This is a genomic window from Kitasatospora sp. NPDC001132, assembly GCF_053598415.1.
This window is the reverse complement of sequence record NZ_JBSFKF010000007.1, coordinates 56,798-166,481: the sequence shown is the minus strand read 5'-3', so window position 1 is coordinate 166,481 and position 109,684 is coordinate 56,798. Positions and strand designations below refer to the sequence as shown.

The window sequence follows — 109,684 nt, the reverse complement described above, 5'->3', positions numbered from 1 at the left end:
GCGGCCGTGACGGCCTTGTCCAGCTTGGCCTTGGCGGCCTTGAACTCGGTCGACGCCTCCGTGAAGATCGAGGCGAAGGCGTTCGCCTCGGTGACGGCGGCGGTCAGCTGCTCGTTGGTGCGCTGCAGGCCGGGGCGGGCCTGGTCGGCCGAAGGGCCGCTCCAGCAGGCGGAATTGACCTTGGCTATCACCGTGCTGTCCCAGTCGCTGTCCAGTGACTGGAGCTTCACGGCCACGGTGGTCCAGGCGGAGGCGGCGGAGTCCAGCACGCCGAAGTCGGCGGTGTTGAGTTCGTGGAAGTCGACCATGGCGGTACTCCTCTCAGCCGGTGAAGCCGGCCTGGGTGGCCGACTCGTTCTGGCGGTAGTTGCCGGCGGTGGCGCGCAGCGCCTGGGTGGTCTGTCCGATGGTGCCGCCGAGCGCGGCGACGCACTGGTCCCAGGTGCCGGCGGCGCCCGCCGCGGCCTGTCCGGTGCTCCAGTTGGCGAGTGAGGTGGAGACCTTGGCGGTGGCCTCGTCGGCGCCCCGGCCGTCGGTGTTGAGGCGGGCGTGGATCTGGTCGGAGTTGTTCCCGGCGGTGGCGAGCGCGTCGGGGTCGGCGCTGAAGCCTCCGCCCCCGCCTCCTCCTCCGCCCGCCGCCGCGGCCGAGTTGAGCTGGGTGCGGGCCGTCTCCTGGGCACGGGCCTGGGCGGTCAGGTTCCCGTCGGCGTCGTAGGCCCAAGGGTTCATCATCCGGTCGAACGCGGTCGCCCGATCAGACATGTCGATCGCTTCCCCTCTGTGCCGGCACGCTGTTCCGGCACCCCCGTCGGCAATGAACTCGGCAAGTACGTCAAGAGTTCGACAAAGGGTACAGGCGGTTCCGCCTTTGCCGAACCCCTAGGGGAGAGGGGGCCCGTCGTCATACCGCAGCAGCAGACGGCCTCGTCATTCCAGCTCATGACCCGTACCGCACAAGACGGTTACGTTGTGTCCGTGTCCACAGCTGTCATCACGACGGACGGCCTCACCAAGAGGTTCCCCCGCGTCACCGCCCTCGATCAGCTCACCGTCGAGGTGCGGCCGGGGGTGGTCGGGCTGGTCGGGGCCAACGGCGCGGGCAAGTCCACTCTGATCAAGATCCTGCTCGGGCTCGCCCCTGCGACCTCCGGCCGGGGCGAGGTCCTCGGCCTGGACGTCGCCACCCGGGGACCCGAGATCCGCGCCCAGGTCGGCTACATGCCCGAGCACGACTGCCTGCCACCGGACGTCTCCGCGACCGAGTTCGTGGTGCACATGGCCCGGATGGCCGGCCTGCCCGCCACCGCAGCCCGTGAGCGCACCGCGGACACCCTGCGGCACGTCGGGCTGTACGAGGAGAGGTACCGCCCGATGGGCGGCTACTCGACCGGCATGAAGCAGCGGGTCAAGCTCGCCCAGGCGCTGGTGCACGACCCGAAGCTGGTGCTGCTGGACGAGCCGACCAACGGCCTCGACCCGGCCGGCCGGGACGAGATGCTGGCGCTGATCCGCCGGGTGCACACCGACTTCGGCATCTCGGTGCTGGTCACCACCCACTTGCTCGGCGAGCTGGAGCGGACCTGCGACCACCTGGTCGTGATCGACGGCGGCAAGCTGCTGCGCTCCTCCTCCACCGCCTCCTTCACCGGGGCGACGGCCGTCCTCGCGGTCGAGGTCGGCGACTTCCCGCAGGACCACCGGCGGGAGCCGGGCCCGGCGGTCCGCGAGCGGCTCGCCGCGGCGGGCCTGTCCGTCCAGTCCGCGGGCTCGCACCAGCTGCTCGTCCGGCTGGCCGACGAGTCGACGTACGACACCATCCGCGACGCCGTCGCCGAACTGGGCCTCGGCCTGGTCAGGTTGGAGGAGCGCCGGCACCGGGTCGCCGAGCTCTTCACCGACTCCCGGGGCGCCGAGCGGAACGAGCACATCGAGCAGAGCAAGGGAGGAACGGACGATGTCGCTGCCTCCTGAGGCCAGGTCCACCGACACCGGCGTCATCCACGACATCGGCTACCGCGGCTACACCGGCCCCCGGCTCGGCCGCTCCTACGCCACCCGCGCGCTCTTCACCCAGAGCCTGCGCGCCGCGTACGGCCTCGGCCGCTCCGGCAAGTCCAAGGTGCTGCCGATGCTGGTGCTGGGCGTGATCACCGTGCCCGCGCTGATCACGGTGGCGCTGTCGGTCGTGATGAAGCGCGACGAACTGCCGGTCGACTACGCGGGCTACCTCTCCATGCTCAGCCTGGTGGTCTCGGTCTTCCTCGCCTCCCAGGCGCCGGTGCTGTTCTCCCGGGACCTGCGCTACCAGACCGTCCCGCTCTACTTCTCCCGCCCGATCACCCGCACCGACTACGTCCGGGCCAAGTTCGGCGCCATGGTCTGCGCCCAACTGCTGCTCATGGCGGCCCCGCTGCTGGTGCTGTACGTCGGTGCGCTGCTCGGCGGGATGGACTTCGCGCACAACACCGGGCACTTCCTGTCCGGCCTGACCGCGGCCCTGCTGTACGCCCTGGTGCCGACCTCGGTGGCCGTGGTGATCGCGGCCGCGACCCCGCGCCGGGGCTTCGGGGTGGCCGCCATCATGGGCTACCTGACGGTCAGCGCCGCGCTGGGCGCCGCCGTGGTCGGGATCAGCCACACCGGCACGACCGACTCCGACGCCGCGCAGTGGGTGTCCCTGATCTCGCCCACCGACCTGGTGGAGTCCCTGGTCAACGAGCTGTTCGGGCTCGGCGACGGACTCGACCGCCGGCACGCGCCGGGCGGCCTCGGTCTGGCGGTGTTCGCGCTCGTCGCGGCGGCCATGGTGGTCGGCTCGTACCGGCTGCTGCTGCGCCGCTATCGGAACGTCTGAGAGGGCGGCATGGCCACCATCAGCATCGACAAGGTCTCCCGCTGGTTCGGGAACGTGGTCGCGGTCAACGACATCACCATGGCCATCGGCCCCGGCATCACCGGCCTGCTCGGGCCCAACGGGGCGGGCAAGTCCACGCTCATCCACATGATGAGCGGCTTCCTGGCCCCCTCCAGCGGCTCCGTCACCCTGGACGGCGCGCCGATCTGGCGCAACCAGCAGGTGTACCGGCAGATCGGCCTGGTGCCCGAGCGGGAGTCGATGTACGACTACCTGACCGGCTGGGAGTTCGTCCTCGCCAACGCCGAACTGCACGGCCTGCCCCAGCCGGGCGCCGCCGCCCGCCGGGCACTGGACCTGGTGGAGATGGACTACGCCAAGGACCGCCGCACCGGCACCTACTCCAAGGGCATGAAGCAGCGGGTCAAGATGGCCTCCGCCCTGGTCCACGACCCCTCCGTGCTGCTGCTCGACGAGCCCTTCAACGGCATGGACCCGCGCCAGCGGCTCCAGCTGATGGACCTGCTGCGCCGCTTCGGCGCGGACGGCCGGACGGTGCTGTTCTCCTCCCACATCCTGGAGGAGGTCGAGCAGCTGGCCCGGCACATCGAGGTGGTGGTCGCCGGACGGCACGCCGCCTCGGGCGACTTCCGCAAGATCCGCCGGCTGATGACCGACCGGCCGCACCGCTACCTGGTCCGCTCCAGCGACGACCGCCGGCTCGCCGCCGCGCTGATCGCCGACGGCTCCACCACCGGCATCGAGGTGGACGAGCGGGAGCGGGCGCTGCGGATCGAAGCGGTCAACTTCCAGGGCTTCACCACCCTGCTGCCCAGGGTCGCCCGGGAGGCCGGCATCCGGCTGTACACCGTCTCCCCGGCGGACGAATCGCTGGAGAGCGTCTTCTCCTACCTGGTCTCCGCGTGAGCGCCGCCGCCAGGACCGTTGTTGCCCAGGAAGGGGCCGACCGACCATGAACCCCACCGTCGCCAGGCTGACCCTGCGCGGGCTGCTGGGCCGTCGCCGCGGCCTGCTGCTGCTGGTGGTCCCCGCCCTGCTGCTGGTCGTCTCGGCCGTCGCGAGCGTCTCCAGCGCCGACCCGCACGACACGGCCGACAACATCATCGGCGCCCTCGGCCTCGGCACCCTGGTCCCGATCCTCGGGCTGGTGGTCGGCACCGGGGTGATCGCCAACGAGATCGACGACGGCTCGATCGTCTACCTGCTCGCCAAGCCGCTGCCCCGGTGGCGGATCGTCACCACCAAACTGGTCGTCGCGATCGGCGTCACCTGGCTGTTCTCGGTCGTCCCGACGCTGCTGGCCGGGCTGCTGCTGGTCGGCACCCAGGACGGCGTGGCGCTCGGCTACACCGTGGCGGTGCTGGTCGCCGGGGCCGTGTACAGCGCGGTGTTCCTGCTGCTCGGCGTGGTCACCCGGCACGCCGTGGTGGCCGGGCTGGCGTACGCCCTGATCTGGGAGTCGACGATCGGGAACTTCGTCGAGGGCGCCCGGACGCTGAGCGTCCAGCAGTGGGGCCGCTCGGTGGCCGAGGCGGTCGCCGGACAGAACGCGATCAGTTCCGACGTCTCGCTCGGCGCGGCCGTACCGCTGCTGCTGGTGGTCACCGTCGCGGCGACGGTGTTCGCCTCGGTGAAGCTGGCCGGGATGACGCTCGCCGGCGAGGAGTGAGCCCGGTGGGGCGCTGAACCCGGTCGGGCGCTGAACTCGGTGCGGCGCGCCCGCTACCGGGCGCCCGGTACGTCAGTGGGCCCCGGACACCCTCAGGTGTCCGGGGCCCACTGACGTACCGCTCGGAGGTTCAGAGCGTCCGGTTGCGGCCCGCGCCCCAGCCGGCCGCGCCGACCACCACGACCAGCACCAGCATCAGCACCAGCGGGGTCTCCCAGCCGCCGGTCAGCTGGCGCAGCGCGCCCGCGCCGACCGGGCCGGCCGCCGCGACCAGGTACCCGATCGCCTGCGACATCCCGCTCAGCTGGGCGGCACCCGCCGCGGTGCGGGTGCGCAGCACGATGAACGCCAGGCCCAGGCCCAGCGAACCGCCCTGGGCCACACCCAGGATGGTCGCCGACACCCACGCCGCGGACACCGGCGCGACCAGCAGCAGGGCGATGCCCGTCCCGTTCAGGGCGACCATGGCCGCCGCCAGCGCGCGCTGGCTGGTCATCCGGCCGGCCATCAGCGGCACCAGGAAGGCGCCCGCCACCTGCACCAGGTTGGAGAAGGCGAAGACCAGACCGGCCTGCCCGCGGTCCATGCCGTGCTCGGCCAGGATGGTCGGCATCCAGGCGACCAGGGTGTACACCAGCAGCGACGAGATGCCCATGAAGAGGCTGATCTGCCAGGCCAGCGGGGACTTCCAGATGCCCTCGATCGGCTTGGCCGCCGCGCTGGCCGCGGCCGGCGTCCCCTGCTGCTCCCGCTGCCGCTCCTGGCGGGCGCGCAGCACCTGCGGCAGCCAGGCCACCGCCGCGATCAGCGCGAGCAGCGACCAGGCGCCGAGCGAGGCCCGCCAGCCGCCGCCGAGCGCGTGCTCCAGCGGGACGGAGGTGCCGGCCGCGATCGTGGCGCCGACCAGCATGGTGGTCGAGTAGACGCCGGTCATGGCGGCCGCGCGGTCCGGGAACTCGCGCTTGACCAGGCCGGGCATCGACACGTTCAGCACCGCGATGGCCACGCCGATGACCACGCAGCCCGCGTACAGGGCCGCCACCGAGGGCAGCACCCGCAGCAGCACGCCCGCGCCGAGCACCAGCACCGCGCCGAGCACCACCCGCTCGGCGCCGAAGCGGCGGGTCAGCCGGGGGGTGAGCGGGGCGCCGACGCCCTGGAAGAGCACCGGGACGGTGGTGATCAGCCCGCCCACGGTGGCGGACAGGCCGAAGGTCTGCCGGATCTCGCCGACCATCGGGGAGACCGCCGCCAGGCAGGCGCGCATGTTCAGCGCGACCAGCACGATGCCGGTCAGCAGCAGGAGCGGATGGGCCAGCCGGGCGCGGACGGGGACCGGGGCGGGAGTGGTGACAACCGGCTGCTGGGCACGGGTGACGGCCATGGATGTGCTGTTCTTTCGTGGATGTGCGTGGAAGCGGACGGTGGAAGGGGAGGCTCGCGCCGTCCTACTTCCGGGCCGCGATGGCCGCGAGCAGCTGCTCGACGGCCGCGGTCGGGCCGGCGAGCAGCGCACGACACGCCGCCTCGGCCCGGTCCGGGTCACCGCTCTCGATCGCGTCGACCAGGGCCTCGTGGGTCGCCACGACCGCCTCGGGCATGTCGTGGTCGCCGAAGGCGGAGGTCATCGCCTCGCGGACGGAGGCACCGAAGTAGCGGTACACCTCGGCCAGCGCGGGGTTGTGCGCGGCCTCGACGACGGCGGTGTGGAACTCCAGGTCGTGCTCGACGGTCGCCTCGCGGCTCGCCCGCTCGGGGTGCTTCGCGAACACCTCGGCCTCACGGGCCAGGGCCGCGCGCATCCGCCGGACGTCCTCGGGGGTGTGCCGCAGGGCGGCCAGCCGGGCGCCCTCGGTCTCCAGCGCCGCACGGACCTCCAGGACGTCCCGGATGCCGGAGCGCTGGACGCCGCGCAGCACGGACGCCGGATCGCTGGTGGAGCGGACGAACGTGCCCTCGCCCTGTCGGGAGACCAGCATCCCGGCGTGCACCAGCACCCGGATCGCCTCCCGGACGGTGTTCCGTCCGACGCCCAGCTGCTCGGCCAGCTCGTGCTCGGTGGGGATCCGCGACCCGACCGGCCACGTCCCACCCGCGAGCTGCTCCCGCAGCTGCTCGATCGCGGTGTCCACCAGGGAACGCCGCCCGGCCGCCTGCAGACCGCCGCTCATGCCGGACCTCCCTTCCACCGCGTTTCGCCACCATCGGTCGTCGGTCATCCTACAACCGCTTGCCCGGTCATCCTACAACTCCCCGGAGCCGTGCCGGGCGCCGAGTCGGGCCGAGTCGGGTCGAGCCGGGGCCGAGCCGGGCGCCGCGGAGCGCGCCGGTCGCGCGCCCTGGCGGACCGGATCCGGCGCGCCAGTGGATTCGCCACCTGATGTCAGGTCAGGTTTCGTCGTGGAACGGGTAGTTACGTCACACGAACCCTCACCGAAGGGTGGTCGATCATGAGCACCTTCGACACGTGGACCTGTCCGACCTGCGGGCTGGTGAACCCTCCGGGAGTGCCCTGCGCGGGGTGCCGCGCGGACCCCGACCCGGCCACGGCCTTCCACCGGGCCCCCACCGGCACCTGGAAGAGCCCCGCACCGGCACCTGCCCAGGCCCGCCCCGCCTCTCACCCGACCCCCACCCAGGCCCGCCCGGCCTCTCACCCGACCCCCGCCGGTGCCGCCGGCGGCCGTACGCCGACCCTCGGCCCGGGCGGCCCGGCGCCCCGGCCGGGACCGCCGCCGCGCGCCTCGGACGCCACGCGCTACCTGTGCGCGGCCGTGCAGATGGACAGCGTCCTCGCCCACCGTGCGATCGCCACCGTCCTCGACGAGCCGCGCCGGGCCGTCGCCTCCTCGCCCGACGTCGACCTGGCCTGCGTGCTGCGCTACGCCGTCGCCGCCCGTACCCGGCACACCACCACCAAGGTGCTGCTCACCCTGATCGCGGCCTGCATCGTCGCCTCGTTCTTCCTCCGCCCCTTCGAGCGGACGGACGCGCCCGCCCCCGTCCCCGGCTACCCCGGCGGCTACGCCGTCCCCCAGCCGGACCCCTCGCTGCTCCCGTTCGACCTGCCGGTCGTCCTGGTCCCGCTCCTGGTGGTGGCCTGGGCCGTCGTGCTCATCGAGCAGCTCACCGCCTACTTCGGCGTGATCAGGCCCAGGCTGAGCCGCGCCGCGTTCGACCCCGCGCAGGCGCCGGTCGCCGCCAGGCCCAAGGAGGAGGCGCAGCTGCGCGAACTGGCCGGACTGGACCACAAGGGCAACGTCACGATCTTCTCCGGCTTCGAGCCCTTCCTCGGGTACGGCCGGCTGCTCAACACCTGGAACTTCACCATCCCGGTGGACCGGCCCGGTGAGCACGCCGACCGCGTCCTGCCGTTCTCCATCGCCGAGCTGACCGCCGAGATCACCAGGGCGGTGGAGTCGCTCGGACTGCCCGGGGTCGAGGTCCGCGAGCGGATCTTCGTCAGCGGCGCCGACCTGTCGCTGGGCCTGGACCCGGCCGTCCGCGGCTTCCTGCTCCCCTGGCCGACCAAGCGGCCGGCCCCGGAGCTGCCCGCCGCCCTCGTCGACCGGCTGCGGGAGGACGGCGCCGCCCGGGCCCGGCCCTACCTGGTCACGACGGTGTCCGGCTGGGGCAGCGAGGTGGTGACCACCAGCACCGTCCGGTTCGGCCTCAGCCCCGCCAAGGACCTGCTCTTCGTCGAGGGCGCCTCCTCGATGCTCCCCCCGGTCAAGGCGGCCTACCACCTGGTCGACCACCTGCTCGACCGGCCGACCTGGCGCCAACTGACCGCCCTGGCCCGGACGTCCCTCACCAGCATGCCCGGCAGGCTGGTGCGCGGCACCGGCTACGTGCTGGCCCTGCCCTTCGCGGCCTTCCGGGCCCGGCTCACGGACGGCGACCAGCTGCGCCAGATCCGGCACAGCGCCTTCAACTACGGCTCCATGACCAGCATCCGGCAGCTGGCGGCCGACTCGAGGTTCCACCGCTACTACCAGCAGATCGACCACCAGATGTACACCAAGGTCGTCGAGCGGCGGATCCTGGACGCCCTGATCGACTTCCTGGAGGACCACCAGGTCGACATCTCCGAACTGCGCGAACGCCAGAGCGTCATCTACAACGGGGGCATCTTCACCTCCGGCAACGCCAGGATCAGCTTCGTCAACTCCCCGGTCGCGGCCGGGGCGGGCAGCCGGGTGCGTGCCATGTTCACGCCCCGCGGTCCCGAAGGAGGGAAGGCCAAGTCATGAGCGAGGACCGGAACACCTCCGGCGGGTTCCACATCAGCGGCCACGCCACCGTCCACTTCACCGACTCGCCCGTGGCGGCGGGCCGGAACTCCTCGGTCACGGTCAACTCCGGTGCGGGGGAGGTCGACGAGGAGGCGCTCGCCCGGCGGGTGCTCGCGCTCGCCGACCGGCTGCGCCAGGACGGCGAACCGGACAGCAGCCAGGCGCAGGCCGCCGAGGACCTCGAGGCCGAGGTCGCCTCCCCGGCCCGGCGCTGGGACCAGGTGCTGCGCTTCCTCGCCCGGGCCAGGGCCGGCGTCGTCGCCACCACGGCGGTGGCCGCCGAGATCCAGAGCCTGGACGAGGCGGTCCGCTCGCTGCTCCCGTAGCCGCTCCGTCGGCCGGTCGACGCGGGAAGTCGGCCGGCCGCGCAAGGAAGAGGTCCACCCGACAAGAAGGGGGAGTGCGGTGGCCGAGACCAAGGGTGTCCTGCTGCCCGCCTACGTACTGGCCGACGAGTCGGCCTCGATGGAACCGTACCTGGCCGAACTCTCCGGCGGCCTGGTCTCGTTGTGCGAGGGGCTGCGGGCCGAGCCGATGATCGCCGCGAAACTGCGGCTGGCCGTCCTCGGCTTCTCCGACGACGTGCGGATCCGCCTCGCGGTGACCGACATGCGGACCGAGACCAGGCTGCCCCAGGTGGTCATCCGCGGACTGACCGTCTACCGGGCGGTCTTCGAGGACCTGCTGGACCGCATCCCCGAGGACGTCCGGTGGCTGCGCGGCCAGGGGTACAAGGTGCACCGCCCGGTGGTGTTCCTGCTCAGCGACGGCCAGCCGACCGACGGCGAGGAGTGGCGGGACGCGCACGCCCTCCTCACCGACCGGCAGCGGACCCCGACCGCCCCCAACATCATCGCCTGCGGCATCGGCGAGGCCGAGCCCAGGACCATGCTCGCGGTGGCGACCCGCCCGGAGTTCGCCTTCGTGGCCCGGTCCGGCATCGACCTCGGCCGGGCCATCGGCGAGTTCTTCCACGCGCTCACCACCAGCCTGGTCGCCTCCGGCCAGGCCCTGGGCTCCGCCAACCCCCACCTCGTGGTCAACCGGCCCGACCAGTTCGTCCTCGCCATCGACGAGGTCGGGCAGTGACCCGGCGCGGTCCCGGCCCGGAGCGGGCGCCCGGCCCGGAGCAGGGGCCCGGCCCGGCCGCCGCCGTCCCCTGGGAGCGGATCGCCGTGGGCACGCCCGGGATCGAGTTCGAACCGAGGCCGCCGCGCCAGCCCGCCTACGACTTCCCCGACACCGAGTGCGACGGCTGGTCCACCGAAGCGCTGGCCGTGCGCTTCGCCTCCGTCCGCGGCGCCAAGCACCGCTACTACGGCCGTCCGCGCCAGGACGCCGCGCGCGCCGCCCTGCACCAGCCCACCGGCGCGGTCGCCTTCGCCGTCGCCGACGGCGTCTCGGCCGCGACCACCGCCGAACTCGGCGCCATCGAGGCCTGCAGGGCCGCCCTCGCCCGCACGCTCCACCTGCTCTCCGCGAGCCCGGGCCCGGTGGACTTCCCTGACGTCGCCCGGCACGCCGCCCGACGGCTCCGGCAGGTCGCCCGCTGGCGGCTGGGCGGCGGGGAACCGGACCCGGCCGAGGTCTCCCGGCTGTACGCGACCACCCTGGTCACCGGCGTGGTCCGCCCCGACCCGGCCGGCCCCGTCGTCGAGCTCTGCCGGATCGGCGACTCCGGCGCCTGGCTGCTCGACCTCCCGCACGGCCGCTACCACCCGCTCTTCGACCCGAAGTCCGCCGGCGACACCCCGCTGATCGGCACCGAGGTGGCCCCGCTGCCCACCGTGCCCGACCCGATCGAGCGCACCAGGGTCCGGCTCACCCCGCAACTCGCCCTGCTGATCGGCACCGACGGCTTCGGCGACCCGCTGGGCGACGGGGACGGCCGGGTCGGCGCCCTGTTCGCGGACGCCCTCGCCGAGCCGCCCGCCCCGCTCTGGCTCGCCCACCTGCTCGACTTCTCCCGCGAGACCTTCGACGACGACCGGACCCTCCTGGTCGTCTGGCCGCACGCCGCCGGGGAGGGGCGATGACGGACGACCGATCCGTCAGGACCGTCGACCACGACGACCTGGTCCTGGTCCGCCGCCTCGGGCAGGGCGGCCAGGGCACCGTCCACGAGGTGGCCGACCGGGCCGACGGCCACGCCGTCGCCTACAAGGAGTACCGCCCTGAGACCCTCCCCGGGCTCGACGCCGACGCGCTGGCCGCGATGGTGGCCCTGCTCGCCGAACTCGACCCGGCCGAGGCCCGCTGGCTCCTCGACAGGGCCGCCTGGCCCACCGCCCTGGTCCGGCAGCGGGGCCGCACCTGCGGCTTCCTGATGGGGGCCGCCCCCGAACGCTTCCACTTCGACCTGCAGGCCCTCGGCGGTGCCACCGCGCCCACCAGACGGCCGGCCACCCTGGAGTTCCTGCTCAACGACGACGACTACGTCGCCCGGGTCGGCCTCACCGTCAGCGACCGCGACCGCCTGAGACTGCTCGCCGACCTCGCCACCACCCTGTCCCGGCTGCACGGCCTCGGCATCGCGGTCGGCGACCTGTCCCCGAAGAACCTGCTCTTCGCCACCGGAGCCGACGGCGGCCGGCCCGCCTGCTTCCTCATCGACTGCGACGCCGTGCGGCTGCGCGGCGCCACCGTCCTGCCCCAGGTCGAGACCCCGGACTGGCAGCTCCCGCACGGCGAGGAGCGCGGGACGGCGGCGGGCGACGCCCACAAGCTGGCGCTGCTCGCCGTACGGCTCTTCGCGCGCGACCAGAGCGCCGTCGACCCGGCCGCGCTGACCGCGCTCAGCCCCGCCCTCGGCGAGCTCGCCCGGGCCGGACTCGACCCGGACCCCGCCCGCCGGCCCGCCCCGGCGCTCTGGGCGGAGCACCTCACGGCGGCCGCCGCCACCGCCTCCACCACCCCGGCGGCTCCGTCCGTCCCGTCCATCTCCTCGGCCCCGTCGGCTCCGTCCGTCCCGTCCATCTCCTCGGCCCCGTCGGCTCCGTCCGCCGCCGTCCGTACGGTGAGAGCCCCGGGCGCGAGCCCGGGCGCGCCGCCGCCGACCAGGACGCCGTACGCCGCCGGCATCGGCGTCGCCGCGGTCGTCGCGGCGGTCATCCTGGCGACCGTGCTGGCGGTCGCCCACAACAGGTCCGGCTCCGCGACGGCGGACTCCGGACCCACGTACACGCCCGCACCCGCCTACACGCCGACGTACACGCCCACGCGCACCTACACACCCACCTACCGGCCCAGCACCCCCGTCTTCGACCCCGCCTCGCTCGACGACGCCCGGACCGACCGCACCCCGCTGACCCCCGCCGGTCTGCTCCCCGAGGCGTTCACCGACTCCGACGGGGTGCGCTACCGAAAGACCAGCCGCTCGCCGCAGAGTTGCGTGACGTCCGGCATGAGCGACAACGTCCAGACCGTGCTGCGCAACGGCGGCTGCGTGAACCAGGTCGTCGGGACGTACAACGACCCCGAGGACAGCATGATGGTGATCATCATGGTCGAGCCGATGATGGACGCCCGGACCGCCGAGGCGGCCTACAACACCCTCTCCAACGCGTACGCCGGTGACTGGGGCTTCTGGTGCCCGTCCACCGGAAGCGGTTCCGAGCTGTGCGACAAGAACGTCAGGAAGGCCCTGCGGAACGGCTGGACCGGCCGGAAGCACCGGTACCTGGTCCACACCGTGGCGCTGTTCATCAACCTGAGCTCCGACAGCAGCCTGGACCCGCGGGCGAGCGAGGCGGCTCACGCGGCGTACAAGGCTGCCGGTCCGGTCAACTACTGGGGGTAGAGGCGCTCCAGGACCTCGGCGACGCCGTCCTCGTCGTTGCTGGCGGTGACGGCGTCGGCGACGGCGAGGAGTTCCTCGTGGGCGTTGGCCATGGCGACGCCGTGGGCGGCCCAGCCGAACATCGGGACGTCGTTGGGCATGTCGCCGAAGGCGATGGTGTCGGCGGCGCGGACGCCCAGGCGGCGGGCGGCGACGGCCAGGCCGGTGGCCTTGGACAGGCCGAGCGGGAGCAGTTCGACCACGCCGGCGCCGGCCATCACCACGCCGACCAGGTCGCCGGCGGCGCGGCGGGCGGCCTCGGCGAGGGCGTCGTCGGTCAGGGCGTGGTGCTGGATGTACAGCTTGCTGAGCGGGGCGTCGAGCAGCCCGCCGCGCTCGACCCGGACGACCGGCAGGTCGGAGCCGATCAGCAGTTCGTAGCCGGGGCCGGCCAGCACCTGGCCGTCGAGGCCGTCCTGGTTGGCGGCGATGGCCAGCGGGCCGGTCTCGGCCTCGATCTTCTCGATCGCCACCGCGGCGAGCCGCCGGTCCAGGGTGAGCGAGGTGAGCAGCTTGTGCGCGCCGGCGTCGTACACCTGGGCGCCCTGGCCGCAGACCGCTATCCCGGTGTAGCCGATCTCGTCGAAGACCGGGCGGGCCCAGACCGCCGAGCGCCCGGTGACGATGATGTGCAGCGCGCCCGCGCCGGTGGCCGCGGCCAGGGCGGCGCGGGTGCGCTCGGAGACGGTCTCCCCGCTGGTGAGCAGGGTGCCGTCGAGGTCGGTGGCGACCAGCCGGTAGGGCAGGTCGCCACCGCCGTCGGCTCCGGGAGAGGCGGGGCTGGGGCTGGTGGTGCTCATGGGCCGTGCGTCTCCCGGGAGTAGCGGGTGGTGCTGGGTGGTGCGGACCGGGCTACTTGACCGGCTCGAGGACGGTCCGCCCGCCGAGGAACGGCCGCAGCGCCTCCGGCACGACGACGGAGCCGTCGGCCTGCTGGTGGTTCTCCAGGATCGCCACGATGGTGCGCGGGATGGCGACCAGGGTGCCGTTCAGGGTGGCCAGCGGGCGGGTCTTGCCCTCCTCGCGCATCCGGATGGAGAGCCGGCGGGCCTGGTACTCGGTGGTGTTGGAGGTCGAGGTGACCTCGCGGTACTTGCCCTGGGTGGGGATCCACGCCTCGATGTCGAACTTGCGCGCGGCCGAGGCGCCGAGGTCGCCGGAGGCGACGTCGATCACCCGGTAGGGCAGTTCGAGGGCGTTGAGGAAGTCCTTCTCCCACTGGAGCAGGCGGCGGTGCTCGTTCTCCGCGTCCTCCGGAGTGGTGTAGACGAACATCTCCACCTTCTCGAACTGGTGGACGCGGATGATGCCGCGGGTGTCCTTGCCGTAGGTGCCGGCCTCGCGGCGGAAGCAGGACGAGTAGCCGGCGTAGCGCAGCGGCAGCTTGTCGGCGTCGAGGATCTCGTCCATGTGGTACGCCGCGAGCGGGACCTCGCTGGTGCCGACCAGGTACCGGTCGTCCTCGGCGAGGTGGTACACGTTCTCGGCGGCCTGACCGAGGAAGCCGGTGCCGTCCATGGCGGCCGGGCGGACCAGGGTCGGGGTGATCATCGGGGTGAAGCCGGCCGCGGTGGCCTGGGCGATCGCCATGTTGACCAGGGCGAGCTCCAGCAGCGCGCCGACGCCGGTCAGGTAGTAGGAGCGGGCACCGGCGACCTTGGCGCCGCGCTCGGTGTCGATCGCGCCGAGGATCTGGCCGAGCTCGACGTGGTCACGGGGCTCGAAGCCCTCGGCGGCGAAGTCGCGCGGGGTGCCGATCTCCTCCAGGGTGACGAAGTCCTCCTCGCCGCCGACCGGGGCGGCCGGGTCGATGAGGTTCGCCAGGGAGCGGAGCAGGCGGTCGGCCTCCTCCTTGGCCGCGCTCTGCTCGGCGTCGGCGGCCTTGACCTCGGCGGCCAGGTCCTTGGTGCGCTGGAGCAGCGCGGCCTTCTCGTCGCCCTTGGCCTGGGCGACCTGCTTGCCGAGCACCCGCTGCTCGTTGCGCAGTTCGTCGAAGCGGCTGCCCGAGGACCGGCGCCGCTCGTCGGCGGAGAGGAGGGCGTCGACCAGGTCGACGTCCTCGCCACGGACGCGCTGCGAGGCGCGCACTCGGTCAGGGTCCTCACGGAGCAGGCGAAGGTCAATCACAGGCCCAAGCGTACCGGGAGACCGTTCCTCCACCGGTACGGCTTTTCCCCTGGGGATAACTCGCCCTCACCTGTGGATAACTTCCGTGGGGAACTCTCCGGCGGCGGGTTATCCACAGGCCGGACCCCGAACCTGTGGATCAAAGGGGAGGATTGCCTTCCGCGTGAACGAACCAGGGAATTGAGGTTTCAAACCTCAATCAACCTTCTCGGGTGAGGGAATTGAACCACTCGGACGGGTGATTTGCTGGCAACCGGGTGACTCTGGTCCGATTGATCATCTCTGCCACGCAAACCGATGGTCCGACCGGATCCGGGCAATGGCTATACCGGTTTGTCGACTCGCCCCCAGCCCTGTGGATAACTCCGGGCTGTGGACAGTAGGGGACCCCTGTGGACAGCGGGCGCCGACCGGGGGTCGCCTGGGGACGACGGGTGGAGTCGTCCGCCCCGCCCGATCGACCCGCTCCGAAACGGTCGGAAAAGGTCGGAAAGACAAAAGATGTAACCAGGATGTCCGGAGGGCGACGGAACACGCGCCCGGACTCAGATGTCCCCGCGGCCGTCGAGCGCGCGGGAGAGCCAGTCCGCCGCCGAGGTGAAATCCTCGTCCGAGGTCCCCGGCCGCCGCTGGGTGGACGCCTGCCGGTCGGCGCGCGGATAGGAGCCGAGGTACCGCACCTTCGGGCAGGTCCGCTTGAGCCCCATCATCGCCTCGCTCACCCGGCGCTCGGACAGGTGGCCCTCGCAGTCGATCAGGAAGCAGTAGCTGCCCATGCCCTCGCCGGTCGGGCGGGACTCGATCCGCATCAGGTTGACCCCGCGCACCGCGAACTCCTGCAGCAGCTCCAGCAGCGCACCCGGGTGGTCGTCCGGCAGCCAGACCACCATCGAGGTCTTGTCCGCGCCGGTCGGCGAGGAGACCCGCCCGGGGCGGCCGACCAGCACGAACCGGGTGGCCGCGCTCTTCGCGTCCGCGATCTCCTTGACCAGCGGCTCCAGCCCGTAGATCGGCGCCGCGAACTCGCCCGCGAACGCGCCGTCGTAGCGGCCCTCGGCGACCAGCCGGGCGCCGTCCGCGTTGGAGGCGGCCGACTCCCACGTCGCCTCCGGCAGGTTGGCCGCCAGCCAGCGCCGCACCTGCGGCTGGGCCACCGGGTGGCTGGTCACCGTCTTGACCCCGGACAGCTCGGTGCCCGGCCGCACCAGCAGCGCGAAGGCGATCGGCAGCAGCACCTCACGGTAGATCATCAGCGGTGCGCCGGAGGCCAGTTCGTCGTTGGTCGCGGTGACCGCGCCCTCCACCGAGTTCTCGATCGGGACGAACGCCCCGGCCGCCTCCCCGCCGCGCACCGCGTCCAGCGCCAGTGCCACCGAGGACAGCGGGACCAGCTCCCGGGTCGCCGCCTCCGGCAGGGTGTGCAGGGCCGCCTCGGTGAACGTGCCGGCCGGTCCGAGGTAGGTGTAGCGGGTGGCCGACATGACGCCTCCGGGGATCTCGGTGCTGCACGGTCAGGGTGTGCCGAAGCAGTCACCATAACGATTCCGCGGCCCCGGCAGGAAAGCGTTCCAGTGGCCGGGACCGCGGCGGTGGACCGGGTGGACCAGGGGGAACTACCCCTCCAACAACTGCTGGCCGAGGTAGCCTCCGGGCGGCGGGCCCGGAGGCAGCGCGTACAGGCCGCTCGCCTCGTGCCGCAGGAAGCGGGAGAGGCCGTCGCCCCGGGAGAGCTTGCGCTGCACCGGGGTGAACCCCTTGCGCGGGTCGGCCTGGAAGGCGAGGAAGAGCAGCCCGGCGTCCGGCGAGCCGTCCGGCAGCAGCCCGTCGTGGTACGAGAAGCCGCGCCGCAGCATCGCCGCGCCGCCGTTGGCCGCCGGGGCGGCGACCCGGATGTGCGCGTCGGCGGGGATCGCCAGGGTGCCGTCCGGGCCCTGCGCGGTGAGGTCGACCGGGGCGTGCTCACCGGCCCCGGCGGGCGCGCCGAGCGGGGCGCCGTCCGACTTGCGCCGTCCGATCACCCGCTCCTGGCGGTCCACCGGCAGCGCCTCCCAGTGGTCCAGCAGCATCCGGATGCGCCGGAACACCAGGTACGAGCCGCCGGCCAGCCAGGCCGGGTGGTCGCCGCCGGCGGCGCAGAACACCTTGGCGGCGAAGCCCTCCTCGTCCGGCCGGGGGTTGTTGGTGCCGTCGACCTGTCCCATCAGGTTGCGTCCGGTCACCGGCCGCGCGGCGGCGCCGGGGGTGCGGGCGAAGCCGGCCGACTGCCAGCGCAGCGCCGCCGTCCCGGCCGCCAGCCGCTGGAGCACCCGGAGGGTGTGCACCGCGACCAGGGCGTCGTCCGCGCCGATCTGGACGAACAGGTCGCCGTCGCCGCGGGCCGCGTCGAGCGCGTCGCCGGGGAAGGCGGGCAGCGGTTCGAGCCCGGGCGGGCGGCGGTCGGCCAGCCCGGCCTTGTCGAACAGCGCGGCGCCGAAGCCGACCGTGACGGTGAGCGAGCAGGGCCCGGCGTCCAGTGCGACCTGGCCGTCGAACTCCTCGGCAGGCTCTCCGGCGGTCAGCCGCTCGGCCGCCCTCGTCCAGCGCTGCAGCAGGGTGCGCAGCCCGTCCCGGCCGACGCCCTCGGCCAGGTCGAAGGCGGCCAGCTGGACCCTGGCCTGCGCCGGGTCGGTGATCCCGGCCTGGTGCTCGCCGCGGAACGGCACCCTGGCCGCGCCCAGCGCCCCGCCGGACGGGCCCGACGCGACGGCCGTCCCGCCGCCCCGCCCGTCCAGGGCGACCGCCCCGGCGACGCCCGCGCCGGCGCCGGCCAGCAGCCCGGCCCCGGCGGTGCCGAGCAGCGCCCGCCGGGTGAAGTCCGCGGGCCCCGCCGACCCCGCCGGCCCGTTCGAAGCCGGCCCGTTCGAAGCCGACTCGTGCGCCGTCGGGCCGTCCGCCGTCGGGCCGTCCGCCGTCGGGCCGTCCGCCGTCGGGCCGTCCGCCGTCGGGCCGTGCTCCGTGGAAACGTCCGTCACCCCGCTCACCCGATCTTGAACTGCTGGGTCGGGGTGGTCTGGTCGATGTCGGAGGAGCGGACCTGCACCGACACCACCCAGTTGCCCGCCAGCGGCAGCTGCGCGATGCCGGTCCAGCGGCCGGTGCCCTCCTGGGTGAGCTGGACCGGCAGCGGGCCGAGGTCGCGGTCCGGCAGGGTGAAGGCGAGCTGCACCTCGGGAACGTCCACCGGTTGGCCGTCCGCGCCGTCCAGCGCGAGCTGTACCTCGTTCGGACCGGTCCGGGCCGGGTTGAGGCTGACGGTCGCGGTGCCCTTGGCGTTCGGCGTCCGACCCTTGGTGTCGTACGGGAGCTTGAGCTCGACGGTGCGGCCCGGCTCGGTCTGCGCCGCCGCCCCGGGCCCGCCGGCCACCGAAGCGCCGGCCGCCCGGGCCTTGATCTCGTCCGCGACCCGTCCGGGCGGGGAGTTGGTGAGCATCGTGGTGACCACCAGCACCGCCACCGCGACCAGCGCCTCGACCAGCACCGAGCGGCGCAGCCCGGCCCGGGTCGGGGTCAGCCCGCGGTCGCGTCCGGCGCTCTGCCGGGCGGCCAGCTGGCGCTCCAGCTGCGCCTGCCGGACCGGGTCCTCGCCGTGCGCCGCCACGGCGACCGGCTCCGGCAGTTCGACCGGCGCGACCTCCTGCGCCTCGGCCGGGGCCGAGCGCAGCCTGGCCAGCCAGGTGCGGGACATCCAGGCGACGCCGAGCATCGCGACCACGCAGCCGCTCTTCACCAGCAGCAGCCGCCCGTACTCGGTGCCGGTCAGCGCGCTCCAGCTGCCCAGGCCCCGCCAGGACTGGTAGATCCCGGTCACGGCCAGCACGGCCACCGAGCCGAAGGCGATCTTCGAGAAGCGGTCCACCACCTCGACGCCGACGCCCTCGCGCAGCGCGACCAGCAGCGCGGCCAGCCCGCCCAGCCAGAGCGCCATGGCGATCAGGTGCAGGACGCCGAGCGGCAGCGCCAGCCAGACCTGGATGCCCACCGAGGCGTGGTCGGCGCCGACCCAGGTCGCCGCGAGGGCGACCGCCAGCACCAGTCCGGCCACGCCGAGGCCCAGCCGGACCTCGCGCTGCGGCCGTTCGGCGGCCCGGCGCTCCAGCTCGCGCAGCTCGGCGGCCTCGGCGTCGTCCTCGGCGGCGGCGGAGCCCTCGGCGGCGGATCCGTCCCCGTCCTCGTCCCGCGGCTTGGGCACGACCGGCCGCGGCGGCTGCCCCAACTGCCCGACCAGGAGCGACAGGAACACCCCGCCCGCCGCGAGCAGCAGCAGCCGGGCGGCCAGCCCGGTGCCGATCCGCTCGTCCAGCGTGGCGCGCATCAGCGACAGGTCGAAGGCCTGCCCGACCCCGGTGCCGCGCTCGTACGGGCCGCGCAGCATCAGCACCGCGACGGTGGAGACCAGCAGCGCCGTCCAGCCGGTCATCAGCAGCCGCTGCACCCGGCGCCGGGCGGTGCCGGCCGGCCAGCAGATCAGCACGAAGGCGGCGACGCCGACCAGCAGCGCGAAGGCGGTGTACGCGACGGCGCGCCCGGTGCCGTACAGGGCGGCGACCAGGCCGTCGGCCTCGGCGCCCTGGAACGCGGTGGCCGACACCGTGGTGTCCGAGGGGGCGCCGATGGAGAAGGTGAACGCCCCGCCGACCGGGTGCGAGTCGTCCGAGACGGCCCGCCAGGCCACCGTGTACGTGCCGTCGGCGAGCCCGTCCTGCAGCCCGACCCGGGCGGTGTTGCCCTTGCCGTCGGCGTGCGCCGGGTTGCCGGTGTCCACGGCCTTGCCCGCCGGGTCGAGCACCCGCACGGAGTCGCCGGAGAGCGAGACGGACTCGCTGAAGGTCAGCGTCACCGTCCGCGGGGCGGTCGCGACCACCGAGTTCTGCGACGGGTCGGTGGAATCCAGGGTGGCGTGCGCGGAGGCCGGCCCGGCGCCCGCGAGCATCAGCGCGAGCAAAGCGCCGAGCACTCCGAGCACCCCGGCGATCCGGCGGTGGGTGGCCCTCTCCAGGCCGGCCGACTGCATGCTGGCGGTCCCCTTAACTCTGGCCGGGTCGGTAGGTGAGCTCCTTGACCGGCACCTTGACGGAGATGGTGCCGGACTTGGCGAAGGTGAGGTCGAGTTCCAGCTCGTCGCCGAGGGCGGGGGCCTTCTGCCATCCCATGATCATGAGGTGGTTGCCGCCGCGGGCGAGCTGCAGGGCGCCGTGCGCGGGGACGTCCAGGCTGTCCACCTGCTCCATGGTCGACGCGGTGGAGCGGTGCATGGTGACCGACTCGGCGGCCGGGCTGGTCACCTTGAGCAGCTGGTCCTTCCCGCCGTCGTTGCGGACGGTCAGGTAGCCGGCCGCCATGCCGCCGGCCGGCGGCAGCGGGATGTACTCGTCGGCGACGCTGATCCTGGCCGGGCCGGACGAGGCGCCGTCCTGGTCGCCCGTTCCGCACGCGGCCAGGATCACGCCGCCGCCCAGGGCGGTCGCGACGACGGCGCCGAGCAGGGCACTGCGGCGGAACCGGCTGGTGCCGGCCTGGACCGGGCTCACGCCGCGACCCCCTTGGCGAGCAGCGGCAGGTCGTGCTCGTAGGTCTTCTCCTCGGTGCCGCTCATGTAGAGCACGTGCGCCTTGTCGTCCGAGGGGAGGAAGGCCAGCACCTGCGCGCCGTGGGTGGAGGTGACGGTGCCGTCCCCGTTGACCACCGGGTCCTCGATCATGATGCCGAGCGACTTGGCGGCGGTCTTCACCTTGGCCAGGTCCCCGGTGAGGCCTATGAAGTCGCTGCCCATCGAGTCCAGCCAGGTGCGCAGCACCTTGGGGGTGTCGCGCTGCGGGTCGGTGGAGACGAAGACGACGTTGATCTTCTGCCGGTCCTCCGCCGGGAGCGCCTTCATCGCGACGCCGATGTCGCCCATGGTGGTCGGGCAGACGTCAGGGCAGCTGGTGTAGCCGAAGAACAGCAGGGTGGCCTTGCCGTCGGTCTGCCGGCGCAGGTCGAAGGGCTGGCCGGAGGTGTCGGTCAGCTGGAGGTCCGGCTTCTCGAAGTTCTTGGCGAGCTTGGTGCCCTGGTACGGGGTGTCCTCCTTCTGCCGGGTGACCTTGGCGGCGGTGGAGTCCCCGCCGCCGGAGGAGCCGCAGGCGGAGAGGGTCAGGGCGGCGGCCAGCGCGAGGGCGGCCGCGCCGGCCAGGCGGGTGGTGCGGGTGGTGCGGGTGGTGCGGGACATGCGGGTTCCGATCGTGCGCGGTGGACGGCCGGCGGTGCCGCACCCGGTGCGCGGGTGCGGCACCGCCGGCGCGGTGGGTCAGGAGGCGGAGCCGCCGCTCCTGCGGCGCAGGCCGATCACGCCGACGGCGGTGCCGATCACGCCGACCACGATGCCGACCACGCCCAGGGTGCGGGCGGTGGAGTCGCTGGACTTGGCGTCGGCGGGGGCGGCCTGGTCGGAGCTGTCCCCGTGGGCGCCCGCGGCGGGGGTGGCGGTGACACCGTGGCCGTCGCCCCCGGCGGCCTTGGTGAGCTTCAGGACGGGCGCGGGCTTGGCCGGCTCGGGCTGGCCCTCCTTGGACTCGTCGATCCAACGGGCGATGTCGCCGTTGTCGTAGGTCTGGAGGGTCTTGAACTCCATGCTCTCGGTGTCGGTCGGCAGCGGGCCGAGCGAGACCCGGAACTCCTGGAACTGGCCGGGGGCGATCTTGGTGCCGGCGTCGGCGGTCCAGGTGATCTTGGAGACGGCCTCGGTGACGTCGTTGCCGTGCACCTTGATCGGCTTGTCGAGCTTGGCCTTCTCGACGGTGGCGGTCCAGCCCGGCAGCGGCAGGGTCCGGACCGAGGCCAGCGGGTGGTCCAGCGGGAGGTTGACCTCCAGCTTCACGGTGCTCGCGGTGTCGCTCTCGTTCGGCACCCGGAAGTCGACGGCCGTGTAGCCGCCCTGGGTGGCCGAGCCCGGGTTCACGGTGACGTGCGCGAAGGCGGGGCCGGCCAGCGCCACCACGGAGGCGGCGGCGGTGAGGGCGACGGCGGCGAGACGGCGGGTGGGAAGGGAACGCATGATGCGGGTCTCCGATCGGAGCTCGGCGGCGGCCGGAACCGGGCGACGGACGTGAGCCGTGCCGCGGGGCCGCGCGTGGGAGGTGGGGGCAGAGCCTCGGGCCGCCCCGGGGGTCGGGGGAACGGCCGGACGGTGCGCACGCCGCGAACCAGGCCCGCACGGGGCGCCAGGAACGTCGGGTCAGTACGCGAGGGCCCCGCACGGCGGGCCGCGCCGCACCACGCTGTGCCGCAGCACGGCACCCGCCGGGAGCGGGCTCTCCCCGCCCCTGGCACCGAACCGGCGGGCCGGGCCGGCCCCGCCGAACAGACCGCGCAGCAGCGCGGCCACCAGCGCGAACGCCGTGCGCAGCGGCGCCGCCCAGTGCTCCCGGGCAGCCGCGGCGGCCACCCGCAGCAGCCGCCACAGCGCCGCCTCGCCGCGCCGCAGCCACCAGCCCGCGACCAGCGCGGCGCCCAGGTGCCCGACCAGCATCGACGGCGTCATGCCGAACAGCCCGGCCTGCCACCAGGGCGCGGTGGCGAACGCGTGCGGGTCCAGGCCCGCGGAGGAGACCAGCTGCTCCGGGGACGGGCTGCCGGGCAGGCCGACCAGCGTGCCCGGCCTCGCCTCGTTGCAGATCAGCCGGCCGGCCACCTGCGGCACGGTCAGCGGACCGGCACCACCGTGGTGCATGCCGGACATGGCGCCGTCGAAGCCGTGGAAGAGGAAGTGCAGCCCGAGCTGCCCGGCGCCGAGCGCCCCGGCGATGGCCGCCAGCGAACGCTCCCGCCCGCCGCAGACCGCCGCGAACGCCAGCACCGCGGCGAAGCCCAGCGCCAGCGCCGTCGGCGCCACGTTCCCGCCGCCCGCCAGCGAGTGCCCGGCGGCCGCGATCAGGGTGCACACCAGCGCGAACGGGACCGCCCGGGCAAGCCGCAGGTCCCAGGCGGCGGACCCCACCGGCTGAGCCGGTCCGGGGGCGCCCGGGAGCGGGGCGGCGGCGAGGGCAGTCATGGCCGGGCCATCCTCTCATTGCGTACGCCGCTGACACGGGCAGGGTGGGAAATCCCTACGAATGCCCCTTTCGGCCGCGGCGTGCGGAGGGGCGTACGCGTCGCCCGGCACAGACCACGTCCCCCGGTCCATCCGCCGAACGGGCGGTAGCGGGCCCCGGGCACGGTTCACCCGCGAAACGCCCGGAGATACCTAGTTGTATGTGGAGCCGCAGCCAGGAGGGACCTCCCGTGGACATCTGGTGGACTCTGCACCTCAAGCGCGACCCGGCCAGCGTTCCGCTGGCCCGGCGCATCCTGCTCGGTGCGATGGCGACCGCGGGCGTCGACCCGCAGATCGCGGACGACCTCGGCATCGCCCTCACCGAGGCCTGCGCCAACGCCGTCGAGCACGGCGCCACCGGGCGGCCCGACGACGGCTTCCAGGTCACCGCCTCGATCTGCGGCGACCGGCTGCGGATCGAGGTCACCGACTCCGGGCCCGGCCTGCCCACCCCCGCGGTGCCCGCCGCGCCCGCCCGCCGCCCGGCGGCCCCGGCCGAGGCCCGCCCGGCGGCGGCCGGCCGGGCGGCCCGGCGCACCCGCCGCGGCCGCGCCACCGTCCCGGTCCGCGTCCTCGCCGCCCACCGCCCCCGCCGCGACGGCCACCCGTACGACACCCACGTCCTGCCGTTCCGCCCCAGCGCCCCCACGCTGCGCCCGGTCGACCTGGACACCCTCCCCGACCTCACCGCCGAATCCGGCCGGGGCCTCTTCCTCATCCACGCCCTCACCGACCACGTCCAGCTCCGCAACCACCCCCTGCGCGGAGCGATCGTCAGCTTCGACAAGATCCTCAAGTGGCAGGACGACGCCCTCCTGCGCGCGGCGTCCTGAGAACGCGCGGGCGTCGGCGCGGAGCCGGGAGCGCGGCCCCCGGCCTGCGGTTGCCGGGGGTGGGGGCGGGCCGGACGATGGGGGCATGAGGCACCAGATGCGGGCTGAGTACGGCGAGGGCGGTGCGACCGCGGGGGTGCGGCTGTGGCACGTGGTCCGGGGCGAGGAGAGCGTCGCGATGTGCGGGCGCGAACTCGATCCGGGCGCGCGGGTGCGGGAGGCGGTGGACTGGGGGAAGACCCCGGAGCTGTGCTGCCACACCTGCGGGGCGTACTTCCTGCGCGAGGCACCGTACTTGGCGGCCGAACACCACCCGTGAGGCCGGTCGTGTGAGGCCGTCTACTGTGACCGGCATGGAGGAACCCCTTGCCCGGCCGCGGCCGTTGACCGACGAGGCCGCCGGACTGCGCGCCGGTGTGCCCGAACTTCCCGAGTACGTCGACCGGTTGTGCGCGCTGGTCGAGCGGGTGGACCCGATGATCCACGCGTTCGTGCCGGAGCCCGGCCGGTACGGGCGGCTGCGGTCGCAGGCGCGGGAGCTGGCCGAGCGGTACCCGGAGCCGGGCGGGCGGCCGCCGCTGTACGGGGTGGCGGTGGGGGTCAAGGACATCGTGCACGTGGACGGGCTGCCCACGCACGGCGGTTCGGCGCTGCCGCCCGGGGTGCTGGCCGGGCCGCAGGCCGCGGTGGTGGACCGGCTGCGGGTGGCGGGGGCGCTGGTCGCGGGCAAGACGGTGACCGCCGAGTTCGCCGCGAGCGCCCCGGGCCCGACCCGCAACCCGCACCATCCGGGGCACACCCCGGGCGGTTCCAGCAGCGGCTCGGCGGCGGCGGTCGCGGCCGGGCTGGTGCCGCTGGCGATCGGCACCCAGACCGTCGGCTCGGTGGTCCGCCCGGCCGCGTACTGCGGGGTGGTGGGCTTCCGGCCGACGTACGGGCGGATCCCGATCAGCGGGGTGATCCCGAACGCGCCGAGCCTCGACACCCTCGGGACGTTCACCGCCGACCTGGCGGGCGCGGCCCTGGTGGCCCCGCTGCTCTGCGACGGCTGGCGCGCGGAGCCTGCGGCGCCGTCCGCGCCCGTGCTCGGGGTGCCGGAAGGGACGTACCTGGAGCATGCCGAACCGGCCGCGCTGCGCGCGTTCGAGGAGCGACTGGCGCGGCTGGTGCGGGCCGGGTTCACGGTGCGCCGGGTCGAGCTGTTCCCGGACTTCGCCGGGATCACCCGGCAGTTGCAGGCGGTCAACCGCTTCGAGCTGGCCCGTAGCCACGCCGACTGGTTCGCCCGCTTCGGTGGGCTCTACCGGCCGGAGACGGTGGCGAGCATCCGGGCCGGGCAGGGCGTCGCGGCCGAGGACCGGGCAGCCGGGCTGCGGTTCCGGGAGGAGCTGGGCGAGCGGGTTGCCGCGGCGGGTGCGGCGGCCGGGGTGGACCTGTGGCTGGCGCCCTCGGCCACCGGCGGGGCGCCGGAGGGCCTGCACAGCACCGGGGACGCGGTGATGTCGCTGCCGTGGAGCTTCCTCGGGCGGCCGGCGCTCAGCCTGCCGGCCGGGCGGACCGCTCGGGGGCTGCCGCTGGGGCTCCAGGTGGTCGGCGCGGAGGGCGGGGACGAGCGGCTGCTGGCGCAGGCGGCGCTGCTCGAGAGCGTCCTGGCGGAGCGTTAGGGAAGCCGCCGGGGCTGCCTGTTGCCGGGCTGCGCGCTGCCGGGGCTGTGCGCTGTCCCTCAGGAGGTCCGGGAGGCGCCGGTGCCCCCGGTGCCCGCGCGCCGGGCGGTGTCGGGGCCGCGCGGCTCGTCGGGGAAGCGCGGCCCGCCGATCAGGTAGAGCAGGGCGGCGGTCGGGAAGCCGAGCGAGGCGGCCAGCAACACGATGAACTCCCAGAACATCTTCCGCTCCTCGTCAGTCGCGGGCGGCCCGGACACCCGAAGGTGATCCCGGACCCGGCCCGCTCCGATGGGCCGAATCGTCCGGTCACTGTCCGACGGTATGGCCGAACCGCCCCGGCTGCCACCGGGCGCCGTGCCCCGGACCGCGCCACACCGGCGCACGGGGCTGGGCGCGGACCGGGGGCGGCGGCCACACTGTCGGGATGCAGCTACAGCTCGCAGGGGAAGCACGGCGGCCCGACCGCGAGAGCGAGGACTTCGCGGCGGCTTCGCCGGAGGCGCTGGTCCTGCTGGACGGCGCGAGTTCGCCGGCCGGCCTGGAGTCAGGGTGCCGGCACGGGACGGCCTGGTACGTGCGCCGGCTGGGCGTGCACCTGCTCGCCCGGCTCACCGACCGGGCGGACCGCTCGATCGCCGAGTGCCTGGCCGACGCCATCGTGGAGACGGCCGCGCTGCACGGCGGCCGCTGCGACCTGGCCCACCCCAACACCCCCGCCGCGATGGTCGTCGCGGCCCGGCGGCACGGCGAGGCGCTGGAGTACCTGGTGCTCGGCGACTCCCTGCTGGTGCTGGAGTTCAAGGACGGCCCGCCGAGGGTGATCGGGGACAACCAGCGCTTCCCCGGCGGGGAGGAGCTGCGCCGCCAGGTCTGGGAGACCGTCCCCGGCTCGGCCGAGCGGGCCGCACTGCACCTGGAGTACGCGCTGGCCGTGCGCGCCGCCCGCAACCGGGGCAACGGCCCGTGGATCGCCGCCGCCATTCCGCGGGCGGCCGAGCACGCCGAGACCGGCTTCGTGCGGCTGGACCGGCTGCACGCGCTGGCGGCCCTCACCGACGGCGCCTCGCGCTACACCGAGCGCTTCGGTCTCGGCAGTTGGGGCGACGCACTGCGGCTGCTCGCCGAGTCGGGGCCGGGCGAGCTGATCGCCCAGGTCAGGGCGGTGGAGCGGGCGGACGCCGACTGCGCGCGCTGGCCGCGCGGCAAGACGCACGACGACGCCTCGGCCCTCTACGCGGTGCTGTAGCGGGGGACGGCGAGAACGGCGGAGCGGCCGCAGGTGCCACCTGCGGCCGCTCCGCCGTTCCGACTCCGGAGCCTCAGTGGCCGTCGGCGGGGATGGTGCCGAGGCGGCCGGCCTGGAAGTCCTCCATGGCCTGCTGGAGTTCGCGGTGGCTGTTCATGACGAACGGGCCGTAGTGGGCGACGGGTTCGCGGATCGGGAGGCCGCCGAGGAGGACGACCTCGAAGTTGTTGTCGCGGGAGTCCTGCTTCTCGTCGGCGCGCAGGGTGATGGAGTCGCCGTCGCCGTAGACGACGGCCTGGCCGCGGTGGAAGGGGCGGTGCTCGGTGCCGGCCGAGCCGTTGCCGGCGAGGCCGTAGGCGAGGGCGTTGAAGTCGGAGCGCCAGGGCAGGGTGATCTGGGCGCCGGGGTTGATCGAGGCGTGGATCATGGTGATCGGGGTGAAGGTGGTGCCGGGGCCCTGGTGGCCGTCCATCTCGCCGGCGATGACGCGCAGGAGCGCGCCGCCGTCCTCGGTGCTGAGCAGCTTGACGCTGCCGCCGCGGATGTCCTGGTACTTCGGGGTGATCATCTTGTCCGAGGCGGGCAGGTTGACCCACAGCTGGAGGCCGTGGAAGAGGCCGCCGGACTGCACCAGGGACTCCGGCGGGGTCTCGATGTGCAGGAGGCCGGAGCCGGCGGTCATCCACTGGGTGTCGCCGTCGGTGATGGTGCCGCCACCGCCGTGCGAGTCCCGGTGGATGAACGTTCCGTCGATGATGTAGGTGACGGTCTCGAAACCGCGGTGCGGGTGCCAGGGGGTCCCCTTCGGCTCCCCAGCCGCATAATCCACCTCGCCCATCTGGTCCATCATGATGAACGGGTCGAGGTACTTCTGGTTGATCTTGGCGAAGGCGCGGCGGACGGGGAAGCCCTCGCCTTCGAAGCCCTCGGGGGCGGTCGCCACGGTGAGGACCGGCCGGGTGCTCGTGACGGCGGGGTTCGGCGTGGTGACGCGCGGGAGGGTCAGCGGGTTGTCGACGGTCACGGCGGGCATGTCGGCCTCCTTCGGGGGGTGTCTGGCCTACGTGCACGAGGTTAGTTCAATTCTCAACAACAAGCAAGTTGAATGTTGAACTATGTAGTGACGAAGGAGCGCGGGCCCCTCGTCCAGCATGGATCAGCCGTACATCCGGCGCATCGTGAAGTCGACCATCTGCTCGACGGCCTTGGCGTCGAACACCATCCGGTGCTCGCCCTCCATGTCCAGCGCGAAGCCGTAGCCGGTCGGCAGCAGGTCCAGGACCTCGGCGCCGGTGACGGTGAAGTGCTTGGAGTCCTTGCCCGCGTAGCGGCGCAGCTCCTTCAGCGAGCTGAACATCGGGATCACCGGCGTCGGGGTGTTGTGCAGCGCCAGGAAGCCGGGGCGGTCGCCGCGGGGGCAGTGCACCTTCGAGGTGATGAAGATCGCCTGGAAGTCCTCGACCGCCATCGAGCCGGTGGTGAAGGCCCGCACGGCGTCCGCGAGTGAGGGCGGCGAGGGTTCGGGGTACAGGGACTGCTGGGGGGCCTGCGCCTGCCCGCCGTAGGCGTCCGGTCCGGGCATGCCGTTCATGCCCTGCTGCGGTCCCGCCTGCTGCTGGTAGGGGTCGCCCGGGTATGTGTTCTGGTCATATCCGTACACACGGACAGGCTAGCGGTCGCGCACCCTCCTCCGCTGGCGCCGATCCTGACAAGGAGTGGCCGTCCCGGCTGTGGGACGTGACCACGTTCATAGCGGCGGATTCCCCGGCGGGGGCTTGCCCAAGTTACCGCTGGGTAGCATCATGATGCCTACTGGTGGGTACGGGACGCCGGAACGCGGCGGTCTCCCGGAAGCGACGAACCGGAGATAACGGCGATGGGTCACTACAAGTCCAACCTGCGGGACGTGGAGTTCAACCTCTTCGAGGTGTTCGGCCGCGAGCAGGTGTACGGCACCGGACCGTTCGCGGACATGGACGTCGAGACCGCGAAGAACATCCTCAGCGAGATCTCGCGCCTCGCCGAGAACGACTTGGCGGCGTCCTTCGCCGACACCGACCGCAACCCGCCGGTCTTCGACCCGGAGACCAACACCGCGCCGATCCCGGCCGCCTTCAAGAAGAGCTACCAGACCTTCATGGACGCCGAGTGGTGGCGTCTGGGCATCCCGGAGTCGATCGGTGGCCAGGTCACCCCGAACTCGCTGATCTGGGCCTTCGCCGAGCAGATCCTGGGCTCCAACCCGGCCATCTGGATGTACTCCTCCGGCCCGGCCTTCGCCGGCGTCATCGCCGAGGAGGGCACCGAGGAGCAGCTCGAGATCGCCAAGCGGATGACCGACCGCCTGTGGGGCTCCACCATGGTCCTCACCGAGCCCGACGCGGGCTCCGACGTGGGCGCCGGCCGCACCAAGGCGATCCAGCAGGAGGACGGCTCCTGGCACATCGAGGGCGTGAAGCGCTTCATCACCTCGGGCGAGCACGACATGTCCGAGAACATCATCCACATGGTGCTGGCCCGCCCCGAGGGCGGCAAGCCCGGCACCAAGGGCCTGGGCCTGTTCATCGTCCCCAAGTTCGACTTCGACTGGGAGACCGGCGAGCTGGGCGAGCGCAACGGCGTCTACGCCACCAACGTCGAGCACAAGATGGGCCTCAAGGCCTCGAACACCTGCGAGATGACCTTCGGTGCCAAGCACCCGGCCAAGGGCTGGCTGCTCGGCGAGAAGGTCGACGGCATCCGCCAGATGTTCAAGATCATCGAGTTCGCCCGGATGATGGTCGGCACGAAGGCCATCGCCACCCTCTCCACCGGCTACCTGAACGCCCTGGAGTACGCCAAGGAGCGCGTGCAGGGCGCCGACATCTCGCAGTTCCTGGACAAGACCGCTCCGCGCGTCACCATCACCCACCACCCGGACGTGCGCCGCTCGCTGCTGACCCAGAAGGCCTACGCCGAGGGCATGCGCGCGCTGGTGCTGTTCACCGCGTCCACCCAGGACGACATGATGGCCGCCAAGCTGCGCGGCGAGCGCGACGAGGCCGCCGAGCGCCTCAACGACCTGCTGCTGCCGATCGTCAAGGGCTACGGCTCGGAGAAGTCCTACGAGCAGCTCGCCCAGTCCCTGCAGACCTTCGGTGGCTCCGGCTACCTGCAGGAGTACCCGATCGAGCAGTACATCCGGGACGCCAAGATCGACACCCTGTACGAGGGCACCACCGCGATCCAGGGCCAGGACTTCTTCTTCCGCAAGATCGTCAAGGACGGCGGCCAGGCGCTCACCGCGCTGTCCGAGCAGATCCAGAAGTTCATCGGCTCCGCCGCCGGCGGCGACGCCCTGGCCGCCGAGCGCGACCTGCTCGCCAAGGCCGCGGGCGACCTCGAGGCCATCATCGGCAAGCTCCTGGCCGACCTCTCCTCGGTCGAGCAGGACGTCAAGAACATGTACAAGGTGGGCCTCAACACCACCCGCCTGCTGATGGTCTCCGGCGACGTCGTGGTCGGCTGGCTGCTGCTGCGCCAGGCCGCGGTGGCCCTGGCCAAGCTGGAGGCCGGCGCCTCGGAGAAGGACGTCCCCTTCTACCAGGGCAAGGTCGCGGCGGCCCGCTTCTTCGCCAAGAACGTCCTGCCGACCGTCGCCCCGCAGCGCCTGATCGCCGAGGGCGTCGACAACGAGATCATGGAGCTGGCGGAGGAGGCCTTCTGAGCCTCGGTCGCTGACCGGACCGCCTGACACACCCTCACACCGAAGGGCCCGGCTGCCACCGGGCCCTTCGGTGTGTCGGTGCTTCGGCGTCGTGGTGGAGGTGCCGTTGGCGCTTCGGCGTCGTGGTGCCGAGGAGCCGCGGCGTCGAGCTGCTGATGAGCCGTGGCGCCCCGGGGCGGAACCCCCCGGTCGCGCAGGGCGGTACGCGGGCACGTACGGGGCACATCTCGAACGAGGTGTTCCGAATGCCCTGTCTGTGTACGGGCATATGCTCAGGTGCGAAGTCGACCCCCCATCCGGCTTCGGCCCTCACTCGACCCAGGAGCAGTATGTCGACCGCCGCCCGCCAGGCATTCTTCGACCGGACGCACAGCGACGACCTGATCGCGTTCCTCGGCACCTCGCCGTCTCCGTACCACGCGGTGGCGAGCGCCGCCGAGCGGTTGGAGAAGGCGGGCTTCCGGCAGGTCGCCGAGACGGACGCGTGGGACACCGCGGCCGGCGGGCGCTACCTGATCCGCGGGGGTGCGCTGATCGCCTGGTACCTGCCGGAGGGAGCGGGCCCCGAGACGCCGTTCCGGATCGTCGGCACCCACACCGACTCGCCCAACCTGCGGGTCAAGCCGGTCCCTGACACCGGTTCGGAGGGCTGGCGGCAGGTCGCCGTGGAGATCTACGGGGGCGTCCCGCTGAACACCTGGCTGGACCGCGACCTCGGCCTGTCCGGCCGGCTCGCGCTCAAGGACGGCACCGTCCGGCTGGTCCAGCTGGACGAGCCGCTGCTGCGCGTGCCGCAGCTCGCCATCCACCTGGACCGCCAGGTCAACGAGGGCATGAAGCTCGACAAGCAGCGCCACCTCACCCCGATCTGGGGCCTCGGCCCGGTCGACGAGGGCGCGCTGATCTCCTACGTCGCCGAGCGGGCCGGCCTGGCCGCCGCCGACGTGGTCGGCTGGGACCTCATGACCCACGACGTCCAGCCCGCCTCCTACCTGGGCCGCGACCGCGAGCTGCTGGCCGCCCCGCGCCTGGACAACCTGCTCTCGGTGCACGCGGCGACCGCCGCGCTCGCCGCGGTCGCCACCGCCGACGGCGCCGCCCGGCTGCCGTACATCCCGGTGCTGGCCGCCTTCGACCACGAGGAGACCGGCAGCGAGTCCGACACCGGCGCGCAGAGCCCGCTGCTCGGCAACGTGCTGGACCGGACGATCCACGCGCGCGGCGGCACCACCGAGGACCGGGCCCGGGCGCTCGCCGGCACCGTCTGCCTCTCCTCGGACATGGGCCACGCCGTCCACCCGAACTACAGCGAGCGGCACGAGCCGGGCCACCACCCGATGCCGAACGGCGGGCCGATCCTCAAGGTCAACGTCAACAACCGCTACGCGACCGACGGCGTCGGCCGGGCGGTGTTCGCGGCCGCCTGTGAGAAGGCGGGCGTGCCGTGGCAGTCCTTCGTCTCCAACAACGCCATGCCCTGCGGGACGACGATCGGCCCGATCACGGCGGCGCGGCTGGGCATCAGGACGGTGGACTGCGGCATCGCGGCGCTCTCCATGCACTCGGCGCGCGAGCTGTGCGGGGCGGAGGACCCGTACCTGCTGGCGAGCGCGCTCAAGGCCTTCCTGGAGGGCTGAGTACGGTTCGCGGAAGCTGAGCACGGTTCGCGGAAGGGGCCCGGCGTTCGTTCGCCGGGCCCCTTCCCGCCTGCTCCGCTCCGTGTGCTCCGGGGGTCTACTCCATCCCGGCCAGGACCAGCGGGAGGCGGCGGGCGCCGTCGGCGACCAGCTTCACCGGCACGCCCCAGTCCTGCTGGTGCACGTGGCAGGCCGGGTACTCGATCTCCGGGTCGTCGTCGCAGGAGGCGGCCATCGCCGAGACGTGCAGCACGCCCTCGGTGACCTCGGCGGAGAGCACCAGCTCGCGGGAGAGGTCGCTGTCCGCGCCGGCTCCGGAGACCAGCAGCTCGGGCGGGGTCGCGCTGACCAGCAGCCGGGTGGACGGGCCGTAGCGCTCGTCCAGCTTCTGGCCGTTCGGCGCCTCGAAGACCACGTCCAGCCGGAAGGCGCCCGGGGCGACCTCGGTGGCCGCGCGCTGGGTGCGGTGCGCCACCGACTCGACCCGCACCGCCTCCTCCGGCAGCCGCAGCCTGGTCAGCCGGTGCCGGGCCGACTCGACCACCACCACGTCGCCGTCCACCAGCACCGCGCCCGAGGGCTCGCGCAGGTCGGTGGCCAGCGTTCCGACCTCGCCGCTCGCCGGGTCGTAGCGGCGCAGCGCGTGGTTGTAGGTGTCGGCGACGGCCACCGAGCCGTCCGGCAGCACGGTGACGCCCAGCGGGTGCTGGAACAGCGCCTGGTCGGCCGCGCCGTCGCGGTGGCCGAAGTCGAACAGCCCGGTGCCGACGGCGGTGTGGACCGTTCGTGTTTCACGTGAAACCCAGCGCAGCGCGGAGGTCTCGGAGTCCGCCACCCAGAGCCGCTCGCCGTCCGCCGAGACCGCGAGGCCGGAGGGCTGGGCGAACCAGGCCTCGGCGACGGGCCCGTCCACCAGGCCCTCGTTGGTGGTGCCGGCCGCGACCGCGACCGTGCCGGCGGCCGGGTCGTACGACCACAGCTGGTGCACGCCGGCCATCGCGATCCACACACGGCCGTCGAACCAGGCGACGTCCCACGGCGAGGAGAGGTCCACCTCGCGGGCCGGGCCCTCGGTGGCCGAGCCCTGCCACCACTGCCGGCCGGTGCCGGCCAGGGTGGTCACCAGGCCGTCGGCGAGCCGGACGCCGCGCAGGGCGTGGTTGACGGTGTCGGCGACGACCACGTCGTACTCCGAGCCCTCCGGCAGCAGCGCGAGGCCCTGCGGCTCGCTGAACCGCGGGCCGACGCCGTCCGCGCCGTCGCCGTCCACCAAACCGCGCCGCCCGTCGCCGATCCGGCGCACCACCGTCTCGCCGTCCTCGGCCAGCTCGACCAGCGAGTGGTGGCCGGAGTCGGCGACCAGGAAGTGGCCGTTCGGCAGCCGGAGTGCCTTGCCGGGGAACTTGAGGTCCCCGGCGGTCGGCTCCGGCGCCACGTACGGGCCGTCGCCGCGACGCAGCGTGCCCTTCGCGGCGTGCTCGGCCTCCAGCTCCTCGACCAGCCGGGCGAGCGCGTGGGCGTGGCCCTCGCCGGCGTGCTGGGCGACCACGTAGCCCTCCGGGTCGATCACCACCAGCGTCGGCCAGGCCCGTACGGCGTACTGCTTCCAGGTGGCCAGCGCCGGGTCGTCCAGTACGGGGTGGTGCACCTCGTAGCGGGCGACGGCGTCGACGACGGCCTCGTGGTCGGCCTCGTGCACGAACTTCGGGGAGTGCACCCCGACGATCACCACGGTGTCGCGGTGCTTCTCCTCCAGCTCCCGCAGCTCGTCCAGGACGTGCAGACAGTTGATGCAGCAGAAGGTCCAGAAGTCTAGTACGACACACTTACCTCGCAGGTCGGCAAGCTTGAGTTCCTTGCCGCCTGTGTTGAGCCATCCACCAGCGCCGACCAGCTCGGGGGCGCGTACACGTGCACGAGAAGCCATGCACACATCCAACCTCATCGGGCCGTCACTCATTCCGAGACGAATGGTGTCTGGTTGACAACTCGCGGAGGTGCTGTCGAGATCATGACATCGAAGCACGGGTCAAGATCATCACCTTCGCGGCTGGGGCTGTCGGCAGCCATTGCAGGTGCACCCGAAAAAACTGACGCGACATCTTCCGCTTTCGTAACTTTTCGGTAGAGTCGACTGCCAACACGGGTGGGATTTCCCTCCAGCGCACATCCGCTTGCTCACGCGCTTCGGCCAGATGAGGTGTTCGTGTCACTTATCCCTGCGGGCCTACCCGAGTCACACCAATCAATTGCTGTGGAAGCTGACCGCATCCATGAAAGCGCGCTGTGGAGCGCTCAAGGCCAGTTCGAGCAAGCAAAGCTGTGGCGCCTCATCAACCTCTTTCTTGGTGTTCCAGCGGCGGCACTTGCCGCCATCTCCGGTGGAACCGCCCTTGGCGGGGACCTTGGAATCTGGCCCGGAGTTCTGGCTCTCGCCTCGGCGGCGCTAACTGCAACATTGACTACAGTCAATGCCTCGCGCCGCATGACGCAGGCGCAAGCATCGGCAAACGCCTATCTTCAGCTACAGGCGGCCGCGCGACAGTTCCTTACAATCGACCTTGCCGACTTGACTCGCGAGGATGCGCGGGACACGTTGCGCAATCTCACTAACACTCGGGATGAGTTGAACAAGACATCCGACCCCCCAGGCCGGCTGGCCTACAGAAAGTCGGAGAAGAACATCAGCGGCGGAGGCCAAAGCTACTCTGTGGATGGGGATGAGTGAGAATGGCGCTAACCATCGTGTCGGCATTCAATGAGTTCGATGCCGTAGTGAAGCCGTCGTCCGCCACGTGGACCAAGGTTTATGAGCGGCGGGATGCCGTCCTCAAGGTTATAAAGGCGGCATTCCCTGCCGGTGGTGACATCAGCTACCAATCGCACAAGATCATCGGATCGCTGGGGCGGAACACCGCTTGTAACCCTGTCGATGACATCGACCTCATGGTCCACCTGCACATTGACGCGGACCTGTGGGCCCAGAAGTATCGAGACGACTCCTCCGAGTTCCTGTACAGGGTTCGACGAGTCCTTAACGAATACTCCCCCGTGCGCAAGATCGGTGCACGGGGTCAAGCCGTTCGGTTCTTCTATGCTGATGGCCTTAGTGTAGATGTGGCGCCGGTCGAAAAATATACGAGCGGAGATTATGGCATACCTGATGGGTCGGGGAAATGGCTCACCACAAACCCTGCGAAGCATGAGGCGCACCTGACGGAACGAAACAATGCCATAAGTGGCGACCTCAAGAAAATAATTCGGTTCGCCAAGAAATGGAACAAGGCGCACAGCTCGCGCCTGGCTTCGTTCCATCTCGAAATGATGGTAGCCCGCACGTACGCCACGCTAGGAAGTGACTCGCGAGCAGCGCTTCGACTGTTCTTCGACCACAACCTCTACAATCTCTCGGTGCAGGACCCGGCGGGGTGTAGCGGCGATCTCTCATCGTACCTGACCCAGTCGAACGGGGAGGCTGCAAACGAAAGTCTCAAGGTAGCTCGGGACAGGGCGGATCTCGCACTGGAAGCCGAGAATCAGGGTGACCACCGGGAAGCAATAAGGCTCTGGCGGATCATCCTTGGGAAGGACTTCCCGATGTACGGGTGAAATATCGACGGGAGCCAAGTGCGGCACACCTACCTCGCGGATCGGCGAGCCTCAGTTCCTTGTCGGACGCCTGTACGAGAAGCCATGCCCAAATCAAGCCCCACGCCCCGGGCCAAATTCCGGTGCAGGGCTGGTCACCGGTGCTGGCTGAGGCTCGTGCCGCCGATCTAGCCAAGGTAGGGCGAAGTCCTCTGCTCCAAGAAGTGCCGGAGCCGTAGGTGTTGGGTGTGGTGCATCGGCAGGTCGGCGATCTCCTCAGGGAGGACGAAGCGGAGGTCGGTGGACTCGTCGGAGATGCGCAGCGAGCCGCCCGTCACCCGGGCGGTGAAACAGACGTTGAACTGCTGCCGTACCTCGCCGTCGGAGTAGGCGATGACGTGGCGCGGGTCGGTGTACGTGCCGACCAGGCCGGTGATCTCGACTTCCAGGCCGGTCTCCTCGAAGACCTCCCGCACAGCCGTGCCCGGAAGCGACTCGCCGAGGTCCATCGTCCCGCCGGGCAGGGCGTACAGACCGTTGTCGACCCGTCGCTGGAGCAGGATGCGCCCGGTCTCGTCCGTCACGACGGCGGATGCCGCGACCACCAGTCGGTTGGGCTTGGGGGCCTCGGGATCGTCGTAGTACTCGGTCCGTGCCACGGATCAGCTCTCCTCGACCGGTCGGGCGGTGCTCCACACCGCATCGAAGCTCGAAGCGTAGGTGTCGAACAGCGTTCCCGCACCTGTCCGTCGAAGATGCCAGACCGGCGCCCCGAAGGCGTTCACGCCCCACACGTGGGCGTTTACCAACAGCTGGTCGTCGGCCCGGTAGAGGCTGTTGTAGAGCGCGGTCCCGTGGGTCCGGACCTCGATGCCGGGCGTGCCGAGGAGCGGCCGGTAGTGCATGAGGGCGAGCCTGCACCGGGACTTGATGCCGTGGCCGAACTTCTCTTCCTCCCCGCGCTGCCGCACGTTCTCGCTGTCGGGGTCGCCAATCGCGATCCGGACCGCACAGCCCTCGGCGGCGCGCTCCCGGAGCAGCTCATTGAGCCGTGGGTAGGCCTCGTGGAGAAAGACGGCGGCGTAGACCAACACGTCGATGCGCTGGGTTGCCTTCTCCAGCAAGTCCACGATGACGGACACTGGTAGGTCGGCCCGCTGCTCGTACAGGGCCACCAGCTCGGGGCTTATCGCTCGCGCGGCACGTGGCTGCCGCAGACTCGGCCACAGTGCGAACATGTCTTCTCCCAGCGCTTCGGCAGCCACACGGGCCGTCCCCAACCGGGGCGTCCGGTTCTGATTGGCCCAGCGCTCAACCGACTTGGTGTCGACGCCGGCCTTGTCTGCCAGGGCGGCGCACGTCCAACCACCCGACGCCATAACGGCTTTCAGTCTTTCGTTCGGCATCTCGCGTGTCTCCCCGCAAAGTCCGGACTCTTGTAGGGACGTTGTACCGCCCGAGGGACGTTCTGAAGTGTCCTTTGCACGAGGTTTCACCGTCCCGGGCGCTGTCAGATCTTGGTGACAGTTCAACGGGAGGAGGCCGATGAAGGCGAAGAACTGGGGTATGCGGACGTTCTCCGAGCGGAAGGAGGCGCGCAGCGGGGCGTTGGCGTCCTTCCACGTTCTCGGCGACCACCATGCCGAGGTGTCGGTCTTGATGGTCACCCGGGAGGCCCCTGGCGATACGGCGGTGCCCTGTGGCGGGCGATAGTCGGATGGCGCTGGTCGGGCGCATCCTGCCGATCACCGCCGAGACCGCCCTGGACGCCGGCCAGTGTCCCGGGTGCAAACTCTTCGGCGGTATGGCAGCGCAGTACCCGGACAACCCGACGATCCTGCGCAAGGTCGCCAAGTGGCGCGCCCAGCACGTGGATGACGGGGAATGTCTGGCGGTGCGCGATGACGGATGACGTCCAGGAGGACCCTCAGGCCCCCTTGGAGGGCCCTTGTGGGGGTGCTGCGCCTGTGGACCCGTACGGCTGGATGGAGTCTCATCCGTGGCCCCCTGCGCGGTCCGCCGGGCTTCGACCGGTCCTCCCTCCGGAGGAGTTCAGCGAAGTCCCGTTGACGCCCGAGGAACGCGACCAGCGGGCAGCTCTGCTCGCCAGGCTGCGGGAAGCCAACCACCCCTGGCGCTGACGTGTCCACGGACTCGCTTTGAGTGCCTTGAGCACCCGCTAACGACGGTCAGAGGTGTCTTCGAGACCTGTTTCCCTGCGCCTATCGAAACGAAGTCGCTGGCAGAAATGGCTAGTTGGTCACCGTGGGGGGAAGGGAATCAGCAGTACACCCAGGGCGCGTGTGGCGAGCTGGGGCCGGGACCGCCAACGGCCACGGCTGTGAACTTTCACAACCCCTACGCCCCTGGATGCCAGCGAAGGCCGCCCGCCCATGGCGGGCAGACGGCTCTCACGGCAGGCGTAGCGGCTACGACTCGGCGTTCTCCAGGTGCCGGTACAGCGTCGCCCGGCTGATCCCGAGCGCCTTCGCGATGCTGCTCACGCTCTCCCCCTTCGCTCGGCGGGCACGGGCAACGGTCAGCTTGTCCTCACTGATCACGGACGGCCGCCCACCGGTCCGCCCCTGAGCCTTGGCCGCTTCCAGCCCGGCGCGGGTCCGGTCCTTGATCAATGAACGCTCGAACTCGGCCATCGCGCCGACGACCTGAAGCATGAGCCGCCCGTCCGGAGTGTTCGGGTCGATGCTGGCCAGAGCGCCCGTGAGGACCTTGAAGCCGATCCCGCGTGCCGACAGTGCGTCCACCATGGTTACGAGGTCGATCAGCGAGCGGGCGAAACGGTCCAGCTTCCACACGCACAGGGTGTCGCCGGGCCGGACGTAGTCCAGGGCGGCCGACAGCTCCGGGCGGTCGGTGCTCTTCCCGCTGGCCTTGTCCGTGAAGATCCGGGCGCAGCCCGCTTCGGTGAGCGCGTCGTGCTGAAGCTGCGCCTCCTGGTCGTCGGTGGAGACTCGCGCGTAGCCGATCAGGTGGCCGGTGCTCTTGGTCGTCGTCATGTCTCAACTGTCTCAGAACTCGTCTCATAACAACAGGGGTCCCGAGGGGGTTTTGAGACGTGTTTTGAACACCGAAACGGGATCGCTGCGCCCCGTTGGCGGACCGTCTCACAAACCATCGTTTCCGAGACGCCCTCCGAGGGTGACCCAGCGTCACGGAGGTCGACGTGGCGGGCGACTCATGCGGGCGCCTTGGGAGCAGCCACTTTTCCCAGACTCGTACGGCTTGGGAGAACCAGCACCTAAGCGGTCGGCGGGATGCATCGTCGGGGTCATCCCCCTCCCCCATGGTCCTGGAGTGGCCACAGTGCCCGAGTAGCCCCTTATTTCTAAACCTCTTAACACGAGTAAGAAGAAACCTGGAGAGGCCCAAAGTTTCGGCACTTTCACCCCTGGCGCTACGAGGAGTGACGACGATGGAGGAGTCATGACGTACCGTGACGACTCCCGCGTTCGCTTCTCTCCATGCGCTGCGGCTCTGGCTGTCTGGAGCGCAAGCCCTTCCAGTGGTGGTTTGGTGTTCGGGACGTCGATCCTGGCTTCCCTTAGAAATCTCTATGGTGAGTTGAGAAGAGGCGTCAAAACACCAAACCACCATCGGCCCCGCTGTGGCGGTGGAGACTATTCCTTGATCTCGGCCCACTTGATGCGGACCCGCTGCTCCGGGATGAAGCGCTTCCCGCGTTCGCCCTTGCTGATGAACACGCCGTCTATGGCCAGGGACAGGCGGTCCCGCTTCTCATCCTGCGTCGAAGCCTCCCAAGCCGGGTACAGCAATTCGCTGTCCAGCATCGGAGTGATGTCGACGGCGGGCAGCGGGATGTTGGCGAGGTCGGCGCGCAGGCCGTCGATGCGGCTCTGGAGTCGGGCGGCGAGGCGGTCGTAGCGATCGAGTGCGCCGGGGCGATCGAACTCGCCACGGACGTAGCGTGCGTCTTCCAGGTCAGCCAACCGGGCCTCCTGGTCAGTGATCTCGTCGGCTACGGCGTCTCGCTTGGCGAAGGTCTCGGGGTCGGTCCGCTTCACCCACCGGTCAGCGATGGTCACCAACAGGGGGTCGTCCAACTCCAGGGCAGGGAGCAGTGAGAGGAAACGCTCGGACACGTAGTCGTCCACCCGGTCGGCCATGGCGCTGGCGCCGGGGCACTGGTTGCCCGCTCGGCGGGCCATGCACTGGTAGCTGTTGCCGACCTTGTGCATCCGACGACCGCACCCCGGTACGTCGCAGAAGATCAGGCTGGTGAGCAGCGCCGTGCCGTTCGGCTTCGGCATTCGCTTGCCCGCGTGGACGCGGGTCCGGGATTCGAGCTGCCGGATGATCCGTTCGCGCTCGCCGACCGTGATGATCCCCTCGCCGATGCTGACCGTGTCCAGTGTCTCGGGGTCTCGGTAGGGGAACACCCGGCTGGTGAACTTCCGGCTGCCGTCCTCGGCTTCGATGGTTTCGGTCTCGGGCATGAGGCCGGCGAAGGCGGGCGACTTGACCAGGTTCATGATGCTCGCGGCGTTCCACTGGCCACCCCGCGCTGAGGGGATGTCGTACTCGTTGAGCAGCCGGGCGATCTGTACGAGGGACCTGCCGGCCAGCGCGTCATCCGCGATGAGGCGGGCGTAGATGGCGGTGTCGGGGTCGTGCACCAGCTTCTTCGTGGTGGGGTCGACCAGCAGGCCGTACGGGGGCTGTCCGCCGATCCACTGGCCCTGTCGGCGCAGGTGCCGCTTCGCGTGGGCCACGCGGGTGCCGAGGTTCTTCGACTCGGACCGGGCGAGTTCGGCGAGCATGGCGACGACCATGCGGGCCGAGTCGTTCGAGGTGTCGAGGCCGTCGACGACGGAGACCAGACGGCCGCCCGCCTTCTCGATGTTGTCCAGGACCTTGCCCACCTGGCCGATGCCCTTGCGGGACAGCCGGTCGAGCTTCCACACGATCAGCGTCCCGACGACGCCCGCCGTGACGGCGGCAAGAGCCGAGTCGAACCCCTTGCGCTCAACGTCCTTGAAGCCGGAGCGCCCTCGGTCGATGTGGACCTTGCGGACCGTCAGACCGTTTCGCTCGGCCCATGCACGGCAGTCGGCTTCCTGCCGCTCGATCGCCGTCTTGCCGTCCCGATCGAGCGACAGTCGAAGGTACAGGTCACACAGGGTGTGGTGGTGCACGTACGCCCCCTCTGGAGATCCCTACATTGTGTAGGACATCCAGAAGTCCAGGATGGTGATCTTCCCGCGGAAGTCGGCGAGGGTGAGCTCCTTGCCGCCGGTGTTCAGCCAACCGCCTGCCCCGACGAGTTCGGGGGCGCGTACACGTGCACGAGATGCCATGCGTCAATCAAACCGCACGGCGGGGGCCCGCATTCCGGGTGAGGTCGGCCTGCCAGCGGGTCTCGCCGTCCCGGGTGCGGGCGGTGGGGCGCAGGCCGAGGGCGCGGGCGACCCCGGCGGAGGCGTGGTGGTCGGGGTGGATGTGGGCGACGGCGGTGGGGACGCCGGCGGCGGCGAGGTGGGCGAGCAGGGCGCGGGCGGCCTCTGTGGCCAGGCCGCGGCGCTGCCAGGGGGTGCCGACCACCCAGGCGAGTTCGGCCTCGTCGGGGCGGACGGTGGTCTGCACGTAGCCGGTGAGGGCGCCGTCGGCGCGCAGCCGCAGCACCCAGTTGCCCCAGGCCTCGGCCGGGTCGGGGGAGCCCGCGGCGAGCCGCGCGCAGCGGGCGCGCTGCTCCTCGACGGTGGCCGGGCGGCCGCCGGTGTGGGTGTGCAGGGCCGGGTCGGCGAGCGCGGCCGCCAGCTCCTCGGCGTGCGCGGGGGCGATCGGCAGCAGGTCGAGGCGCTCGCTGCGCAGCTCGGCGGTGGTGAGGCGGGGGTGCATGGCGGTATTGAAGGGGATCGGGGGCCGCCGCGCGACGCGGTTTCCGGCCGGTGTCCCCGTGGCGGTGCTTCTCCGCGGCCGGGGCCCGGGGTCGAACGGGATCCGACGGCGCCGACACCGGGCTGCTGCTCGCCGTCGCGGCCTGCGTCGACCACCTGGTGGGGGAGGAGAACTGACCCGTCCCCGGTTTCCGGATCCCGGTCCGCCCCTGACCCGGGTGGGGTATCTTTTGCCAACCCTTGACCGTGCCGGTCGGGGCCCTGACCGACGCGGTCGAGGGGTACGGCGTGAGCGGACCGGGGGCTGGAACCACGATGAACGACATCCTGCACGGGCTCGGCGCGGCGGCCGCCTACGGCGCCCTCGGCGTGGTGCTGCTGCTCCTCGGCATCGGCCTGGTCGACCTGCTGACGCCCGGCAGGCTCGGCCACCAGATCTGGGTCGAGCGCAACCGCAACGCCGCCGTCCTGCTCAGCTCCGCGTTGCTCGGCATTGGCGGCATCGTCTTCACCGCGATCATGTACACCTACGCCGACTTCGCCAAGGGCCTGGTCTCGACGGCCTGTTACGGCCTGCTCGGGCTGGTGCTGATGGCCGTCGCGTTCTGGCTGGTGGACCTGCTGACGCCGGGCAAGCTCGGCGCGATCCTGGTCGAGCCGGAGCCGCACCCGGCGGTGTGGGTCTCCGCCGCCTGCAACATCGCGGTGGCGGCGGTGGTGTCGGCCGCGATCGCCTGACGGCCGCTCCGGGCGCCGGGCCGGGCCGCCGGGGCAGGGCCGGGCCGCCCGGGGGCAGGGCCGGGCGTTCGGGGGCGCTACGCCGGGTGCGGCGCCTTGCTCAGGAGGTGCTGCTCCCCCCAGTCCCCCAGCGGCCCCAGCGCCGTGTTGAGCCGGCGCCCCGCCTCGGTCAGCTCGTACTCGACCCGCGGCGGCACCTCCTCGTACGCCTCCCGGTGCACGATGCCGTCCGCCTCCATCTCGCGCAGGTGCGCGGCCAGCACCTTCTCGGTGATGCCCGGCAGCAGCCGGCGCAGCTCGCCGAAGCGGCAGCGCGGGCGTTCGCCCAGGGCCCAGAGGATCGACACCTTCCACCGGCCGGCGATCACGTCCATCGCGGCGTCCGTCCCGCAGACGTGCGCCCCCGGCCTCGGCACGATCGCCATCCCCACCCCTCCCGGCCCCGCGAGCTCGATGCTCACCCCAGGGTAACCGCCCACTTCGAAGTGCGTACTTGATCGTTTGCCGGGGTCGCGCGGAGGCTGTCTGCCATGGCAACCAACCCCGCTGACAACCCGTCGAAGACCCCGCTCACCCTGCTCGGCCTCGGTGCGATGGGCACCGCGCTGGCCGAGGCCTGGCTCATCGCCGGGCACCCGCTGACCGTCTGGAACCGCACCGCCGCCCGCGCCGAAGCGCTCGCCGCCCGCGGCGCCACCGTCGCCGCCACCGCCGCGGAGGCCGTCGCCGCGAACCGGCTGGTCGTCGTCTGCCTGCTCGACGACGACTCCGTGCTGGAGGCGCTCGACGGCGCCGACCTGACCGGCAAGGACCTGGTCAACCTGGTCACCACCACCCCCGGGCAGTCCCGCCTGCGCGCCGCCTGGGCCGAGCGGCACGGCGCCCGCTACCTGGACGGCGCGATCATGGCCGTCCCGCCGATGATCGGCGTCCCGACCTCCGGCGGGTACGTGTTCTACGGTGGCTCGGCCGAGCTGTTCGAGGAGCACCGGGACACCCTCACCGCCCCGGCCGGCACCCGGTACGTGGGCGCGGACGCCGGGCACGCGGCGCTGTACGACGTGGCGCTGCTCAGCGGGATGTACGGGATGTTCGCCGGGGTCGCGCACGCCTTCGCGCTGATCCGGGGCGAGTCCGTGGCCCCGAGCGAGCTGGCGCCGCTGCTGGGCGGCTGGATCTCCGCGATGTCCCACTCGGTGGGCACGACCGCGGAACAGCTGGAGAGCGGCGACTACACCAAGGGCGTGGTGTCCAACCTGGCGATGCAGGTGGCCGCCAAGGGGACGCTGCTGCGCACCGCAGAGGAGCAGGGCGTGAGCCCCGAACTGATCGAGCCGTACTTCCGGTTGATGGAGCGTCGACTGGAGATCGGCAGCGGCGAGGAGGACCTGTCCGGGGTCGTCGACCTGCTGCGACGGTGAGGCCCGGCCGGTAACGTACCGGCATGGCAGACCTAGAAGAACGCGCCACCGTCGTCGCGTCCGACCCACGGCAGGCCGGGGCGGGGGTGGTGGTCCGACCGCGCCGCGCCGACGACCTCGCCGACTGCGTCCGGGTGCTGGCCGACGTCCACGCCGCCGACGGCTACCCCGCCGACTGGCCTGACCGGCCCGCCGCCTGGCTGACCCCGGACGGCCTGCTGGCCGCCTGGGTCGCCGAGTCGGACGGCCGACTCGTCGGCCACGTGGGCGTCGCCCGCAGCGCCCCGGGCGACCTCGCCCCCGCCCTGTGGAGCCACCGCACCGGCGGCCGCCCGGAACTCGCCACCGTGATCGGCCGGCTGTACGTCGCCCCCGGGGCGCGCGGCCGCCTCATCGGCGCCCGGCTGCTGGCCTGCGCCGTGGCGCACGCGCGGGCGCTCGGCCTGCACCCGGTGCTCGACGTGCTCGCCACCGACACCGCAGCCGTGGCCCTTTACCGCCGCCTCGGCTGGACCCACCTCGGCGGCGGCGACCAGCGCTGGGCCTCCGGGCGGACCGTCACCGTCCACTGCTTCGCCGCGCCGAGGGGGTGAGCCCAGGCCCGCCCGGCCGCCGCGGCCGGGCGGGCCTCACGGTCGGCCGGGAGGACGGCGCACCCGCCTCCACGCCCGCCGGCCGTCGGGCCCCGGCCGCTGTCCGTACCGGAGCCTCGGCCGTGGCGACGTCCCGGGAGGACTCGGCCGGCAGGACGGAAGCCACAGCGGCCTCGACCGGTGGGAGCCGAGGAAGACCGGTCGCCGCGTGGGCGTCGAGTCGGCCGGGCCGGCGCCGTCCGTTCACGCGCGCCCCAGGGGGCGCCGCTGACTCGGTCCTCGTCGCCGTGGAAGGCGTCGGCCCCGGCCCGCATGTGCGCGGCATCGACCGCGGGACGCCCCGCCACCTGCGTTGGAGCTCCGCCACGGGAACGAGGCGTCGGCGGTTGCCGATCGGCCGGCTCTCGGCGATCTGCGCACCGTCGCGGGTGATGCGGTGGGTCTCGCCGGCTTCGACGTCGTCGAGTACGGCCTTGGACCGCGCCACGAGTTCGCGCTGCGTGATGGTTCTCGTGGCACCGCCGTCTCGATGGCGCCGCCGTCTCGCGCCGTGGAGCACCGTGTCGCGCTTCGGGGGCCGCCCGGTTCCCCCGGGTGGGGGAGCCGGATCACCGCGTCGGGGGAGGGCCGGTGCGGGCGGCGCGGGCGAGCCTGGCGGCATGGTGACAAACGGGTGGGCGGTGACCGGCTGGGGCCTCGGGTCCGCCGGGTTCGGGCTGGGGTGCGCGCTGAGCGGGACGGAGCTGTTCGGGGCGGGGTGGCCGGGGTGGGTGGTGGCCGGCGTGGGGGTGGCCTCGGCCGCCGCCGGCCTGGCGGTGGTGCGGCGGCAGCCGGTGCTCCGGCACCGATGGCACCGATGGCTCCGATGGCTGCTGTGGGCGCTGTGCGGGGTGGCCGCGGTGGGGGCCTGGGGTCTGCTGATGGACGGGGTGACGCTGCTGTTCGGCCAGTCGGTGGACAGCGTCCCCGACTCGGTGGAGCGCGCGCTGGCGGCGGTGGGGGCGGTGCTGCTGGCCCGCACCGCCCTGGGGCTGCGGCCCGGCGCCCGCGGTGGCCGGGGCGGTAGGACCGTTCCCGCTCCCACGGCGGCTCCGCCGCTCGTCCAACTCGCCGCCTGGGCGGGGACCCTGGCGTTCGCGCCGTACGTGCTGATGAAGCTGGTCTGGGCGCTCGGCGGTTCCTTCGCCGGAGTCGGCGGCGACCGGATGTACGCCGACTACGTGCGCAACGGATCCTCCGGGCTCTGGCTCGCCCTGGAGCGCTGGGGGCTCGACGGCACGATGCTGCTGGCACTGCTCGGGGTGTTCCTGCTCTGGGGGCTGGTCCGGCCGTGGGGGCAGGTCTTCCCGCGCTGGACGCTGCCGCTGCGCGGCCGCCGGGTGCCGCGCTGGCTGCCGCTCGCCCCGGCCCTGCTGGGCGCGGCCACGCTGGCGCCGTACGGGGTGGTCGGGATCGGCTACCTGACGCTGTGCACCGCCGGGGTGACGCGGATCAGGCTGGGCGCCTTCGCCAGTGAGCGGAGCGCGTTGGAGGTCGGCTGGGTCGGGATGTGCGGGTTCGCCGGGTACGGGGTCGCGCTGGTGGTGGCCGCCCGGTCGTACTGGCGGCGGACGAGGGGGTGAGCCGACGCGCTCCGCCGGGGCCTGGGTTTGCCGAGGCAGCAACAAAGCTTGCCAGTGCCGTGAGGCGGGCCGCAGCCTGGCGGTGGAGGTGAGCGCCATGGGCGAGACGGCCGGTCCGGGCTTCGTGGTCCACCTGGCCGGCGGCCCGGTGCTGCACGCGCCCAGGTGGTCACCGCCGCCGGGGCGGGCGCGGCGGTCGCCTTCGTGCTCGACCACGACCTCGCGGCGGAGGAGGTCGACCGGGCGGTGCGGCGGTACCGCGCGTCCGGTGCCGCCCTGCCCGCCTGAGCGGGGAAGCCTTCGTCAACCCACGATCGGAGAATCCGGATGTCAGCGCACCAGCACGACCACGCCCGCTCGCACGGGCACTCGCACGGGCACTCCCACGCCCACGGGCACGTCCCCGCCGCCGACTTCGACTGGGACGCGCTCGCCGCGCACCTGGAGCTGGAGGCCGACCTGCGGGCCGACGCCGTCACCGAGGCCGGCCGGTGGCTGCTCGGCCTGCACGGGGAGGGCGCGGTACGGCGGGTCCTCGACGTCGGCAGCGGCCCCGGGGTGATCGCCGGGCTGCTGGCGGAGGTCTTCCCGGCGGCCGAGGTGGTGGCCGTCGACCAGTCGGCCGCCCTGCTGGAGCGCGCCCGGACCCGCTCCGGCGGCCGGCTCGGCACCCAACAGGCCGACCTGCCCGCCGAGTTCGGCAAGCTCGGCGAGGCCGACCTGATCTGGTCCGGCAACGCGATCCACCACCTGGGCGACCAGCAGGCCGCGCTCACCTCGCTCGCCGGGGTGCTGCGGCCGGGCGGTCTGCTCGCCGTCGCCGAGGGCGGCCTGTCGGCGCGCTACCTGCCGCGCGACTTCGGCCTCGGCCGGCCCGGCTTCCAGGCCCGGATGGACGCCGCGCACGAGGACGGCTTCAGCGCCATGCGGGCCGAACTGCCCGACAGCACCCGGGAGATCGAGGACTGGCCGGCCATGCTGCGGCGGGCCGGGCTGACCCCGGCCGGGACCCGCACCTTCCTGGTCGACCGCCCGGCCCCGCTCTCCGGACCGGTGCGCGGCTACCTGCACACCCAGCTGACCCGGCGGTACGACCAGCTCGCCGAGCAGCTCGACGCCGAGGACCGGGCCACCCTGGAGGCCCTGCTCGCCGAGGACGCCCCGACCGGCATCCTGCACCGCCCGGACGCCTTCTACCTCTCCGCGATGACCGTCCACACGGCCCGCCGGGACTGACCGGCGGCGCGGCGCCGTGCGTCCGCTACTCCGCCGAGCCGCCGAAGCGCTCCGTCCAGGCCGCCAGGTCGTCCTCCGTGACCTTGGCGAACAGCACCGGCGGCACCGTGAACGCCGTCCCGGCCGGCACCAGGTCGAGCGCCCGGGCCTCCTGCGGGGTGATCCAGTCGCGGGTGGCGGCCGGCGAGTCCTCGGGCAGCGCGAAGGCCCCGCGCATCGCCGCGGCCGTGGTCGGGACGAACGGCTCGGAGACCACCGCGTACAGGTGGATCAGGTTCATCGCGGTGCGCAGGGTCAGCGCCGCCGCGTCCGGGTCGGTCTTCACCTGGAGCCAGGGCGCCTTCTCGTCCAGGTAGGCGTTGCCCGCGCTCCACAGCGCGCGCAGGGCCTGCGCCGCCTTGCGGAAGTTGAGTGCGTCCAGCTGGGCCTCGTACTCGGCGAGCAGGCCGGCGATCTGCTCGCCGAGGCGCTGCTCGGCCTCGCCCGGCGCGTGCCCGCCGGGGACGTCGTCGCCGAAGCGCTTGCGGCTGAAGGAGAGCACCCGGTTGACGAAGTTGCCGAGGGTGTCGGCGAGGTCCTTGTTGACCACCGAGGCGAACAGGTCCCAGGTGAAGCTGGAGTCGTCCGACTCGGGTGCCTGCGCCATCATGAAGTAGCGCCAGTAGTCGGCGGGCAGCAGGTCCAGGGCGTCGTTGCCGAAGACGCCGCGCCGCCGGCTGGTGGAGAACTTCCCGCCGTAGTACGTCAGCCAGTTGAAGGCCTTGACGTAGTCGACCTTCTTCCACGGGCGGCGTGAGCCGAGCAGGGTGGCCGGGAACATCACGGTGTGGAACGGGACGTTGTCCTTGCCCATGAACTCGGTGTACCGGACGGTCTCGTCGGCCTCGTACCACCAGGACTTCCAGTCCCGCAGCTGCCCGGCCGGGGCCGCGTCCGCCCACTCCTTGGTGGCGCCGATGTACTCGATCGGGGCGTCGAACCAGACGTAGAACACCTTGCCCTCGGCGGCCAGTTCGGGCCACACGTCGGCCGGCACCGGGACGCCCCACTCCAGGTCGCGGGTGATCGAGCGGTCCTGGAGGCCCTCGGTCAGCCACTTGCGGGCGATCGAGGAGGCCAGCACCGGCCAGTCGTCGGCGTGGCCGGCGACCCAGTCCTCGACCTCCTCGGTGAGCTTGGACTGGAGCAGGAACAGGTGGCGGGTCTCCCGGACCTCCAGGTCGGAGCTGCCGCTGATCGCCGAGCGCGGCTCCAGCAGGTCGGTCGGGTCCAGCACCCGGGTGCAGTTCTCGCACTGGTCACCGCGGGCCTTGTCGTAGCCGCAGTGCGGGCAGGTGCCGACGATGTAGCGGTCCGGCAGGAAGCGGCCGTCGGCGTTGGAGTACACCTGGCGGATCGCGCGCTCCTCGATGAAGCCGTTGCGCTGGAGTTCGCGGGCGATCTCCTGGGTGATCTCCCGGTTCTGCGGGGAGGAGCTGCGGCCGAAGTGGTCGAAGGAGAGCCCGAAGCCGTCGTACACCGCCCGCTGCGCGTCGTGCGCCCGGGCGCAGAACTCGGCGACGGGCAACCCGGCTTCCTGGGCGGCGAGTTCGGCGGGCGTGCCGTGCTCGTCGGTGGCGCAGATGAACAGCACCTCGTGCCCGCGCCGGCGCAGGTAGCGCGCGTAGACGTCCGCCGGGAGCATGGACCCGACCATGTTGCCCAGGTGCTTGATCCCGTTGATGTACGGAAGGGCGCTGGTGATCAGGTGCCGAGCCATCCTCGGATGCTCCGATTTCTCCCGCACGCGCACCCCCACCCGGAGTGCCGTGCCAGGCGCAGGGATCCACTGTGGGCTGCAAGCCTAGCCCTCGTCGGGCACCGGGTCCGGACGTCAGGGCCGGGTGAAGTCGCCGTACCGGTCGAACTCCCCGGACTTCACCCCGCGGACGAAGGCGGCCCACTTGCGCGGGGTGGTCCGTACGACGACCTCGGGCCGGTCCGACTCGCGGATCTCCACCAGCTCGCCCGCCGACCTGACCTCGACGCAGTCGGTGCTCTCACCGCTGGCCGAGGCCTTGCGCCAGCCACTCATGCGAAGTCTTTCAGCAAGGCCCGGATGAAGTCCCGGGACTCGTCCGGGCCGAGTGCGATCGCCGCGGTCTCCTCCTTGATCCGGCGGTAGGAGGCCAGTTCGACCTGGTTGTGCACGAACGTGGGCCCGTGGGAGAGATCGATCTGGACGGTGTCGAGTTCCGGGACGGGACCGCGGGCGAGGTACAGGCTCTCCCCGGAGCCGGTGTAGGTGGGCACGCTGAAGGGGATCACCCGGATCTCCACCGCGGGCCTCTCGGAATTCGCCAGCAGGCTCCTCAACTGGTCGCGCAGCACGTCAGGACCGCCGAACTGCATGCGCAGTGCGGACTCGTGCAGGAACGCGCTGTACGGCTTCGGGTGGTCGACGAAGATCTGCTGGCGCCGGATCCGGAACGCCTTCCGGACCTCCGCCTCCTGCCGGTACTGCGGGGGCAGCCGCTCGAACACCGCGGCGGCGTACTCCGGGGTCTGCAGCAGTCCGGGGATGAAGGTGCTGTTCAGGATGGACAGGGAGGCCGCGTGGTGTTCCATCTCCGCGATGTCGATGATCGCGTTCGGCAGCCGGCCGCGGTAGCCGTCCCACCAGTACTTGCGCCGGTCCTGGGTCATCGCCAACAGGGCTTCCAGATAAGGGCCGTCCTCGCATTCGCAGGTGTGGGCCCAGATCCGGAGCCGCTCGGCGCTGATCCCCGACTTCCCGTTCTCCATCTGGGAGATCTTGGGCAGGTCGGTGCCGATGGTGGCGGCCAGGCTCTTGGGCGTGACGCCCACGCGTTCGCGCATCCTGCGCAACTCGATCCCGAGGCGCTGCTGGCGCACGGTCGGCGACAAGCGGGGTGGCATGACTCTCTTCTCCGGGTCGCGGCTGGCGTCGATGCTTCCGGTGAAGTGTGCCGCGCACACAGGGCCCTAGCTACTGAAACGGGGGATACCCCACGATGGAGTGAACGTCCTCGCGCTCGGTAGCAACTCTGGCACCTTGACCCTATGGTCGTCCGTGTCACTCGCTGACTTGTTGCCGTCTAAACAGTCGTCAATCGGCCCTTGATGGCCGTAATGACACACCAGATGCATGGTCGCGGCGCCCGAAATCACCGACCGGAGACTGCCATGCCCCTCCCCTCGCCACCAGGCCTTCCCCGCCGGCCCCACCCTCCCCAGCGCTTTTCCGCCTCCCGGTGAATGCGCTTCTCGTCGCCGGACTGTCGGCGCTCCTGCTCGCCGTCCTGTTCGTCGGCTGGCTGGTCTGGCTGGTGAACGTCCAGCCCTACGAACTCCGCGCGGCGAAACGCGAGTTGGCTGCGGCCCATGCCGCCCGGGGCAAGCGGAAGTAGCCGCTGCGGGCCGGGCCGCCGGGGTGCGGCCCGGCGCCGGGGCTGCGCCTCAGCCCCGGGAGAGCCGTTCGGTCAGACGGGACTTGGCCGCCGGCCACTCGTCGGCGAGCATCGAGAAGTAGGCGCTGTCCCGCCAGGTGCCGTCGGGGCGCCGGCGGTGGCGGCGGAAGGTCCCCTCGTACTGGGCGCCGAGGCGCTGGATCGCCGTGCGGGAGCGCTCGTTGCGGGCGTCGGTCTTCCAGAAGACGCGGCCCATGCCGAGGTCCTCGAAGGCGTGGTCGAGCAGCAGCAGCTTGGCCTCGGTGTTGACCGCCGTGCGCCAGACCGAGCGGGCGTACCAGGTGCCGCCGATCTCCACGAACTCGTCCTCTGCGGTGAAGTCGTGGTAGCCGGTGGCGCCGACGGCCCGGCCGGTCGCGAGGTCGACGGCGGCGAAGTTCACCGACTCGCCCGCGGCCGCCTCCGCGATCCGGGTGTCGATGATCGCGCCGAGCTCCTCCTCCGAGGCCGGCGGGAGGTGCATGGTCCAGCGCCAGACCTCGGGCTCGGAGCCGACGGAGGCCCAGAGGTCGGCGAGGTGGCGGCGCTCCAGGGGCTCCAGGCGGATGTGGCGGCCGGTGAGGGCGACGGGGGAGGGCAGCTTCGCGGTCATGATCCAAAAGTAGCCCTGCTCTGCACTAGAGGCAATAGGCGTTTGAACTAGTGCAAAATTTTGAGGATGGGCGAAGCGAAGGGCCCCGCAGGGACGGTGCGTCCCTGCGGGGCCCTCGAAGCGCTCGGGCTCAGATGAACGAGTTGATCTGGATCGTCTCGTCGCGGCCCGGGCCGACGCCGATGGCCGAGATCGGGGCGCCCGACATCTCCTCCAGCGCCTTCACGTACGCCTGGGCGTTCTTCGGCAGCTCGGCGAAGGACTTCGCCTTGCTGATGTCCTCGGTCCAGCCCGGCAGCGTCTCGTAGACCGGCTTGGCGTGGTGGAAGTCCGACTGGTTGTAGGGGAGCTCCTCGACCCGCTTGCCGTCGATCTCGTACGCGACGCAGACCGGGATCTGCTCCCAGCCGGTCAGCACGTCCAGCTTGGTGAGGAAGAAGTCGGTGAGGCCGTTGACCCGGGTCGCGTAGCGCGCGATGACGGCGTCGAACCAGCCGCAGCGGCGGTCGCGGCCGGTGGTGACACCGCGCTCGCCACCGATCCGGCGCAGCGCCTCGCCGTCCTCGTCGAGCAGCTCGGTCGGGAACGGGCCGGAGCCGACGCGGGTGGTGTAGGCCTTGAGGATGCCGATGACCCGGTCGATCTTGGTCGGGCCGATGCCGGCGCCGGTGCAGGCGCCGCCCGCCGTCGGGTTCGACGAGGTCACGAAGGGGTACGTGCCGTGGTCGACGTCGAGCAGGGTGCCCTGGCCGCCCTCCAGCAGGACGACCTTGTCCGCCTTCAGCGCCTCGTCCAGGACGAGGGTGGTGTCGGAGAGGAAGGGCTTGATCTTCTCCGCGTAGCCCAGGTACTCCTCGACCACGAGGTCGGCCGGGATGGTGCGGCGGTTGTACAGCTTGACCAGGATCTGGTTCTTGTCGTGCAGCGCCGCCTCGATCTTCTGGCGCAGGATCGACTCGTCGAACAGGTCCTGGACCCGGATGCCGACGCGGTTGATCTTGTCCGCGTAGGTCGGGCCGATGCCGCGGCCGGTGGTGCCGATCCGGCGCTTGCCGAGGAAGCGCTCGGTGACCTTGTCCAGGGTGCGGTGGTACGGCGTGATCAGGTGGGCGTTGCCCGAGATCAGCAGCTTCGAGGTGTCGATGCCGCGCTCGTTCAGGCCGGCCAGCTCGGAGAGCAGCACGGCCGGGTCGATCACGACGCCGTTGCCGATGACCGGCGTGACGTTCGGGCTGAGGATTCCGGAAGGGAGCAGGTGCAGGGCGTACTTCTGGTCGCCGATGACCACCGTGTGACCGGCGTTGTTGCCGCCCTGGTAGCGGACCACGTAGTCGACGGAGCCGCCGAGGAGGTCGGTGGCCTTCCCCTTGCCCTCGTCTCCCCACTGAGCGCCAACGAGCACGAGTGCCGGCACAGGCGTACACCCCTTCCGGTTGGGGCATCCTGCGTAGGCCGCAGTCTGCCCCGAGATAGACGAAGCCCCTGGCGCAATGGCGCAAGGGGCTCTTGCACCGAGAGATTACCTGAGGAAGGACCGGTCGTGTCGTCCCTGTCCACGCCTGCTACCGGCGGCCCGGAGCCGCTCCTGCTGCTCCTCGACCCGGTGGCCCGGCAGACCGACGGCGAGTCGGTGCGGATCGCGAAGGACGTGCTCTGCGGGGGTGCGGACGCCAAGGTGGCCTTTCCGGAGAACCCGTCCGAGCTCGACCGGGTGCTTTCGCACCGGGGTCGGAGGCGACCGGTCGTGATCGGTTCCGACCTCGCGCTGCAGAGGGTGCTCCAGGCCCTGCATCGCCAGCGTGAGCTGGGCGCCGAACCGGTGGGGATGGTTCCGGTCGGGCGCTCGGAGGAGCTGGTCGCGGCCCGCGCGCTCGGCGTGCCGGGGGAGCCGGTCGGGGCCGCGCGGGCGGTGCTGTCGGGCGCGCCGCGCCGGCTGGACCTGTTGGTGGACGACGGCGGCGGGGTGGCCCTGGGCGGGGTCCGGATCACCGGCGGGGGCACGCGTCGGCCGGTGGGCCGTACGGGCGGTTGGCGTTCGCTATGGGCGAAACTGGCTGCGGCCGAGCAGGCGAACGTGCTCACCCCGGACGGCACCGACCACGGCTCCCGGGTCCGGGTCGAGGCCGACGGCAGGCTGCTCGCCGACGTCCACCGGCCGGTCCGGCTGGTCCAGGTCACGCTCCCGTCCGGCGCCTCGGACGGGACGGGCGAGATGGAGGTGGTGGTCGCCGCCTCCGGCGACCTGGTGCGCGCCCGGGCGGCGAGCGTCTCGGTGGTCGGGCGCGGCTTCGGCTACGAGGCCGACGGCCGCCCGGTCGGCCCGGTCCGGGCCCGGACCTGGACGGTGCACCCGGGGGCCTGGGGCCTGCTGCTGCCGGCGGCGTGACGGCAGCGGCGAAGGAGACATGACCGGCGGGCGACCGGCGGGGGAAGCCCGGGTGAGCAGGCTCACGTTCCTCCGTGCCCCGAACCCCTCCGCCGCACGCACCGAACCACCCAACAGGCGCGAACCGCAAGGCCAACCGCCACCCGCCGGAATTCCCCCCACCCGAAATCCCGGACCTGTAAGGGGTTTTGTCTACGCGCGTTAACTCCGGGTCGGCGGACAAACCCCCAGTCCCGGGGTCCGGAAGCCCTGGTCAACTGCCCTAGACTCGAAGGCGTGCCACGTGGTGACGGAAGACTCAACCACGATCTTCTTCCCGGTGAGAAAGGCCCCCAGGACGCTTGTGGCGTCTTCGGTGTCTGGGCTCCCGGCGAGGAGGTCGCCAAGCTCACGTTCTTCGGCCTTTACGCCCTGCAGCACCGCGGTCAGGAATCCGCGGGCATCGCAGTGAGCAACGGCTCCCAGATTCTCGTCTTCAAGGACATGGGACTCGTCTCCCAGGTCTTCGACGAGGCCTCGCTGGGGTCGTTGCACGGGCATATCGCCGTCGGACACGCCCGCTACTCGACCACCGGTTCCTCGGTCTGGGAGAACGCCCAGCCGACCTTCCGGGCGACCGTCAACGGTTCGCTGGCCCTCGGGCACAACGGAAACCTGGTGAACACCGCCGAACTGGCGGCCATGGTCGCCGAGCTGCCCGGCGAGGAGCACGTCTCGCGCTCCGGCCGGACCGCCGCGACCAACGACACCGACCTGGTGACGGCCCTGCTCGCCGGCCACCCTGACCTCTCCATCGAGGAGACGGCCAAGGTCGTGCTGCCCAAGGTCAAGGGCGCCTTCTCGCTCGTCTTCATGGACGAGCACACCCTCTACGCCGCCCGCGACCCGCAGGGCATCCGCCCGCTGGTGCTCGGCCGGCTGGAGCGCGGCTGGGTGGTCGCCTCCGAGACGGCGGCGCTGGACATCTGCGGCGCGTCCTTCATCCGCGAGGTCGAGCCCGGCGAGCTCATCGCCATCGACGAGAACGGCATGCGCAGCTCCCGGTTCGCCGAGGCCAAGCCCAAGGGCTGCGTGTTCGAGTACGTCTACCTGGCCCGCCCCGACACCTCCATCTCCGGCCGCAACGTGCACCTCTCCCGCGTGGAGATGGGCCGCCGGTTGGCGAAGGAGGCGCCCGTCGAGGCCGACCTGGTGATAGCGACGCCCGAGTCCGGCACTCCCGCCGCGATCGGCTACGCCGAGGCCAGCGGCATCCCGTACGGCTCCGGCCTGGTGAAGAACGCCTACGTGGGCCGCACCTTCATCCAGCCCAGCCAGACCATCCGTCAGCTCGGCATCCGGCTCAAGCTCAACCCGCTGCGCGAGGTCATCGCCGGCAAGCGCCTGGTGGTCGTGGACGACTCGATCGTGCGCGGCAACACCCAGCGCGCCCTGGTGAAGATGCTGCGCGAGGCGGGCGCCGCCGAGGTCCACATCCGGATCTCCTCGCCGCCGGTGAAGTGGCCCTGCTTCTTCGGCATCGACTTCGCCACCCGCGCGGAGCTGATCGCCAACGGCATGACCATCGAGGAGATCGGCCGCACCCTCGGCGCGGACTCGCTCGCCTACATCTCGATCGACGGCATGATCGAGGCCACCAAGCAGCCCAAGGACAAGCTCTGCCGGGCCTGCTTCGACGGCGAGTACCCGATGGAGCTGCCGGACCCGGCGCTCCTCGGCAAGCTCCTGCTGGAGGCCGAGATCAAGGGCGGCCAGGCGCAGCCCGCCGTCCGCGGCAAGCCGACCAGCGGCAGCGACCTGGACGGCGTCCAGTCGCTGCTCGGCGGGGCGGGCGCGGCCGACGCGCTGCGCCGGCCGTAAGCGTTCTCACGGTGGGGTCCCGAGAAACGGGGCCCCACCGCTGTTCCAACCCCCCCTGACCCGAGAGGGCCGCACGCAGTGACCAGCAACCAGAACGGCGCCACCTACGCCGCCGCCGGTGTCGACATCGAGGCGGGCGACCGCGCCGTCGAGCTCATGAAGCAGTGGGTGAAGAAGGCCAACCGCCCCGAGGTGGTCGGCGGTCTCGGCGGCTTCGCCGGCCTCTTCGACGCGTCCGCCTTCAAGAACTACGAGCGGCCGCTGCTGGCCTCGGCCACCGACGGCGTGGGGACCAAGGTGGCCATCGCCGCCGCCATGGACAAGCACGACACCATCGGCCACGACCTGGTCGGCATGGTCGTCGACGACCTGGTCGTGTGCGGCGCCGAGCCGCTGTTCATGACCGACTACATCTGCGTCGGCAAGGTCGTCCCGGAGCGGGTCGCCGCGATCGTCAAGGGCATCGCCGAGGGCTGTGCGCTGGCCGGCTGCGCCCTGGTCGGTGGCGAGACCGCCGAGCACCCCGGCCTGCTGGGCCCGGACGAGTACGACGTCGCGGGCGCCGGCACCGGTGTGGTGGAGGCCGACGCGCTGCTCGGCGCGGACCGGGTCCGGGCCGGCGACGTGGTGATCGCGATGGCGGCCTCCGGCCTGCACTCCAACGGCTACTCGCTGGTCCGCCACGTGCTGCTGAACGAGGCCGGCTGGAAGCTGGACCGCAAGGTCGAGGAGTTCGGCCGCACCCTCGGCGAGGAGCTGCTGGAGCCGACCCGGATCTACTCGCTGGACTGCCTGGCGCTCACCCGCGCCACCGAGGTGCACGCCTTCTCGCACGTCACCGGCGGCGGCCTGGCGGCCAACCTGGCCCGGGTCATCCCGGCCGGCCTGCACGCCCGCCTGGACCGCGGCACCTGGACCCCGCTGCCGGTCTTCCAGACCGTCGCCGAGGTCGGCCGGGTGGCCACCCTGGAGATCGAGAAGACGCTGAACATGGGCGTCGGCATGGTCGCGGTCGTCCCGCCGCACTCGGTGGACGTCGTGCTGTCGATCCTGGAGGACCGCGGCGTGGAGGCCTGGCTGCTCGGCGACATCGTCGAGCGCACCGACGAGCACGAGGACGGTGCTGCTCTCTACAACGCCTACGAGGGCTTCCGGGCGAGCTGACCCGCACGGTGACGTCGAGAGGGCCCCTCCGGAGCACCGGAGGGGCCCTCTCGCGTGCGGTGGGGGCCACCGCGGGGACAGGGTCCGGTCCCGGACGAGGGAACGCCGAAGACCGGCCCGGCGCCCTGGGCGTCCGGACCGGCCTGCGGGAATGCTGTGGTTACGAGCGGCGGGAGGCCCGTGACGGCCCGGCGCCCGGCTCGTTGTCGTCCTCGTCGTCGAGGTCGCCGTAGCGGGCTGCGTACTCCGCGTACGGGTCGTCGTCGTCCTCTTCCTCGATCGGCTCAGGCTCGATCGAAGCGGTGGACGGCGATACGCCCAGCTCGTTGGACAGACGGTTAGCGTCGAAGCCGCCGCTGTTGTACTTCAGCTGGCGGGCGACCTTCGTCTGCTTGGCCTTGGCCCGGCCGCGCCCCATGGGTCGACCCCCTCAACGGCGGGGCTCACGGCCCCGAGTCTGACACGTGTTCATGTTCGGGATCGGCCTGCCCGAAGTGGAGAAGCCGTCCCCTGGAGCATTAACGGTACCTGTTTCCGCCGCCGGACGGTACGTCGTCGGTGTGACGTGGCGCGCACAGACCGCGCCCGCGACCGGGTCTTCCCAGGTCAGCGGAGGTTTTGCGGCGGTTTGCGCGCTGTTCGGTGGTGGCTTGGCTCCGTCGTTCCGGGATCGATTATCCCCCCAAGGGGGACCTCGGATCACCCGTTCGGGCGGAGAAGTGAGAATCCGGTTCCACATCGTGATGCGCGGGGGGCCGTGGTGACTGCCCCCCGCGCGTCACGCGGTCGGTCGCCGGCCCGATCAGGCGCGGCGGGCGCTCGGCAGCAGCACCGTGCGCAGGGCGCTGATCTCGCGCATCCGCTTCTCGGCCAGGCGGTCGGCGGCGACGGCCGGCGGGACGCCGTCGGCGGTGGCCCGGGTGAAGATCTCCAGGGTGGTGTCGAAGATCTTCGTGGCCTTGTTCTTGGCCCGCTCGAAGTTGAAGCCGTCGATCTCGTCGGCGACCTGGATGACGCCGCCGGAGTTCACCAGGTAGTCCGGCGCGTAGAGGATGCCGCGGTCGGCCAGGTCCTTCTCGACGCCCGGGTGGGCCAGCTGGTTGTTGGCCGCGCCGCAGACGATCGAGGTGCCGAACTCGCCCAGTGCGGCGACCGTGTCGTCGGTCAGCGCGCCGCCGAGGGCGCAGGGGGCGTAGACGTCCAGCTTGGCCTGGAGCAGGGCGGCGGTGTCGGCGACCACCTCCACCTCGGGGTGGGCGGCGCGCACGCGGTTGACCGCGGCCTCGAAGGGGTCGGTGACGACGACGGTGGCACCGTCCGCGACCAGGTGGCCGACCAGGTAGTGGCCGACCTTGCCGACGCCCGCGACGCCGACCCGCTTGCCGCGCAGGGTCGGCTGGCCCCAGCGGGCCTGGGCGGTGGCGCGCATGCCCTGGAAGACGCCGAAGGCGGTCAGGATGGACGAGTCGCCGGCGCCGCCGTGCTCCGGCGAGCGGCCGGTCACGAACTCGGTCTCGCGGGCGATGACGTCCATGTCCTGGACGTAGGTGCCCACGTCGCAGGCGGTGACGTAGCGGCCGCGCAGGGACTCGACGAAGCGGCCGTAGGCCCGGAGCATCGCCTCGTTCTTGTCCTTGTTCGGGTCGCCGATGATGACGGCCTTGCCGCCGCCGAGGTCCAGTCCGGCCAGCGCGTTCTTGTAGGACATTCCGCGGGACAGGTTGAGCGCGTCCTCCAGCGCCGCCTCCTCGGAGGCGTACGGGAAGAAGCGGGTGCCGCCGAGGGCCGGGCCCAGGGCGGTCGAGTGGATGGCGATGATCGCCTTCAGGCCCGAGCTGCGGTCGTGGCAGAGGACGACCTGCTCGTGACCGTCGCCGGGGGCGCCGTCCTGTTCGGTACGGAAGATCCTGCTGAGCACGCCGGGTGCGGGGTGCGTGGCGGGGGTCTGTACGTCGGTCACTGTGGTGACTCCAGTAATGAAGGCCCGCTGCTGTGGTGCGGGCGCCTAGGGCGAAGCGTAGCCGCGCGGAGGCCGTCGATCCGCTGTCTTGTCCGAGCTGGGGCCGGTCGTCCGAGGGGTGAGACGGGAAGGGGTGCGCGGGTGCGGACGCGAACGGTTCGGGGGCGCGCTCTCCCCGGGCCGGGCGGCGCGTGCGACCATGCAGGACGTGACCGTCGTACGTACTTCCGTACAGCCGCCCTACGCCGCCCACCTGCGGGTCTACGAGCCGTTGGCCGCCTATCCGGAGCCCGAGCGGGCGCACTGGCAGGCCTGGGCGGCGGAGCACGGGCCGGACGCCGCGGAGGCGGCCCAGCCGGTCGCGGAGGCGGTGCTGGAGGAGCAGCGGGAGGCGCTGGTCGGGCTGGCCGCCCGCACGCCCCGGGCGCTGCCCGAGCGGGAGAGCGGGCGGGCGTACCTGCGGATGGTGGACGGCGTACTGTACGTCTGCCCGTGGGCGACCAGGCTGCGCAGCTGGCAGGCGCTGGAGGAGCTGCGGGCCGGGGCGCCGGTGGCGCTGCTGGACACCGCGCTGCCGCCGGTGGCCCGGGCGGCCGCCGAGGCGGACCGGGAGCGTTGGCGGGCCGAGCACCCGGACGCCCGGCCGTGGATCCTGACCAGCCGCTGGGAGGTGCCGGTGCGCTGGTTCCTGCCGTTCGGGGACGAGGACCGCTGCTTCGTGCCGGGCGGGGGCGCGGCGGTGGACGGGGCGGTGGACGGGGGCGTGGACGGTCCGCCGGATGGGAAGGAAGGGGTGGGGGAGGGGGGAGGGGAGTACGGGGGCCGGCCGGCGGCGCTGTTCTACCTGGTGCCGATGGCGCAGGCGCGGCGGCGGGTGGCACGGGCCTTCCGGGCGCTGCGCGAGGCGGTGCCGGACGGGGAGCTGGTGCGGGGGGCCGAGCGGGTCGGGCGCTGGCTGGAGGAGTTCCACCCGCGTTCGCTGGTGGAGCTGGACTACGGGGGCCTGGTGCATCTGCTGGGCCCGGAACGGTTGTTGGCGGACCGTTCGGCGGGGGAACTGGAGGAGGGGCTGCGCGCGCTGCGGGCGGGGGACACGGCCGAGGCACTGCGCGTGTACGGGGAACTGACGGTGCGCTGGCGTCGGGTGCTGGCACTTCGGCACGCGAACTGACGTCCGACCGTGCGTGTATGACTGTAAGGGTCCTTGGCACTGCGAGGGTGATGACCAAGGTCCTGGTTCGGGTCAATAGCTGCCGAACGTGACACTACTCACCGTTGACGCGAACTTACCCCTATGTGCAAAAATGGGACAACCAGCCCAACTTCACGTGAGCGTGCCCACTTTTGGGTGGTTCTGGAGTCGATGCGTGCTTTGCGGGGAAACGGAGGGTCTGGTCCCCCCGTAACCGGATGTCATCACTATGTGACTGTCCGTTATGGGGTGGTCCATCGCCATCCGTCGGCCTTGAACCCGTGAGGGGTCAATTTTGGCGGTTTGGTCGATAGGGCTGGACGGATGGTGTAGTTGTAGACACCAGGACAAGCCGTTCGTCCTATAACCGACTCGGCCCGTCTATGCCATTTCGGGCATCGCGGGCCAAGGTGCAGAATTTGAAGGATAGAACCGCCCTGGTTCGGTTCTCCCGAGGAGGCCGCTCATGACCGCTCGTACCCCTGATGCTGAGCCGCTGCTGACGCCGGCAGAGGTTGCCACCATGTTCCGCGTGGACCCGAAGACGGTCACTCGCTGGGCCAAGGCGGGCAAGCTGACGTCGATTCGCACGCTCGGTGGTCACCGCCGTTACCGTGAGGCGGAGGTGCGTGCTCTGCTTGCTGGGATTCCCGCCCAGCGCACTGAGGCCTGATAGGCCAAAGGCTCTTTAAAGGGGCCGCTTACCGGACTCCGCCGGGTCCGGTAAGCGGCCCCTTTGTCGTGCCCGCGCGCGGGTGTTCGGCGTCGGTCAAGTGGTCGGAATCCTGAACTCCGGATAACGATTTGATGCGCCCGGGGCGGGGGGGATTTACAGTGAATACCTGTACAATTTTACATATTAAATTAGTGGGGTTCTGGAGAGGGGCTTCGGGGGGCCGGCTCCGGAGGGGTTACCGTGACGACTGTCACACCGTCTGTCACTTGTGGTCTAGACCTGGCCGGGGTAAAAGGGCCGAAAGGCCAAAAGCGAGAGGCCCGGAACCTGAACGGTTCCGGGCCTCTCGCATTGCGGCGATCCCGACGGGACTTGAACCCGCGACCTCCACCTTGACAGGGTGGCGAGCTAACCAACTGCTCCACGGGACCAGGTTTTCCTGATCTCGTTCACTCGCTTGCCGCGCTGCGAACAAGACAGACTGTAGCCCATGGTGGGCCCCCAGGTCGAACCGGCTCCTGAAGGCCCACCCGCAGCTCACGGCCGCGGCCCGGGGAGGCCGCGGCACCGCCCGGGTCAGAGCGTCGCCCGAGCCGCCTCCATCGCCTTCACGATCCGCTTCTCCGAGACCGGGCTCGGCGTGCCCAGTGACTGGGCGAAGAAGCTGACCCGCAGCTCCTCGATCATCCAGCGGATCGCCCGCACCTCCGCGGAGGGCTGGTGCCCGGCCGGGACGGCCGCCAGCAGCTCCCCGTACGCCTGCTGCACCTGCTGCACCTTCAGCAGCTGCTGGGCGTCCCGCTGCGGGTGGTTGGGCAGCGCCTCCAGGCGGCGGTCCACCGCCAGCAGGTAGCGCTTGAGGTCCGGCAGCCGCTGCCAGCCGGTGGCGGTCACGAAGCCCGGGTGCACCAGCGAGGCCAGGTGCAGCCGGATGTCGTTCACCGCGTTCAGCAGCACCGGGCTGCTCACCGTCTTCAGCCGGGTCGAGGCCTTGTGGAAGGCGATCAGCGCGGTGGCCGTCTTCAGCGTGGTGTCCGCGGACAGCTCGTACAGGTCCGCGCGCACCTTGTCGTGCAGCTTGCCGAACGCCGCCTCGTCCCAGGCCGGGCCGCCGGCCAGGGTCATCAGCCGGTCCGTCGCCGCCGCCACGACGTCCTCGAACAGGGCGCCGATGGAGCCGTGCGGGCTGTGCGAGAGCGCCAGCTTCGCCTGGTTGCCCAGCCGGCCCTGGATCGACTTGGCCGGGGAGTTGGTGGTCAGCATCAGCAGCCGCCGCGTCCCCTCCCACATCGACCGGGCCTGCTCCTGCGGGGTGTCGAACAGCTTCACGGCGACCGACTGGCCCTCGTCCACCAGGGCCGGGTAGGCGCGCATCGAGTGGCCGCGCGAGCGCTGCTCGAAGGTGCGCTGGAGCACCGGCAGGGAGGCCGGCCAGGCGGTCAGCCCGCTCTGCTCGATGCCCTGGCCGGAAGCGGCCGAGGAGAGCGTCTCCTTGAGCTTGGGCTTGAGCTTCAGCCGCAGCTCCTCCAGGTCCTTGGACTCGGCGAGCCGGCGCTTGCCGTCCACCACCCGGAAGGTCACCTTGAGGTGCTCGGGCACCCGTTCGTCGTCCCAGGCCTCCGGGGGCACGGTGACCGCCGTCAGGCGCTTCAGGGCGTGCTCCAGGGCCGGGAGGAGCCCCTCGGCGGAACCGAACGTGCCATCAGCCTGGCGGTCCCTCACGGCACGCAGCGCGGCCCTGGCGAAGTCCGGCGCGGGGACGAAGTTGCGCCGGAGGGCCTTCGGCAGCGACTTGATGTACGCCGTGACCAGCTCCTCCCGCAGACCGGGGATCTGCCAGTCGAAGCCCTCCGCGGTGACCTGGTTGAGCACCGGCAGCGGGATGTGCACCGTCACGCCGTCCGCGTCGCTGCCCGGCTCGAACTGGTAGGTCAGCCTGAAGCGGAGCTTGCCCTGCTGCCAGTGGTCCGGGTAGTCGGCCTCGGTGACGCCGTCCGCGGCGTCGTTGATGAGCATCGACTTCTCGAAGTTCAGCAGGTCCGGCTGCTCGTGCCGGGCCTTCTTCCACCAGGAGTCGAAGTGCCGGGTGGAGACGACGTCCTCGGGCAGCCGGGCGTCGTAGAAGTCGAACAGGGTCTGGTCGTCCACCAGGATGTCCCGGCGGCGGGCCCGGTTCTCCAGCTCCTCGACCTCGCCGAGCAGCCTGCGGTTCTCCGCGAAGAACCGGTGGTGGGTCTCCCAGTCACCCTCGACCAGCGCGTTGCGGATGAACAGCTCACGGCAGAGCTCCGGGTCGATCCGCCCGTAGTTGACCTTGCGCTGGGCGACGACCGGCATCCCGTAGAGGGTCACCTTCTCGTACGCCAGCACGGCGCCGGCCTTCTTCTCCCAGTGCGGCTCGCTGTAGCTGCGCTTGATCAGGTGGCCGGCCAGCGGCTCGACCCACTCCGGCTCGATCTTCGCGTTGATCCGCGCCCACAGCCGGGAGGTCTCCACCAGCTCCGCCGACATCACCCAGCGCGGCGGCTTCTTGAACAGGCCGGAGCCGGGGAAGACCGCGAAGCGGGCACCGCGCGCGCCGCCGTACTCGCGCTTCTCCACGTCGTACAGGCCGATGTGGGAGAGCAGGCCGGCCAGCAGCGACTGGTGGATCCGGTCGGCGTCCGGCTCGGCGTCCGGGTGCGGCTCCTCGATCGTGACGCCCAACTGCTTGGCGACGGTGCGCAGTTGGACGTAGATGTCCTGCCACTCCCGTATCCGCAGGTAGTTGAGGAACTCCGCCTTGCACATCCGGCGGAACGCCGAGGAGGAGAGCTCCCGCTGCTGCTCCCGGACGTAGCGCCACATCGCCAGGTAGGAGAGGAAGTCGGAGGTCTCCGAGTTGAACCGGCGGTGCCGCTCGTCGGCGGCCTGGCGCTTCTCGGCCGGGCGCTCGCGCGGGTCCTGGATGGAGAGCGCGGCGGCGATCACCATGACGTCGCGGACGCAGCCGTTGCGGTCCGCCTCCAGCACCATGCGGGCCATCCGCGGGTCCACCGGGAGCTGGGCGAGCTTGCGGCCCAGCGGGGTCAGGCGCTTGCGCGGGTCCTTCTCGTCCGGGTCGAGCGCCCCCAGCTCGTGCAGCAGGTGGACGCCGTCCTTGATGTTGCGCGAGTCCGGCGGGTCCAGGAACGGGAAGGCGGCGATGTCACCGAGGCCGGCCGCGGTCATCTGGAGGATCACCGAGGCCAGGTTGGTGCGCAGGATCTCGGCGTCGGTGAACTCGGGGCGGGAGAGGAAGTCCTCCTCCGAGTAGAGCCGGATGCAGATGCCGTCCGAGGTGCGGCCGCAGCGGCCCTTGCGCTGGTTGGCGCTGGCCTGGCTGATCGCCTCGATCGGCAGCCGCTGCACCTTGGTGCGGTGGCTGTAGCGGGAGATCCGGGCGGTGCCCGGGTCGATCACGTACTTGATGCCCGGGACGGTCAGCGAGGTCTCGGCCACGTTGGTGGCCAGTACGATCCGGCGGCTGCGCGAGCGCTGGAAGACCTTGTGCTGCTCGGCCGAGCTGAGCCGGGCGTACAGCGGCAGGATCTCGGTGTTCTTCAGCTTCAGCTTGCCGAGGGCGTCGGCGGTGTCGCGGATCTCGCGCTCGCCGGAGAGGAAGACCAGGATGTCGCCGGGGCCCTCGGCCTGGAGCTCCTCGGCGGCGTCGCAGATCGCCTGGACCTGGTCCCGGTCGCGGTCGGCCTCGGTGCTGTCCTCGTCCTCCTCGGCCCCGTCCTCGACGAGCGGCCGGTAGCGGACCTCGACCGGGTAGGTGCGCCCGGAGACCTCGATGATCGGGGCGTCGCCGAAGTGCCGGGCGAAGCGCTCCGGGTCGATGGTCGCCGAGGTGATCACGACCTTGAGGTCGGGCCGGCGGGGGAGCAGCTGCTTGACGTAGCCGAGGATGAAGTCGATGTTGAGGCTGCGCTCGTGCGCCTCGTCGATGATCAGGGTGTCGTACTGGTGCAGGTCGCGGTCGGTCTGGATCTCCGCGAGCAGGATGCCGTCCGTCATCAGCTTGACCAGGGTGTCCGGGCCGACCTGGTCGGTGAACCGGACCTTCCAGCCGACCGCCCCGCCCAGCGGGCTGTCCAGCTCCTCCGCGACCCGCTCGGCCACGGTGCGGGCGGCGATCCGGCGCGGCTGGGTGTGGCCGACCAGGCCGCGCACGCCACGGCCGAGTTCCAGGCAGATCTTCGGGATCTGGGTCGTCTTGCCGGAACCGGTCTCGCCCGCGACGATCACCACCTGGTGGTCCCGGATCGCGGCCAGGATCTCGTCCTTCTTCTGGCTGACCGGGAGTTCGGCGGGATAGCCGATCTTCGGGACGGCCTGCCGGCGGCGCTCGACGACCAGCTCGGCGCGGTCGATGTCGGCGGCGATCTCGGTGGCGATCTTCTGCCGGGCCTCGGGCTTGCGGACCCGACGGGCCCCCTCCAGCCGGCGCCCGATCCGCACCTGGTCGCGCAGGGTCAGCTCGGGCAGACGGACGGCCAGCTCGCCGATTCCGGGACCCTCGGCGGGTACGGCGGCGGACTGGACTGCGGGAGAACTCACTGCGGGCATCCCTCTAGGTTCGCAAGGAGGCACGGCGGAGCGCACCTCGGTTTTCGAGCCCCTCCAGTGTCACAGCCGTCGGCGGCGAATCGCGAACGACGGGCAACGGTCCGCGGGCGTCCCGGGCTCCGGGAGGGTGAGGAGGTGCTCATGGGAGCCCACAAGACCGCCCGGGACGAGGAGTTCCGGGCGTTCGTCGGCAGCACGTGGTCACGGCTGCTCAGGACGGCGTACCTGCTCGCGGGGGACCGCCACGGCGCCGAGGACCTGGTCCAGCAAGCACTGGAACGGGCGTACGCGGCCTGGAACAGGGTTCGTGCCGCCGACGACCCGTACGCCTACGTGCGCCGGATCGTCTTCAACGAGCACGCCAGACGGTTCCGGCGGCGGCTGGTCGAGCACCCGGTCACCGCGTTCCCGGACCGGCCCGCGCCGGCCGGCGCCGACCCCGACGACCGGGCCGTGCTGCTCGCCGCGCTCGACACCCTGCCACCGCGCCAGCGCCAGGCCGTGGTGCTGCGGTACTGGGAGGACCTCAGCGAGACCCAGACCGCGGCGGCGATGGGCTGCGCGGTCGGGACGGTGAAGAGCCAGGCCGCCAGAGGGCTGGCCAAGCTCCGCGGGGCCTCCTCACTCATCGGACTGACGAGCACCGGAGGGACAAGATGAGCGACGGGTACCTGCCTGGGGACACGCAGGGCGGCGACGGGCCGGCGACGGTACGGGCGCTGGACGAACTGGCCGGGAGCGTCGAGACCGGCGCGGTGCCGTACGACCGGCTGATCGCCGGCGGCCGGCGGCGGCTGCGGCGACGGCGGCTGCTGACCGCCGGGGCGGCGGCGGTGCTGGTCGCGGGCATCGCCGGGGGGACGGCGGTGCTCGGCGAGCGCGGTCGGCAGGCGGTCCCGACCGTGGCGGTGGCGCCGGCCTCGGTCTCCGCGGCGGCCGCCCCCGGCTCCCCGGGCGCTCCGGCCACCGCTCCGGCCGCGGGTTCGGCCACCGCTTCGGCCGCTGCCTCGGCCACTCCTTCGGCGGCGAGCGCGTCCGCGACCCGGGACCCGTTCACCCCCGTCCGGGTCAAAGTCGCCGAGGGCACGGCGAACGGCCACACCTGGCAGGCCTGGGCCGCGCTGTGGCCGACCCCGGCCGCCAAGGAGGACGCCGTCAAGCAGGCCCGGCTGATCCGGGCGGAGCGGGCCGCCGCCTCCCCGGACGTGAAGCAGGTCGTCCCGAAGGACGTCGAGAGCAACTGGGGCCCGGGCACCGACCTGGTGAACTACTACTTCACCGTCGACGGCCGGCGGCAGGTCGACGACTCCCTGCACGCGGTCTCCGCCCCGGGCGGGTACCCGGGAGCCGTCGGAGGGGCGTCACTCGGCCTCCACCACGACGCGGGCGTGCCGGCGGTGGTGATCGAAGGGGTCCAGGCCGAGGTCACGAGGGTCGTGGTCGCCTGGAAGACCGGAGGCACCACCGAGGCGGCGACGGTCACGGTCGGGGACTCCCCGTTCCGCTACTTCGGCCTCGGGGCGAAGCCGGGCACCGACGCCGCGACCATCACCTACTACCGGGCGGACGGTTCGGAGGTGCGCACCACGGACCACTGGCTCCGAACCTCCTGAGCCGCCCGCGGGGGGGGAGGGGGGCCTCCACGGGCCGAGCGCGACCCGACCGGCGTCCGGAGCCGGCCGAGGTCCGGCGCGGCGACGAGGGGCGTGAACGACGAAGCCCCCGTAGCGAACTCGCTACGGGGGCTTCCCGGTTGTGGCCAGGGCCGGGGTCGAACCGGCGACCTTCCGCTTTTCAGGCGGACGCTCGTACCAACTGAGCTACCTGGCCGTACTGCACCGTCTCTTGCGAGACGAGCGATCCCGACGGGACTTGAACCCGCGACCTCCACCTTGACAGGGTGGCGAGCTAACCAACTGCTCCACGGGACCTAGAAGTGGCGAACCACTCAGGGTCTTGCGGTCTTGCGCACTGCACTTTACTACGGTACTGCGTGCCCCCAACGGGATTCGAACCCGTGCTACCGCCTTGAAAGGGCGGCGTCCTGGGCCACTAGACGATGAGGGCTTGTGGCCTGTCCCGCTGTCTCCCAGCGTTCGGGGACGTCGAGAAGCATATGGGATTCGGGGCGGATCGCCAAAACGGGTTTCGCCCGGGTGAGGGTGCGGGCCGGGGCGGGGTCAGGACCAGCCGAGTTCGTCGAGCTCGTGGTCGTCGAAACCGAAGTGGTGGGCGACCTCGTGGATGACCGTGGTGCGGACCTCCTCGACCACCTGCTCGCGGGTCCCGCAGTGGCGCAGGGTGGGGCCGCGGTAGATCAGGATGCGGTCGGGCAGCACGCCCGCGTACCACTCGCCGCGCTCGGTGAGCGGGGTGCCCTCGTAGAGGCCGAGGAGTTCCGGGTCGCTCGGGTCGGGTTCGTCCTCGACGAAGACCGCGACGTTGTCCATCATGGCCGCGAGCTGCGGGGGGATCTGGTCGAGGGCATCGCTGACCAGCGTTTCGAACTCTTCCCGGGTCATCTCCACCGGATCATTGTCCGGTGTCGGATGACGGTGTGCCAGGTGGCGGAGCCCGGTGTTTGATGGGGCTGTGACGACCTCGGAGGGCGCCGTGAACGACGCCGTGGTGCGGGCCCGCGCCGGCCGCGGTCCCGGCCGGCCGCCGGTGCTGCGCGGGCAGGGGCGGGCGGTGGCGGTGGTCGCCGCGGGCGGGGCGATCGGGGCGACCGCGCGGTACGCGGCCGGGCTCGTCTGGCAGACCGGGCCGTCGGCCTTCCCGTGGACGACGCTGCTGGTCAACGTGGTGGGCTGCGCGGTGATCGGGGTGTTCCTGGTGGTGATCACCGAGGGGCGCCAGCCGCATCCGCTGGTGCGGCCGTTCTTCGGCACCGGCGTGCTGGGCGGGTTCACCACCTTCTCGACGTACGCCGTCGACATCCGCCGGTTGCTGGAGGGCGGCCGGCCCGGGCCGGCCCTGGCCTACCTCGGGCTGACGCTGGTGGGCGCGCTGGTGGCGGTGTGGGCGGCGGCCGGGCTGACCCGGCGTCTGATCCCCCGGGCGGTCCGCCGCGGCGCCGGACGGGGTGCGCGGTGAGCCGGCTGGGCGGGCCCGCGCTGCGGCTGACGGTGCTGGTCGGGGAGAGCGACCGGTGGCACCACCGCCCGCTGTACAGCGAGATCGTGCACCGGGCCAGGGCGGCCGGGCTGGCCGGGGCGAGCGTGTTCCGGGGGATCGAGGGGTTCGGGGCGTCGTCGCTGGTGCACACCACGCGGCTGCTGTCGCTGAGCGAGGACCTGCCGGTGGCGGTGGTGATCGTGGACGAGGAGGAGCGGGTGCGGGCGTTCCTGCCGCAGCTGGACGGGATGGTGGCGGAGGGCCTGGTGCTGCTGGACCGCTGCGAGGTGGTCACCTACGCGGGCCGGGACCCGGGCAGGGGACCGGGCCGCGGGGGGACGGCGGGCCCGGGGGAGACGGCGGAGTGAACTGGTTGCTGGTGGTGGCGGGCGCGGTGGTCGGCGCGCCGCTGCGGTACCTGACCGACCGGGCGGTGCAGTCCCGGCACGACTCGGTGTTCCCGTGGGGCACGTTCACGGTGAACGTGGTCGGCTGCCTGATCCTCGGGCTGGTGACCGGCGCGGTGGCGGCGGGCGCGGCCTCCTCGCAGGTCCAGCTGCTGCTGGGGACGGGGCTCTGCGGGGCACTGACCACCTACTCGACCTTCTCGTACGAGACCCTGCGGCTGGCCGAGACCGGCGCCGGGCGGTACGCGCTGGTCAATGTGGCCGGCAGCGTGGCGGCGGGGCTGGCCGCGGTGTTCGCGGGCGCGGAGCTGGCCACGGCGCTCTGGGGCTGACCGGGCGCCGGAGCGTGCGCCGAGGCGGCCGGCGGCGCGGGCGCCGGAGCGGGGCCGAAGCGGGCGGCGGAGCGGGCACCGGAGCGGGCGTCGGAGGGCGCGCCCCGCACCGCCTCCGCCGGGCGAGCTTGCCCGCTGCCCGTGTCCCGCCGGGCCGGGCGCGCGTTGGGCACCGAAAGCGGCCGCGCGCGAGTGGGCGGCCCGGGTGGGGCGGTAGAGAGGGACCTCAGTGGCTTCGGTGCGGGCGGCGCGGACGGTGCGGGCGGTACGGGCGGTGCGGGTGCGGCTGGCCGCCGCCCGTACGGCTCAGGGGCGGGCGGCGGCGGTCCCGCGCTCGCGTGCGGTACGGGCGGCGGCGCTGCTGACGATGGCCGGGCTGGGGCTGACGGGGTGCATGTCGGTCGGCCCGGCCGCGGAGGAGAAGCACGGCGTGGCGCCGGTCGGGCAGGCCGGTCCGGCGGTCCGGCCGGGGGCGACGGGCGGGTCCTCGGCCTCCCCGGGGACGGGGCGTGCGGGCGGGGCCTCGGGCCACCCCGAGCGGCCGGGGGGCCTCCAGGGCGACGCCGGGTCGAACGGGGCCACCGTCCCGGCGCCCGGCGACTCGGCGCCGGGGTCGAGCGGCGCGGGGGCCGGGGTGGTCCCGGTGCCGGGGCCGGGCGCTCCCGACGGCGGTGCGGGCGGCGGTGCGGCGGGCGGTGCGAACACAAGTCCCGCGCCGCACCCGGGCGGTGGCGTCGGCGGGTCCGGCGGTGCGGCGGGCTCCGGCGGTACCGGCGGGGCGGGCGGCACCGGCGAGGGCCGTTCCGGCGGCGGTTCGGCCGGGTCGCCCTCGGCCACCCCCAGCAGCCGCCCGTCCGGCACTCCCGCGCCCGAGCACAGCTCGCCCGCCGCGACCGTCCCGCCGGCTCCGGACCCGTCCTCCGGCAGCTCCGGTTCCTCGGCCCCGAGCCCTCGCGTGCTCGGGCATTAGCGGATTGAGCAGGGAGTTTGCCTCCGATCCCCAGGCTCGTCTATGGTGGTAGATCGTTCGTTTGATCCATTTGACTGGCGCCCTACTCCCATCTGGCGCCCTTGGCGCGTTCCGGCGATCCGTGGCTGACCGCATAGAGGCGGTTGTGAAACAGAACCCCGGACTTTGGCGCGTGCCACTTCCGGAAGGTTTTGCATGTCTCTCGTTGACGACGCCCGCTTCGCCATGCCCGCGAACGAGGCCGCCGCCGATGTCACCGACGCCACCGACACCCTCGACACCGCCGCGGACGAGGTGATCGCCGAGGCCGTGGAGGCCACCGAGGAGGCGGCCGCCGAGCCGACCGTCACCTTCGGCGACCTGGGCCTGCACGACGACGTCGTGCGCGCCCTCGCCAAGCGCGGCGTCACCACCCCGTTCCCGATCCAGGCCGCGACCATCCCGGACGCCCTGGCCGGCAAGGACGTGCTGGGCCGCGGCCGCACCGGCTCCGGCAAGACCCTCAGCTTCGGTCTGCCGCTGCTGACCCGCCTCGCCGACGGCGAGCGCACCAAGCCGAAGCACCCGCGCGGCCTGATCCTGGTCCCGACCCGTGAGCTGGCCATGCAGGTCGCCGACGCCCTGGAGCCGTTCGGCTCGGTGCTCGGCCTGCGCCTCAAGGTCGTCTGCGGCGGCACCTCGATGTCGAACCAGATCTACGCGCTGGAGCGCGGCGTCGACATCCTCGTCGCCACCCCCGGCCGTCTGCGCGACCTGCTGAACCGCGGCTCCGCCAAGCTGGACGACGTCAAGACCGTCGTGCTCGACGAGGCCGACCAGATGGCCGACATGGGCTTCCTGCCCGAGGTCACCGAGATCCTCGACCAGGTGCCGGCCGGCGGCCAGCGCCTGCTGTTCTCCGCCACCCTGGAGAACGAGATCGACACCCTGGTCAAGCGCTACCTGAAGAACCCGGTCACCCACGAGGTCGACCCGTCGGCCGGTGCCGTCACCACGATGACCCACCACATCCTCGTGGTGAAGCCCAAGGACAAGGCGCCGATCACCAACGCGATCGCCGCCCGCAAGGGCCGCACGATCATCTTCGTCCGCACCCAGATGGGCGCCGACCGCGTCGCCGAGCAGCTGATCGAGGCCGGCGTGAAGGCCGACGCGCTGCACGGCGGTATGACCCAGGGCGCCCGCACCCGCGTCCTCGGCGACTTCAAGGACGGCTACACCAACGTCGTCGTCGCCACCGACGTCGCCGCCCGCGGCATCCACGTCGACGGCATCGACCTGGTCCTGAACGTGGACCCGGCCGGCGACCACAAGGACTACCTGCACCGCTCCGGCCGCACCGCCCGGGCCGGCCGCTCCGGCGCCGTCGTCACCCTGGTGTTGCCGCACCAGCGCCGCGGCGTCTTCCGTCTGATGGAGGACGCGGGCGTCGACGCCTCGCGCCACATCCTGGACCACGCCTTCGACGCGGAGGTCGCCAAGATCACCGGCGCCCGCTCGCTGACCGAGGTCCAGGCCGAGAGCGCCGCCAACATCGCCGGTGCCGCCGAGCGCGAGCTCGCCGACATGACCCGCCAGCTGGAGCGCGCGCAGCGCCGCGCCACCGAGCTGCGCGAGGAGGCCGACCGTCTGGCCGCCCGTGCGGCGCGCGAGCGGGCCGAGCTGGGCATCGAGGACGAGGAGCCGGCCGCCGAGGCCGAGACCGAGTCCGGTGAGCGGACCGAGGCCGCTCCGGCCGCCGCCGAGGCCGCCGCGCCGCAGGCCGAGGACCGCGCCCCGTCGTACCGCGAGGCGCGCAGCGAGCGCCCGGCCTTCGGTCGTGACCGCGACCGGGACCGTGACCGTGACCGTGACGACCGCCGTTCGGGCGGCTTCGGCCGTGACCGCGACCGTGACCGCGACGACCGCCGTTCCGGTGGCTTCGGTGGCGGCCGCGACCGCGACCGTGACGACCGTCGCTCCGGTGGTTTCGACCGCGACCGCGGTGGCTTCAACCGTGACCGTGGCGGCTTCGGCGCCGGCCGTGACCGCGACGACCGCCGTTCGGGCGGTTTCGACCGCGACCGCGGTGGCTTCAACCGTGACCGTGGCGGCTTCGGCGCCGGCCGTGACCGCGACGACCGTCGCTCGGGCGGCTTCGACCGCGACCGCGGCGGCTTCGGTGGCGGCCGTGACCGCGACGACCGCGGCGGCCGCTCCTTCGGCGACCGTCCGGCCCGCTCCTTCGGCGACCGCCCGTCCTTCGGCCGGGACCGCGACGAGCGCGGCGGCAGCAGCCGTCCGTTCTCGCGCCGCGACGACCACCGCTCCGGCGGCCGTCCGCAGTCCGACCGCGGTGGCTTCAACCGTGACCGTGGCGGCTTCGGTGGCGGCCGTGACCGCGACGACCGCCGTTCGGGTGGCTTCGACCGCGACGACCGCAAGCCGCGCTGGAAGAACTGACGCCGCACCGGCGGTAGTCGACCGCCGACCCGGCTGAAACGCACGAAGGGCCCGCTCCGTCCCCCGGAGCGGGCCCTTCGCGCTTCCCCGGGGCGCCCCGAGGCGTTGTTCTGGGGGTGAGAATAACCTGTGGCGCGCGGGCGCGGCGGTCCCGTAGCGTCGCGGCCATGAGCAGCAGACTGCACGAAGTGGCACGGGTGAACGAGGGGATCGCCGAGCGGGGGAGCTACCGGACGACCGGGGGCGAACTCGTGCAGGTGGGGGAGGAGTTGGCGGCGGCGAAGGCCGGTACGGTGTCGTACGCGCCGGAGGGCCTGGCGGCGCTGCTGGCCGCGGGGGAGGCCGGTCCCGGGCCGGCGGCCGGGCGGATCGAGGTGACGGCCGAGGGGAGCATCCAGGCCGCCCGCCGGCTGGTCGCGGCCGGGGCGGGGCCGGTCGGGGTGCTGAACTTCGCCTCCGCGCGCAACCCCGGCGGCGGCTACCTGCGCGGCGCCCGCGCCCAGGAGGAGGACCTGTGCCGCAGCGCGCTGCTGTACAGCTGCCTGCTGGAGGCGCCGGACTACTACGAGGCGCACCGGGCCTCGACCGACCTCCGGTACAGCCACCGGGTGATCGTCTCGCCGGCGGTGCCGGTGATCCGGGACGGGCGCGGCGAGCTGCTGGCACAGCCGTACCCGGTCACCTTCCTGACCTCGCCCGCGCCCAACGCCGGTCAGCTGGAACGACGTTCGCCAGGTGCGGACGTCCGGGACGTGCTCGCCGAGCGGGCCGTGCGGGTGCTCGCGGCGGCCGCCCGGCACGAGGTGCGCACGCTGGTGCTCGGCGCCTGGGGCTGCGGGGTGTTCCGCAACGACCCGGCGCAGGTCGCCGAGGCCTTCGAGGGGGCGCTGGCCCGGTACGGGGCGGCCTTCGAGCGGGTGGTGTTCGCGGTCTGGGACCGCTCGCCGGTCTCCGCGAACCGGTCCGCCTTCGAGGCCCGGTTCGGCGCGGCGGTCCGGTAGCCGGCCGCGCCCGCGGGCCGGGCCGGCCGCCCCCGGCGGCGGCCGGCTGCTTCCGGAAGGTTGCTTCCGGAAGGTTGCTTCCGGCGGGCTACTTCCGGCGGGCCGAGAGCGCCGTCGCGGCCGTGGAGGCCGCCGCGACCACGCCGGTGACGGCGAAGACGGACGGCCAGGCGCCGATCCGCTTGGCCAGCGGGTGCGAGCCGCCGAAGGCGGCCACGTACAGGCCGGTCAGCGCCGCCGCGGTGCCCGTGCCCGAGCTGCGGCGCCACTGCGCGGCCGCCCCGGCACCGGCCACCGCCAGCACCGCGCCGCCCAGTTCGCGCCGGCCGCTCCAGCGGGCGACGCCGTAACCGCCGACCAGACCGCTCGCCGCGGTCAGCGCGGCGGGCGCGGCCGCCGCGAGAACGTTCGGGACCTTCGCCATCGTCGACTCCACTCGTAGGGGCTGTGTCGGTTTCCGACCATAACCCGGTGGACCTGCGGGGCCGTCGGGGCCTCCTACCGGAACGCCTCGGCGGGCGTCTGCCCCGGCACCGTGGCGGCCAGCCGGCGGGCGGCCTCCGCCGGGTCGAGCACCCGCTCCAGCCGCAGGTCGCCCGGGACCTCCTGGATGAACCGCCCGGCCGACCAGCTCCGCTCGTACGGCAGCGGCTCCAGCACCAGGGTGCGCACCCCGTCCACCACCGGGACGTCGCTCGGCGGCCCCTCGTTCCAGATCCAGGAGCCGTCCGGCGCGACCAGGTTGAAGGCGCCGGTGGCGATCACCCGGCGGCCGTCCAGGAACGCCGTCCGGGCCAGCGCCACCACCTCCCGGTCCTGCGGGGCGCCGGGCAGGTGGCCGCCGCCGATCAGCACGTCGGCGAGCAGGGTGTGCAGCTGGAAGGTGTCGCTCAGGCCGCTCATCCGCAGCAGGTAGCCGGTGCCGGTGGGGCGGTCGAGGACCAGCAGCGGCTCGTCGTCCAGCATCAGCGCCAGGTGGACCAGGCCCTTGAAGTCGTGCTGCTCGCCCCGGTAGCGGTCGAACAGCTCCAGGAGCACCTCGGTCACGCCCGAGGCGCGGGCCTCGGCCCGGACCTCGGCGTGCGCGTACACCGCCCAGGCCGCCTGCTGCCACAGGTGCAGCGTCCACCAGGCGACCACGGCCAGGTGCGCGTGCCACTCGTCCAGGTGCGCCGGGTCGGCGATCCGCTCGTGCGCCTCGGCGGGATCGTCCTGCTCCGCGTCGGGCAGCGGGCCGCCGCCGGTGGAGACCCACCGCCGCACCAGCAGCTGGGCGCCGGTCAGCGCCCCGCGCAGGCCGGCCAGCACCGGGCCGGAGCAGGCGACCGGGTCGGCGCCGTGCTCGACGCAGGCGCCCACCACCATCGCCAGGTGCGCGCGGGGGAACGGCGGGGCGTCCGGCAGCAGCGCGGCCAGCCGGGGGCCGGCCGCCACCCGCTCCGCCGGGTCGGCCGCGCCGAACAGCCCGCCGACCAGCCCGAGGGCGGGCCCGAACTGCTCGTCGTCCCCGGCCGCGACCACGGCCTCCAGGGCGGCCACGGCTTCGGCGAAGGTGGGCTGTTGACGGTGCGACGGTATCTGCTCGGTGGACATTCGCCGCAGCATAGGGGGCGCAGCCGGTCCGGTGGAAACTCCTCCGCTTCCCCGGCCGTACGGGGCCTGTCGGTGCCCGGTGGCAGACTGCGAGCGTGACGGATTCCGAGATCACCGACGGCAACTACCTCGTCCGCAACGTCGGCAGCGGCCTGCTGCTGCAGGTCGCGGGCGCCTCCCGGCGCGGCGGTGCCCGGATCGTCCTCGGCGCGGACGACGGCGGCGACGCCCAGCTCTGGCGCCTCACCGCCGTCCACCCGGGCGGCGCGCTGTTCCACATCGAGAACGTCCACAGCGGCAAGCGCCTGGACGTCACCGGAGCCTCGACGCAGGACGGCGTCCGGATCCAGCAGTGGTGGGCGAACGCCTTCGGCGCCCAGGAGTGGCTGCTGGAGGCCCACGTCGACGCCCCCGGCACCTACACGGTCAGCAGCTTCATCAGTGGCAAGCCCCTGACGGCGGGCGACGCCCCGGACGCCGACGTCCACCAGCACGAGGACGTCGACGCCCCGACCCAGTGGTGGTGCTTCGAGCGCCGGGCGGGCTGAGTTCCGCTCAGTCCGACAGGTGGGCGCGGACGGCGTCGAGTTCGGCGTCCGTCGTGCCGTGGTGGCGGAGGTAGTCGGGGACGGTGCCGTGGTGGTCGTGGATCCAGGCCAGGGAGGAGGCCAGGAGCTCGGCGTCGACCGGGCGGGAGAGGCGCTCGGTGCCGGTCTCGTCGAAGTACGGGATGGGGCCCTTGTCGAGGCCGAGGCCGATGTTGGAGAGCAGGAAGTCGGCGGTGATCTCGGCCTCGGAGGCTCCCAGCAGGGACTGGAGGACGGCGATGGTGAGCCCGGTGCGGTCCTTGCCGACGGCGCAGTGGACGACGGCGGCCAGCGTGTCCGGCGTGGCCAGGCGGCGCACGACGGCGGCGATCGAGGGGCCGGCCGTCTCGGCCATGAAGGGGTAGAGGGCGGCCTGGTCCTCGGGCCAGGGCCGGTCGCCGTTCCTGGGGTGCGGGGGCAGGGTCGGCAGGTTGACGGCGCCGTGGTCGAGGCCGTGCCGCTGGTCCGGCCAGGACTCCAGCTCGTACGCGCTGCGCAGGTCGAACACCGTCCGCAGGCCGAGGGCTTCGAGCCGCCGGGCGCCCTCCTCGGTGAGGGTGTGGAAGGACCCGGAGCGGTACAGCACGCCCCGGCGGAGAGCGCCGATCCCGCCCGCGTCACGGAAGTTGCGCACCCCGGGGATGTCGATGAAGGCGTCGGTCATGGCCACCACCGTACGGGCGGGGGCGTACCGGCGGAAGGAAACCGGAGCGGGCCGTCCGGTGGCGGGACGACGTCGGCCGAAACCGCTCCCGGCCGGGGCGGAGCGGGCTGCTCAGCGCCCGCCCGATACCTCCAGGAACGCCCCCGTGGTGTACGAGGCCGCCGGGGAGAGCAGGAAGAGGATCGCCTCGGCGACCTCCTCCGGCTGCCCGCCGCGGCGCATCGGCAGGTTCGGCGCGACCCGGTCGACCCGGCCGGGCTCGCCGCCGAGCGCGTGGATGCCGGTGTGGATCAGCCCCGGCCGTACCGCGTTGACCCGGATGCCCTCGGCGGCGACTTCCAGGGCCAGGCCGCGGGTCATCGAGTCCACCGCGCCCTTGGCGGCCGCGTAGTCGACGTACTCGTTCGGCGAGCCGATCCGGGAGGCGGCCGAGCCGACGTTGACGATGGCGCCGCCGCGCCCGCCGTACCGGGTGGACATCCGGCGGACGGCCTGCGCCGCGCACAGGAACGGGCCGGTGATGTCGGCGGCCCAGATCCGGTTCAGCCGGTCCTCGTCGATCTCCTCCAGCCGGCACTGCTTCTCCAGCGTGCCGGCGTTGTTCACCAGCCCGGTGAGCGGGCCGAGTTCGTCGTCGACGGTGGTGAACAGCCGCTCCACCCCGGCGGTGCGGGAGACGTCGGCGCGGACCGCGAGGGCGGTGCCGCCCTCGGCCCGGATCGCGTCCACGACGGCGGCCGCCGAGGCCTCGTCCGTACGGTAGTTGACGCAGACCCGGTAGCCGCGGCGGGCGGCCAGCAGGGCGGTGGCGGCACCGATGCCGCGGCTCGCGCCGGTGATGATCAGGACCTCGTCGGTCGGGGTGGTCGGCATGGCCCGTACGCTACCCGGCGGCCGGGCCCCGGACACCCGCGGCCGGACGCTGGACGCCCGCGGTCGGACCCTGGACACCCGCGGCCGGGCCCCGGGCACCGGGGGCCCGCGCGGCCGCCTCCCGCAGGGCCGCGATCTTCGGGGCCCGGCTCTTCGGCGAGTCGAGGCTGAAGCCGCGGGCGTCGCCCAGGTCGTCCCGGACGAAGGCCTCGGTGCGGGCGACCGCCTCCCGCAGGGCGTCGTCGAGCGGGACGAAGGGCAGCAGGACCAGCTCGGAGCGCTCGGTGTCGTACTCCCAGAGGCCGACGATCCGGCCGCGGTCGAGCACCACGTGGGTCTGCGGGTCCGCCTCGGTGCCGAAGACCCGCCTGGCCCGGCCGGTGGGCAGCGGGCGGGCGGCGTCGGCGGGGTCGAGCAGCCGGGGCAGGTCGCGGTGCAGCAGGTGGATGCCGTCGATGCCGGAGAGCAGGGTGTAGTGCGGCTCGTCCGGCACCTCGAACCCGGCGAACTCCTCGGCGAGTCCGGGCGGCAGCAGGAGTTCCGAGCCGGGCCCGAGCGGTACCAGGCCGGCCTCGGCGACGGCCCGGCGGGCGGTGGCGGCGGTGAAGCCGGAGAACCAGCGGAAGTGCCGCAGGGTGGCCGGGCCGGCCCAGGAGAAGTAGCGGTGGGCGAGGTCGACGGCGTCCCCGGCGACCGGCTGGTCCCAGCCGACGTAGCCGTAACGCTGCTGGTCCAGACGGCCGTTGACGGGCACCCGGCGGATCCGCCCGCGGGACTGCATCAGCCCGAGGGCGAGCGGCAGGGTGCTGGTGAGGCCGCGCCTGCGCCCCGCCTCGCCGAGCGGTCGGACGGCGTCGCCGACCGCCTCCCGGATCGCCGCGGGGGCCAGCGGCCGGTGCTCGGACAGCACCCGCTCGACGGCCAGGCAGAGCTTCTCCACCTCGTCCCGGCCGATCCCCAGGTGCTTCTCCGCTGCCGCCAGTTCGCCCGCCGGCGCGGCCGCCCCGGCGGCCAGTCCGAGCGCGAAGTCGGCGGCCGGCAGCACGTAGGTGCAGCCGCGCGCGGACGGCAGCTCGTGCACCTCCAGCCGGGCCACCGCCGCGTCCACCGCCGCTCGCCCGAGCCCGGCCCGGGCGAACAGGCCCAGGTACGGCGCCGCGCCGCCCACCGAGCGGGCCCACCCGGTGGCAGCCAGCACCTCGGCGACACCGGCGCCGGGGTGCGGGCGGTCCAGCCACTGCCGGTGCGACCACCAGGCGCGCAGCTTGGCGGTTTCGGCGGCTTCCGGGGGTCCTTCGGTGAGCGGGTCGTGCTTCATGGGCCCAGTATCGGCGGCCGGACCGGCCCCGGACGGGAATTCGTTTCCCGGGCGCGGCCCGCTGCGACGAGGATGCCGGAACGAGGATGCGCTGCCCGCCCGTCCGTCCGAGAGGAGCCCGCCGATGCCCCCTGCCCCCGCCGCCCCCGCCGTCCCCGCCGCCCCCGATGTCCCCGGCACGGTGCTGCTCTCCGGCATCGTCGGTTCCACCGCGTACGGCTTCGCCCACGCCGGCTCCGACATCGACCGGCTGGGCCTGTTCGCCACCCCCACCGAGGAGTTGCACGGCCTGGCGCGCCCCGCCGAGTCCCATGTCGGCACCGCGCCCGACCTCACCCTGCACGAGGCCGCCAAGTGGTGCCGGCTGGCGCTGAGCTGCAACCCGACCGCCTCCGAACTGGTCTGGCTGCCGCAGGAGCTGTACGAGGTCCGCACCCCGCTCGGCGACGAACTGGTCGGCCTGCGTGCGTCGTTCCTCAGCGCGCCCGCCGTACGGAAGGCCTACCTCGGCTACGCCGACCAGCAGTTCCGCAAACTGCTGAGCCGCGACACCACCGACCCGGCCACCCGCCACCGGGCCGCCAAGCACGCCCGGCACCTGGTCCGGCTGGTCGAGCAGGCCGTCCGCCTGCACGAGACCGGCCGCAACCTGATCCGGCTGCCCGACCCCGAACGCGTCCGCGAGCTCGGCGAACGCATCGCCGACCGCCCCGCCCTCGCCGAGGGTCTGCTCGCCGGGGCCGCCGATCGCCTCGCCCGCCCCGGCGTGCTGCCCGCCGCGCCCGACCCGCGTCCCGCCGAGTCCTGGCTCCGCCGGGTCCGCGCCGCCCACTACACCCCGCCCCGGGAACCGCTCCACAACCCCGGCACGCCCGGGCAATCCACTGGCGGAGCCCTGGGCCCCACCGGGTAGGATCGCCGTGGTCCTCCCGCCCGGAACTCCGGGCGCGCAAGGGCCGCGGGCCACTAGCTCAATTGGCAGAGCTGCGGACTTTTAATCCGTAGGTTCAGGGTTCGAGCCCCTGGTGGCCCACCACGAGCGAGGCCGGATCGGGCGATCTCCGATCCGGCCTCCTCCGTTCTCCGGCGCGGTTCGCTCCGCCTGCGGACCGTGCCCAACTCCCTTTCCCCGCCGCGGCCTTGCGGATCCCGGTGCGCCGCGGGCCGCTCCGGTGCCGCCGCGGAAAGGACGGGGGCCGCGGGGGTGCCGCCGCCACGACGCCCACGGGGCGTGCCCGTGGCCGGATTTCGGCGTCGGCCCGGCGCCGGTGGAGTCCGGTGGAGTGGCATGGGTCACGTCGAAATGGGGCGGTTTCAGCCGTTCTGTAGGGATGTTGCCTACCGATTGGTGGGGTTGTTCGAGGGGCGAGCGTCGGTGATCGCGTCGGGCCTAAATATGATCGGAAGCCACGATCGTCGGTTAGTGGTGACGGTCGTATGTGCAACCTGGGAACGGTTCGGGCCGTCTCTCTGTGTGCGGTGCGCCGGATCGTCAGGGGCGTCGCTTCCGTCGGTGAAAGGTACGCGCATGTCAGGTCGGAGGGGCGAGAGCCCGGCTCGGGGTGGTGACGTGCCCAAGACGGAAGACGCCACGGGCTCCGTACCCGGACCGCGCGGCGGCGGCCGGGCGGAAGCCCGCCGTGCCGCCCAGGGCAAGGGTGGTGCTCCGGCGGCCGCGGGCGGGGGCCGGGCCGCGGCGCGCAAGAGCGCCAAGCCCAAGAAGAACGTGAAGAAGATCGTCGCCTGGTCGACGGCGGGCGTGCTGGTGGTCATCGCCGGTGTCGGCGGCGCGATCTACTTCAAGCTGAACGCCAACATCAAGTCCTTCGACGCCGACGCGATAGCCCGCAACCGCCCGCCGGAGGCGCAGGCCGACGCGGACGGCAACAAGCCGGTCAACGTGCTGCTGATCGGCTCCGACAGCCGTGGCAAGAACAACTCCGACCTCGGCGGCGGCGAGGACGGCGGCGCCCGCTCCGACACCACGATCCTGCTGCACGTCTACGCCGACCACAAGCACGCCGTGGGGATCTCGATACCCCGCAACGCCAAGGTCGAGCTGCCCTCCTGCAAGCTGCCCAACGGCAAGTGGACCAAGGGCGGCAACACCGACCTGTTCAACGCCGCGTTCTCGATGGGCGGCAGCGACGACGGCAACCCGGCCTGCACCCAGAACACGGTGGAGAAGCTCACCGGCATCCGCGTCGACCACACCCTCGTGGTCGACTTCAACGGTTTCGCCTCGATGACCTCGGCCGTCAACGGCGTGGACATCTGCCTGCCGAAGCCGATCTACGAGGGCGACATCAACCCCAAGCTGCCCAAGAAGGGCTCGGTCGTCCTGCCGCAGGGCAAGCAGACCGTGGAGGGCCAGAAGGCGCTCGACTACGTCCGGCTGCGCCACGGCATCGGCGACGGCTCGGACATCGGCCGGATGAAGCGCCAGCAGGCGTTCCTCGGCTCGCTCGCCACCAAGATCAAGAAGGAGGGGATGAATCCCACCACCCTCCTTCCGCTGGCTGACGCCGCCACCAAGTCCCTGGTCGTCGACCCGGGCCTGGACTCCGCCGACAAGCTGCTCTCCTTCGGCCTGTCGCTGAAGAACATCGACATGCACGACCTGAAGTTCGTGACGGTGCCCTGGCGTTACCGCACCCAGGACCAGGACCTCGACATCGTCCAGGCGGACGCCAGCAAGCTCTGGGCGACCCTCAAGGCCGACCAGACCATCGACGGCCAGAACGCCACCGGCCAGCAGCCGGACGCCCCGGTCGAGGGCACCAGCCCGGCCCCGCAGCCGCCCGCCGCGCCCACCACCACGGCCGCCCCGGCCGGGGACACCGCCAACTCGGCGATCAGGGTGGCCGTCTACAACGGAACGACCTTCAACGGCCTGGCCGGCAAGGCGACCGAGCAGCTGAAGGGCGCCAAGTTCGCCGCCAGCACGGCGGGCCAGGCGGCGAGCACCAAGTACAAGGCCACCACGATCGAGTACGGCTCCGGGCAGAAGGCGAACGCCGAGAAGGTCGCCGAGCTGTTCCCGGGGGCCGGCCTGGAGCCCAGCAGTGCCCGGGGCATCTCGGTGATCGTCGGCCAGGACTTCGCGGCCGCGATGGGGATGGCCTCGGGTGCCCCCGCGGGCGGCGCGCCGTCGGCCGCCCCGGGCGTCCCGACGCCCCCGCCGCCGCTCCCGACCACCATCACCAACGAAGCCCGCTCGGCGGACGACGACATCTGCGCGAACACGTCGTACGGCAGCGGCGGCTGACCGGCCCGGCCGGAACACGCGACCACGGGGACGACCCCCGGGCCGGCGCCCTCCGGGGCGCGCGGGCCCGGGGGTCGTGCCATGGTGGGCCCAGGGCGGGGACCCAGCGGCCACCGCGAAAGGCGGACCCCATGCCCGAGATCGCCCTCCAGCTCGACATCGCCGCGCCCCGGGACGTGGTGCTCGCCGCGCTCACCACGCACGACGGGCTGACCGCCTGGTGGACCACCGGGGCGGACCGGGACGGCGACGTCCTGCTGTTCGACTTCCCCGACGTCCCCGAGCCGTTCCGGCTGCGGGTGGAGCGCGCCGACCGGGACCGGGTGGTGTGGACCAACGCAGGCTCCTTCCCGCCGCACTGGGCCGGCACCTGGATCAGCTGGGAGCTGGCCGACCAGCCCGCGGCGCCCGACCAGCCCGCCGCGCCCGAGGGGCAGCCCGCCGCCCCCGAGCGCACCCGGCTGCTGTTCCGGCACGGCGGCTGGCAGCCGGGCAGCGAGGGCGGCGTCCCGGCGGTGGCCGGCACCTGGGCCGAACTGCTGGTCCGGCTCAAGGACTACGCGCAGAGCGGCAAGGTGCAGCCCTACTTCGTCACCGCGCACCGCCACGACGCCCCGTGAACACACCGCGGACGCCCCGTGACGGACCGGCCGCCGGTCGCCCGCCAGGGCGCCGTCCGGTGGCGGGATCGCGGCGGCGGGCCGAAGGTGGCGGTGTACCGCCGTCCTCCCGGCCGGGCCGCACCCCCACCCGGCCCGGTCGGGACGGACGGCCCGACCACCCCGACAGCCCAGACGGCCGGACGGCTCAGGCCACCCCGACCGCCCCGACCACCACAGCCGGCCACCACCGCCTCCGGGAGGCCCAGCAATGCCCGTAGTCACCGATCCGTACACGCCCGGCACCCCGTGCTGGGTCGACCTGATGGCGAGCGACCAGCAGGCCGCGCTCGACTTCTACCGCGACCTGTTCGGCTGGCAGGGCGAGGTCGGCCCGGCCGAGTTCGGCGGCTACGCCGTGTGCACGCTCAACGGCCGGCCGGTCGCCGGGATCATGGCGCAGATGGCGCCCGAGGGGCAGCCGGTGCCGCCCGTCGCCTGGACCACCTACCTCGCCTCGGACGACGCCGACGCGGCCAGGACGTCCATCGCCGAGGCAGGCGGCACGATCCTCTACGACCCGATGGACGTCGGCACGATCGGCCGGATGCTGGTCGCCGCCGACCCGACCGGCGCGGTGTTCGGCGTCTGGCAGGCGATGGACTTCATCGGCGCGGGCGTGGTCAACGAGCCCGGCGCGCTGGTCTGGAACGAGCTCAACACCTCCGACACCGGCGCGGCCGGCCGCTTCTACCAGCCGGCCCTCGGGCTGCGCCCGGCCACCATCCAGGGCATGGAGGGCTGCTTCTCGCTCAACGTCGGCGACCGCACGGTGGGCGGCATGCAGGGGATCCCCGACTACCTGGCGCCCGGCACGCCCTCGCACTGGATGACCTACTTCTCGGTGGACAGCACCGACTCCACGGTGGACGCCCTGGTCAAGGCCGGCGGCTCGGTGATCCAGCCGGCCTTCGACATGCAGTCCGGGCGGATGGCGGTGGTCCAGGACCCGCAGGGCGCGGCCTTCGCGGTCATCGAGGCGCCCGAGGCCCAGATGCCCGACTCCCCGTAACGGCCGCCGTGGCCCGCCCCGCCCCGGCCGGTCGATCGACCCGGGCCCGCCGACCGACGGGCCCGCGGCCGGAAGCCGCCCTTCCCGCGACGCGCCGCCGGGAAATGGGCGGCTTCCCCCGCTTTCCCGGGTAAGACTGCACCCATGCTGGGGCTACCGGACGACATCCGCGCTTTCCTCTTCGACCTCGACGGGGTGCTCACCCAGACCGCGAAGGTGCACGCCGCGGCCTGGAAGGACACCTTCGACGCCTTCCTGCGCGCCGAAGCCGCCCGCGGCGGCGGGCAGTTCGTCCCCTTCGACGCCGTCACCGACTACGACACCTACGTGGACGGCCGCCCACGCCTGGACGGCACCCGCGCGTTCCTGCTCAGCCGGGGGATCGAACTGCCCGAGGGCACCCCGGAGGACCCGCCCAACTCCCGTACCGTGCAAGGGATCAGCCGGGCCAAGAACGACACCGTGCTGCGGCTGATCAGGGAGCGGGGCGTCCGGCCGTACCAGGGCTCGGTCGACTACGTGCACCGGCTGCGCGCGGCCGGGCTGCCCAGCGCAGTGGTCTCCTCCAGCGCCAACTGCCGCGACGTGCTGCGGGCGGCCGGCATCGAGGAGCTGTTCGAGGTGATCGTCGACGGCAACGTCGCCAAGGCCGAGGGCCTGCCCGGCAAGCCCGCCCCCGACACCTACCTGTACGCCGCCCGCGCCCTCGGCGTCGAACCCGCCCACGCCGCGGTCTTCGAGGACGCGCTCGCCGGGGTCGCCTCCGGCCGGGCCGGCGGCTTCGGCGCGGTGGTCGGGGTGGACCGCACCGGCCAGGCCGCCGAACTGCGCCGGGACGGCGCCACCGTGGTCGTCCGGGACCTCTCCGAACTCCTGGGTGGTGAGTCGTGAGCCCGGAGGCCAACTTCACGATCGATCCGTGGCAGATCACCGAACAGGGCCTGGACCTGGCCTCGATGGCCCGCGCCGAGTCCGTCTTCGCGCTCTCCAACGGGCACATCGGCCTGCGCGCCAACCTGGACGAGGGCGAGCCGCACGGCCTGCCCGGCACCTACCTCAACGGCGTCTTCGAACTGCGCCCGCTGCCGTACGGCGAGGGCGGCTACGGCTACCCGGAGTCCAGCCAGAGCGTCATCAACGTGACCAATGGCAAGATCATCCGACTGCTGGTGGACGACGAGCCCTTCGACCTGCGCTACGGCGAACTGGTCAGCCACAAACGCTGGTTGGACTTCCGGGAGGGCCTGCTGCACCGCGAGGCCGAGTGGACCTCCCCGGCCGGGCGGACGATCAGGGTGCGCTCCTCCCGGCTGGTCTCGCTCACCCAGCGGGCCATCGCCGCCGTCGAGTACAGCGTCGAGGCGGTGGACGGCCCGGTGCGGATCGTGCTCCAGTCCGAGCTGGTCGCCAACGAGCAGCTGCCCGGCGGCCCCGAGGGGGACCCGCGAGCCGCCGCCGTGCTGGAGGCGCCGCTGCAGCCCGAGGCGCACCACGCCAGCGCCACCAAGGCCGTCCTGGTGCACCGCACCCGCTACAGCGGCATCCGGGTCGCGGCCGGGATGGACCACGTCATCGAGGGCCCGGAGAAGTCCGACACCGTCGCCGAGGCCGAGGCCGACCACTGCCGGATCAGCGTCACCACCGTGCTCGAGCCCGGACAGCGGCTGCGGCTGGCCAAGTTCGTCTCCTACGGGTGGTCCGGCACCCGCTCGCTGCCCGCCCTCCGGGACCAGGTGGAGGCGGCCCTGACCGCCGCCCGGTACACCGGCTGGGACGGGCTGGTCGCCGAACAGGCCGAGTTCCTCAGGGAGTTCTGGGAGACCAGCGACATCGAGATCGAGGGCGACGTCGAACTCCAGCAGGCCGTCCGGTTCGCCGTCTTCCACGTCCTGCAGGCCGGCGCCCGCAGCGAGGAGCGGGCCATCCCGGCCAAGGGGCTGACCGGCCCCGGCTACGACGGGCACAGCTTCTGGGACACCGAGACCTTCGTCCTGCCGGTGCTCACCTACTGCCTGCCAACCGCCGTCAACCAGGCCCTGCGCTGGCGGCACAGCACCCTGCCGCTGGCCCGTGAGCGGGCGATCCAACTCGGTCTGTCCGGCGCGGTGTTCCCGTGGCGGACGATCCGCGGCGAGGAGTGCTCCGGGTACTGGCCGGCCGGCACCGCGGCCTTCCACATCGGCGCCGACATCGCCGCCGCCGTCGCCCGCTACGTCCGGGCCACCGGGGACGCGGAGTTCGAGCGCGAGTACGGGCTCGAACTGCTCGTCGAGACCGCCCGGATGTGGCGCTCGCTCGGTCACCACGACGTGGCCGGGAGGTTCCGCATCGAGGGCGTCACCGGCCCCGACGAGTACAGCGCCGTCGCGGACAACAACGTCTTCACCAACCTGATGGCGCAGAGCAACCTGCGCGCCGCCGCCGAGGCCGCCGTCCGCCACCCGCACGAGGCGGCCCTGCTCGGCGTGGACACCGAGGAGACCGCCGCCTGGCGCGACGCGGCCGCCGCGATGTACATCCCGTACGACGAGGACCTCGGCGTCCACCCGCAGGCCGACGGCTTCACCCACCACCAGGTCTGGGACTTCGAGCACACCCCGCCGGAGAACTACCCGCTGCTGCTGCACTACCCGTACTTCGACCTGTACCGCAAGCAGGTGGTCAAGCAGGCCGACCTGGTGCTCGCCATGCAGGTCCGCGGCGACGCCTTCACCGACGAGCAGAAGGCCCGCAACTTCGCCTACTACGAGCGGCTGACCGTCCGGGACTCCTCGCTCTCCGCCTGCACCCAGGCGGTCATCGCCGCCGAGGTCGGCCAGCTCGACCTCGCCTACGACTACACCGCCGAAGCCGCCCTGATGGACCTGCACGACCTCGGCGGCAACACCCGCGACGGCCTGCACATGGCCTCGCTCGCCGGGGCCTGCATCGCCCTGGTGGCCGGCTTCGGCGGACTGCGCGACCACAGCGAGACGCTCTCGTTCCGGCCCCGGCTGCCCTCCGGGCTGATGCGGCTGAGCTTCTCGCTGCTGGTGCGCGGCCACCTGCTCGGTATCGAGATCACCCACGAGGCGACGACGTACACCCTGCGCCGCGGGGAGGTCCTCCACCTGTGGCACGACGGCGAGGCGGTGCAGGTCAAGACCGGCGCCCCGGTCACCGTGCCGACCACCGTCCCGCCCGCCCAGGAGCGGGTCGCCCAGCCCCCGGGCCGGGAACCCGCCCGCCGCCAGCCCCAGGCCGGCCTCGCGGCGGGCAAGCTCGGCCAACAGGACCACCTGGCGGCCGAGTAGTCCGCGCCCCGGCCGTCCCTTCCACCCCGGGTCACTCCTTCGGCCCGCCCCGGCTGCGCCCCCGACCTCCCCGGCGGAGGGTGCAGGTGTCCCGTGGCGACCGAAGGAGTGCAGCCGTGCCCAGCGTGGCCGAACAGATGGTGGAGGTGCTCCGGCAGGCCGGGGTGGAGCGGGTCTACGGGGTCGTCGGCGACAGCCTCAACCCCGTGGTGGACGCGATCCGCCGGGCCGACGGCATCGGCTGGGTGCACGTGCGCAACGAGGAGGCCGGCGCCTTCGCGGCCGCCGCCGAGGCCGAGCTCTCCGGCCGGCTCGCGGTCTGCGCCGGCTCCTGCGGCCCCGGCAACACCCACCTCGTCCAGGGCCTCTACGACGCCCAGCGCAGCGGCCTGCCCGTGCTGGCGCTCGCCTCGCACATCCCGTCCGGGCAGATCGGCACCGGCTTCTTCCAGGAGACCCACCCCGAGCGGGTGTTCACCGACTGCAGCGCCTGGTGCGAGATGCTCTCCACCCCCGCCCAGCTGCCCCGCCTGCTGCGGGTCGCCATCCAGCACGCGCTCGGCTCGCACGGCGTCTCGGTGCTCTCCTTCCCCGGGGACGTCGCCGCGCTCCCCGCCGCCGCGCCCACCGGTACCAGCCACTTCCTCACCGAGCAGGCCGTCGCCGCGCCGCCCTGGTCCCAGGTGCAGGAACTGGCCCGGCTGCTCAACGCGGCCCGCAAGGTGGTGCTGTTCTGCGGCGCCGGGGTGCGCGACGCGCACGCCGAGGTGACGGCGGCCGCGCAGGCCCTGAACGCGCCGATCGGCCACTCCCTGCGCGGCAAGGAGTGGATCCAGTTCGACAACCCGTACGACGTCGGCATGAGCGGCCTGCTCGGTTACGGGGCCTGCCACGAGGCGCTGCACTCCGCCGACCTGGTGGTGCTGCTCGGCACCGACTTCCCGTACGACTCCTTCCTGCCGCAGGCGCACACCGTCCAGGTCGACCACGACGCCACCCGGCTCGGCCGCCGCACCGCCCTCGACCTGGCCGTCCACGGCGACGTGGCCGCCACCCTGCGGGCGGTGCTGCCGCTGCTGGACGCCAAGTCCGACCGGGCCTTCCTGGACGGGATGCTGCGCAAGCACGTCCGGGCGCTGGAGGGCGTGATCGGGGCGTACACCCGGGACATCGAGAAGCACCTGCCGATCCACCCCGAGTACGTCGCCTCGGTGCTCGACGAGGTGGCCGCCGAGGACGCCGTGTTCACCGTGGACACCGGCATGAACAACGTCTGGGCCGCCCGGTACCTCCAGCCCAACGGCCGCCGCCGGGTGATCGGCTCCTTCCTGCACGGCTCGATGGCCAACGCCCTCCCGCACGCGATCGGCGCCCAGCTCGCCTGCCCCGGGCGGCAGGTGGTCGCGATGGCGGGCGACGGCGGGATCGGCATGCTGCTCGGCGAGCTGCTCACGGTGGCCAAGCACCGGCTGCCGGTGAAGACGGTGGTCTTCAACAACGGGGCGCTCGGCATGATCAAGCTGGAGATGCTGGTCTCCGGCTACCCGGAGTCCGAGATCGACAACGGGGACGTGGACTACGCCGGGATCGCCAGGGCGATGGGCATCCAGGCCAAGCGGGTCACCGAGCCGGCCCGGGTCCGGGAGGTGCTGGCGGAGGCGCTGGAACGGCCGGGCCCCGCCCTGGTGGACGTGGTCACCGACCCCAACGCGCTGTCCATCCCGCCGCACATCACCGCCGCCCAGCTGAAGGGCTTCGCGCTGGCGGCGAGCAGGACGGTGCTCTCGGGCGGCGTCGGGCGCATGATCGACCTGGCGCGGAGCAACCTGCGGAACATCCCGCGGCCGTGAGCGCGGGGCCGCCGGGGGCTACGGTTTGCCTCCCGGGCAAAATTCTTGCCCCTACGGCACGGCGGGTGTCCACTGGACACATGACCAGCAGCTCCACCGGTGCCGCCGCCACGGGCGAACAGCTCGACGACCAGGAGGTCGCCGGCCTCGCCGCCCGCCTTCGTGAGCACCGGCTCAGCAGCCGCCTCACCCTGGAGGTGGCCGCCGGGAGGGTCGGACTCTCCCCAGCCTATCTGTCCCGGCTGGAGACCGGCCGCCGGCAGCCCTCGCTGCCCGTCCTCCTCGGCCTCGCCCGCGCGTACGGGACCTCGGTCTCCGGCCTGCTCGGCGAGACGCTGGCGGAGCCCGACCCGATCGTCCGCGGCGGCGCCATCGAGCCCGGCCGGGCCGGAGGCTGGGGCTACCGCCGGGCCGGCGCCCCCGGCCGCGCCATGCAGGCCCTGCGGGTGCACGTCCCGCCGGGCGTGCAGGACGCGGTGGTCCGGGTCCACCCCGGCGAGGAGTGGCTGTACGTCCTCAGGGGCGCGCTCCGGGTCACCCTCGGGGACCGCGTCCACCACCTCGCGGTGGGCGACTCGGCCCACTACGACTCGCTGACCCCGCACTGCATCGCCGCGGAGTCGGACAGCGGCGTCGAACTGCTCTTCGTCCACACCCTGCTGCAGAGCCCCGGCGGCGAACTCTGCCTCGGCGGCGGCCCCGCCGCCCTGCACTGACCCGCCGTCAGAACACCCCGGAGGAGATCACCATGGCCGATCCCGCCACCACCACCACCGTCGCCCCCGACACCGCCGCCGGCCCGAAGACCATGGACGCCGGCAAGTGGGCCAACAAGCGGATCTACCTCCGCCTGCTGATCTACACCGCCGGGGGCCACCTCTTCGCCGGCTTCATCATCCTCCTGTTCGAACTCGGCAGCCGCAACAAGTAGTTCGCCCCCGACGTCCGCCCGCCCCCACCCCCGAGGGAGGCGGGCGGACCGCCGTTCCCGAACCAGCCCCCCGGCAGGCCCCGGCGGCGTTCCCCCCTACGCCCCGCGCAGCAGCTCGCAGAGGGCCCGGACCGCCGCCGGGAAGGCGTGCTCCGGCGGGGTGCCGTAGCCGATGACCAGGGCGGGCGGGGCCTCGGTGGTGGGCGGGGTGGCGCGGTGCCAGGTGAGGCCGTTGAGGGAGAGGCCGGCCTGCCGGGCGCGGGCGAGGAGCTCGGGTTCGGGGGTGGAGCCGGGCGGCAGCTGGAGGACGGCGTGCAGGCCGGCCGCGATGCCGGTGACCCGGACGTGCGGGGCGTGTTCGGCGAGCGCCGCGACCAGGTGGTCGCGGCGGCGCCGGTAGTGCAGCCGGCAGCGCCGCACGTGGCGGTCGTACGTGCCGGAGGTGATCAGCTCCGCCAGTGTCAGCTGGTCCAGCACCGGGGACATCGTGTCGGCCAACGCCTTCAGCCGGGCGACCGGTTCGACCAGCGCGTCCGGCAGGGCCAGCCAGGCGATGCGCAGGCCCGGCGCGAGGCTCTTGGCGGTCGTCCCGGCGTACACCACCCGCTCCGGGTCCAGCGCCTGCATCGCGCCGAGCGGCTGCCGGTCGTAGCGGAACTCGCCGTCGTAGTCGTCCTCGATGACGTACCGGTCCTGCTCCCGCGCCCACCGCACCGCCTCCGCCCGCCGGTCGGCGGACAGCGCCGCGCCGGTGGGGTACTGGTGGGCGGGGGTGAGCAGGACGGCGCCGGCCCCGGCGTCGAGCCGGTCGACCAGGGCGCCGTCCCGGTCCAACGGCACCGGGGCGGTGGTGAGTCCGGCGGCCCGGACGGTCGCGTGCTGCGGCGGCAGCCCGTACTCCTCGACGGCCAGCGTGCGGGCGCCGCGCTCCCGCAGGGCGGCGCAGAGCAGGGCGAGGCCCTGGGTGACGCCGGTGCAGACGAGCAGGTGGTCGGGGTCGGTGCGCACACCGCGCACGCGGGCCAGGTAGTGGGTGAGTGCCTGCCGCAGTTCGATCCGGCCGAGCGGGCTGCCGTAGTCGAGGGCCTCGTGCGGTGCGGTGGCGAGGGCGCGGCGGGCGGCGGCGAGCCAGGCGGTGCGGGGGAAGAGCGAGAGGTCGGGCCGGCCGGACATCAGGTCGTGGCGGGCGGTGGGCCGTTGCTGTGCCGACCGGGCGGCGGGCCGCCGCCCGGGGGCCGGTTCGGGCACCGCCTGCCGGGCGACGGTGGTGCCTGAGCCCTGCCGGGAGCTGAGCCAGCCCTCCGCGGTGAGCTGTCCGTACGCCTCGACGACGGTGTTGCGGGCGATGCCGAGGTCCTCGCCGAGCGCCCGGGAGGACGGCAGCCGGGTGCCGGGGGCGAGCCGTCCGTCCTGGACGGCCTCGCGCAGCGCGTCCTCCAGGGCGGCCCGCAGTCCGGTGCCGGCGGCCCGCCGTTCGGTGAGGTCCAGGTGCAGGTCGCCGCCGAAGGTGGTCCAGGAGGTGCTCACGGCCCCATTCTCGCCCGGCCGTCCGGAGGCCTCGGCATCACGGAGTCCGGGGCGGCCGTCACACTTCCTCCACGGGGTGTTTCCCGGTGCGTCCGGGGCCGCTGTCGTACCCGCGCGCTACCGTGCCGCCCATGGCGAACTTTGTGCTGGTGGCGGGGGCCTGGCTCGGGGCCTGGGCGTGGGACGGGGTCGTGGCGGAGCTGCGCGCGGCCGGGCACGGGGCGTACCCGCTGACGCTCTCCGGGCTCGCCGAGAGGCGCGGCACGCCCGCCGGGCAGCAGGCGCACGTGGCGGACGTCGTCGCCGAGGTGGAGCGGCTGGACCTGCGCGACGTGGTGCTGGTCGGGCACAGCTACTCGGGCATCCCGGTGGGCCAGGCCGCCGAGCGGATCGGAGACCGGCTGGCCGGGCTGGTCCTGGTGGACGCCAACGTGCCGGTGGCGGGGGAGTCCTTCGCCGACCAGATGCCGGAGCCGGCCGCGCTGCGGGCGGACCTCGCCGCGCACGGGGGCTGGTGGCCGCCGCTGCCGCCGGCCGAGTTCGCCGGGCAGGGGCTGACGGTCGGGCAGATCAACCGGGTGGCCGCCGGGGCGACCCCGCACCCGGGCCCGTCGCTGACCGAACCCGCCGTCCTGGCGGGCCCGTTGAGCGCGCTCCCGACGGTGTACGTGAAGTGCCTGCTGGACTGGCCGGAGCCGCCGCCGGTGGCCGCCGAGCTGATCGCGGCGGGCCACTGGCGGCTGGTGGAGCTGGACACCGGGCACTGGCCGATGTTCTCCCGTCCGGCCGAACTCGCGCGGATCCTGGCCGGGGCCGGGAGCCGGGTTCAGAGCGACAGGTAGACCGCGCTGCCGACGCCCGCCACGAAGCAGTAGAGCGCGAACGGCGTCAGGCTGCGGGTCTCGAAGTACCTGGTGAGGAACCGCACCGAGACGTAGCCGGCCGCGAAGGCGGCGACGCTGCCCGCGAGGACCGGGCCGAGCGCGCCGGAGTTCTCCGGCTTGAACAGCTCGGGCACCTTCAGCACCGAGGCGGCCAGGATGACCGGGGTGGCGAGCAGGAAGGAGAACCGGGCGGCGTCCTCGTGGTGCAGTCCGCGCAGGATGCCGGCGCTCATGGTGACGCCGGAGCGGCTGATGCCCGGGAACAGCGCGAGGATCTGCGCGGCGCCGATCCAGGCGCCCTGCCCGTAGCCCAGCCTGGTCAGCCGGCGGTCGGAGGCGATCGCCGGGTCCACGCCCGGCTCGTCGGCGGACGCCGCGTGCCCGGCCCGGCGGCGGCCGGTGCCGCCGCGCTTGAGCCGCTCGGCGCCGAGCAGCACGAGCCCGTTGAGGGCGAGGAAGACCGCGGCGGGGACGGGCTTGCCGAGGGCGTTGCGCAGCGCCTTCTCCAGCGCGAGGCCGGCCACGCCGACCGGGATGGTGGAGAGGACGAGCAGCCAGGCGAGCTTCTCGTTGCGGCTCTTCACCCGGCGGTGCCGGACCGAGCCGACCAGCCCCTCGAGGACCCGAACCCAGTCCTTGCGGAAGTGGACCACCAGCGCGAGCGCGGTGGCCAGGTGCAGGGCGACCAGGGCGGCGAGGTACGAGGAGCCCTCGGCGGTCATGTCGAGGTCGTGCTGGATCCTCCCGCCGACCAGGGCGGGCAGCAGGATGCTGTGGCCGAGGCTGGAGACCGGGAAGAGTTCCGTCACGCCCTGGAGCAGGCCGACGCCTATCGCTTCCGGGTAGGTCAGGGTCGACATCGCGCACCTTCGCTCGGGGGTCGGTGGCCGGCCGGATCCGGGGCCCTCGCGAAGCTACTACGCGCATGTAGACGTTCGCCAACCCCGCCGTCGGAAGTTCACCGACCGTACGGCTGCGGGACACCGTGGCCGAGGTGTCCGAGCAACACCGCTGCCACGGTGGCCAGGACGGTGGCGGACGGGACGGCCCGGTGCGCCGCGTCGCCGAGCAGCACGACGGCGGTGACCGCGGCCGGTGTGCCCGCCAGCGGCAGGGCGACGGTGAGTACGGAGAGCAGGTGGCGGTGGCGGTGCGGGCGGTCCGGACGGGTCACGGCGGGGCTCCTTCGGGCTCGACCCGCGCCACGATGCCGCCTACCGCGACGTCAGGTTCAAGTCCTTTTCTCCGCCGCCACCCGCCGTCGGTCCGCCACCACCCGCCGTCAGCCCGCCGCGACCCGCCGCCAGCCCGGCCCGTCCGCGCGCACCGGCGCGGCCGCGAAGTCGTAGCGCAGCAGGTCCGGTCCGAGCGCGAGCAGCGAGATTGACGAGGAGCCCCAGATCCGCCCGTCGCCGAAGTCCCGCCGCTGGACCAGCGCGGCGTCCGCGTCCGGCGCCAGCCCGTCCCCGGCGACGACCGGCAGCCAGTCGCCCCAGGCCGTCGCGGCCGGCCCGTCGGCGGTCGGCTCCGGCCGGGGCTCGGCGGTGAGGCGGGCGCGGAAGTGGGCGGCCCGCGCGGCCATCAGGGCGCGGATCCGCGCGGAGGCGGTCCGGCCGGCGGCCAGGCCCTCCAGCCCGTCGTTGAGCACCACGCTCAGGCCGGTCGGCAGTTCGCGCTCCTCCATCCGTCCGCCGTTCCAGCTGGACACCCGGGCGCCGTCGGCCCGGACCAGGACGAGGTGGAACGGGTCGTACGGGGTGAGGTCCAGGTGGCCGATCCCGTTCTCCCGGACGGCGGTGAGCGGCAGTCGGCCGCGGGTGCGCCGGGCGTCGGCGGGGGCGAGCGGGCCGAAGCCGTTCAGCAGGCAGGCGGCGGTGCGCCGGTCGGGGTCGACGGCCAGCCAGGTGCCGCCGGCCGCGAGGTCCAGGCCGCCGAGCAGTTCGGGCCGGTCCGGCCAGTGGTGGTCCGGCGGCAGCCAGGCCCGGCCCAGGTACTCGTCCCGGACGGACAGCAGCAGCACCGGGACGGCCGCTTCCGGCTCGATGCTGACGAACGCCGTGCACACGGCCGTGCCCCCTGACCTCGTCCTGTCGGCGATCTCCTGCCAGCGATCCTCGCACGGCCGTTCGTACGCCGGAAGTGGCCCAAGGAACGGATGGCCGATCGCACCAGGACGGCGGGCCGCCGCGCTCCTAGGCTGGCGGCCATGACGACGGACGAGACGACGGACGAGACGACGCGTACGAACCAGGGCCCGGTGCCCGCCCCCGAGCAGCGGCTGGAGATGTTCAAGCTGGCCCCCGCCTACTACCAGGCGATGATCGCCGTGGAGCGGGCCTCCCGGCAGGGTCTCGACCCGCTGCTCGCCCACCTGGTCAAGGTGCACGCCTCGATGATCAACGGCTGTGCGTTCTGCATCGACATGCACTCCACCGAGGCCGAGAAGGTCGGCGAGCTGGACCACCGTCTGCTCTCCCTCCCTGCCTGGCGCGAGACCCCGTGGTTCACCGCCCGCGAGCGCGCCGCCCTGGCCCTCACCGAGTCGATCACCCTGGTGGCCCAGACCCACGTGCCGGACGACGTCTACGCCGAGGCCGCCGCGCAGTTCGACGAGACCGAGCTGGCCCAGCTGATCGCGCTGATCGCCACGATCAACGTCTGGAACCGGCTCAGCATCGCCACCCGCATGAGCCCGGCGGCGAAGTGAGCGCCGCCGATCGGAGCGTCCGGCGGGAGAAGGCCGGGCTGCTGCGCGAGCTGCACCGCCCGGGCGAGCCGCTGGTGCTGGCGAACGCCTGGGACGTGCCGAGCGCCCGGCTGGTGGCCGGCGCAGGGGCGCGCGCGGTGGCGACGGCCAGCGCGAGCGTGTCCTGGTCGCTCGGCAGCGCGGACGGCGGCGGCGCGGACCGAGAGCAGGTGCTGGCCCGGACGGCCCAGATCGTCCGGGCGGTCGACCTGCCGGTCACCGCGGACCTGGAGGGCGGCTACGCGGACAGCGCCGCCGGGGTCGGCGAGACGGTCGCCGGGCTGCTCGCCACCGGCGCCGTCGGGGTGAACCTGGAGGACGAGGGCCGCCCCCTGGAGGAGGCCGCCGAACGGATCGCGGCCGCCCGGGCCGCGGCGGACGCGGCCGGTGTGCCGCTCTTCGTCAACGCGCGCACCGACGTGTTCCTGCGCGGGATCGGCGCCCCGGAGGGCCGGCTGGACGAGGCGGTCCGCCGGTTGCGGGCGTACGTCGAGGCGGGTGCGGACGGGGTGTTCGCCCCCGGGGTGTCCGATCCGGAGACCATCGCCGCCCTGGTCGAGGCCGTCCCGGCGCCGCTGAACGTGCTGGCCGGTCCCGGCGCCCCTGCGGTCGCCGAGCTGGCGAAGCTCGGGGTGGCCCGGATCAGCCTGGGCCCCGGCCTCGCCGAGGTGGCGTACGCGGCGGTCCGCCGGGCCGCCGAGGAGGTGTACGGGAGCGGCACGTTCACCGCGCTCGCCGAGGGGCTGAGCTACCCGGAGCTCAACCGGCTGTCCGCGGGCTGAGTGCCGACCACCGTGGCCGTCCGCCGCGGGGGCCCGGCACCGTGGGCCGAAGGAAGCGGCCCGACGGCCGTGGGCGGCCGGCCGTTCGGGGGTCGGCCGGCCGCCCACGGGTCGAGCACCCGAGCGGCCGTCAGTTCAGGACGTGCCCGCTGAGCCCCGGGTGTTCCATCTGGTTGTCCCCGATCGCCTCGATCTCGTTGGCGGCCTTTCCGACCACCGGAAGCTTGCCGGCGGTCTTCAGGGCGAGGTCGGCCGGGGAGAGGGAGAGCCCGTCGGTGAGCCCGCCGGTGACGTCCGGCGAGGCGGCGGTCTGGGTCGTGGCGGAGGCCGCCGGGACGGCGAGGGCGAGGCCCGCCATGGTGAGGGCGGCCAGGGTGGCGAGTTTCTTCATGCCCTGCCGAACGACCCGGACCGCCCTCAGGTAACCGGCGGGATCAGACCGTCACCCACAGGGTGCGCACGCTGTTGCTGACGAACGAGGCGATCGGCTCGTCGGTCCTGCCCTCCGCCGGGGCCAGCCCCGGGAAGCGGGCGAACAGGTGCCGCAGCGCCGTCTCGGCCTCCAGGCGGGCGAGCCCGGAGCCGAGGCAGAAGTGCGGGCCGTGGCCGAGCGACAGGTGCCTGGCGGGCTGCCGGGTGAGGTCGAAGCGGTCCGCGTCCGGGTGGTGCCCGGAGTCCCGCCCGGCCGCCGCGTACGAGGCCAGCAGCGCCTCGCCGCGCCGGATCACCACGTCGCCGACCTCGATGTCCTCGATCGCGTAGCGCAGCGGGAACTGCCCGACCGGGGAGTCGTAGCGCAGCGTCTCCTCGACCACCGCCGACCACGGCTGCTCCCCGTCCAGGACGAGCCGCAGCTGGTCCGGGTGCGCGAGCAGGGCGCGGACGGCGTTGGTGATCAGGTTGAGCGTGGTCTCGTGCCCGGCGACCAGCATCAGCAGCAGGGTGCCGACCAGCTCGGCCTCGCTGAGGCGGTCGCCCTCATCCCGGACGGCGATCAGGTCGGAGGTCAGGTCGTCGCCGGGCTCGGCCCGCTTGGCCGCCACGACCTTGGCCAGCAGCGCGTTCAGGCCCCGCTGCGCGGCGACGGCCGCCGCCGGGGTGGCCGAGCTGGAGACCATGGTGTCGGACAGCTCGTGCAGCTCGTCCTGCTGCTCCAGCGCGAGGCCGAGCAGCTCGCCGATCACCTGCATCGGCAGCGGGTAGGCGAAGTGCCGCCGCAGGTCGAACTCGCCCTCCAGCTTCGCGACCTCGTCCAGCAGCGCGATCGTCCGGGCCTCGATGGCGGGGGCCAGGCCGGCTATCCGGCGCGGGGTGAAGGCCTGGGAGACCAGTCCGCGCAGCCGCCGGTGGTCCTCGCCGTCGGCGGTGACCATGCCGGGGACGGCGATGAAGTTGAGCAGCGGCCAGCCCTCCGGCAGCCGTCCCTCCCGGAAGGTGTTCCAGAGCCGGGCGTCCTTGCCGACCCTGGGGTCGGCCAGCAGCGACTGGAGGGTGTCGTGGTGGGTTACCGCCCAGACCACCACCCCGCCAGGGAGCTCCACCAGGACCGCGGGGCCGGCCGCGCGGAGCCGGGCGTTCTCGCCGTGCTGGTCGCGGCCGAAGGGGTCGAGCCTGACGGGCTCGGCGCGGGTTCCGTCGTCGGTGGTGTCCATGCGGGCCTCTCGGGGGCTGGCGGACGGGGTGGGGTGAAGGCGCTGTAGAGCACCGGAAGGGCGTTCAGGGCCCGCGCCCACGGGGACGGGCGCCAGGTCAGGTCACCGGCCGGTACGGCCAGTTGGAGGTCGGGGAGGCGGTGCAGCAGGGTCTCGACGGCGGTCTCGACGATGATCCTGGCCGGCTGCTGGGCCGGGCAGACGTGCTTGCCCGCGCCCCAGGCGAGGTGGGCCCGGTTGCCGCCCAGCGAACCCTGCGCGGCGGCCGAGGCGCCCTGTGCGGCCGGGTCGGCGTTGGCCGCGGCCAGACCGAGCACGAGCAGGTCGCCGGCGCTGATGTACTGACCGCCGAGGACGGTGTCGCTGGTGGCCCAGCGGCCGGGGAAGTTCTGCGTCGGCGGGTCGCGCCAGAGCACCTCCTCCAGCGCGTCGGAGACGGTCAGCCGCCCGCCGGTGAGGGTGGCCCGGAAGCGCCGGTCGGTGAGCAGCAGCCGCAGCGTGTTGCCGGTCCAGCCGATGGTGGTCTCGTTCCCGGCGACCATCATCACCACCAGGTGGTGCACCGCCTCCTCGTCGGTCAGCGCGGCCGGGTGGGCCAGCAGCCAGGAGGTGAGGTCGGCGCTGGGCTCGGTCCGGCGGCGGCGCACCAGGTCGACCAGGATCGCGTGGAACTCCTCGTTGGCGCGCACCGATTCGGCGCCGCTGTCGGAGATGTCGTTGATCAGCCGGATCAGGTGCGGACCGGCGTCGGTGGGCAGGCCGAGCAGCTGGGTGAAGACCAGCAGCGGCAGCCGGTTCGCGTACTGGGTGACCAGGTCGGCGGTGCCGTCCGGGCCCCAGCTGTCGATCAGCCCGTTGGCGGCGGCCTCGGTGGTGCCGCGCAGCTGCCGGTGGTCGATCTGGGCGAGGGTGTCGGCGACGGCGGTGCGCAGCCGCTGGTGCTCGGCGCCGTCCAGGTTGAGCACGGTGGGGCGCCAGGCGGTCATCGGCTGGAGCCGGGAGTCGGGCGCCAGCCGGCCCTCGGCGGGCACCCGCCAGCGCCGCGAGTCCTTGGAGAACAGTGCCTCGTTGCGGGTGAGTTCGAGCAGCTCGGGGTAGCCGATGACGAGCCAGGCCTCGACCCCGGGCTCCAGCTCGATCGGTGCGACCGGCCCGTAGCGCTCGCGCAGCCGGGCGTACAGGCCGTGCGGGTCCTCGGCGAGGGCCGGGCCGTACAGCGGGGTCAGCGGCACGCCCACGGGCAGCCCGCCGGGCAGGCTGCCGCCGTGGGCGACGGGGCACCCGCCGGAGGTGCCGGGGGGCACGGGGTGTTCGGGAGCGGTCATCGCTGGAGCTCCAGGATCGAGCTGCGGTGCAGGTGGTCGACGAAGTCGATCAGCAGGTCGTAGGACTGCCGGCGGTCGCGCGCGTCGCAGTGCAGGATCGGCACCTCCGGCAGCAGGTCCAGCGCGGAGCGCAGCTCCTCCTCCGGGTAACTCGGCGTGTTCGGGAAGGTGTTGACCGCGACCGCGAACGGGATGCGCTGCTCCTCCAGCCGGCCGAGCACGTCGAAGCTCTCGTCCGGGCGGCGCAGGTCGACCATGGCGATGGCGCCGAGCGCGCCGCGCGACAGGTCGTCCCAGAGCGGCCAGAACCGCTGCTGCCCGGGCGTGCCGAACAGGTACAGCGCGAGCCGGGAGTTGAGCGTGATCCGGCCGAAGTCCAGCGCCACCGTGGTGGTGGTCTTGCCGGGGCGCCCGGTGAGGTCGTCCACGCCGGCGCTGGCGGCGGTCATGGTCTCCTCGGTGCGCAGCGGGGTGATCTCGCTCAGCGAACCGACCAGGGTGGTCTTGCCGACCCCGAAAGGACCGGTGACCAGGATCTTGACCGCGCCCTGCACCGAGGAGGGCAGGTACTGCGGCCCGTCGGTGGACCCGGCGGCCCCGGGGACGGCTTCAGCGGAGTTGGCGGAGGCCAACGAGCACCTCTTCCAGGAGGGTTGCGGGCAGGCGTTCGGCCTGCGGGACGGGAGGGAGCACCTGCACGGCACCGAGGTCCCACAGGTCCCCGACCAGCACCTTGACGACGCCGAGCGGCAGCCTCAGGTGGGCCGCCACCTCGGCGATGGACAGCAGGCTGTGGCAGAGGTCGAGGATGCGCCGGTGTTCGCGGTTCAGCAGCTCGTGCTCGGGCAGGTCCGGTGGTTCGGGTGACGCGCTGACCAGGCTCTCCACGGCCAGCTCGGCCCGGGTGGAGCGGCTGCGGCCACCGGTGATGACGTACGGCCGGACCGGCCCGCTCACCGGTGGCCCCCCGCCGCGTGGTCGACGCGCGGCGGGCTGGTGAGGTGGGTGCCGATCCGTTCGACCAGGACCTGCATCTGGTAGGCGACCAGGCCGGCGTCGACCGCCTCGCTGGTCACCACGGCCAGGTGGGCGCCGGCACCGGCGGCGACGACGAAGAGGTAGCCGCCGCCGTACTCGATGATGATCTGTCGGGTGGCGCTGCCCGGTCCGCCGAAGCCCGTCGCGACGCCGCGGGCCAGCGACTGCAGTCCGGAGCAGGCGGCGGCGAGCCGTTCGGCGTCGTCGCGCCCGATGCCCTCGCTGCGGCCGATCTCCAGGCCGTCGTTGGAGACGACGACGGCGTGCTGGACCTGCGGGACGGCGATGATGTCGGCGAGCAGCCAGCCGAGATCAGGGGTGGTGGTCATGGAACTCTCCGGAGCGCTGGGGAAGTCGGGGGGAAACGGGCGGGGAAGGGTCGAACTGGGCCTGGGCCCGGGCGGCGGACCGGCCGCTGGCGGTTCCGGCCTGGAACATCGCCATGAACGCCTGCGCGTCCCGGGCCGAGCGGTAGGGCGGCGCGGGCGGCGGAGGGGGAGCGGCGTGCTGGGCCGGGCGGCTGTTGCGGTCGCGCCGGTGGCTCCGGCGGGGCAGCGGGGGAGGGGTGCCGTCGGCGGCGTGCCGGCCGGTCGGTGGGGTCTCCACCAGGGGGTGGCCGGAGGGAGAGGCCGGCGGGGGGCCGGGGTTGAACGCGCGGTCGTCCGGCCCGAGGCCGGGGACGGTGGGCGGCAGCGGCTCGGTGAGCAGCGCGTTCGGGAGCAGCAGGACGACGCGCACGCCGCCGTACGGCGAGGGCGCCGAGCTGAGCGTGACCCGGAAGCCGTACTGCTCGGCGAGCCGGCCGACCGCGGCCAGGCCCAGCTGCGGCACCTCGCCGAGCCGGGAGACCTCCAGGGTGCTGCCGCCGGCCAGTGCGGCGGCGGCCTTGGCGACGGCCTGTTCCGGCATGCCGACGCCGCCGTCGTCGATCTCGATGACGGCGCCGTTGTGCACGGGCACCAGGGTGACGAACACCTGGGTGCTGGGCGGGGAGTAGCGGGTGGCGTTGTCCAGCAGCTCGGCGATCGCGTGGATCAGCGCCTCGGCGGCGGCGCCGACCACCGCGGTCTCGATCCGGCTGCGCACCACCACGCGCTGGAACGGCAGGATGCGCGACTGGGCGCCGCGGACGACGTCCTCCAGGGAGACCGGTTCCGGCCAGTGCCGGCCGGCCCGCGCGCCGCACAGCACGGCCAGGGTCTGGGCCAGCCGGGCCTGTTGGGCGGCCGCGTGGTCGGCCTTGAGCAGGCCCTCCAGCAGCGCCGGGTCGTCGTGGGTGCGCTCCATCTCGTCCAGCAGCGCCTGCTGGTCGTGGGCCATCACCAGGATCCGGCGGGCGACGCTGAGGAAGGCCCGCTGGGTGGAGGCGGTGTGCTCCTGCTCCTGCTGGACGGCGGCGAGGTCGGCGCCGCGGCGGGAGAGCTCGGCGGCCAGCTGTTCCTGGACGGCGGCGAGTTCGCCCTGCAGACGGTCGGCGCGGCCGCGCTGGGTGACGGACACGGCGCGGTAGCGCGCGGCGGCCACGAGGGCGAGGACGGCGAGCACGCCGGTTGCCGTTACGGACCACTGAGTCATCGTCACGCGGCGAATTCTAGGGTGATGATCCTACGAAGGTGTGAACGGATCTCGCCAAGTGACCGGATCTCGTCAATATCGAGTCAATTCGGCGGCAATCGGCACTCGTTCGACCCCGATCCCACCGCCTGACGAGGGCCCGGACCTGCCCGACCGGCACCGGCGGGCAGCGTCGGAATCGAGCCGGGTGGCCGGATCGCGTTCCACGATGTGTGGGGTCTGTGCTCACGCTGTTCGGAAGGGGCGCGGCCGGGCCGCTCCGGCGCCGGGCCGCTACGCGGGCCAGGCGCGCAGGCCGGTGGTGAGGGTGGCGACGAGGCGGTCGTGGGTGGTGGTGAGGTCCTCGGCGAGCTGGAAGGCACCGGCGGTGGTGAGCGAGGCGAAGCCGTGGGCGAGGGAGCGGACGGTGCGGGCGGCGTGGATCGCCTCGGAGCCGTCGAGGCCGTACTCCCGCAGGACGGCGACGATCACGCCGACGAGCCGGGCGGCCGCGCGGGCCAGGTCGTCGTCCGGCTGCGGGGCCTGGGGGAGGGCGGTGTAGCGGTGCGGGTACTCGGTGGCGTACGCGTGGTAGGCGCGCAGCACGGCGGCGACGGCGTCGTCCCCGCTGCGTCCGACGGCCGCCTCGGCCAGTCGGTCGGCCAGTTCCCCGGTGACCCGGACGGCGATCAGCCGCCGCAGTTCGGCGAGGCCGCCGCTGACGTGCTTGTACAGCGAGGGGGCGGCGACCCCGGCCCGGGCGGCGACGGAGGCCAGGGTGAGGGCCTCGGCGCCCTGCTCGTCGATGAGGGCGAGGGCGTGGTCGACGACCTGGTCGGGGGTCAGTCCTACGCGGGGCATGGGTTCGGGCTCTCCGTACGGGTCGAAGTCGGGTGACGTCGGGCGCTGCCGGGCGGGTGCCGGTGACGTCGGCGGGGCGGGCAGGGGCAGGCAGGGGCAGGGTCGGGCGGGGGCCGGCGGCGGCGCTCAGCCGAGTTCGGCGAGGAACGGCAGCAGGGCGTCCGCGGTGGCCGCCGGGTTGTCGGCCATCGGGTAGTGCCCGGACCCCTCGATCATCGCCTTCCGCGCGCCGAGCGCGGCGGCCTGCCGGTCGGCGACGAGTTCCGGCTTCGGGAAGTCGGGGTCCTTGTCGCCCATGACCACCAGCGCCGGGCACCGCACCGCGGCCGTCCAGCCGACCGGCGCCGAGTCGCCGTGGACGTACCCGCGGGTGGCGGTCTTCCGTCCCGGCGTGCGCAGCGCGGCGACCAGCCCGTCCACGTACGCGTCGAAGTCGGCGGGCTTGGCGCCGGGGAAGGCCATCCGGCGCAGGTAGAAGCCCCAGGAGGCCGGCCAGTGGACGAGGGCGGGGCCCATCAGGGCCATGACGCCGCGCATCAGGGCGCCCGGCCGCGGGCTCTCGACGAAGGCGTCGATCAGGACGATCCCGGCGACCCGCTCGGGCGCGTCCCCGGCGGCCTTCACGACCGTCGCCCCGGTGTACGAGTTGCCGGCGAGGACGGCGCGCTCGATGCCGAGGTGGTCGAGCAGGGCGAGGACGTCGTCGGCGATGGCGGCCGGGCTGTAGTCGTCCCAGCTGATCGAGGATTCGCCGAAGCCCCGCAGGTCCATGGTGACGACGCGGTGGCCGGCGGCGACCAGCAGCGGGCGCAGGTGCCGGTACGCGGCCCGGCTGTCGAGCATGCCCGGGAGCAGGACGACGGGGGTGCCGTCGCCCTGCCGGGTGTCGTCGAAGGCGATCCGGCCGCCGGGAACGCTCAGGTACTGGGTGCTCGGAGTGATGGTGCCGTTCACGGGGTCCTCCTCGGGCCGCGGGTGCTGGGCATCGGCGGTACTGCCGATAGCCATAAAGCTAAGGCTAATAGCCTTAGCCGTCAAGCGGTCGGCGGGCCGGGGGGAAGGGGCGCGGTCGGACGGGTGCGGTCAGACCCCTTCCACCTTGAACGGGTCGTGCTCGCTGAGCAGCTTCTCCAGCCGGGCCTGGTCCACCCGGGTGACCATCTCGTTGGACTCCTGCCGGTCCCGGACCACCTTCGCCAGCGTGAACGCGGAGGTGACGGTGTAGAGGAGGCCGATCCCGAGGAAGGCCCGGGTCCACCCGCCGACCGGCAGGTAGGCGATCCCGGCGGCGAGGGCGATGCCCGACAGGGCGAAGGAGAGGACGGCCTGGATGTGGTACGCGGCCGTGGTGCGGGTCTGCATCGGTGCGCTCATGGCGTCAGGATGCGGCCGCCCGGCCGGGCCGCACATGAGTAGGGGTACTCAGATGGGGCCGTGCGTGAGGGGTCGTTCGTTGACGTCCGTTCACCTGCGATCGGGCGGCCCGAAACGGATGGCTTGGAATCAGAGCCTCCTAGGATTAACGTTTGATAACGCAGCGCGGTTGTCAACGCCGTACCCAGACGGCACCGTGCGCGCCGTCGCCTAATCCCGCCGACCCGCCCCCGGGCAGGTCAGGGAGCCGGGGAACCACGTTCCTTGGGGTGAATCGGCGGGGCTCCGGCCCGGCCGTAGGAGACCTTCCTGCTCCGAACCCGTCAGCTAACCCGGTAGGCGCGAAGGAAGGAAAGGAGCGCGCCTCCGTGGCGTCGACGCACACCCCGGCACACCCGGCCGGCCCCGCAGCCGGTACCCAGCTCCTCGACCACCCCGGCCCGGACGGCCCCGAGGCCTTCGGCCCGGAGGCGTTCGCCGCGGAGGCCGACACCAACCGCCACCGGATGCCGCGTCAGACCCGCGGGGCCTCCCCGCTGCTCGGCGTCACCGCCGTCGCCGCCACGCTGGGCGCCACCGGCTTCGCCTCGGCGACCCCGGCCGCCGCCCCCGCCGTCGAGGTCCCGGACGAGACCCCGGTCGCCCTCTCCGCCGACCCCGGCCTCGCGCTCGCCGCCCGCATCCAGCACCAGGCCGACAGCCAGCGCACCGCCGCCGAGGAGACCGCCCGGCTGCAGGCCGCCCAGGAGGCGGAAGCCAAGGCCGCCGCCAAGGAGGCCGAGGCCAAGCGCGCCGCAGAGGAGGCCGAGCGGGCCAAGGCCGCCGCCCTCACCCTCCCGGTGAACGACTACCGGCTCTCCGCCCACTACGGCCAGAGCGCCCGCTACTGGGCCAACCTGCACACCGGCCTGGACTTCGCCGCCGACACCGGCACCCCCGTCCACGCGCTCGGCCAGGGCACCATCACCTCGGCCGGCTGGGCCGGCTCGTACGGCTACCGGATCGTCGAGACCCTGCCCGACGGCACCGAGATCTGGTACTGCCACCTCTCCTCGATCACCAAGGGCTCCGGCAACGTCGCCACCGGCCAGCAGATCGGCAAGGTCGGCGCGACCGGCAACGTCACCGGCCCCCACCTGCACATGGAGGTCCGCCCCGGCGGCGGCGCCCCGGTCGACCCGGAGCCCTGGCTCCAGCAGCGCGGCCTCAACCCCTGACGCACGCCCACCGACGCACCCGCGGGAGGCCCCTGGACCGGGGCCTCCCGCGCCGCGTCTCACTCCTCGACGGGCAGCTGCGCCAGGTACGCGTCGATCTCCTCCGGGCCCGGCTCCGGCGCCAGCTCCGGGAACTCCGTCACCAGCAGCCGCGGCAGCCCCGGCACCGTCCAGGCGCCGAACAGGTCGAGCGCCGCGTCCACCGCCGCCTCCTCGAACCTCCCGAAGTCCCCGGCCAACTCGTCCGGCATCGGCCGGCCCAGCGCGGTCAGCCGCGCCAGGTTGCGGTAGCTGCGCCGCATCAGGCCCTGCTCCAGCAGCCGACGCGCGCCGTCCGTGGCCATGCCCACCGAGAGCACCCGGCCCGGGCCCCAGCCCCGCTCGTCCGGCTCGTCCAGCCAGCCGGCCGACGCCAGCGCCTCGAACGCCGCCAGCCGCTCCTCCTCGGCGAACTCCCCGAAGCCGGCCAGCCACTCCCGCACCGCCTCCGGGTCCGTGACGTCCGCCCCGTGCGCGTGCAGCAGCAGCGCGTACAGCCGGGGCCAGGTCACCAGGTCGGCGCGGCGCAGCAGCCCGGCCGCGACCTCCCCCTGCCACTCGGCCTCCTCGTGCAGCCGCTCCTGGCGCTTGGCGTTCAGCCGGCGGGCCGCCCGCTGGTGGTCGACCAGCAGCCGGACGGCGTCGCCGTAGGCGAGCGGGTCCTCCTCGGGCGCGGGTTGGACGTACAGGTGGAGCCGCTCGTGGAGCAGGTGCTCCACCGCGTCGGAGGTCAGTTCGGGCCAGCCGTCGTGCATCCTGCCCTCGCCCAGCTCCAGCAGCGCCAGCACCGCGCGCAGCGGCCCCTCGGCCACCGGCGCGCGGTCCTGCTCGGCCGCCCAGGCGAGCAGGTCGGCGGCCTTGGTGCGCGGGGCGAGCCGCAGGTCTTCGTCGTTCATAGTCCGAACGGTAGCCGCCGGGCGGGGATAGGGTCGGCAGCCATGGTCCCCGTACGACTCACCGGCCCGCGACTGGCCGTCCGCGAGTACCACCACACCGAGGGCGACGTGGACGCGCTGCACGCGCTGTTCGGCGACCCGGAGGTCACCCGGTACCTGCCCTTCGGGCCGAGCGACCGGGAGGACTGCGCCGACCAGGTCGAGCTCTACCTGGAGGAGGCGATGGCCGAGGAGCGGGACACCTACCGGCTCGCCGTCACCAGGCTCGCCGACGCCGAGGAGCCGGACGACGCGACGCCGATCGGGCAGGCCTCGCTCACCCTCGAAGGGCACCGCGCCGCCTGGCTCGGGTGCGTGCTGGCCCGCGGGTGCTGGGGCCTCGGCTACGCGGGCGAGACCGTCGGCCTGCTCTGCGACCTCGCCTTCGGTCCGCTGGGCCTGCACCGGCTGGCCGCCCGGGTCGCCGTGGCCAACACGGCCTCCGTCAAGGTGCTCACCGGGCTGGGCTTCCGACTGGAGGGGCGGCTGCGGCACGACGTGTTCGAGGACGGCGTCTGGTCCGACTCCTACCTCTACTCGCTGCTCGCCGACGAGTGGCGCGGCCCGGCCGTCCGGACGGAGGGGGGTTAACCCCACCCCGGATCCGCCAGGCCTCCGGATCCCAGCCGGCCGGCGCGTCCACCAGACTGGACCTCGTCAGCGGGACGAACGACCGACAGTACGAGGGGCCGGGGGCCGGGAGCATGAGCAGCAGCCGCAGCATGGAGGACCGGGGTTGGGACGTCCCGGGCGGTTACGGTGACGACCCGCGCCCCGTCCGGGCCCGGTGGACCGAGCGGCGGCCGGCCCTGTGGCGGGCGCCGTTCTCGGCCTACTACTACCGCGAGGTCGGCTTCGCGCTCAGCGGCCTGCCGTTGGCGATCGCCGGGTTCGCCTCCTCGATCACCCTGCTGTGCCTCGGCCTCGGCACCTTCGCCACCGTCATCGGCCTGCCCGTCCTGGGCGCGCTGACCGGCCTCGCCCGCGGCTTCGGCCGGCTGGAACGGGCCCGGGTGCGCGGCATGCTGGCCCTGGACGTCCCCGGCCCGGAGCCGGTGCGCCAGGTCCGCCCGGGCGGCTGGGGCGCCGTCACCGCACGGCTGGCGGACCGGGCCGGCTGGAAGGCCGTGCTGTACCAGGTGGTGATGTTCCCCTGGGCGGTGTTCAGCTTCTCGATGACGCTGGTGTTCCTGGTGCTCGGCTGGGCCCTGACGCTCTACCCGCTGTACCACTGGGTCTTCCCGACCTACACCCCCTGGAACGGGTACCGGCTGTTCGACTTCACCGACGACGAGGGCGTCCGGCACGTGTACGAGGTCCAGGCGCCGTGGCAGATCGCCGGGCTCGCGGTCCTCGGGCTGGTGCTGGTCTTCCTCACCACCCAGCTGGTCCGCGGCCTGACCAACGTCAACCGGGCCGCCGCCCAGGGCCTGCTCGGCCGCTGACCGCCCAGGCCCCGCCCGGTTCCCCGGCCACACCCGCCCAGGCCCCGCCCGCACCCCGGACGCTTCCGGAGGCGGCCGGGGCCGCCGCGTGTCCGGATGACCGGGTGGCCGCCGCCGGCATTCCCCCCGCTCCCTCGGACGTCCTGGCCGCCGAGGCGCGCGAGCCGGGCTGCCGACCGCCGCCGCCGGGCGGCCCGACGACCAGGTTATGTAATAGTCATTAGTGCGGAGCGCCCCTATACTTGCCCGCATGACCGAGACGACGATCCGGCGGGCCGACGAGACCGACGCCGACCGGCTCACCGACCTGATCCAGGCTTCCTCCGCCTACCACGGCGAGTACGCGCCGATGGTCGACGGCTACCGGGTGACACCCGAGTACATCGCCGGCCACGAGGTGTTCCTCGCCACCGACCCGGCCACCGACCGGCTGCTCGGCTTCTACGGGCTGATCCGCGAACCGGCCGAGCTTGACCTGATGTTCGTCGCCGACGAGGCCCAGGGGCGCGGCACCGGCCGCGAACTGATCGCCCACATGCTGGAGCAGGCCCGCGCGGCCGGGGTCACCAGCGTGCGCGTGGTCTCCCATCCGCGCGCCGAGCACTTCTACCTGCGGGTGGGCGCCGAACGCGTCGGCACCTTCCCCGCGCGCGGGAGGATCACCTGGGACCGGCCCGAACTGCGCTTCACCGTCGGCTCCTAGGAGGCGGCCTCGGCGGACGGCCCGCCCGGCCGGTCCGGCACCGCCGGTACGGCCTGCGCGGCCGGCGGCGCCGACTGCTGCTCCGGCAGGACGGCCGCCGCCGGGAGCCGGGAGAGGATCTTCTCCGCCAGCCAGCTGCGGTCCGACCCGTACGGAATGCCCCGCGGGTCGACCAGCTGCCGCGCCACCGCGTCCCGCAGCCGCTGCGCCCCGGCGGCGGGCAGCCGGGACAGCAGTCCCCGGGCGGCCAGCAGCGCGTGGTACTGCTCGAAGTCGGAGCGCGGGTGCTCGATCGCGTCCAGCACGCTCCGCAGGTCCGCCAGCGCCGGATCGCCCTGCATCAGCGCGAGCGCCTGGATCCGCCGGCCCTCGGAGCCGTCCGCGAAGAGGGCCCGCACCTGCTCGGCGGTCAGCGCCGAGCGCCGCGCGGTCGAGCGGACCTCCGCCACCACGCCCTCCGGGCCGGCCGGCGTGCCGGAGGCGGGCGGCAGCTGCCCGGCCAGCGCGGCCGGGCGCTGCGTGGTACCGCCCAGCAGTCCGAGCTGCTGCATCGCGCGGACCCGCAGGTCGTCCGCGCCCACCTTGTCGCCGTGCCGGTCGCGGTCCTGTCCGGCGAGGAAGAGGTCCAGCGCCTGGTCGGTCTCGGTCAGCGCCTGGGGAAGCGCCAGCCGGGTCACCAGCCAGCCGGCCAGGAAGCCGAAGACCAGGAAGTACAGCACCAGCGCCGCCGCGAACGGCACCGCCGCCTCGCCCCCGCCGAGCACGGGCGCCAGCGCCGTACCGAGGTCGTGCAGCCGCTCGCCGAGCGAGCCGAGCTGGGTCAGCCCGACGCCCAGCAGCACTTTGGTCAGCCAGTCCGAGACCTGCTCCAAATTGGTGTTCGGCGCGTACGAGCCCGGCGGTTCCTCGGAGCCGGCGCCGCCGCGCACCCGGGGCACCCCGAACAGGAAGCCCAGCCCGCCGCCCAGCGCGACCGAGGCCCCGATCACCACCAGCCCGCCGCCGAGCGCCTGCCAGAGGTGCTCCCGGCCGAGCGCGAACAGCAGCAGCCCGACCAGCCCCGTCCCGGCCAGCGCCCCGGCGGCGCCCCACCGCGCCTTCCGCAGCACGGTCGCCCCGCCGCCCAGCCGTCGCGCCTTCGCCATCGCCTACCCCCTGTGTCCGCGCCGCTCCGCCCCGGAATCCGGGCCGACTCTAGCGCCGCGGCGCCGCAGCCGCGGCCACGCCCCTGGTGGCTCCCGGCCGCATCCCGGGCAGCCCCGCCGGCCACGCCCCGGGCTGACCCCGGACACGCCGCGGGGAGCCTCCGGAACCGATGCCGGAAGCTCCCCGGGAACGCAGACGGCCCGCGGGCTGCTCCTCCGCGCCGGCCCGTGCACTGGCCAGGCGCCGAGGCACCGGGGATGTACCGGTGAGCCCGCGGGCCGGGTGACTGCTTGGATTTCGCCTGCCGGAGGCCGAGGGCCTCACCCTGCGCAGGCAGGGGCGGCTCTAGCGAGCAGCCACCTCACGCATCCTGATGTAACTCAACTCAGGATCACCTCCCTTCAGTGTGCTGCCAGCGTAGGCAGCACCCCGGTCGGAGGGCAACGGATTTATTTCGCGGGTTGCCGCGGCCGTCGCTCAGGCGCTCTTGAGCTGGTCCTTGAACTTGGTGAAGTCGACCGTGTTGTCGGGCGACGGGACCTGGATGGTCAGCGGCTTGTCGAAGTCGCTGAAGTCCATCTTGCCGTTGCCGTCCTCGCCGCCGGAGTGCTCGACCCGCACCGGGTAGGGCTTGCCCTCGGTGGCGATCTGCATGGTCGAGACCCCGCCCTTGGGGTCGGTGGACTTCAGGCTGAAGGTCTTCACGCCGTTGACCTCGCCGGCGGAGCCCTTCTCGGCCTTCTCGTTGGTGCTCTTGTCCTCGGTGATCTTCTTGCTGAACTCGGCCAGGTTGCAGACGCTGGTGAGGGAGCCCATCGACGGGTCGTTCTCGAAGCCGGTCAGGTAGCGGCCCTTGAACAGCTCGGCGGCCTTGGCGCCGTTCGGGCCGCCCACGTTGGTCCAGAAGGCGGTGTCCGGCTTGACGTAGGAGGTCTTGCCGTCGCTGATGATCTCGAACTTGCCCATGCCCGGCATCGCCATGGTGCCGGTGCACTGGCTCTTGTTGTCCAGCGACAGGTTCATCTCCATCTTGCCCTCGCCGGCGTCGATGGTGCCGGCCATCTTGAGGGAGGTCGCGGAGGCCAGGGCGTCCTTGGCCTGCTTCATGATGTCCTGGGCGCTGAGCTTGTCGGTGTCGAGCTTCTTCGAGGCGCCCGCCTTGGCGTCGCCGCCCTTCC

The 109,684-nt window shown here is 73.0% G+C and carries 109 protein-coding genes, 5 tRNA genes, 1 pseudogene and 1 riboswitch (2 of these 116 cut by a window edge); of the genes and pseudogenes, 56 read left to right on the top strand and 59 right to left on the bottom strand.

Annotation, left to right across the window (positions count from 1 at the left end):
• Positions 1-308, bottom strand: the beginning of a protein-coding gene (locus ACWDBE_RS12450) for a hypothetical protein (RefSeq protein ID WP_449787991.1). The gene continues 1,975 nt to the left of window position 1, outside the view; 308 of the gene's 2,283 nt are visible here — the first part of the coding sequence; it begins with the start codon at positions 306-308; the stop codon falls past the left edge of the window.
• Between the two features lie 13 nt (positions 309-321).
• Entirely contained in the window at positions 322-762 is a 441-nt protein-coding gene (locus ACWDBE_RS12445) for a hypothetical protein (protein ID WP_449807920.1), read from the bottom strand.
• Positions 763-939: 177 nt separating this feature from the next.
• On the opposite strand from ACWDBE_RS12445, the gene ACWDBE_RS12440 reads away from it, so the two are divergent.
• The 4 genes from ACWDBE_RS12440 to ACWDBE_RS12425 are packed head-to-tail and all read left to right on the top strand — an operon-like array spanning position 940 to position 4,544.
• Positions 940-1,971 carry an ABC transporter ATP-binding protein gene (locus ACWDBE_RS12440; RefSeq protein ID WP_449787993.1) on the top strand — a complete coding sequence of 344 codons (1,032 nt, stop codon included), beginning with the start codon at positions 940-942 and terminating at the stop codon, positions 1,969-1,971.
• Positions 1,955-2,854 (top strand): ABC transporter permease, encoded by a 900-nt coding sequence (locus ACWDBE_RS12435; protein ID WP_449787994.1) that lies wholly within the window; start codon positions 1,955-1,957, stop codon positions 2,852-2,854. Before ACWDBE_RS12440 ends, ACWDBE_RS12435 begins: the two co-directional genes overlap by 17 nt.
• 9 nt (positions 2,855-2,863) lie before the next feature.
• A complete protein-coding gene (locus tag ACWDBE_RS12430; RefSeq protein WP_392881646.1) occupies positions 2,864-3,781 on the top strand; it encodes an ABC transporter ATP-binding protein in 918 nt (305 codons plus the stop codon).
• Positions 3,782-3,827: 46 nt separating this feature from the next.
• Complete coding sequence (locus tag ACWDBE_RS12425; protein ID WP_449787996.1) at positions 3,828-4,544, top strand: ABC transporter permease; 717 nt, start codon at positions 3,828-3,830, stop codon at positions 4,542-4,544.
• Between the two features lie 130 nt (positions 4,545-4,674).
• Here the strand turns inward: ACWDBE_RS12425 and ACWDBE_RS12420 are convergent, their stop codons facing one another.
• Both ACWDBE_RS12420 and ACWDBE_RS12415 read right to left on the bottom strand, forming a co-directional pair.
• The gene (locus ACWDBE_RS12420) at positions 4,675-5,928 is read right to left on the bottom strand and encodes a CynX/NimT family MFS transporter (RefSeq protein WP_449787997.1); all 1,254 of its coding nucleotides are present in this window, start codon (positions 5,926-5,928) and stop codon (positions 4,675-4,677) included.
• A 64-nt stretch (positions 5,929-5,992) separates the two neighbouring features.
• Positions 5,993-6,715, bottom strand: coding sequence for a FadR/GntR family transcriptional regulator (locus ACWDBE_RS12415; RefSeq protein WP_449787998.1), 723 nt, complete (start codon positions 6,713-6,715; stop codon positions 5,993-5,995).
• A 279-nt stretch (positions 6,716-6,994) separates the two neighbouring features.
• On the opposite strand from ACWDBE_RS12415, the gene ACWDBE_RS12410 reads away from it, so the two are divergent.
• The 5 genes from ACWDBE_RS12410 (at position 6,995) to ACWDBE_RS12390 (ending at position 12,638) form a co-directional block, all read left to right on the top strand.
• Positions 6,995-8,797 (top strand): hypothetical protein, encoded by a 1,803-nt coding sequence (locus ACWDBE_RS12410; protein ID WP_449787999.1) that lies wholly within the window; start codon positions 6,995-6,997, stop codon positions 8,795-8,797.
• Complete coding sequence (locus tag ACWDBE_RS12405) at positions 8,794-9,165, top strand: hypothetical protein (RefSeq protein ID WP_449788000.1); 372 nt, start codon at positions 8,794-8,796, stop codon at positions 9,163-9,165. The genes ACWDBE_RS12410 and ACWDBE_RS12405 overlap by 4 nt, the downstream gene beginning before the upstream one ends.
• A gap of 79 nt (positions 9,166-9,244) precedes the next feature.
• Complete coding sequence (locus tag ACWDBE_RS12400; protein WP_449788001.1) at positions 9,245-9,928, top strand: vWA domain-containing protein; 684 nt, start codon at positions 9,245-9,247, stop codon at positions 9,926-9,928.
• Positions 9,925-10,875 (top strand): protein phosphatase 2C domain-containing protein, encoded by a 951-nt coding sequence (locus ACWDBE_RS12395; protein WP_449788002.1) that lies wholly within the window; start codon positions 9,925-9,927, stop codon positions 10,873-10,875. The genes ACWDBE_RS12400 and ACWDBE_RS12395 overlap by 4 nt, the downstream gene beginning before the upstream one ends.
• Entirely contained in the window at positions 10,872-12,638 is a 1,767-nt protein-coding gene (locus tag ACWDBE_RS12390; RefSeq protein ID WP_449788003.1) for a hypothetical protein, read from the top strand. The genes ACWDBE_RS12395 and ACWDBE_RS12390 overlap by 4 nt, the downstream gene beginning before the upstream one ends.
• On the opposite strand, the gene ACWDBE_RS12385 is transcribed toward ACWDBE_RS12390, so the two are convergent.
• The 9 genes from ACWDBE_RS12385 to ACWDBE_RS12345 all read right to left on the bottom strand — a co-directional run bounded on the left by ACWDBE_RS12385 (position 12,626) and on the right by ACWDBE_RS12345 (position 22,869).
• Positions 12,626-13,477, bottom strand: coding sequence for an HAD family hydrolase (locus ACWDBE_RS12385; RefSeq protein ID WP_449788004.1), 852 nt, complete (start codon positions 13,475-13,477; stop codon positions 12,626-12,628). The genes ACWDBE_RS12390 and ACWDBE_RS12385 overlap by 13 nt on opposite strands.
• Positions 13,478-13,529: 52 nt before the next feature.
• Complete coding sequence (gene serS / locus ACWDBE_RS12380) at positions 13,530-14,804, bottom strand: serine--tRNA ligase (protein ID WP_402221479.1); 1,275 nt, start codon at positions 14,802-14,804, stop codon at positions 13,530-13,532.
• A 545-nt stretch (positions 14,805-15,349) separates the two neighbouring features.
• A complete protein-coding gene (pheA, locus tag ACWDBE_RS12375; protein ID WP_449788005.1) occupies positions 15,350-16,285 on the bottom strand; it encodes a prephenate dehydratase in 936 nt (311 codons plus the stop codon).
• Between the two features lie 132 nt (positions 16,286-16,417).
• Positions 16,418-17,815, bottom strand: coding sequence for an iron uptake transporter deferrochelatase/peroxidase subunit (gene efeB, locus ACWDBE_RS12370; protein ID WP_449788006.1), 1,398 nt, complete (start codon positions 17,813-17,815; stop codon positions 16,418-16,420).
• 5 nt (positions 17,816-17,820) lie between these two features.
• A complete protein-coding gene (locus ACWDBE_RS12365) occupies positions 17,821-19,854 on the bottom strand; it encodes a copper resistance CopC/CopD family protein (RefSeq protein WP_449807919.1) in 2,034 nt (677 codons plus the stop codon).
• A gap of 13 nt (positions 19,855-19,867) precedes the next feature.
• Positions 19,868-20,371, bottom strand: a complete 504-nt coding sequence (locus ACWDBE_RS12360; protein ID WP_449788008.1) for a copper chaperone PCu(A)C — start codon at positions 20,369-20,371, stop codon at positions 19,868-19,870.
• Positions 20,368-21,048, bottom strand: coding sequence for an SCO family protein (locus tag ACWDBE_RS12355; protein ID WP_449788009.1), 681 nt, complete (start codon positions 21,046-21,048; stop codon positions 20,368-20,370). The genes ACWDBE_RS12360 and ACWDBE_RS12355 overlap by 4 nt, the downstream gene beginning before the upstream one ends.
• A gap of 78 nt (positions 21,049-21,126) precedes the next feature.
• Positions 21,127-21,873, bottom strand: a complete 747-nt coding sequence (locus tag ACWDBE_RS12350; RefSeq protein ID WP_449788010.1) for a YcnI family copper-binding membrane protein — start codon at positions 21,871-21,873, stop codon at positions 21,127-21,129.
• 180 nt (positions 21,874-22,053) lie between these two features.
• Positions 22,054-22,869, bottom strand: a complete 816-nt coding sequence (locus tag ACWDBE_RS12345; protein WP_449788011.1) for a hypothetical protein — start codon at positions 22,867-22,869, stop codon at positions 22,054-22,056.
• A gap of 230 nt (positions 22,870-23,099) precedes the next feature.
• Between ACWDBE_RS12345 and ACWDBE_RS12340 the strand changes: the two genes are divergently transcribed.
• The 3 genes from ACWDBE_RS12340 to ACWDBE_RS12330 all read left to right on the top strand — a co-directional run bounded on the left by ACWDBE_RS12340 (position 23,100) and on the right by ACWDBE_RS12330 (position 25,408).
• Positions 23,100-23,744: an ATP-binding protein gene (locus ACWDBE_RS12340; RefSeq protein WP_449788012.1), complete on the top strand. Its 645-nt coding sequence runs from the start codon at positions 23,100-23,102 to the stop codon at positions 23,742-23,744.
• An 85-nt stretch (positions 23,745-23,829) separates the two neighbouring features.
• Positions 23,830-24,063 (top strand): hypothetical protein, encoded by a 234-nt coding sequence (locus ACWDBE_RS12335; protein ID WP_449788013.1) that lies wholly within the window; start codon positions 23,830-23,832, stop codon positions 24,061-24,063.
• Between the two features lie 34 nt (positions 24,064-24,097).
• Positions 24,098-25,408, top strand: a complete 1,311-nt coding sequence (locus ACWDBE_RS12330; protein ID WP_449788014.1) for an amidase — start codon at positions 24,098-24,100, stop codon at positions 25,406-25,408.
• 59 nt (positions 25,409-25,467) lie between these two features.
• On the opposite strand, the gene ACWDBE_RS12325 is transcribed toward ACWDBE_RS12330, so the two are convergent.
• Positions 25,468-25,629, bottom strand: coding sequence for a hypothetical protein (locus ACWDBE_RS12325; RefSeq protein ID WP_449788015.1), 162 nt, complete (start codon positions 25,627-25,629; stop codon positions 25,468-25,470).
• A gap of 203 nt (positions 25,630-25,832) precedes the next feature.
• On the opposite strand from ACWDBE_RS12325, the gene ACWDBE_RS12320 reads away from it, so the two are divergent.
• Complete coding sequence (locus tag ACWDBE_RS12320) at positions 25,833-26,654, top strand: integrase (RefSeq protein ID WP_449788016.1); 822 nt, start codon at positions 25,833-25,835, stop codon at positions 26,652-26,654.
• A 73-nt stretch (positions 26,655-26,727) separates the two neighbouring features.
• Here the strand turns inward: ACWDBE_RS12320 and ACWDBE_RS12315 are convergent, their stop codons facing one another.
• Positions 26,728-27,687 (bottom strand): pirin family protein, encoded by a 960-nt coding sequence (locus ACWDBE_RS12315; protein ID WP_449788017.1) that lies wholly within the window; start codon positions 27,685-27,687, stop codon positions 26,728-26,730.
• A gap of 123 nt (positions 27,688-27,810) precedes the next feature.
• Entirely contained in the window at positions 27,811-28,314 is a 504-nt protein-coding gene (locus ACWDBE_RS12310) for an SseB family protein (protein WP_392881702.1), read from the bottom strand.
• Between the two features lie 216 nt (positions 28,315-28,530).
• Between ACWDBE_RS12310 and ACWDBE_RS12305 the strand changes: the two genes are divergently transcribed.
• Together ACWDBE_RS12305 and ACWDBE_RS12300 are read left to right on the top strand one after the other, a co-directional pair.
• Complete coding sequence (locus ACWDBE_RS12305; RefSeq protein WP_449788018.1) at positions 28,531-30,360, top strand: acyl-CoA dehydrogenase; 1,830 nt, start codon at positions 28,531-28,533, stop codon at positions 30,358-30,360.
• Between the two features lie 329 nt (positions 30,361-30,689).
• Positions 30,690-31,997 carry a M18 family aminopeptidase gene (locus tag ACWDBE_RS12300; RefSeq protein ID WP_449788019.1) on the top strand — a complete coding sequence of 436 codons (1,308 nt, stop codon included), beginning with the start codon at positions 30,690-30,692 and terminating at the stop codon, positions 31,995-31,997.
• Positions 31,998-32,094: 97 nt separating this feature from the next.
• Here the strand turns inward: ACWDBE_RS12300 and ACWDBE_RS12295 are convergent, their stop codons facing one another.
• A complete protein-coding gene (locus ACWDBE_RS12295; RefSeq protein WP_449807918.1) occupies positions 32,095-33,924 on the bottom strand; it encodes an NHL domain-containing thioredoxin family protein in 1,830 nt (609 codons plus the stop codon).
• 327 nt (positions 33,925-34,251) lie between these two features.
• On the opposite strand from ACWDBE_RS12295, the gene ACWDBE_RS12290 reads away from it, so the two are divergent.
• Together ACWDBE_RS12290 and ACWDBE_RS12285 are read left to right on the top strand one after the other, a co-directional pair.
• The gene (locus tag ACWDBE_RS12290; protein ID WP_449807917.1) at positions 34,252-34,725 is read left to right on the top strand and encodes an SLATT domain-containing protein; all 474 of its coding nucleotides are present in this window, start codon (positions 34,252-34,254) and stop codon (positions 34,723-34,725) included.
• A gap of 2 nt (positions 34,726-34,727) precedes the next feature.
• Positions 34,728-35,606 (top strand): SMODS domain-containing nucleotidyltransferase, encoded by an 879-nt coding sequence (locus ACWDBE_RS12285; RefSeq protein ID WP_449807916.1) that lies wholly within the window; start codon positions 34,728-34,730, stop codon positions 35,604-35,606.
• Positions 35,607-35,773: 167 nt separating this feature from the next.
• On the opposite strand, the gene ACWDBE_RS12280 is transcribed toward ACWDBE_RS12285, so the two are convergent.
• Positions 35,774-36,244, bottom strand: a complete 471-nt coding sequence (locus ACWDBE_RS12280; protein ID WP_449788023.1) for an NUDIX domain-containing protein — start codon at positions 36,242-36,244, stop codon at positions 35,774-35,776.
• Positions 36,245-36,247: 3 nt separating this feature from the next.
• The gene (locus tag ACWDBE_RS12275) at positions 36,248-36,991 is read right to left on the bottom strand and encodes an XRE family transcriptional regulator (RefSeq protein ID WP_449807978.1); all 744 of its coding nucleotides are present in this window, start codon (positions 36,989-36,991) and stop codon (positions 36,248-36,250) included.
• Between the two features lie 311 nt (positions 36,992-37,302).
• On the opposite strand from ACWDBE_RS12275, the gene ACWDBE_RS12270 reads away from it, so the two are divergent.
• Positions 37,303-37,497, top strand: a complete 195-nt coding sequence (locus ACWDBE_RS12270) for a hypothetical protein (RefSeq protein ID WP_449807915.1) — start codon at positions 37,303-37,305, stop codon at positions 37,495-37,497.
• A gap of 517 nt (positions 37,498-38,014) precedes the next feature.
• Here ACWDBE_RS12270 and ACWDBE_RS12265 read toward each other — a convergent pair.
• From ACWDBE_RS12265 to ACWDBE_RS12250, 4 genes are all read right to left on the bottom strand, one after another.
• Positions 38,015-38,602, bottom strand: a complete 588-nt coding sequence (locus ACWDBE_RS12265) for a recombinase family protein (protein WP_449788025.1) — start codon at positions 38,600-38,602, stop codon at positions 38,015-38,017.
• Between the two features lie 621 nt (positions 38,603-39,223).
• Entirely contained in the window at positions 39,224-40,759 is a 1,536-nt protein-coding gene (locus ACWDBE_RS12260) for a recombinase family protein (RefSeq protein ID WP_449788026.1), read from the bottom strand.
• Positions 40,760-40,780: 21 nt separating this feature from the next.
• Positions 40,781-40,921 (bottom strand): thioredoxin domain-containing protein, encoded by a 141-nt coding sequence (locus ACWDBE_RS12255; RefSeq protein ID WP_329885017.1) that lies wholly within the window; start codon positions 40,919-40,921, stop codon positions 40,781-40,783.
• Between the two features lie 7 nt (positions 40,922-40,928).
• Positions 40,929-41,462, bottom strand: coding sequence for a GNAT family N-acetyltransferase (locus tag ACWDBE_RS12250; RefSeq protein ID WP_449788027.1), 534 nt, complete (start codon positions 41,460-41,462; stop codon positions 40,929-40,931).
• 50 nt (positions 41,463-41,512) lie between these two features.
• Between ACWDBE_RS12250 and ACWDBE_RS12245 the strand changes: the two genes are divergently transcribed.
• Positions 41,513-41,638: a hypothetical protein gene (locus ACWDBE_RS12245; RefSeq protein ID WP_449807914.1), complete on the top strand. Its 126-nt coding sequence runs from the start codon at positions 41,513-41,515 to the stop codon at positions 41,636-41,638.
• Positions 41,639-41,776: 138 nt separating this feature from the next.
• The gene (locus ACWDBE_RS12240; RefSeq protein ID WP_392881730.1) at positions 41,777-42,199 is read left to right on the top strand and encodes a DUF350 domain-containing protein; all 423 of its coding nucleotides are present in this window, start codon (positions 41,777-41,779) and stop codon (positions 42,197-42,199) included.
• Positions 42,200-42,276: 77 nt separating this feature from the next.
• On the opposite strand, the gene ACWDBE_RS12235 is transcribed toward ACWDBE_RS12240, so the two are convergent.
• Positions 42,277-42,624 carry a winged helix-turn-helix transcriptional regulator gene (locus tag ACWDBE_RS12235; protein ID WP_449788029.1) on the bottom strand — a complete coding sequence of 116 codons (348 nt, stop codon included), beginning with the start codon at positions 42,622-42,624 and terminating at the stop codon, positions 42,277-42,279.
• 105 nt (positions 42,625-42,729) lie between these two features.
• Between ACWDBE_RS12235 and ACWDBE_RS12230 the strand changes: the two genes are divergently transcribed.
• The 5 genes from ACWDBE_RS12230 (at position 42,730) to ACWDBE_RS12210 (ending at position 47,071) form a co-directional block, all read left to right on the top strand.
• Positions 42,730-43,620 (top strand): NAD(P)-dependent oxidoreductase, encoded by an 891-nt coding sequence (locus ACWDBE_RS12230; protein ID WP_449807913.1) that lies wholly within the window; start codon positions 42,730-42,732, stop codon positions 43,618-43,620.
• 23 nt (positions 43,621-43,643) lie between these two features.
• Positions 43,644-44,213 (top strand): N-acetyltransferase family protein, encoded by a 570-nt coding sequence (locus ACWDBE_RS12225; RefSeq protein ID WP_449788031.1) that lies wholly within the window; start codon positions 43,644-43,646, stop codon positions 44,211-44,213.
• A 659-nt stretch (positions 44,214-44,872) separates the two neighbouring features.
• Complete coding sequence (locus tag ACWDBE_RS12220) at positions 44,873-45,835, top strand: hypothetical protein (RefSeq protein WP_449788032.1); 963 nt, start codon at positions 44,873-44,875, stop codon at positions 45,833-45,835.
• A 165-nt stretch (positions 45,836-46,000) separates the two neighbouring features.
• Positions 46,001-46,123 (top strand): hypothetical protein, encoded by a 123-nt coding sequence (locus ACWDBE_RS12215; protein ID WP_449807912.1) that lies wholly within the window; start codon positions 46,001-46,003, stop codon positions 46,121-46,123.
• 39 nt (positions 46,124-46,162) lie between these two features.
• A complete protein-coding gene (locus ACWDBE_RS12210; RefSeq protein ID WP_449807911.1) occupies positions 46,163-47,071 on the top strand; it encodes a class I SAM-dependent methyltransferase in 909 nt (302 codons plus the stop codon).
• A 25-nt stretch (positions 47,072-47,096) separates the two neighbouring features.
• Here the strand turns inward: ACWDBE_RS12210 and metG are convergent, their stop codons facing one another.
• The 3 genes from metG to ACWDBE_RS12195 form a co-directional block, all read right to left on the bottom strand.
• Complete coding sequence (gene metG / locus ACWDBE_RS12205; protein ID WP_449788035.1) at positions 47,097-48,830, bottom strand: methionine--tRNA ligase; 1,734 nt, start codon at positions 48,828-48,830, stop codon at positions 47,097-47,099.
• A gap of 114 nt (positions 48,831-48,944) precedes the next feature.
• Positions 48,945-49,145 carry a DUF397 domain-containing protein gene (locus ACWDBE_RS12200; protein ID WP_392881754.1) on the bottom strand — a complete coding sequence of 67 codons (201 nt, stop codon included), beginning with the start codon at positions 49,143-49,145 and terminating at the stop codon, positions 48,945-48,947.
• Positions 49,142-49,990, bottom strand: coding sequence for a helix-turn-helix domain-containing protein (locus ACWDBE_RS12195; protein WP_449788036.1), 849 nt, complete (start codon positions 49,988-49,990; stop codon positions 49,142-49,144). Before ACWDBE_RS12195 ends, ACWDBE_RS12200 begins: the two co-directional genes overlap by 4 nt.
• 335 nt (positions 49,991-50,325) lie before the next feature.
• Here ACWDBE_RS12195 and ACWDBE_RS12190 point away from each other — a divergent pair, with 335 nt between their 5' ends.
• Positions 50,326-50,481, top strand: coding sequence for a hypothetical protein (locus ACWDBE_RS12190; protein WP_449788037.1), 156 nt, complete (start codon positions 50,326-50,328; stop codon positions 50,479-50,481).
• Positions 50,482-50,530: 49 nt separating this feature from the next.
• On the opposite strand, the gene ACWDBE_RS12185 is transcribed toward ACWDBE_RS12190, so the two are convergent.
• Complete coding sequence (locus ACWDBE_RS12185; protein WP_449807910.1) at positions 50,531-51,133, bottom strand: GNAT family N-acetyltransferase; 603 nt, start codon at positions 51,131-51,133, stop codon at positions 50,531-50,533.
• Positions 51,134-51,263: 130 nt separating this feature from the next.
• Positions 51,264-52,547: an adenylosuccinate synthase gene (locus ACWDBE_RS12180; protein ID WP_449788039.1), complete on the bottom strand. Its 1,284-nt coding sequence runs from the start codon at positions 52,545-52,547 to the stop codon at positions 51,264-51,266.
• A 126-nt stretch (positions 52,548-52,673) separates the two neighbouring features.
• On the opposite strand from ACWDBE_RS12180, the gene ACWDBE_RS12175 reads away from it, so the two are divergent.
• From ACWDBE_RS12175 to purM, 3 genes are all read left to right on the top strand, one after another.
• Positions 52,674-53,519 (top strand): diacylglycerol kinase, encoded by an 846-nt coding sequence (locus ACWDBE_RS12175; protein ID WP_449788040.1) that lies wholly within the window; start codon positions 52,674-52,676, stop codon positions 53,517-53,519.
• A gap of 276 nt (positions 53,520-53,795) precedes the next feature.
• Positions 53,796-55,379 (top strand): amidophosphoribosyltransferase, encoded by a 1,584-nt coding sequence (gene purF / locus ACWDBE_RS12170; protein ID WP_392881767.1) that lies wholly within the window; start codon positions 53,796-53,798, stop codon positions 55,377-55,379.
• A gap of 78 nt (positions 55,380-55,457) precedes the next feature.
• The gene (gene purM / locus ACWDBE_RS12165; protein ID WP_449788041.1) at positions 55,458-56,543 is read left to right on the top strand and encodes a phosphoribosylformylglycinamidine cyclo-ligase; all 1,086 of its coding nucleotides are present in this window, start codon (positions 55,458-55,460) and stop codon (positions 56,541-56,543) included.
• Positions 56,544-56,703: 160 nt separating this feature from the next.
• Here the strand turns inward: purM and ACWDBE_RS12160 are convergent, their stop codons facing one another.
• Together ACWDBE_RS12160 and ACWDBE_RS12155 are read right to left on the bottom strand one after the other, a co-directional pair.
• Positions 56,704-56,961 (bottom strand): DUF3073 domain-containing protein, encoded by a 258-nt coding sequence (locus ACWDBE_RS12160; protein WP_449788042.1) that lies wholly within the window; start codon positions 56,959-56,961, stop codon positions 56,704-56,706.
• A gap of 384 nt (positions 56,962-57,345) precedes the next feature.
• The gene (locus ACWDBE_RS12155; protein WP_449788043.1) at positions 57,346-58,503 is read right to left on the bottom strand and encodes a Glu/Leu/Phe/Val dehydrogenase dimerization domain-containing protein; all 1,158 of its coding nucleotides are present in this window, start codon (positions 58,501-58,503) and stop codon (positions 57,346-57,348) included.
• A gap of 208 nt (positions 58,504-58,711) precedes the next feature.
• Here ACWDBE_RS12155 and ACWDBE_RS12150 point away from each other — a divergent pair, with 208 nt between their 5' ends.
• The gene (locus ACWDBE_RS12150; RefSeq protein WP_449807909.1) at positions 58,712-59,674 is read left to right on the top strand and encodes a hypothetical protein; all 963 of its coding nucleotides are present in this window, start codon (positions 58,712-58,714) and stop codon (positions 59,672-59,674) included.
• 487 nt (positions 59,675-60,161) lie between these two features.
• Complete coding sequence (gene bldC, locus ACWDBE_RS12145; protein WP_014137253.1) at positions 60,162-60,368, top strand: developmental transcriptional regulator BldC; 207 nt, start codon at positions 60,162-60,164, stop codon at positions 60,366-60,368.
• 360 nt (positions 60,369-60,728) lie between these two features.
• On the opposite strand, the gene ACWDBE_RS12140 is transcribed toward bldC, so the two are convergent.
• Both ACWDBE_RS12140 and hrpA read right to left on the bottom strand, forming a co-directional pair.
• Positions 60,729-60,802, bottom strand: a tRNA-Asp gene (locus ACWDBE_RS12140).
• 145 nt (positions 60,803-60,947) lie between these two features.
• A complete protein-coding gene (hrpA, locus tag ACWDBE_RS12135) occupies positions 60,948-64,961 on the bottom strand; it encodes an ATP-dependent RNA helicase HrpA (RefSeq protein WP_449807908.1) in 4,014 nt (1,337 codons plus the stop codon).
• 141 nt (positions 64,962-65,102) lie between these two features.
• On the opposite strand from hrpA, the gene ACWDBE_RS12130 reads away from it, so the two are divergent.
• Together ACWDBE_RS12130 and ACWDBE_RS12125 are read left to right on the top strand one after the other, a co-directional pair.
• A complete protein-coding gene (locus tag ACWDBE_RS12130) occupies positions 65,103-65,621 on the top strand; it encodes a SigE family RNA polymerase sigma factor (RefSeq protein WP_449807907.1) in 519 nt (172 codons plus the stop codon).
• Positions 65,618-66,574 carry a hypothetical protein gene (locus tag ACWDBE_RS12125; protein WP_449807906.1) on the top strand — a complete coding sequence of 319 codons (957 nt, stop codon included), beginning with the start codon at positions 65,618-65,620 and terminating at the stop codon, positions 66,572-66,574. Before ACWDBE_RS12130 ends, ACWDBE_RS12125 begins: the two co-directional genes overlap by 4 nt.
• Before the next feature lie 143 nt (positions 66,575-66,717).
• Here the strand turns inward: ACWDBE_RS12125 and ACWDBE_RS12120 are convergent.
• The 4 genes from ACWDBE_RS12120 to ACWDBE_RS12105 form a co-directional block, all read right to left on the bottom strand.
• Positions 66,718-66,791 (bottom strand) — tRNA-Phe (locus ACWDBE_RS12120).
• 27 nt (positions 66,792-66,818) lie between these two features.
• A tRNA-Asp gene (locus ACWDBE_RS12115) sits at positions 66,819-66,892 on the bottom strand.
• Between the two features lie 63 nt (positions 66,893-66,955).
• Positions 66,956-67,028, bottom strand: a tRNA-Glu gene (locus ACWDBE_RS12110).
• A 113-nt stretch (positions 67,029-67,141) separates the two neighbouring features.
• A complete protein-coding gene (locus ACWDBE_RS12105; protein WP_449788048.1) occupies positions 67,142-67,483 on the bottom strand; it encodes a metallopeptidase family protein in 342 nt (113 codons plus the stop codon).
• 70 nt (positions 67,484-67,553) lie between these two features.
• On the opposite strand from ACWDBE_RS12105, the gene crcB (ACWDBE_RS12100) reads away from it, so the two are divergent.
• The 3 genes from crcB (ACWDBE_RS12100) to crcB (ACWDBE_RS12090) are packed head-to-tail and all read left to right on the top strand — an operon-like array spanning position 67,554 to position 68,817.
• A complete protein-coding gene (crcB, locus tag ACWDBE_RS12100) occupies positions 67,554-68,057 on the top strand; it encodes a fluoride efflux transporter CrcB (RefSeq protein WP_449807905.1) in 504 nt (167 codons plus the stop codon).
• Positions 68,054-68,446, top strand: a complete 393-nt coding sequence (locus tag ACWDBE_RS12095) for a DUF190 domain-containing protein (RefSeq protein WP_449807904.1) — start codon at positions 68,054-68,056, stop codon at positions 68,444-68,446. The genes crcB (ACWDBE_RS12100) and ACWDBE_RS12095 overlap by 4 nt, the downstream gene beginning before the upstream one ends.
• Positions 68,443-68,817, top strand: coding sequence for a fluoride efflux transporter CrcB (gene crcB / locus ACWDBE_RS12090; protein WP_449807903.1), 375 nt, complete (start codon positions 68,443-68,445; stop codon positions 68,815-68,817). The genes ACWDBE_RS12095 and crcB (ACWDBE_RS12090) overlap by 4 nt, the downstream gene beginning before the upstream one ends.
• Positions 68,818-69,123: 306 nt before the next feature.
• Here the strand turns inward: crcB (ACWDBE_RS12090) and ACWDBE_RS12085 are convergent, their stop codons facing one another.
• Positions 69,124-69,522, bottom strand: a complete 399-nt coding sequence (locus ACWDBE_RS12085; protein ID WP_449807902.1) for a hypothetical protein — start codon at positions 69,520-69,522, stop codon at positions 69,124-69,126.
• 460 nt (positions 69,523-69,982) lie between these two features.
• Between ACWDBE_RS12085 and ACWDBE_RS12080 the strand changes: the two genes are divergently transcribed.
• Positions 69,983-72,229: a DEAD/DEAH box helicase gene (locus ACWDBE_RS12080; protein ID WP_449807901.1), complete on the top strand. Its 2,247-nt coding sequence runs from the start codon at positions 69,983-69,985 to the stop codon at positions 72,227-72,229.
• A gap of 167 nt (positions 72,230-72,396) precedes the next feature.
• A complete protein-coding gene (locus ACWDBE_RS12075) occupies positions 72,397-73,230 on the top strand; it encodes a TIGR02452 family protein (RefSeq protein ID WP_449807900.1) in 834 nt (277 codons plus the stop codon).
• Between the two features lie 88 nt (positions 73,231-73,318).
• Here the strand turns inward: ACWDBE_RS12075 and ACWDBE_RS12070 are convergent, their stop codons facing one another.
• Together ACWDBE_RS12070 and ACWDBE_RS12065 are read right to left on the bottom strand one after the other, a co-directional pair.
• Complete coding sequence (locus ACWDBE_RS12070; RefSeq protein ID WP_392881812.1) at positions 73,319-73,654, bottom strand: hypothetical protein; 336 nt, start codon at positions 73,652-73,654, stop codon at positions 73,319-73,321.
• 74 nt (positions 73,655-73,728) lie between these two features.
• The gene (locus ACWDBE_RS12065; protein WP_449807899.1) at positions 73,729-74,823 is read right to left on the bottom strand and encodes a hypothetical protein; all 1,095 of its coding nucleotides are present in this window, start codon (positions 74,821-74,823) and stop codon (positions 73,729-73,731) included.
• A gap of 89 nt (positions 74,824-74,912) precedes the next feature.
• Here ACWDBE_RS12065 and ACWDBE_RS12060 point away from each other — a divergent pair.
• Positions 74,913-75,371, top strand: a pseudogene (locus ACWDBE_RS12060) (RICIN domain-containing protein); the annotation flags it as partial.
• Between the two features lie 7 nt (positions 75,372-75,378).
• Here the strand turns inward: ACWDBE_RS12060 and ACWDBE_RS12055 are convergent.
• The 3 genes from ACWDBE_RS12055 to ACWDBE_RS12045 form a co-directional block, all read right to left on the bottom strand.
• Positions 75,379-76,074, bottom strand: coding sequence for a tyrosine-protein phosphatase (locus ACWDBE_RS12055; RefSeq protein WP_449788055.1), 696 nt, complete (start codon positions 76,072-76,074; stop codon positions 75,379-75,381).
• A gap of 111 nt (positions 76,075-76,185) precedes the next feature.
• Entirely contained in the window at positions 76,186-76,947 is a 762-nt protein-coding gene (locus ACWDBE_RS12050; RefSeq protein ID WP_449788056.1) for an SDR family oxidoreductase, read from the bottom strand.
• Between the two features lie 10 nt (positions 76,948-76,957).
• The gene (locus tag ACWDBE_RS12045) at positions 76,958-78,265 is read right to left on the bottom strand and encodes a DNA glycosylase AlkZ-like family protein (protein WP_449807898.1); all 1,308 of its coding nucleotides are present in this window, start codon (positions 78,263-78,265) and stop codon (positions 76,958-76,960) included.
• Positions 78,266-78,389: 124 nt separating this feature from the next.
• Here ACWDBE_RS12045 and ACWDBE_RS12040 point away from each other — a divergent pair, with 124 nt between their 5' ends.
• From ACWDBE_RS12040 to ACWDBE_RS11995, 10 genes are all read left to right on the top strand, one after another.
• A complete protein-coding gene (locus ACWDBE_RS12040; RefSeq protein WP_449807897.1) occupies positions 78,390-79,178 on the top strand; it encodes a nucleotidyltransferase domain-containing protein in 789 nt (262 codons plus the stop codon).
• Positions 79,179-79,225: 47 nt separating this feature from the next.
• Positions 79,226-79,301 (top strand) — tRNA-Lys (locus ACWDBE_RS12035).
• A gap of 534 nt (positions 79,302-79,835) precedes the next feature.
• Entirely contained in the window at positions 79,836-81,533 is a 1,698-nt protein-coding gene (locus ACWDBE_RS12030) for an LCP family protein (RefSeq protein ID WP_449807896.1), read from the top strand.
• Positions 81,534-81,664: 131 nt separating this feature from the next.
• A complete protein-coding gene (locus ACWDBE_RS12025; protein WP_449807895.1) occupies positions 81,665-82,153 on the top strand; it encodes an SRPBCC family protein in 489 nt (162 codons plus the stop codon).
• Between the two features lie 250 nt (positions 82,154-82,403).
• Positions 82,404-83,204 carry a VOC family protein gene (locus tag ACWDBE_RS12020; protein WP_449788061.1) on the top strand — a complete coding sequence of 267 codons (801 nt, stop codon included), beginning with the start codon at positions 82,404-82,406 and terminating at the stop codon, positions 83,202-83,204.
• Positions 83,205-83,348: 144 nt separating this feature from the next.
• Complete coding sequence (locus tag ACWDBE_RS12015; protein ID WP_449788062.1) at positions 83,349-84,095, top strand: HAD family hydrolase; 747 nt, start codon at positions 83,349-83,351, stop codon at positions 84,093-84,095.
• Positions 84,092-86,497, top strand: coding sequence for a glycoside hydrolase family 65 protein (locus ACWDBE_RS12010; RefSeq protein WP_449807894.1), 2,406 nt, complete (start codon positions 84,092-84,094; stop codon positions 86,495-86,497). Before ACWDBE_RS12015 ends, ACWDBE_RS12010 begins: the two co-directional genes overlap by 4 nt.
• 137 nt (positions 86,498-86,634) lie before the next feature.
• Positions 86,635-88,347, top strand: a complete 1,713-nt coding sequence (locus ACWDBE_RS12005) for a pyruvate dehydrogenase (RefSeq protein ID WP_449807977.1) — start codon at positions 86,635-86,637, stop codon at positions 88,345-88,347.
• Between the two features lie 80 nt (positions 88,348-88,427).
• On the top strand, positions 88,428-89,063 hold the full coding sequence (locus ACWDBE_RS12000) for a helix-turn-helix domain-containing protein (RefSeq protein WP_449788064.1): 636 nt from the start codon (positions 88,428-88,430) through the stop codon (positions 89,061-89,063).
• Between the two features lie 32 nt (positions 89,064-89,095).
• Entirely contained in the window at positions 89,096-89,278 is a 183-nt protein-coding gene (locus ACWDBE_RS11995) for a DUF6126 family protein (RefSeq protein WP_449788065.1), read from the top strand.
• A 96-nt stretch (positions 89,279-89,374) separates the two neighbouring features.
• Here the strand turns inward: ACWDBE_RS11995 and pdxR are convergent, their stop codons facing one another.
• The gene (pdxR, locus tag ACWDBE_RS11990; protein ID WP_449788066.1) at positions 89,375-90,805 is read right to left on the bottom strand and encodes a MocR-like pyridoxine biosynthesis transcription factor PdxR; all 1,431 of its coding nucleotides are present in this window, start codon (positions 90,803-90,805) and stop codon (positions 89,375-89,377) included.
• A gap of 131 nt (positions 90,806-90,936) precedes the next feature.
• Here pdxR and ACWDBE_RS11985 point away from each other — a divergent pair, with 131 nt between their 5' ends.
• Positions 90,937-91,647, top strand: coding sequence for an alpha/beta fold hydrolase (locus ACWDBE_RS11985; RefSeq protein WP_449807893.1), 711 nt, complete (start codon positions 90,937-90,939; stop codon positions 91,645-91,647).
• On the opposite strand, the gene ACWDBE_RS11980 is transcribed toward ACWDBE_RS11985, so the two are convergent.
• The 3 genes from ACWDBE_RS11980 to ACWDBE_RS11970 form a co-directional block, all read right to left on the bottom strand.
• Positions 91,632-92,549 carry an undecaprenyl-diphosphate phosphatase gene (locus ACWDBE_RS11980; RefSeq protein ID WP_449788068.1) on the bottom strand — a complete coding sequence of 306 codons (918 nt, stop codon included), beginning with the start codon at positions 92,547-92,549 and terminating at the stop codon, positions 91,632-91,634. The genes ACWDBE_RS11985 and ACWDBE_RS11980 overlap by 16 nt on opposite strands.
• 98 nt (positions 92,550-92,647) lie before the next feature.
• On the bottom strand, positions 92,648-92,863 hold the full coding sequence (locus tag ACWDBE_RS11975; RefSeq protein WP_449788069.1) for a hypothetical protein: 216 nt from the start codon (positions 92,861-92,863) through the stop codon (positions 92,648-92,650).
• Between the two features lie 108 nt (positions 92,864-92,971).
• The gene (locus ACWDBE_RS11970; protein ID WP_449788070.1) at positions 92,972-93,754 is read right to left on the bottom strand and encodes an NRDE family protein; all 783 of its coding nucleotides are present in this window, start codon (positions 93,752-93,754) and stop codon (positions 92,972-92,974) included.
• 141 nt (positions 93,755-93,895) lie between these two features.
• On the opposite strand from ACWDBE_RS11970, the gene ACWDBE_RS11965 reads away from it, so the two are divergent.
• The gene (locus ACWDBE_RS11965; protein WP_449788071.1) at positions 93,896-94,396 is read left to right on the top strand and encodes a carboxymuconolactone decarboxylase family protein; all 501 of its coding nucleotides are present in this window, start codon (positions 93,896-93,898) and stop codon (positions 94,394-94,396) included.
• Positions 94,393-95,217: an isocitrate lyase/PEP mutase family protein gene (locus ACWDBE_RS11960; protein WP_449788072.1), complete on the top strand. Its 825-nt coding sequence runs from the start codon at positions 94,393-94,395 to the stop codon at positions 95,215-95,217. The genes ACWDBE_RS11965 and ACWDBE_RS11960 overlap by 4 nt, the downstream gene beginning before the upstream one ends.
• A 130-nt stretch (positions 95,218-95,347) precedes the next feature.
• Here ACWDBE_RS11960 and ACWDBE_RS11955 read toward each other — a convergent pair whose 3' ends face one another.
• The 9 genes from ACWDBE_RS11955 to ACWDBE_RS11915 all read right to left on the bottom strand — a co-directional run bounded on the left by ACWDBE_RS11955 (position 95,348) and on the right by ACWDBE_RS11915 (position 103,021).
• Positions 95,348-95,608: a hypothetical protein gene (locus ACWDBE_RS11955; protein ID WP_449788073.1), complete on the bottom strand. Its 261-nt coding sequence runs from the start codon at positions 95,606-95,608 to the stop codon at positions 95,348-95,350.
• A gap of 43 nt (positions 95,609-95,651) precedes the next feature.
• Complete coding sequence (locus tag ACWDBE_RS11950; RefSeq protein ID WP_449807892.1) at positions 95,652-96,869, bottom strand: cytochrome P450 family protein; 1,218 nt, start codon at positions 96,867-96,869, stop codon at positions 95,652-95,654.
• A gap of 1,321 nt (positions 96,870-98,190) precedes the next feature.
• Complete coding sequence (locus ACWDBE_RS11945; protein ID WP_449788075.1) at positions 98,191-98,826, bottom strand: GTP-binding protein; 636 nt, start codon at positions 98,824-98,826, stop codon at positions 98,191-98,193.
• Complete coding sequence (locus tag ACWDBE_RS11940) at positions 98,804-99,151, bottom strand: DUF742 domain-containing protein (RefSeq protein WP_449788076.1); 348 nt, start codon at positions 99,149-99,151, stop codon at positions 98,804-98,806. Before ACWDBE_RS11940 ends, ACWDBE_RS11945 begins: the two co-directional genes overlap by 23 nt.
• Positions 99,148-99,561, bottom strand: a complete 414-nt coding sequence (locus ACWDBE_RS11935; RefSeq protein WP_392881869.1) for a roadblock/LC7 domain-containing protein — start codon at positions 99,559-99,561, stop codon at positions 99,148-99,150. Before ACWDBE_RS11935 ends, ACWDBE_RS11940 begins: the two co-directional genes overlap by 4 nt.
• Positions 99,545-100,807 (bottom strand): ATP-binding protein, encoded by a 1,263-nt coding sequence (locus tag ACWDBE_RS11930; RefSeq protein ID WP_449788107.1) that lies wholly within the window; start codon positions 100,805-100,807, stop codon positions 99,545-99,547. The genes ACWDBE_RS11935 and ACWDBE_RS11930 overlap by 17 nt, the downstream gene beginning before the upstream one ends.
• Positions 100,808-101,080: 273 nt before the next feature.
• The gene (locus tag ACWDBE_RS11925) at positions 101,081-101,647 is read right to left on the bottom strand and encodes a TetR/AcrR family transcriptional regulator (RefSeq protein ID WP_449807891.1); all 567 of its coding nucleotides are present in this window, start codon (positions 101,645-101,647) and stop codon (positions 101,081-101,083) included.
• Between the two features lie 126 nt (positions 101,648-101,773).
• Positions 101,774-102,655, bottom strand: a complete 882-nt coding sequence (locus ACWDBE_RS11920; protein WP_449807890.1) for an alpha/beta fold hydrolase — start codon at positions 102,653-102,655, stop codon at positions 101,774-101,776.
• 75 nt (positions 102,656-102,730) lie between these two features.
• A complete protein-coding gene (locus tag ACWDBE_RS11915) occupies positions 102,731-103,021 on the bottom strand; it encodes a YiaA/YiaB family inner membrane protein (RefSeq protein WP_449788079.1) in 291 nt (96 codons plus the stop codon).
• A 197-nt stretch (positions 103,022-103,218) separates the two neighbouring features.
• Positions 103,219-103,377: riboswitch (cyclic di-AMP (ydaO/yuaA leader) on the top strand.
• 12 nt (positions 103,378-103,389) lie between these two features.
• Here ACWDBE_RS11915 and ACWDBE_RS11910 point away from each other — a divergent pair.
• Positions 103,390-104,238, top strand: a complete 849-nt coding sequence (locus ACWDBE_RS11910; RefSeq protein ID WP_449788080.1) for a M23 family metallopeptidase — start codon at positions 103,390-103,392, stop codon at positions 104,236-104,238.
• A 59-nt stretch (positions 104,239-104,297) separates the two neighbouring features.
• Here ACWDBE_RS11910 and ACWDBE_RS11905 read toward each other — a convergent pair whose 3' ends face one another.
• The gene (locus ACWDBE_RS11905; RefSeq protein WP_449788081.1) at positions 104,298-105,173 is read right to left on the bottom strand and encodes a hypothetical protein; all 876 of its coding nucleotides are present in this window, start codon (positions 105,171-105,173) and stop codon (positions 104,298-104,300) included.
• 42 nt (positions 105,174-105,215) lie between these two features.
• Between ACWDBE_RS11905 and ACWDBE_RS11900 the strand changes: the two genes are divergently transcribed.
• The 3 genes from ACWDBE_RS11900 (at position 105,216) to ACWDBE_RS11890 (ending at position 107,360) form a co-directional block, all read left to right on the top strand.
• A complete protein-coding gene (locus tag ACWDBE_RS11900) occupies positions 105,216-105,803 on the top strand; it encodes a GNAT family N-acetyltransferase (protein ID WP_449788082.1) in 588 nt (195 codons plus the stop codon).
• A 113-nt stretch (positions 105,804-105,916) separates the two neighbouring features.
• Entirely contained in the window at positions 105,917-106,657 is a 741-nt protein-coding gene (locus ACWDBE_RS11895) for a sensor domain-containing protein (RefSeq protein WP_449807889.1), read from the top strand.
• 250 nt (positions 106,658-106,907) lie between these two features.
• Positions 106,908-107,360, top strand: coding sequence for a GNAT family N-acetyltransferase (locus ACWDBE_RS11890; protein WP_449788084.1), 453 nt, complete (start codon positions 106,908-106,910; stop codon positions 107,358-107,360).
• Here the strand turns inward: ACWDBE_RS11890 and ACWDBE_RS11885 are convergent.
• Complete coding sequence (locus tag ACWDBE_RS11885; protein WP_449807888.1) at positions 107,357-108,505, bottom strand: hypothetical protein; 1,149 nt, start codon at positions 108,503-108,505, stop codon at positions 107,357-107,359. The genes ACWDBE_RS11890 and ACWDBE_RS11885 overlap by 4 nt on opposite strands.
• Positions 108,506-108,983: 478 nt before the next feature.
• Positions 108,984-109,684: the 3' portion of a hypothetical protein gene (locus tag ACWDBE_RS11880; RefSeq protein WP_449788086.1), read on the bottom strand. 88 nt of this gene lie beyond the right edge of the window; 701 of the gene's 789 nt are visible here — the last part of the coding sequence; its start codon lies beyond the right edge, outside the window; its stop codon occupies positions 108,984-108,986.

Coding starts and splice junctions, on each gene's coding strand:
- ACWDBE_RS12445 (WP_449807920.1), bottom strand. CDS start 762: ATGTCTGATCGGGCGACCGCGTTCGACCGGATGATGAACCCTTGGGCC.
- ACWDBE_RS12440 (WP_449787993.1), top strand. CDS start 940: ATGACCCGTACCGCACAAGACGGTTACGTTGTGTCCGTGTCCACAGCT.
- ACWDBE_RS12435 (WP_449787994.1), top strand. CDS start 1,955: ATGTCGCTGCCTCCTGAGGCCAGGTCCACCGACACCGGCGTCATCCAC.
- ACWDBE_RS12430 (WP_392881646.1), top strand. CDS start 2,864: ATGGCCACCATCAGCATCGACAAGGTCTCCCGCTGGTTCGGGAACGTG.
- ACWDBE_RS12425 (WP_449787996.1), top strand. CDS start 3,828: ATGAACCCCACCGTCGCCAGGCTGACCCTGCGCGGGCTGCTGGGCCGT.
- ACWDBE_RS12420 (WP_449787997.1), bottom strand. CDS start 5,928: ATGGCCGTCACCCGTGCCCAGCAGCCGGTTGTCACCACTCCCGCCCCG.
- ACWDBE_RS12415 (WP_449787998.1), bottom strand. CDS start 6,715: ATGAGCGGCGGTCTGCAGGCGGCCGGGCGGCGTTCCCTGGTGGACACC.
- ACWDBE_RS12410 (WP_449787999.1), top strand. CDS start 6,995: ATGAGCACCTTCGACACGTGGACCTGTCCGACCTGCGGGCTGGTGAAC.
- ACWDBE_RS12405 (WP_449788000.1), top strand. CDS start 8,794: ATGAGCGAGGACCGGAACACCTCCGGCGGGTTCCACATCAGCGGCCAC.
- ACWDBE_RS12390 (WP_449788003.1), top strand. CDS start 10,872: ATGACGGACGACCGATCCGTCAGGACCGTCGACCACGACGACCTGGTC.
- ACWDBE_RS12385 (WP_449788004.1), bottom strand. CDS start 13,477: ATGAGCACCACCAGCCCCAGCCCCGCCTCTCCCGGAGCCGACGGCGGT.
- pheA (WP_449788005.1), bottom strand. CDS start 16,285: ATGTCGGCCACCCGCTACACCTACCTCGGACCGGCCGGCACGTTCACC.
- ACWDBE_RS12365 (WP_449807919.1), bottom strand. CDS start 19,854: ATGCAGTCGGCCGGCCTGGAGAGGGCCACCCACCGCCGGATCGCCGGG.
- ACWDBE_RS12355 (WP_449788009.1), bottom strand. CDS start 21,048: ATGTCCCGCACCACCCGCACCACCCGCACCACCCGCCTGGCCGGCGCG.
- ACWDBE_RS12350 (WP_449788010.1), bottom strand. CDS start 21,873: ATGCGTTCCCTTCCCACCCGCCGTCTCGCCGCCGTCGCCCTCACCGCC.
- ACWDBE_RS12345 (WP_449788011.1), bottom strand. CDS start 22,869: ATGACTGCCCTCGCCGCCGCCCCGCTCCCGGGCGCCCCCGGACCGGCT.
- ACWDBE_RS12335 (WP_449788013.1), top strand. CDS start 23,830: ATGAGGCACCAGATGCGGGCTGAGTACGGCGAGGGCGGTGCGACCGCG.
- ACWDBE_RS12330 (WP_449788014.1), top strand. CDS start 24,098: ATGGAGGAACCCCTTGCCCGGCCGCGGCCGTTGACCGACGAGGCCGCC.
- ACWDBE_RS12325 (WP_449788015.1), bottom strand. CDS start 25,629: ATGTTCTGGGAGTTCATCGTGTTGCTGGCCGCCTCGCTCGGCTTCCCG.
- ACWDBE_RS12320 (WP_449788016.1), top strand. CDS start 25,833: ATGCAGCTACAGCTCGCAGGGGAAGCACGGCGGCCCGACCGCGAGAGC.
- ACWDBE_RS12315 (WP_449788017.1), bottom strand. CDS start 27,687: ATGCCCGCCGTGACCGTCGACAACCCGCTGACCCTCCCGCGCGTCACC.
- ACWDBE_RS12305 (WP_449788018.1), top strand. CDS start 28,531: ATGGGTCACTACAAGTCCAACCTGCGGGACGTGGAGTTCAACCTCTTC.
- ACWDBE_RS12300 (WP_449788019.1), top strand. CDS start 30,690: ATGTCGACCGCCGCCCGCCAGGCATTCTTCGACCGGACGCACAGCGAC.
- ACWDBE_RS12295 (WP_449807918.1), bottom strand. CDS start 33,924: ATGGCTTCTCGTGCACGTGTACGCGCCCCCGAGCTGGTCGGCGCTGGT.
- ACWDBE_RS12285 (WP_449807916.1), top strand. CDS start 34,728: ATGGCGCTAACCATCGTGTCGGCATTCAATGAGTTCGATGCCGTAGTG.
- ACWDBE_RS12275 (WP_449807978.1), bottom strand. CDS start 36,991: ATGCCGAACGAAAGACTGAAAGCCGTTATGGCGTCGGGTGGTTGGACG.
- ACWDBE_RS12270 (WP_449807915.1), top strand. CDS start 37,303: ATGGCGCTGGTCGGGCGCATCCTGCCGATCACCGCCGAGACCGCCCTG.
- ACWDBE_RS12265 (WP_449788025.1), bottom strand. CDS start 38,602: ATGACGACGACCAAGAGCACCGGCCACCTGATCGGCTACGCGCGAGTC.
- ACWDBE_RS12255 (WP_329885017.1), bottom strand. CDS start 40,921: ATGGCATCTCGTGCACGTGTACGCGCCCCCGAACTCGTCGGGGCAGGC.
- ACWDBE_RS12250 (WP_449788027.1), bottom strand. CDS start 41,462: ATGCACCCCCGCCTCACCACCGCCGAGCTGCGCAGCGAGCGCCTCGAC.
- ACWDBE_RS12240 (WP_392881730.1), top strand. CDS start 41,777: ATGAACGACATCCTGCACGGGCTCGGCGCGGCGGCCGCCTACGGCGCC.
- ACWDBE_RS12235 (WP_449788029.1), bottom strand. CDS start 42,624: ATGGCGATCGTGCCGAGGCCGGGGGCGCACGTCTGCGGGACGGACGCC.
- ACWDBE_RS12230 (WP_449807913.1), top strand. CDS start 42,730: ATGGCAACCAACCCCGCTGACAACCCGTCGAAGACCCCGCTCACCCTG.
- ACWDBE_RS12225 (WP_449788031.1), top strand. CDS start 43,644: ATGGCAGACCTAGAAGAACGCGCCACCGTCGTCGCGTCCGACCCACGG.
- ACWDBE_RS12220 (WP_449788032.1), top strand. CDS start 44,873: ATGGTGACAAACGGGTGGGCGGTGACCGGCTGGGGCCTCGGGTCCGCC.
- ACWDBE_RS12210 (WP_449807911.1), top strand. CDS start 46,163: ATGTCAGCGCACCAGCACGACCACGCCCGCTCGCACGGGCACTCGCAC.
- metG (WP_449788035.1), bottom strand. CDS start 48,830: ATGGCTCGGCACCTGATCACCAGCGCCCTTCCGTACATCAACGGGATC.
- ACWDBE_RS12200 (WP_392881754.1), bottom strand. CDS start 49,145: ATGAGTGGCTGGCGCAAGGCCTCGGCCAGCGGTGAGAGCACCGACTGC.
- ACWDBE_RS12195 (WP_449788036.1), bottom strand. CDS start 49,990: ATGCCACCCCGCTTGTCGCCGACCGTGCGCCAGCAGCGCCTCGGGATC.
- ACWDBE_RS12185 (WP_449807910.1), bottom strand. CDS start 51,133: ATGACCGCGAAGCTGCCCTCCCCCGTCGCCCTCACCGGCCGCCACATC.
- ACWDBE_RS12160 (WP_449788042.1), bottom strand. CDS start 56,961: ATGGGGCGCGGCCGGGCCAAGGCCAAGCAGACGAAGGTCGCCCGCCAG.
- bldC (WP_014137253.1), top strand. CDS start 60,162: ATGACCGCTCGTACCCCTGATGCTGAGCCGCTGCTGACGCCGGCAGAG.
- hrpA (WP_449807908.1), bottom strand. CDS start 64,961: ATGCCCGCAGTGAGTTCTCCCGCAGTCCAGTCCGCCGCCGTACCCGCC.
- ACWDBE_RS12130 (WP_449807907.1), top strand. CDS start 65,103: ATGGGAGCCCACAAGACCGCCCGGGACGAGGAGTTCCGGGCGTTCGTC.
- ACWDBE_RS12125 (WP_449807906.1), top strand. CDS start 65,618: ATGAGCGACGGGTACCTGCCTGGGGACACGCAGGGCGGCGACGGGCCG.
- ACWDBE_RS12105 (WP_449788048.1), bottom strand. CDS start 67,483: ATGACCCGGGAAGAGTTCGAAACGCTGGTCAGCGATGCCCTCGACCAG.
- ACWDBE_RS12080 (WP_449807901.1), top strand. CDS start 69,983: ATGTCTCTCGTTGACGACGCCCGCTTCGCCATGCCCGCGAACGAGGCC.
- ACWDBE_RS12075 (WP_449807900.1), top strand. CDS start 72,397: ATGAGCAGCAGACTGCACGAAGTGGCACGGGTGAACGAGGGGATCGCC.
- ACWDBE_RS12070 (WP_392881812.1), bottom strand. CDS start 73,654: ATGGCGAAGGTCCCGAACGTTCTCGCGGCGGCCGCGCCCGCCGCGCTG.
- ACWDBE_RS12065 (WP_449807899.1), bottom strand. CDS start 74,823: ATGTCCACCGAGCAGATACCGTCGCACCGTCAACAGCCCACCTTCGCC.
- ACWDBE_RS12055 (WP_449788055.1), bottom strand. CDS start 76,074: ATGACCGACGCCTTCATCGACATCCCCGGGGTGCGCAACTTCCGTGAC.
- ACWDBE_RS12050 (WP_449788056.1), bottom strand. CDS start 76,947: ATGCCGACCACCCCGACCGACGAGGTCCTGATCATCACCGGCGCGAGC.
- ACWDBE_RS12045 (WP_449807898.1), bottom strand. CDS start 78,265: ATGAAGCACGACCCGCTCACCGAAGGACCCCCGGAAGCCGCCGAAACC.
- ACWDBE_RS12040 (WP_449807897.1), top strand. CDS start 78,390: ATGCCCCCTGCCCCCGCCGCCCCCGCCGTCCCCGCCGCCCCCGATGTC.
- ACWDBE_RS12025 (WP_449807895.1), top strand. CDS start 81,665: ATGCCCGAGATCGCCCTCCAGCTCGACATCGCCGCGCCCCGGGACGTG.
- ACWDBE_RS12020 (WP_449788061.1), top strand. CDS start 82,404: ATGCCCGTAGTCACCGATCCGTACACGCCCGGCACCCCGTGCTGGGTC.
- ACWDBE_RS12015 (WP_449788062.1), top strand. CDS start 83,349: ATGCTGGGGCTACCGGACGACATCCGCGCTTTCCTCTTCGACCTCGAC.
- ACWDBE_RS12005 (WP_449807977.1), top strand. CDS start 86,635: ATGGTGGAGGTGCTCCGGCAGGCCGGGGTGGAGCGGGTCTACGGGGTC.
- ACWDBE_RS12000 (WP_449788064.1), top strand. CDS start 88,428: ATGACCAGCAGCTCCACCGGTGCCGCCGCCACGGGCGAACAGCTCGAC.
- ACWDBE_RS11995 (WP_449788065.1), top strand. CDS start 89,096: ATGGCCGATCCCGCCACCACCACCACCGTCGCCCCCGACACCGCCGCC.
- ACWDBE_RS11985 (WP_449807893.1), top strand. CDS start 90,937: ATGGCGAACTTTGTGCTGGTGGCGGGGGCCTGGCTCGGGGCCTGGGCG.
- ACWDBE_RS11980 (WP_449788068.1), bottom strand. CDS start 92,549: ATGTCGACCCTGACCTACCCGGAAGCGATAGGCGTCGGCCTGCTCCAG.
- ACWDBE_RS11965 (WP_449788071.1), top strand. CDS start 93,896: ATGACGACGGACGAGACGACGGACGAGACGACGCGTACGAACCAGGGC.
- ACWDBE_RS11955 (WP_449788073.1), bottom strand. CDS start 95,608: ATGAAGAAACTCGCCACCCTGGCCGCCCTCACCATGGCGGGCCTCGCC.
- ACWDBE_RS11950 (WP_449807892.1), bottom strand. CDS start 96,869: ATGGACACCACCGACGACGGAACCCGCGCCGAGCCCGTCAGGCTCGAC.
- ACWDBE_RS11935 (WP_392881869.1), bottom strand. CDS start 99,561: ATGACCACCACCCCTGATCTCGGCTGGCTGCTCGCCGACATCATCGCC.
- ACWDBE_RS11930 (WP_449788107.1), bottom strand. CDS start 100,807: ATGACTCAGTGGTCCGTAACGGCAACCGGCGTGCTCGCCGTCCTCGCC.
- ACWDBE_RS11925 (WP_449807891.1), bottom strand. CDS start 101,647: ATGCCCCGCGTAGGACTGACCCCCGACCAGGTCGTCGACCACGCCCTC.
- ACWDBE_RS11920 (WP_449807890.1), bottom strand. CDS start 102,655: ATGGCTATCGGCAGTACCGCCGATGCCCAGCACCCGCGGCCCGAGGAG.
- ACWDBE_RS11915 (WP_449788079.1), bottom strand. CDS start 103,021: ATGAGCGCACCGATGCAGACCCGCACCACGGCCGCGTACCACATCCAG.
- ACWDBE_RS11905 (WP_449788081.1), bottom strand. CDS start 105,173: ATGAACGACGAAGACCTGCGGCTCGCCCCGCGCACCAAGGCCGCCGAC.
- ACWDBE_RS11900 (WP_449788082.1), top strand. CDS start 105,216: ATGGTCCCCGTACGACTCACCGGCCCGCGACTGGCCGTCCGCGAGTAC.
- ACWDBE_RS11895 (WP_449807889.1), top strand. CDS start 105,917: ATGAGCAGCAGCCGCAGCATGGAGGACCGGGGTTGGGACGTCCCGGGC.
- ACWDBE_RS11890 (WP_449788084.1), top strand. CDS start 106,908: ATGACCGAGACGACGATCCGGCGGGCCGACGAGACCGACGCCGACCGG.
- ACWDBE_RS11885 (WP_449807888.1), bottom strand. CDS start 108,505: ATGGCGAAGGCGCGACGGCTGGGCGGCGGGGCGACCGTGCTGCGGAAG.